The following is a 108,656-nucleotide window of genomic DNA, read 5'->3' on the forward strand; positions in this document are numbered from 1 at the left end:
TAGCGGCGAGCGAACGGGGAAGAGCCTAAACCGATACTTTCGAGTATCGGGGTTGTGGGACAGCAACGTGTATCAGGGAAGTTAGGAGAAGTGCTTGAATGGCACGCCACAGAGGGTGAAAGCCCCGTAACCGAAAACTGAACTGAGCTAGCTGTATCCCGAGTAGCACGGAGCACGTGAAATTCCGTGTGAATCCGCGAGGACCACCTCGTAAGGCTAAGTACTACTGTGTGACCGATAGCGAAACAGTACCGCGAGGGAAAGGTGAAAAGAACCCCGGGAGGGGAGTGAAATAGAACATGAAACCGTGAGCCTACAAGCAATGGGAGCCCTACTTATAGGGTGACCGTGTGCCTGTTGAAGAATGAGCCGGCGACTTATAGGCACTGGCGGGTTAAACCGGAAATGGTGGAGCCATAGCGAAAGCGAGTCTGAATAGGGCGTTTGTCAGTGTTTATAGACCCGAACCCGGGTGATCTAACCATGGCCAGGATGAAGCTTGGGTGATACCAAGTGGAGGTCCGAACCGACTGACGTTGAAAAGTCAGCGGATGAGCTGTGGTTAGGGGTGAAATGCCAATCGAACCCGGAGCTAGCTGGTTCTCCCCGAAATACGTTGAGGCGTAGCGTCTCGTGCTCCAGCAGGGGGGTAAAGCCACCATTTCGGTGCGGGCTGCGAGAGCGGTACCAAATCGAGATGAACTCTGAATACCCTGTGTGTAGCGAGGCAGTCAGACTGTGGGGGATAAGCTCCATGGTCGAGAGGGAAACAGCCCAGACCGCCAGCTAAGGTCCCCAAATCAACACTAAGTGATAAAGGAGGTGGGATTGCATAGACAACCAGGAGGTTTGCCTAGAAGCAGCCATCCTCAAAGGAGTGCGTAATAGCTCACTGGTCGAGCGATCCTGCGCCGAAAATGAACGGGGCTAAGTGTTGTACCGAAGCTGCGGATTTTTATGGTAGGGGAGCGTTCTATGTGGGGCGAAGCGTTAGCGTGAGCGGGCGTGGACTGCATAGAAGTGAGAATGTCGGCTTGAGTAGCGAAAACATGGGTGAGAATCCCATGCACCGAAACCCTAAGGGTTCCTCCGGCAGGCTCGTCCGCGGAGGGTTAGTCTGGACCTAAGGCGAGGCCGAAAGGCGTAGTCGATGGATAACAGGTCAACATTCCTGTACCGGTCATGTTTTGGGAAGAGGGACGGAGAAGGCTAGCCAAGCCAGATGTTGGTTACTGGTTCAAGCGTTCGAGGCGTTGAGGAGCGGTGAAAACGTTCCGAGCTGAGGCGTGAGTACGAGCTGCTACGGCAGCGAAGTTGGTGACGTCAAGCTTCCAAGAAAAGCTCTACACCCGTTAAGGCATGACTGCCAGTACCCGAAACCGACACAGGTGGGGTGGTAGAGAATACCGAGGTGCGCGAGGTAACTCTCTCTAAGGAACTCGGCAAAATGGCCCCGTAACTTCGGGAGAAGGGGTGCCACCGCAAGGTGGTCGCAGTGAAGAGGCCCTGGCGACTGTTTACCAAAAACACAGGTCTCCGCTAAGTCGCAAGACGATGTATGGGGGCTGACGCCTGCCCAGTGCCGGAAGGTTAAGGAAGCCGGTCAGCGTAAGCGAAGCTGGCGACTGAAGCCCCGGTGAACGGCGGCCGTAACTATAACGGTCCTAAGGTAGCGAAATTCCTTGTCGGGTAAGTTCCGACCCGCACGAAAGGCGTAACGATCAGGGCGCTGTCTCGGAGAGAGGCTCGGCGAAATAGAATTGTCTGTGAAGATGCGGACTACGTACACCTGGACAGAAAGACCCTATGAAGCTTTACTGTAGCTTGGTATTGTGCCCGGGCTCTGAATGCGCAGGATAGGTGGGAGACGTTGATCTCATGGTTGCGGCTATGAGTTAGTCACTGGTGAGATACCACTCTTTCAGAGCTAGGGTTCTAACGTTCACCCGTTATCCGGGGAGCGGACAGTATCAGGTGGGCAGTTTGACTGGGGCGGTCGCCTCCTAAAAGGTAACGGAGGCGCACAAAGGTTTCCTCAGGCTGGTTGGAAATCAGCTGACGAGTGCAAAAGCAGAAGGAAGCTTGACTGTGAGACCTACAAGTCGAACAGGGACGAAAGTCGGTTTTAGTGATCCGACGGTTCTGAGTGGAAGGGCCGTCGCTCAACGGATAAAAGTTACTCTAGGGATAACAGGCTGATCTCCCCCAAGAGTTCACATCGACGGGGAGGTTTGGCACCTCGATGTCGGCTCATCGCAACCTGGGGCTGAAGTCGGTCCCAAGGGTTGGGCTGTTCGCCCATTAAAGCGGTACGCGAGCTGGGTTCAGAACGTCGTGAGACAGTTCGGTCCATATCCGGTGTACGCGCAGGAACATTGAGAGGATTTCTCCCTAGTACGAGAGGACCGGGAGGAACGCACCTCTGGTGTACCAGTTATCGTGCCAACGGTAAACGCTGGGTAGCCATGTGCGGAGTGGATAACCGCTGAAAGCATCTAAGTGGGAAGCCCACCTCAAGATGAGTGTTCCCATGGGGTAACCCAGTAAGGTCACGGGAAGAACACCCGTTGATAGGCTCTACGTGGAAGTCCAGTAATGGATGCAGCGGAGGAGTACTAATAGACCGAGGGCTTGACCAACATTTTGGTTCTTGCCTGAAGACTCATTTCTTTGTTTGATTCAGACGTGCAGCTTTAGTTGCAGATCCTATGCAGTTCTCAGGGTTCATCCCTTGAGAATGTTGATCTATCCTGGTGTCCATGGCGGTGTGGTCCCACTCCGATCCATCCCGAACTCGGTTGTGAAACGCATCAGCGGCGACGATATTTGGGGGGTAGCCCCCTGAGAAAATAGCTCGATGCCAGGTAAAACATTCTCCAAATAGGTTGATGATGTGCTGATTGCTGAAGCGATCACCATCACCACCCACGAAGAAGCCACCTCTCCAGGAGGTGGCTTTTTTGTTGGCTATTGTTTTCAAGAAGTCATCCCAAGAGGTACTTGTCGCTCCACGGAGGAGCCCTGAGCCTTCTTTTCGTTCCCTAGGCTTCAGGAGCGGTGAACGTGCACTTGTAACCAAGTTCCTTCGCTTTGTTGCCATATCCTTGTCTCGCAACAACGGGTTGTGATTGGTTCTCCGTTGTGGATTGTTTGAGTTAATCGGGTGTAACTCACCACGACTGCATCGTCGCTTAGCCAGCGCAGGTGAGGCCGAGCCATGGTGATGTTGATGGGACTCGCTGCGCTTTGGCTCTGGCTCGCTAGGTCGAAGTAATAGCGGTGAAAAGCATGTCCTTCAACTAAGTGTCCCTCACTCTCGGCTTAGAAGCAGCTGATCTCGGGACTGCAGACCTGGGAGTAGCTCTCCCAGTCACCAGCTGCCACGCTTTCAAGCATGGCTTGGTTGATGGCGAGTATCTCCTGATCACGAGGTGAGATCGTCACTCAGTGTCGTTAGCGAAGTCAATCTGATTCTCCCAGAGGGAAGACAGCACTGTCTCTGGATCTCGCGCTTGCTGGTTTTGTACTTGTCTTGGCTTGGTTTAAGGCTGTAGCAGTAACGACATTGTTTTGATTTGCTGACTGAGCTCAGACCGTGGTGTCTCACGAGTTGGGGCTAAGGCGACGGTCATGCAAGCGGTTGCTTCGCATCCAACGCACCTCTGCTGAATGTACACCTGTCTCTTCATGCTGGTATTGCTGGGATTTGAAGGTGCCGAAACCTCAGTGCTCAGCACTGTTTTTATGCGATTCCTTGCTGCTTTGCCAACTCCGCTTTTCGAGGTGGTTGCGAGAAGAGGGCTCAGTGGGTTATGTTTTTGGACTGCGCGGGAGCCGAGAGGCTGCTGTGCAGGCTGAAGCGCTTGAGGCGAAAGTCTTGATGTGTCTGAGGCGACTTACGAGACCAGAAGGGAGCGATCCCACGGTGTTGTAAGTTCATCAAGCGGTCGCGAGAGGCCGCGATGACCAACCAACCGATCTCCTGAGAGGGAGTGAAGAGAGGTTTGGTCGCACCTGGACAATTGAAAAGTTTAGGAACTGACGCTTTTATCGCGTTTGGATCTGAGCCGAACCGCGAGGTGAGGTGAGGGTTCGAATGAAAGAGCGATGAAGGTGTGAGGTCCCGTCAAAAAATTTCGTTGCGAAGAAGCAATTCGCTGCAACGGGAGGGTTTTCACGAGCTCTCTTGTTGCCGGTGTGCGAATTGTGGAGCAACAACCGGATCTGAGATCCCGGAAAGTCATTGACAGAGAAATCTAGAGATGCACTCTTAAGAACCCTTTTGTGTCAGCGAAAGGAGGCCTCAACTGTTGCCAGTTTTCACTGAGTAATGGGTGACGCAAATCATTTTGAGGACGTGAGAACGTCTAAGAGGAAATGATCTACAACGGAGAGTTTGATCCTGGCTCAGGATGAACGCTGGCGGCGTGCTTAACACATGCAAGTCGAACGAACCTTCGGGTTAGTGGCGGACGGGTGAGTAACGCGTGAGAATCTGCCCTCAGGAGGGGGACAACAGCTGGAAACGGCTGCTAATACCCCATATGCCGCGAGGTGAAATGAATTTCGCCTGAGGATGAGCTCGCGTCTGATTAGCTAGTTGGTGTAGGTAATGGCTCACCAAGGCATCGATCAGTAGCTGGTCTGAGAGGATGATCAGCCACACTGGGACTGAGACACGGCCCAGACTCCTACGGGAGGCAGCAGTGGGGAATTTTCCGCAATGGGCGAAAGCCTGACGGAGCAACGCCGCGTGAGGGATGAAGGCCTCTGGGCTGTAAACCTCTTTTATCAAGGAAGAAGATCTGACGGTACTTGATGAATAAGCCACGGCTAATTCCGTGCCAGCAGCCGCGGTAATACGGGAGTGGCAAGCGTTATCCGGAATTATTGGGCGTAAAGCGTCCGCAGGCGGCCCTTCAAGTCTGCTGTTAAAAAGTGGAGCTTAACTCCATCATGGCAGTGGAAACTGTTGGGCTTGAGTGTGGTAGGGGCAGAGGGAATTCCCGGTGTAGCGGTGAAATGCGTAGATATCGGGAAGAACACCAGTGGCGAAGGCGCTCTGCTGGGCCATCACTGACGCTCATGGACGAAAGCCAGGGGAGCGAAAGGGATTAGATACCCCTGTAGTCCTGGCCGTAAACGATGAACACTAGGTGTCGGGGGAATCGACCCCCTCGGTGTCGTAGCCAACGCGTTAAGTGTTCCGCCTGGGGAGTACGCACGCAAGTGTGAAACTCAAAGGAATTGACGGGGGCCCGCACAAGCGGTGGAGTATGTGGTTTAATTCGATGCAACGCGAAGAACCTTACCAGGGTTTGACATCCTGCGAATCTCTTGGAAACAGGAGAGTGCCTTCGGGAACGCAGTGACAGGTGGTGCATGGCTGTCGTCAGCTCGTGTCGTGAGATGTTGGGTTAAGTCCCGCAACGAGCGCAACCCACGTCTTTAGTTGCCAGCATTTAGTTGGGCACTCTAGAGAGACTGCCGGTGATAAACCGGAGGAAGGTGTGGATGACGTCAAGTCATCATGCCCCTTACATCCTGGGCTACACACGTACTACAATGCTACGGACAAAGGGCAGCAAGTTCGCGAGGACAAGCAAATCCCATAAACCGTGGCTCAGTTCAGATCGTAGGCTGCAACTCGCCTACGTGAAGGCGGAATCGCTAGTAATCGCAGGTCAGCATACTGCGGTGAATACGTTCCCGGGCCTTGTACACACCGCCCGTCACACCATGGAAGTTGGCCACGCCCGAAGCCGTTACTCCAACCCTTGTGGAGGAGGACGTCGAAGGTGGGGCTGATGACTGGGGTGAAGTCGTAACAAGGTATCCGTACCGGAAGGTGCGGATGGATCACCTCCTAACAGGGAGACAACACAATGATTTTGATGCCTGAGTGCTTTTATTCTTAGGCCGAAATCCTGTCACCTTAGGTCGATCGGTACCTCAGCTTTGAAGTCATGGATCAGCAGCAATGTTGATTGCTTGATGGAGATTTTCAGTTCCTAAACTTTGTCTAGGTCACACCCCAAAAGGGATGAGACTCCTGGGCCATTAGCTCAGGTGGTTAGAGCGCACCCCTGATAAGGGTGAGGTCCCTGGTTCAAGTCCAGGATGGCCCATTCGGTGTTGGGGGTTTAGCTCAGTTGGTAGAGCGCCTGCTTTGCAAGCAGGATGTCAGGAGTTCGAGTCTCCTAACCTCCACTGACCGAACTTGATTCCCATCTCCAATTTTTTGGAGTTGAGCTCGATTGGAGTGTGATTTAGATGTGTCCGCTGGATGACCCCAGCTTCCTGTCATTCCAAGTTTTAGGTTAAAGCCTTGAATTTGGTTGATAAGATGCTGGGCTCGGATCAAATGATCAAGCAATTGATGATTTGATTTGAAGTTCTAGCAGAACCTTGACAACTGCATAGGTGAGTCTGGAAAAACAAAGCATCTTACAGATGCATTGTTTTGAATCTGATCTTCTGAAAGGGAGATTGGATCTAGAACAATGAAAATTCTTTTGAGCAAGAGCCGAGACTCTTGAGCGTTCTTTGATTGGTGTCGAGCCAATCAGAGTTTGATCTTGTTTTTAGCAATAAAAACTTGAAAATCTGCTTTCAACGGCGGTAAGCGTTCAAGAGGTTAATTGGTCAAGCTACAAAGGGCTCACGGTGGATACCTTGGCACACAGAGGCGATGAAGGACGTGGTTACCTGCGATAAGTCTCGGGGAGCTGGAAGCACGCTTTGATCCGGGAATTTCCGAATGGGGCAACCCTTAATACGGCCAGCTGAATCCATAGGCTGGCACGAGCCAACCCAGCGAACTGAAACATCTTAGTAGCTGGAGGAAAGGAAAGTAAAAACGACTCCCTAAGTAGCGGCGAGCGAACGGGGAAGAGCCTAAACCGATACTTTCGAGTATCGGGGTTGTGGGACAGCAACGTGTATCAGGGAAGTTAGGAGAAGTGCTTGAATGGCACGCCACAGAGGGTGAAAGCCCCGTAACCGAAAACTGAACTGAGCTAGCTGTATCCCGAGTAGCACGGAGCACGTGAAATTCCGTGTGAATCCGCGAGGACCACCTCGTAAGGCTAAGTACTACTGTGTGACCGATAGCGAAACAGTACCGCGAGGGAAAGGTGAAAAGAACCCCGGGAGGGGAGTGAAATAGAACATGAAACCGTGAGCCTACAAGCAATGGGAGCCCTACTTATAGGGTGACCGTGTGCCTGTTGAAGAATGAGCCGGCGACTTATAGGCACTGGCGGGTTAAACCGGAAATGGTGGAGCCATAGCGAAAGCGAGTCTGAATAGGGCGTTTGTCAGTGTTTATAGACCCGAACCCGGGTGATCTAACCATGGCCAGGATGAAGCTTGGGTGATACCAAGTGGAGGTCCGAACCGACTGACGTTGAAAAGTCAGCGGATGAGCTGTGGTTAGGGGTGAAATGCCAATCGAACCCGGAGCTAGCTGGTTCTCCCCGAAATACGTTGAGGCGTAGCGTCTCGTGCTCCAGCAGGGGGGTAAAGCCACCATTTCGGTGCGGGCTGCGAGAGCGGTACCAAATCGAGATGAACTCTGAATACCCTGTGTGTAGCGAGGCAGTCAGACTGTGGGGGATAAGCTCCATGGTCGAGAGGGAAACAGCCCAGACCGCCAGCTAAGGTCCCCAAATCAACACTAAGTGATAAAGGAGGTGGGATTGCATAGACAACCAGGAGGTTTGCCTAGAAGCAGCCATCCTCAAAGGAGTGCGTAATAGCTCACTGGTCGAGCGATCCTGCGCCGAAAATGAACGGGGCTAAGTGTTGTACCGAAGCTGCGGATTTTTATGGTAGGGGAGCGTTCTATGTGGGGCGAAGCGTTAGCGTGAGCGGGCGTGGACTGCATAGAAGTGAGAATGTCGGCTTGAGTAGCGAAAACATGGGTGAGAATCCCATGCACCGAAACCCTAAGGGTTCCTCCGGCAGGCTCGTCCGCGGAGGGTTAGTCTGGACCTAAGGCGAGGCCGAAAGGCGTAGTCGATGGATAACAGGTCAACATTCCTGTACCGGTCATGTTTTGGGAAGAGGGACGGAGAAGGCTAGCCAAGCCAGATGTTGGTTACTGGTTCAAGCGTTCGAGGCGTTGAGGAGCGGTGAAAACGTTCCGAGCTGAGGCGTGAGTACGAGCTGCTACGGCAGCGAAGTTGGTGACGTCAAGCTTCCAAGAAAAGCTCTACACCCGTTAAGGCATGACTGCCAGTACCCGAAACCGACACAGGTGGGGTGGTAGAGAATACCGAGGTGCGCGAGGTAACTCTCTCTAAGGAACTCGGCAAAATGGCCCCGTAACTTCGGGAGAAGGGGTGCCACCGCAAGGTGGTCGCAGTGAAGAGGCCCTGGCGACTGTTTACCAAAAACACAGGTCTCCGCTAAGTCGCAAGACGATGTATGGGGGCTGACGCCTGCCCAGTGCCGGAAGGTTAAGGAAGCCGGTCAGCGTAAGCGAAGCTGGCGACTGAAGCCCCGGTGAACGGCGGCCGTAACTATAACGGTCCTAAGGTAGCGAAATTCCTTGTCGGGTAAGTTCCGACCCGCACGAAAGGCGTAACGATCAGGGCGCTGTCTCGGAGAGAGGCTCGGCGAAATAGAATTGTCTGTGAAGATGCGGACTACGTACACCTGGACAGAAAGACCCTATGAAGCTTTACTGTAGCTTGGTATTGTGCCCGGGCTCTGAATGCGCAGGATAGGTGGGAGACGTTGATCTCATGGTTGCGGCTATGAGTTAGTCACTGGTGAGATACCACTCTTTCAGAGCTAGGGTTCTAACGTTCACCCGTTATCCGGGGAGCGGACAGTATCAGGTGGGCAGTTTGACTGGGGCGGTCGCCTCCTAAAAGGTAACGGAGGCGCACAAAGGTTTCCTCAGGCTGGTTGGAAATCAGCTGACGAGTGCAAAAGCAGAAGGAAGCTTGACTGTGAGACCTACAAGTCGAACAGGGACGAAAGTCGGTTTTAGTGATCCGACGGTTCTGAGTGGAAGGGCCGTCGCTCAACGGATAAAAGTTACTCTAGGGATAACAGGCTGATCTCCCCCAAGAGTTCACATCGACGGGGAGGTTTGGCACCTCGATGTCGGCTCATCGCAACCTGGGGCTGAAGTCGGTCCCAAGGGTTGGGCTGTTCGCCCATTAAAGCGGTACGCGAGCTGGGTTCAGAACGTCGTGAGACAGTTCGGTCCATATCCGGTGTACGCGCAGGAACATTGAGAGGATTTCTCCCTAGTACGAGAGGACCGGGAGGAACGCACCTCTGGTGTACCAGTTATCGTGCCAACGGTAAACGCTGGGTAGCCATGTGCGGAGTGGATAACCGCTGAAAGCATCTAAGTGGGAAGCCCACCTCAAGATGAGTGTTCCCATGGGGTAACCCAGTAAGGTCACGGGAAGAACACCCGTTGATAGGCTCTACGTGGAAGTCCAGTAATGGATGCAGCGGAGGAGTACTAATAGACCGAGGGCTTGACCAACATTTTGGTTCTTGCCTGAAGACTCATTTCTTTGTTTGATTCAGACGTGCAGCTTTAGTTGCAGATCCTATGCAGTTCTCAGGGTTCATCCCTTGAGAATGTTGATCTATCCTGGTGTCCATGGCGGTGTGGTCCCACTCCGATCCATCCCGAACTCGGTTGTGAAACGCATCAGCGGCGACGATATTTGGGGGGTAGCCCCCTGAGAAAATAGCTCGATGCCAGGTAAAACATTCTCCAAATAGGTTGATGATGTGCTGATTGCTGAAGCGATCACCATCACCACCCACGAAGAAGCCACCTCTCCAGGAGGTGGCTTTTTTGTTGGCTATTGTTCTGCGGTTAGGTGAACACTAACCTCGCGGAGTGATTGAACCACCGTGTGATCACGTGGGTCACGGTCAGGGTTGCCATCGCGAAGGCTGAAGAGGGTGTGCATTCCTGCCGAACGAGCAGAATCGCATTCAGCTCCGTTGTCACTCACAAACCAGATCTTGTTGGGCGAGCTGTGGAGCTGCTCGGCGATTGTTGTATAACTCTCCGTTGATTTTTTAGGGCCTGTATGGGTGTCAAACCAGTGGCTGAAGAATTTTTCAAGGTCACCCGCAGGGCTGTGTCTGTAAAGCAGTTTCTGAGCTTGAATGCTGCCCGATGAATACACGGAAAGCGTCAATCCTTGTTCGTGCCATTGGCGCAGACATTCCGCAGTTTCCGGGAACAGTTGAGATTTGAGCTCGCCATTGCCATAGCTGTATTCCCAGATTTTCCCTTGCAGGTCTTTGAGTGCTGTTGACTTTCTGTCAATTGAAATCAGGTGTTTTAGGTATTGAATTAATCCGTCAGCCTCCCCTGTACCGCCCTGCATAACTTGTTGTTTGATCTTCATGCTTTCGGGTGATTGGTCTTCCAGCCATTCCTTCTTGGCGGACTGGATTGGCTTGTTGTGAGGGATTTTGTCCCAGTGTTGTTTGATGTAGTCGCTCAGTTCTTGCTTGGCGAAGGGGAACAAAACGTCGCTGACAAAGCTCACTGGGCATGTTGTTCCTTCGATGTCGAGCAGAAGATGTTTTTGATTCATCATTGATCTCCAATCTGCATTTGGGTCAATCTCGCCTTCAATAGAAATTCCAGGATTTCCAGGTGTCGTTTGCTTGCATCCAGGTCAGCCCCCCATGCGTAAAGGCCGTGCCCGGCCACCAGAAACCCGTAGGGCGATGTTTCCAGCAAGGGTGCGACGGCCTCGCACAGCTCATCCATCGACTGACTGTTGCTGATCACGGGGATGGTGATGCTGCTGGCGTGGGTGTTGATTCCGACCAGGCCTTTCTGCATTTCCCAGCCCTCCAAGACAATCCCTCCTGTGGTTTCGTAATGGCGGGACAACACCGTTCCGGGAACGGAATGGGTGTGCAGCACAGCTCCCGCTTGGGTCGCTTCAACAATGCGCAGATGCAACCCTGTTTCGGCACTGGCTTTTCCCTTGCCCGTTAATACCTTTCCTTCTCCATCCACAACAATCAGCTGATTGGCAGGTACCTGCCCCTTGTCCACTCCACTGGGTGCCATGAGCAACTCCAAGGGCTGATGCTGCAGCACAACGCTGAAGTTCCCTCCAGTGCCATCGCACCAGCCGCGTCGGTGGATGCCTTGCATCACCTCAGTCAAGCGATCGCGCTGGGTTTGGTTTGCGGTCACAATCCGCTCATCCCTCCATCTTCTATACAGGACACAGCGGCCCACGTGCATTGACGCTTCCCCCCAGTTTCCGCTGGAGCGGTGATCACCTGGAGTTGCTGGACCAGCGACAACTGCCCGGTGCTGTGGTCTTCATGCAATTGCACCGATGGCAGGAGGTTGCTGAGGCCATTACCTCCATGGCTGTAAGAGGTGCGCCTGCGATCGGTATTGCGGCGGCCTGGGGGGTTGTTCTGGCGGCACGCTCCGGTGATGACCTCCCCACTGCCATCCGAGGCCTGCGTGAATCACGGCCAACCGCCGTCAACCTTGGCTGGGCCCTCAATCGGATGCAGGCGGCCATGGGGTCCGCCGCTCCAGTTGATGTTGAAGCGCTCGCCGGTGTGGCCGCTGCGCTTCAGCGTGAGGATTGTGTCCTGACCCAGCGGCTGGTGGATCACGGCGTTTCCTTGTTGGCTCAGGGATGCCGGGTCATGCATCACTGCCACACGGGGGCGATCGCTACGGGTGGCGTTGGAACCGCCCTCGGTGTGATTGCAGCTGCCCATGCCCGTGGCCTGCTGTGCCATGCCTGGCTGGATGAAACGCGTCCACGCTTGCAAGGGGCTGCTCTCTCTGCCTGGGAATTGGGTTGTCTCGGAGTTCCCTGCACCGTGATCGTTGATGGAGCCAGTGGATTGCTGATGCGCCGGGGTGAAGTGGATGCCGTGATAGTGGGCTGTGATCGTGTTGCTGCCAATGGCGATGTTGCTAACAAGATCGGCACTTACAACCTGGCGCTTGTGGCCCGAGCCCACGGCATTCCTTTTTATGTCTGCGCCCCTGGCAGCAGCATTGATCGAGCGACGGTTGACGGGGACGCGATCACCATTGAGCAACGCGATGCAGAGGAGATCACCCAGGTGAGAGGAGTGGAAGTCGCGGCTCCTGGGGCCCAGGCCTGGAACCCTGCCTTCGACATCACTCCGGCTCATCTGGTGACAGGTTTCATCACCGAATTCGGCGTGCTTCGTCCTCCCTATCGGGAGGTTCTCTCTGCGCTTCCGCTGCCCAATCAGCTTTGACAGGTCGGGCACCAGTGGGTGCTTCGGCCCGACAACTTTTCCCTTTGAATGGGTGTTCCACAGCTGCGGCAGGGTTCTCCACCACGTCGGTAGACCCAGGCCTGGCCGCCATAGTTGCCATTCACCCCCTCGAGATCGCGGAAATCGCTGAAGGTGGTGCCACCGGCTCCAATGCTGATGGTGAGAACATTCACCAGGGCATCCCGTAACCTCTCCAGTTGTTTCAGCTCCAGCTGCCCTGCGGGCGTGCAAGGGGCGATGCCTGATGCGAAGAGGGATTCATCCGCGTAGATGTTGCCCGCTCCAGCCACCAGGGCTTGATCCAACAGCGCTGTTTTGATCGGTCGGCTGCTGCCCTTGAGTTTCTGCTTCAGATAACTGGCAGAGAATTCGGTGCTGAAGGGTTCAGGGCCGAGCCGCGTTAAGCCTGTGATCACCTCTTCAATCGCCTGACCCGGAGGCACCCACCACATTTCTCCGAAGCTGCGCACATCCACAAAGCGCAACTCCTGTTCTTTCGAGTTCCAGAGGCGAACACGGGTGTGTTTGCACGGTTCGGAGGACTGCTCATGCCATTGGAACTGGCCGGTCATGCGCAGATGAACACCCCAAACACCGCCTTCGGGCTCAAGGGCGGCCATCAGATATTTCCCTCTGCGCTGCCACTGCCCCACCGTCATTCCGCAGAGGCCAGCAACAAACTCATCAGGACCTCCGGGGCTGGCAATGGCCCTTGGCCTGCAGACTTCAACCTGCGCAATTTTGAAGTCGACAAGACGGTCTGCCAGTCCCCGGCGGACCGTCTCGACTTCAGGAAGTTCAGGCAACGGCCTCAGGCCGGCTCGAGCTCAGCTTCAGCGAAATTGTTGGTGTTGATGCCACCGTCAACGCCTTGCAGGCCGCTGTAGTTGACCTTCTCGAAGCGAACGACAACGGGGTAGCGGATTCCCGAGGTGTCGATGGAGGCAACGGTGCCAACTTCGTTGAACCAGTAGGACTCAGGACGCTTGATGCGCACCTTGGCGCCGCGGGTGATCGCCATCGCTGGGCATAAGGAGATGCAATCGGAGCGTATCTCGTGGAATGGATGGTGATGACCGCTGCGTCACAGAATGTCGTCCCTTCGTTGTCGGCGTCCCTTTGACCAGTTCCATCGCCCTTGATCCAGATCCGTCGCTGCTCCAGCTGGATTTGCCGGACCCGGAGCAGGACGACATCAGCACGATGGAATTTCTGGCCCGCCTCGAACAGGCCTGGGCCGTCTGCGATCGCTTTGATCTCCAGACCGAGATCTGGCGTGGTCGCATCCTCCGCGCTGTGCGGGACAAGGAAAAGCGTGGTGGTGAAGCCCGGGGCGCCGGATTTCTGCAGTGGCTGCGGGAGCGGGAAATCAGCAAGACCCGCGCCTACGGCTTGATTCAACTGGCGGAATCCGCCGACAGCATGCTCAGCGACGGCACCCTGGAAGAGAGCAGCGTCAATCAATTCTCCAAGCGGGCCTTCATGGAAACCGCCCAGGCGGTTCCTGAAGTGCAGCTGATGATTTCTGAGGCTGCCAACGAGGGGCAGGAAATCACCCGCAAGCAGGTGCGCCGCCTCACCGATGAATTCACGGCAGCCACGAGCCCTTTGCTGCCGGAGGAAATTCGTCAGCGCACCCAGGAGAACCTTCTGCCACCCCGTGCGGTGGCTCCCTTGGTGCGGGAATTGGCCAAGCTGCCTGAGCCGCAGCAGGAAGATCTGCGCAAGGTGCTCCGCGATGAGCCCGAACTCGATCGGATCAAGGACGTCACCAGCACAGCGCGCTGGATCACCAAGGCAACCGAGTCGGGTGTTGCCGTGCGGGCCTTCCAGCAGGGGGAACTGGATCTGGACCGCGCCATGCAGGAGGCCCAGCGCCTGGACGCCCTTGGCTTGCTGGCCGATGCGGTGGGCCAGGCCCAGGCCCTTGAGTCTGCGGTGTTGAAGCTGCACACCTCCTGGCGGCGCTTGGGGGGGCTCCAGGAGCGGCTTTGGGTTGAAAGCGGAAGCAGCACGCCTTACCTCCGCGATGTGCTCAATGCCCTGCAGACCCTCAGCGGTGCCACCTTGCGGGTGTCGTTGGGAGAGTTGGCGGGCGGCAAGCGGGTGCGGCTCCAGCTGGTGGAGGAGTCCCCCGATCAATTGGATCCCCCGCCGCTGGCCTGACACCAGATCTTGTGCTCGATAATCTGAAGTCTCCACATCTGGTGTGTTCTGGCTTCGCTCGAGCGTGCACTGCAGACCCACTTCGGTTGGGATGGCTTCCGCCCCGGGCAACGGCCCGTGGTGGACGCCGTGCTGGCCGGCAAGGACGCGCTTGCGGTGCTGCCCACCGGTGGTGGCAAATCGCTCTGTTATCAGCTGCCGGCCCTGGTGCGCGAGGGCCTGGTGGTGGTGATCTCACCGTTGGTGGCGCTGATGGAGGACCAAGTGATGGCCTTGCAGCGACGGGGAATCGCTGCGGCCTGCCTGCATGCCGGACTCGAGCCCGCTCGACGCCAGCAGGCTTTGGAGCAGCTGCGGGACGCCACATTGCGCCTGCTCTACATCGCGCCGGAACGACTCCAAGGTGAGCAGACAAGGCTGATGCTGGAACGTCATGCCACGGAGGGGCGACTAGTGGCCCTGGCGGTAGATGAAGCCCATTGCATCAGTGCCTGGGGGCATGACTTCCGCCCCGATTACCGCCGCCTTGGCCAGATCCGCAGCCTCTGCCCGGGAGTGCCGATGCTGGCCCTCAGCGCGACGGCAGCCCCAAGGGTGAGGGCCGACATCATTCGCCTGCTGGATCTGCGTCGCCCGCTTGTGCAGGTGAGTTCGGCCCGCCGGGACAACCTTCACTACACGATGCAGCGGCGGCCCAGGGATCCCATGCCTCAGGTGTTGGAGGCACTGGAGATGTCCCGTGGTGCTGCGCTGATCTATGCCCGCACCCGTCGTTCTGTGGAGCAGTGGGCGGAACGTCTCAGTGATCAAGGGGTTGCAGCAACGCCGTATCACGCCGGCTTGGATCCGGAGACCCGCCAGCAGGCTCTGAAGCTGTTTCTCGAGCACGAGCGGCCTGTGCTGGTGGCGACGGTGGCCTTCGGCATGGGCGTTGACCGTGGCGATGTGGGCTTGGTGCTTCATCTCGATCTGCCGGCCACGCCCGAGGGCTATCTGCAGGAATCGGGCCGCGCCGGCCGAGATGGCAAGCCCGCCCATTGCCAGGTGCTGTTTTCGCCGGGTGATCGCACCAGTCTGGGCTGGGCCATGCAGGCTTCGGCCCGGGGCAGTAACGCCCTGGAGGACCGTCGCCGCCTGGACCTGGCGCAGCAGCAGCTGCGGCGCATGGAGGCCGTCGCGGAGGGTGAGATGTGCCGTGAACAGGCGTTGCTGCTTGCGGTTGGCGAGTTGGTCGGTCCCTGTGGTCGCTGCGATCGCTGCATGGAGTCCCCCAAACGACGCGACTGGTCAGCCCAGGTGGAAACGCTCCTGGCCCATCTGGCCGAGCAGGACGGCACGGAGATGCGTCGCCTTGGAGAGCACCTGGCCCTGCATGAGCCCGGACGCCACGACCGCTGGACCTGGTTGGCCCGTCGGCTCGTTCAGGAGGAGCTGATCCAGGAAAGCAACGACGGTGCTCAGCGGCTTTATCTTCGCGAAAGCGGCCGGAGATTCCTCGATTCGCCCTGGCCGCTTGATTACGCCGCCTGATTCAGATCAGGCCTTGGCCTGACAACGATCCTTCACCAGGTCTTGTTCGAAGCGGTTCTTCGGCGCTTCCCAGGTTTTCCAGCTTCCGTCGGAACCGGTGGCATTGATCTTCTTGGCGGAACAGTTCACAGCCAGGTACAGAGCCTGCCCCTGGGCATTGAGGGTGGGCACCACCTGACTGCCACCCATGGCCTGCCAGTTGCCCCAGTCCACCTGAAGGGGGCCATAGGTGCGCCAGTCAGCCGACTTGGCCAAGGTCTGCTGGGGCTTGGCAGCCTCGACCGGCTTGGCCTTGGCCACGGGGGTTTTGACCTGAACCGGTTTCATTTGCGCTGCCTTGGTTTGGACGGGTGTCGCCTTGGCTTGAACCGTGGGCTGCACCGCCACAACTGTTCTGCCGGCGGTGACTGATGGTTCCGTTGTGGCGGGCTGCGCTTGGGTAGTGGAGGGTGTCTGGAAGGAGGGATCCGTCAGATACAGGCGCGTGCCCACCTCCACTTTGTTGGGGTCGCTCAGCTGGTTGATGCTGATCAGGCTGGCCACCGGCAGCTTGTAGGCCTTGGCGATTTGCGTGAGGGTCTGCCCTTTGGCAACGGTGTGTTCCGTGGCTCCTGGGATTGGGGTCACAGCCACCGGTTTGAAGGCCGCACGGGGCATCACGGCGTTGCTGGGGAGTCGCAGGGTCTGGCCAACCTCAACGTGGTTGGCATTGCGCAGGTTGTTGAGGGCCATCAGGTCGCGACTGCGGACCTGGTACTGGCTGGCAATGCTGCTGAGGGTTTCACCACTGTTGACGCGATGGCGGCCGGAGCCTGCTGTCACCGTGGGTCCTGGCACCTGCAGGCGGCTCCCGGCTTGAACAAGGTCTGGGTTGCGGATCCCATTCATCCGCATCAGGGTGCCGACGCTCACCCCGTAGCGGTCGGCGATATCCGAAAGCGTCTCCCCGGATCGCACAGTCACCGAGGCAGCCGTGGCTGACAGGGGGAACCAGGCCGTCAGCAGCAGGGCGGCAAGAGCGGTACGGCGCATTTGTCTCCGGCAGATCCCCGCAAGATACGGTGCCTGAGCTAAAGCGCCAGCCCTTCAGAGCACCTGCTGCAGAAGGGATGTGGTGGCAATGAGGGCGACTTATCCCGCCAGCCGCTTCAGCAGGTTGAGATCCACCTTGTAGGGCGGGTAACGCAGCTTGAAATCAAACCGGAAGGGGCGCTTGAGCACCGCCTTGTGGTGGCTGAACGTGTCAAAGCCGCTTTGGCCGTGGTAGCTGCCCATCCCGCTGGCGCCGACGCCGCCGAAGGGCAGTTGTGGCACCCCGGCCTGCATCACAACATCGTTCAGGCAGACCCCGCCTGAGCTGGTGGTGGTGAGCACCTGCTGTTGCTGGGCCTCACTACCGCCGAACAAGTACAGCGCCAGCGGTTTGGGGCCCTGGCGGATCTCCTGAAGGGCTGTGGTGAGGTCGTCCAGCACCAGCACCGGCAGGAGAGGTCCGAACAGTTCCTCGGCCATCAGCGGATCATTGCGGTCATCCACACGAATCACGGTGGGGGCGATGCGCCGCTGCTCCCGGCTGATTTCGCCTCCGATCAGGATGCGCCCATCCGCTCTGGCGGTCTCCAGCAGCTGCTCCAGCCGATTGAACTGGCGTTCATTGATGATCTGCCCCAGCTGATTCGAGTTGAGGGGATCGGCGCCATACATCTCCGTTCGGGCCTCCTCCATCGCCTTCAGCAGCGGCGAATGCAGTTCGGGTTGCACCAGCAGATGGTCTGGCGCGATGCAGGTTTGACCGGCATTGATTCCCTTGCCCCAGATCAGGCGCCGGGCCCCCACCGTGAGGTCGGCCCCCTCAAGAACGATGGCGGGGCTCTTGCCCCCCAATTCCAGGGTCACCGGCGTGAGGTGGGCAGCGGCCCCCTCCAGCACCTTCCGACCGATGCTGCCGCCACCGGTGAAGAAGATGTGGTCGAAGGGCCTGGCCACCAGGTCGGCTGCGACGGCACCATCTCCTTGCACCACCTGCACCACCTCAGGCTCGAAGTGCAGAGGGATCAGGCGTGCGATCAGATCTGCGATGGCACTGGCGTGTTCCGAGGGCTTGAGGACGGCGGTGTTGCCAGCAGCCAGGGCACTGATCAAGGGCCGCAGTGTCAGTTGGAAGGGATAGTTCCAAGGTCCGATCACCAGAACGCACCCCAGTGGCTCCGGCACAACCCTGGCCTGGCCAGGGCGAAGTGAGAGGGGCACGGCAACGCGACGTGGACGCATCCACCGCTCCAGCTGCCGACCGGTGAGCTTGAGCTCCTGCCGTAGGGCCACCAGCTCAAAAAACGCTTCGGTGGGTGGTTTTCCGAGGTCGGCGGCGAGGGCATCGAGCACCTCCGATTCGTGCTCTGCCACCAGGGCGGAGAGGCGTTGCAATTGCTCTCGTCGCCAGGCCAGGGGACGGGTCAGCCCAGCTCCCACCAGCTCCTGCATCCGGCTCAGTTGCGTTTGGGTGAGGGACACGGGGCTGACGATCAGGCCAGTCGGGTCTAGCAGTGGTGAATCTGCAACCGGGGGATGACCCCAGAGCTTCCATGGTGGTCAGGCACGGTCATCTACCAGTTGATCGTTCGAAGCTATTCCGATGGGAATGGCGATGGCACCGGTGATTTCAAGGGGCTTTCGGCGCGGTTGCCCTATTTGCGTTGGCTGGGCGTCAACACCCTCTGGCTGACTCCGATCTATCCGTCCCCTCTGCGGGACGGGGGCTACGACATCACTGATTTCACTGGGATCCATCCGGATCTGGGTGACCTCGCTTCCTTCCATCGGTTCCTCACGGCTGCCCACAGCCAGGGCATGCGCGTGATTTTGGATCTGGTGCTGAACCACACCAGTGACCTTCATCCCTGGTTCCAGCGCGCCCGCTGGGCTCCTAAGGGCAGTCCGGAACGGGATGTTTACGTCTGGAGTGACGATCCCAAGCGCTATGCCGAGGCACCGGTTCTGTTCCGGCACTTCGAGGCATCGAACTGGGAGTGGGATCCGGTGGCCGAGCAGTACTACCTACACCGATTCCTGCGTCATCAGCCCGATCTCAATTACGAGAACCCCTGGGTGCAGGACACGATGCTGGAGGTGGTCGACTTCTGGCTGGACCGCGGCGTGGACGGGTTCCGTCTGGATGCAGTTCCGTTCCTGTTTGAGTCAGAGGGCACCCGCTGTGAGGGGTTGCCGCAGACCCACGCTTTCCTCAAGCGCTTGCGGGAGCGGGTGGATGGCCATGGCCGCGACGTGTTGTTGCTGGGAGAGGCGATTCAGCCGGTGGAGGAGGCCGCTCCTTATCTGGCGGATGACGAACTGCATGGAGCCTTCAACTTCGTGCTCACCGCCCATCTGTTCGCCGCCATTGCCAGTGGCCGCACCCAGCAGCTCGGGGAGTGCCTGATCCAGGCCGAGCAGGCCGTGAGTGGTGCCCGCTGGGCCCTGCCCCTGCGCAACCACGATGAACTCTGGTTGGGGGATGGTCATCTCATCAGCGATGAGGTGATTCAGACCATCCGGGTGGGCCTGCCCCAGGGGCAGGGGCACTGGCTGAACTGGGGGATCAACCGGCGCCTGGCTCCTCTTCTCAACGGCGATCCACGCTCCAACCGTTTGCTGCATGGGCTCCTCTACAGCCTCCCGGGAATGCCTTGCCTGTACTACGGCGATGAACTGGGTATGGGCGACTGGCCCGGGCTGCGAGATCGCGATCCCAACCGCACCCCAATGGCCTGGACGCCGGCCCGCAACGGGGGCTTCTCCACCGCCCCCGACCCGCTCTTGGTGCTGCCGCCGATCACTGCTCCCGGCTACGACTACCGCGTGGTGAATGTGGAGGTGCAGAAGCAGTTGCCGGGGTCGCTACTGAATTGGCATCGGCGCATGCTCACCTGCCGCCGGCTGCTGCCGGCGCTGCGGCATGGCAGCTTCCGCTTGCTCCACAGCCCTCACCCCGGGGTGCTGGTGTACCTCCGTTGCACGGAAGCGATGACAGTGCTCGTGGCTGCCAACGTCACCGCAGCAGGAGCTTCGCTCAGTTTGGATCTCTCGGAGTGGGCCGGTGAGCGCACCCGCGAAGTGATGTGGGGTTGTGAGTTCCCGCCTGCGGCAGCGGAGTGGTTCGTGAATCTTCCGCCCTACGGATTCAACTGGTGGTTGATCGGTGAGGTGGAGCCTGCCGCCACGCCGGCTTGATCCAGCAGGGCCTCCACCTGGGGCCGGAGCCGTTCGGCCTCGCTCAAATCCACCATGGCCAGACGGCAGCGGCGGGCCAGCACATCGCTGCTGCTGCGGGCATGTTCCCGCTGGATGGCATGCACCAGCTCCGCGGTACAGAGGGGGATCACTGGGCTGAGCGGCTTGCGTCGGCTGGGTTCGGCACGTTCGATCAAGGCCACGGCCTCCAAGCCATAGGTGCCCTGGAGATGCGCGACTTGTGCGCCCCTTAGAGCGGTGTCGGGCAGCAGGGCTTCGAGTTGTTGTCTCTGGCGTTGGAGACCGTCCTGAGTGGCCTGCAGCGATTCCGCTGCCCCTTGCAGTGGCATGGGTTCAGGGATGGGCAGCGGCCGGCCGAGCTGGCGTTCCACCGCGGTCAGTGTGTCCTCGGCCATCGGCCTGCAGGTGGTCCATTTGCCCCCCATCACGCTCACCAGGCCGCAGGCCAGAGTTTCCACCTCGTGCTCCCGCACCACACGGCTGCTGTCCATGCCCTGATCCGCGGGCTTCAGCAGCGGGCGTCCCCCCGCCCACCGGCTGCTCACCTTGGGTTGCTGGAGCTGGGGAAACCAGTCACGCACGTAGTTGAGCAGGTAGGCCTCCTCCTCTGGAGAGGGGCACGTGGCGCTCTCCTTGGTGCAGGCTTCATCCGTCGTTCCTACCAGGGTGCGGCCGTGGAAGGGCAGCATGAACAGCACGCGGCCATCCGCAGTGGAGGGCACCAGAAGCCCCAGGCCCTCAGGGCAGAGGTTCTGCTCCAGCACGATGTGGGCCCCACGGCTGGTGAGCATCCTTGGGGGGGCATCAGCCTCCGCCATCTGGCGGATCTCATCCGCCCGGATGCCTGTGGCATTCACAAACGCCGAGGCGCACCAGCGTTCCCGTTGGCCCGTGGCGGATTCACTGATGGCGGCCTTGAGCTGGCCTGTGGCGTCGGTGTCCAGCTGCACCACCCGGCAACGAGTGCGCAGGGTTGCCCCCCGTTGCTCGGCGGTGAGGGCCAACAGCAGGTTGAGGCGTGCATCGTCGAACTGCCCATCGCTGTAGGCCACGCCGCCCTGACACGCCTTCAGCAGAGGCAGGGCTTGATGCATCTGCTGTTGGGACAGCAGTCGGCTGTGGCCGATGCTCCGCTGGCCTGCCAGGGCGTCATACATCCCGAGTCCTACGCGGTAGTAGGCCTGTCCCCAGAGCTGTTTTGTGGGCAGGGCCAGCTCCAGTCGTTGGGCCAGGAACGGCGCCTGGGTCAACCAGTGGCTTCGCTCCAGCAGGGCTTCCCGCACCAGCCTCAGCTGGGCCAGATCCAGGGTTTTGAAGGCCAGCTCCAAGTAGCGCACCCCGCCATGGAGCAGCTTTGTGCTGCGGCAACTGGTGCCACCGCCGATGTCTCCGGCCTCCAGCAGAGCCACGCTCAGCCCTCGTCGTGTTGCCTCATAGGCCACGCTGGCACCGCTGGCACCGGCGCCGATGACCAGCAGGTCCACCTGGTGATCAGCCATGCCACCCCAGGCTTCTGGAGACGGCGTCCTGCCAGCGTGTGCGCCAGCGGTTGCGCTGGGCTGCGTCCATTTGTGGCTCAAACAGCTCCGCGCCGTCACGTCGTGCGCTTGCGAGCTGCCCTAGGTCGCTGATCGCCCCAGCCTGGAGGCCTGCGAAAAGCGCCACCCCCCGGGCGGTGCTTTCGAGGCTGGCGGGTCGTCGCACCGTCAGACCGGTGCAATCCGCCTGCGCTTGCAGCAGAGGATCTGAGGCTGCGGCGCCACCATCCACGGCCAGTTCACCCAGGCCGGTGCCGAGGGCCTGCTCCGCCAGCTCCACCAACGTCGCCACCGACAGGGCGATTCCTTCCAGCGCTGCGCGGGCGATGTGACCGCGTCCGCTGTCACGGGTGAGGCCCACCAGAATGCCGCGTGCCTGGGGATCCCAGTGGGGTGTCCCCCAGCCGGTGAAGGCGGGCACCAGCATCACCCCTCCTGAATCCGGCACCGAACGCGCCAGTTCGTTTACCTGGGGGGCTTGATCAATAATCTGCAGTCCATCCCGTAGCCACTGGATCACGGTGCCGGCGTTGAACAGACTTCCCTCAAGGCAGAAGCTGGGTGCTCCAGCGGCATCCGTCCAGCCGAGGGTGCTGAGCAGCCCTGCATCCGAACGGCGGACGACATCGCCGGTGTTGATCACCAGAAAAGCCCCCGTGCCGTAGGTGCACTTGCCTTCTCCGGGCTGCAGACAGAGCTGGCCCAGGGTGGCGGCCTGCTGGTCGCCGAGCATGGCCTGGATCGGCAAGCCTGCAAAGGGAAGGTCCGCAGCCATGCGCCCGAATTCTCCGCGGCAGGGCAGCAGTTCGGGCAGAGCACTGGCGGGGAGCCCTGTGGGCTCTCGGAACTCATCCACCCAGTGCTGCTGCTCTAGGTCCATCAGCAGCGTTCGGCTGGCATTGCTCATGTCACTGCCGTGGCGCTGGCCGCCGGTGAGTTGCCAGAGCAGCCAGCTTTCCACCGTGCCGAAACAGAGGTCATCGCTGGCCGCGGCAGCCTGGGCGTCGTCGTAGTGGTCGAGCATCCAGCGGATCTTGCTGGCACTGAAGTAGGGGTCGAGCAGCAAGCCCGTGCGCCTGCACCACTCCTGCTCCAGTCCCTGCTGCTTCCAGGCGTCGCAGATGGCGGCGGTGCGGCCGTCCTGCCAGACAAGGGCCGGTCCGCAGGGGAGGCCACTGCTGCGGCGCCACAGCACCGTGGTTTCCCGTTGGTTGGTGATGCCGCAGCTCACCACCGCTTTGCGCTGCCCCTCACTGAGCTTCGAATCGAGCTGCACCAGGGCCTGCCGCTGGCTGGTCCAGATCTCGATCGGGTCCTGTTCCACCCATCCATCGGCGGGGTAGGAAATCGGCAGCGGTGCACTGGCGCTGAGCACCAGATCCCCTGAGCTGCTGAACAGCGCGGCTCTGGAGCTGCTGGTGCCCTGATCGAGGGCGAGAAGGAGAGGCTGTTCAGCCATGGCCAAGGTCTTTCTCTCCTGCTAGCGAGGAGATGGCTGACTGCAAAGGTTTTGGCGGCGACCACGCCCTTCCACGATCCCCCCGCCTGGGTGGCGGACGCGGTGATCTATCAAATCTTTCCCGACCGTTTCCGCCGCAGTGGCCGCGTTGATGCGCAGCGCAATCTCGCTCTGAAGCCCTGGGGTGCGGACCCTTGCGAGGAGGGATTCCAGGGCGGGGATCTCTACGGCGTCATCGACGCTCTCGATCGGCTCCAAGCCATGGGCATCACCTGCCTCTATCTCACGCCGATCTTCAGCTCAGCCGCCAACCATCGGTACCACGCCTACGACTATTTCGAGGTGGATCCCCTGCTGGGGGGCAATGCAGCACTCAGGGACCTGATCGATGCCGTGCATCACCGCGGCATGAGGTTGGTTCTGGATGGGGTGTTCAACCACTGCGGCCGCGGCTTTTGGGCCTTTCATCACGTGGTGGAAAACGGTGCGGATTCGCCGTACCGGGATTGGTTCCATGTGCACCGATGGCCCCTGCAGCCCTATCCCGCCCCTGGCGAGGACTGCGGTTACGACGGTTGGTGGGCCTTGCCGGATCTGCCCAAGTTCAACCATGCCAATCCCGGGGTTCGGGAGCATCTGCTGGCGGTGGGCCGTCACTGGCTCGAGCAGGGGATTGACGGCTGGCGTCTCGACGTCCCTGCCGAGGTGCCGGCGGACTTCTGGGTTGAGTTCCGGCAGATGGTGCGGGCGACCAACCCGGAGGCCTGGATTGTTGGCGAGGTTTGGGGTGATGCGACCCCCTGGCTGCAGGGCGACCACTTCGATGGCGTGATGAATTACCGGTTGGGATGGAGCAGCCTTTGCTGGGCCGCCGCTGAATCGTTGCGGCGGGATTACCGCAATTCCGACTATCCCCTCGACCCCCTGGATGGGCAGGCTTTGTTGACCATCTGGACGACCACAACGCGTTCCTACCGGGAGGTGGTCAACAGGGCCCAGATGAACCTGCTCGACAGCCACGACGTGCCCCGTGCACTTCACAGCCTTAACAACGACGTTGCGGCCCTGAAGTTGGCCCTGCTGCTGCTCTTCCTCCATCCGGGAGCGCCGTGCATTTATTACGGCACTGAAGCTGCCCTGGCGGGTGGTCCTGAACCGGGCCCCTCCAGCGGTCCTGGACCGGCCTGCCGTGAGGCCTATCCCTGGGACGTTCCCTGGAGTGCTGATCTTCGCCCATTCATCCAGTCCCTCGCAGCACTCCGCTCTGCCCATGGGGTCTTGCGCAGGGATGGTCTGCGCTGGTCAGCCCCAGGGGCTGACGTGCTGGAGGGCGTTGCGGATGGACTTCGGGTGGTGATCAACCGCAGTCACTCCACCTCTGTGCCCCTAACCATCGAGTCGAGACAATCCCTCCTGTGGACGCTGGGACGTGTTGACAACCAAAGCGTCAGCCCGCAATCGGCGGCTGTTCTGGGGTCTTACCCCCTGTCCCCCGGTGCCGTGGGGAGCAAGAAAGCCCTTGTCGAGACTTGAACTCGAGACCTCTCCCTTACCAAGGGAGTGCTCTACCGCTGAGCTACAAGGGCATGTGGGGATGGGCCGGGTTGGATTTGAACCAACGTAGGCAGAGCCAGCGGATTTACAGTCCGCCCCCATTAACCACTCGGGCACCGACCCGAACCACACCGCAAGAACTTACCAGTCGGTGTGACCCTCCCCACGATCTCGATACGATCTGCCGAGCTGAACCGATCTCCAGCCATGCACGTTCTGCTGCTGAACGGGCCGAACCTGAACCTGTTGGGCCAGCGTGAGCCGGGGATCTATGGCCATTCCTCGTTGGCCGATATCGAAGCGGCGCTGACCCGAGAGGCGGAGCAGGAATCGGTGCATCTCGACTGCTTCCAGAGCAATTTCGAGGGTGCCCTGGTGGATCGGATTCACCAAGCGATGGGAGTGAGCGCTGGGATCCTGATCAATGCTGGGGCCTACACCCACACCTCCATTGCCATCCGTGACGCCCTGGCTGGCGTCGCAATCCCCTACGTGGAATTGCATCTCAGCAACACCCACGCCCGGGAAGAGTTTCGCCATCACTCCTTTCTGGCTGAACGCGCTGTGGGTGTGATCTGTGGCTTCGGACCTGCCAGTTACAGCCTTGCCTTGAAGGGATTGCTCAGCCACCTGCGCCGGAACGCATGACCACCACCACCTCAATAAAAACCGTTCCAACAAAAACCGTTCCGCTCAAAACAGTGGCGTCGATTCGCTGGTTGGCGGCACCCACCACTTGGAGCTGGGTGGAGCAGGCCAACGCCCGGCCTATGGAAGTGCTCATCGATCACGCCCACTGCGAGCGCAAGGCTGCCGGGGCTGCGGTTCAGATGATGTTCCGCTACCTCTGTGAAGCGGGTCTCGGCGAAGCCCTTAGCCCTCTAGCGCGGGAAGAGCTGGAGCATTTCGAGCAGGTTCTGGCTCTGATCAAGGCCCGGGGGCGCTACCTGGAACCGCTGCCTTCCCCGGGCTATGGCGCTGATCTCGCCAGGCAGATCCGTAAAGGTGAGCCGCAGAGAATGCTCGACTCCTTCCTGGTGGCGGGTCTGATCGAAGCCCGCAGCCATGAGCGCATGGCCTTGCTGGCCGAGCACAGCCCGGATCCTCAGTTGCGGGAGCTTTACAGCGATCTGTTGGCGAGTGAAGCCCGCCACTTCGGCCAGTACTGGGTGTTGTGTGAGCAGCGCTATCCGCGGGAGCTGATCGTTGAGCGCCTCGAAGTGCTGGCCCTGGCCGAAGTGAAGGCGCTGGAAGGGGAGTTAGAACGCCCTGAAGACGTGCGGATGCATTCCTGTGGTGTGGATGCCCCACAGATCAGCAGTCAGATCAGCTGAGCCGCCTCCTGCAAGGCCTCCAGCCTGGATGGCCGAAGCACCCCCTCCACGCCAAATTGGCGCAGCCGTTGTTCGAGGCTTTGGTTGGCTCCGGCGATGAACAGGGTGCGGCCCGCTGATCGTGCTTCCTCCACCATGCGTTCGATGGCGAGGGTTGCTGTGACACCGATGCGGGACACATCGGTGAGGTCAAGGATCAGGACCCTGTAGCTCTGGATCAATCCCATTCGGGCACTGATTCCCTTGGCGGCGCCAAAACTCAGAGGGCCGCGCAGACGAAACAGCATCAAGGCCTTGCCGCAGCGCAGGATCAGGGCTTCCTCCTCCGGGGAAAGATTGGCGTGCAGTGCATCTGTGGCATCGGAGGGGTTGTCCTCTTCCATCCCTTCCAGTTGGGACCGCGTGATCGCATCAACGGTCAACAGGTTGGCCACGAACATCCCGACCAAAACGCCCCAGATCAGGTCCCAGAACACCGTCATTAACAGCACGGCGTACATCAGCGCGGCTGTTTTCGCCGATAGGCGATGGGCGCGAAGAAGAAAGCCCCAGTCGATGATGTCGAGCCCGACTTTGATCAGGATTCCCGCCAGCAGCGCCGTGGGGATCTGTGCCGCCAGAGGGCCTGCCCCCAGCAGCACAAGCAGCAGCACCATGGAATGGGTCATGCCCGACCAGGGTGTCTGACCACCGGATTTGATGTTGATCACCGTTCGCATGGTGGCTCCGGCACCGGGAAGGCCGGAGAGAAACCCGGCCGCGGTGTTGGCGATGCCCTGGCCGATCAGCTCACGGTTGGACTCGTGGTTGGTTTGGGTGATGTTGTCGGCCACCAGGGAGGTGAGCAACGAGTCGATCGCCCCGAGCAGGGCGAGAACCATGCCGGCTTTCACCAGCTCCAGCAGGTGCTGACTGAAATCGGGAACCACCAGTTGCAAGCCCCCCTCCGGGATGGCTCCGATCCGGGCGATGGGTTCAAGGCCCAGCTCCAGCAGTCGGTTGTCGTTGAACAGCAGCAGCGACAACGGCGTCACAATCAGCAGCGCCAGCAGAGGCGTTGGCACCCATTGGCGGATCCGCAGGGGGGTCAGAAACACCACAGCGAGTGTCATCAATCCAACGGCGAGCGCGGCTGGATTCCAGCTCGGGGCATCGATCAGCGAACTCAGGGACGCAACCACGCCGCCCCCGGTGTTCACCCCGATGAAGGGTCCAAGTTGCAGCACAAGGATGATGAAACCGATCCCCGACATGAAGCCGGAGACCACCGAGTAGGGCACCAGGGTGATGAAGCGCCCCAGCCGCAATACCCCGAGCAGGGTTTCGAACACACCACCGATCACCACAGCGGCCATCACCAACGGCAGCATCTCGCCGGCATTGAGATCACGACCGATGCCGATGGCGGCCAGGCTGGAGACGATCCCCGCCACGGTGACGCTCATCGGTCCGGTGGGTCCGCTCACCTGGGCGGGAGTTCCCCCGAGCAAGGCCGCCAGGAATCCGGTCACGATGGCGCCATACAGGCCGTAGATGGCGCCTCCTGGCCCCAGTGCGGCATTGCCGAAGGCCAGGGCAAGGGGCAGCGCGACCACGGCGGCCGTCAATCCTCCGAGAAGGTCGCCTCGGATGTTGCGTTGATGCAGGCCGTGAATCAGTGCCATCTCAGTTCAGACCACTCCAGCGGCTCAGGGCTTCCAGGGACTGAACTCCCACTTTTCGGCGCCCATCGGGGAGAACCCAGGTGGGATAAGCCCGGATCTCTGCGGCGTTGCAGGCTTCGGCTTGCTCCGGCAGCTGCTTCGGCTTGCGGCATTCCACATAGGTCACGTCCGCTCCGGCCTGTTTGCCGAACAGGTTCATCTGCTTGAAACACGCCGGGCAGGTCCACGCGCCGTAAAACTTTGCCCCCATCGCCTTGAGATGCTGCGTCAGTTTGAGGGCCTGGTGGCTTGAGTCGTGCAGGGGCTCTCCGATCGTGCTGGCCCAGGGAGCGGCCGAACCAGGCGGGCCACCAACAGGTCCGCCAGCTGCGACCAGCACGGATGCCAGCAGGGATGAAGCCATGCTCCTCATGCTGATGCAGTGGTTGGCCTGAAGCTAGGTCGCATTCAGGCGTTCGGGCTTCCCTCCATGCGGAAGCAACAACGCAAGCCCTGTTGCGGTGAAACTGGGATTACCACTGGATTGGTATGGAAGGCAGCGGATACAAGGACTATTTCCAGGTGCTCGGTGTTGATCGCAGCGCCGATGCCAATGCCATCAAGAAAGCCTTTCGCAGCCTGGCCCGCCAATACCACCCTGACGTCAACCCTGGTGATGCCCAGGCTGAAGCGCGGTTCAAGGAGATCAGTGAGGCCTACGAAGTGCTCTCCGACCCCGAGAAGCGGCGTCGTTATGAGCAATTCGGCCAGTACTGGAACCAGGCCGGTGGCATGGGCGGGGGAGCCGCACCCGGGATGGATGTCGACTTCGGTCGCTACGGCAATTTCGACGATTTCATCAACGACCTGTTGGGCCGTTTCGGTGGTCCAGGCGGCGGTGGCTTCCAGGGGGGTGGTTTCCCTGGGGGCGGATTTCCCGGCGGGGGATTCGCAGGGGGCGGTTTCCCGCGTGGTGGCCAGGCTTCACGCCCTCCGGTGAATCTCGATGCCGAAGTATCGGTGAATGTACCCTTTTCGGAGGCCTTTCGCGGTGGAGAACGCAGCCTCTCGGTGAACAATGAGCGCGTTCAGGTGCGCATTCCCGCTGGGGTGAAGAACGGCTCGCGGCTGCGGTTGAAGGGCAAGGGCAACCTGCAACCGGGAACCGGACGTCGGGGCGATCTCTATCTCAACCTCAAGATTCAGGACCACCCGATCTGGCGCCTGGAGTCGGATCAGCTGCGGGCCGATCTCCCCGTCAGCCTCGATGAACTGGCCCTTGGAGGCATGGTCTCGGTGATGACGCCCGATGGTGAGGCCCAAGTGAGCATTCCGGCCGGCACCGCCCCGGGCCGCAGTTTGCGGCTGAAGGCCAAAGGCTGGCCGTCAAAGACCGGTCGCGGTGACCTCCTGCTCACGCTGACGCTGGCCATGCCTGCCTCGTGGAGTGAGGAGGAGCGTCGATTGCTCGAGCAGTTGCGTGCCAAGCGCACGGATCATCCTCGTCAAGAGTGGCTTCGGTCGGCGGCCCTCTGATCGGGTGACCCTTACGATCACACCTTGTGTTTGGGTCTGATGGAGCTCACCTACCGCCCCCGTCGTCTTCGGCGTACGCCCGCCCTACGCGCCATGGTGCGTGAGCACAGTCTCTCGGCTGCAGATTTCATCTATCCCCTCTTCGTGCATGAAGGCGCTGAGGTGGAGCCGATCGCTGCCATGCCTGGTGCCAGCCGTTGGAGCCTTGCGGCCCTCACCGGCGAAGTGCAGCGTGCTTACGACCTTGGGGTGCGTTGCATCGTTCTCTTCCCCAAGGTGTCGGAGGGACTGAAGACCGAAGACGGGGCTGAGTGCTTCAACGCCAATGGCCTGATTCCACGGGCGATCCGCCAGATCAAGGAAGCCATCCCCAAGATGGCGATCATGACCGACGTCGCCCTGGATCCCTATTCCTGCGATGGTCATGACGGGATCGTCAGCCAGGACGGCGTGGTCCTCAACGACGAGACGATTGAACTTCTCTGCAAACAGGCCGTTGTGCAGGCTGAAGCGGGCGCTGATCTGATCGGTCCCAGCGACATGATGGACGGCCGGGTCGGTGCCATCCGGGAAGCCCTCGACGACGAAGGCTTCGAACATGTGGGCATCATCAGCTACACGGCGAAGTACTCCTCCGCGTACTACGGCCCCTTCCGTGAGGCCCTTGATTCCGCTCCCCGTGCCGCCGGCAGCAAGCCGATCCCCAAAAACAAAGACACCTATCAGATGGATCCCGCCAATGCTCGGGAAGCCATCACCGAAGCCCAGCTCGATGAGCAGGAGGGCGCCGACATCATGATGGTGAAGCCTGGTTTGGCCTATCTCGACATCATCCACCGACTGCGCGAGGAGTCCGAACTCCCCATCGCTGCCTACAACGTGAGTGGTGAGTATTCGATGGTGAAGGCCGCGGCGGAGCGGGGCTGGATCGATGAAAAAGCCGTTGTGCTGGAGACGTTGCTGAGCTTCAAGCGCGCCGGTGCTGATCTCATCCTCACGTACCACGCCTGCGATGCAGCGGCTTGGTTGAAGGAGGCTTGATCCGATGGCAACAGCCGATCAACCCAAAGGTGTGGATCGTCTCGGTCACGTTGCGATCCGTGTTGAGAACGTCGATCGGGCTGTTGCCTTCTACACCGATCTGGGCATGCGTCTGGTCTGGCGTGCCAACGACTGGTGCTATCTGGAAGCCGGGGAAGGTCGCGATGGACTCGCCTTGTTAGGCCCGGATTACAAAGCCGCTGGCCCACATTTCGCCTTCCATTTCCGCGATCGTGCGGAGGTGGATGTGATTCACGACCGTCTCAAGGCGCAGGGTGTGCACGTTGGTGCCGTCCATGACCACCGCGACGGCACGGCGTCTTTTTATCTGAAAGATCCGGAAGGCAACTGGCTCGAAATGCTTTATGAACCCCCCGGTGGCATCCCCTCCAACTGCAGCTGACTTGAGTCAAGGGGCGGACCGGGCTCAGCAGGAAACCTTTGAACTGCTGGAGTGGCATCGGGTCTGTGACCATCTCAGCGGCTTTGCCAGCACCGGCATGGGCCGTGATGCGGCCCGGGTTCAACCGCTGCCCGCCAGCCTGGAGGAGTCGAAACAGCGCCTGGCCGAGACGGTTGAAATGGCGGTGCTCGATGACCTCACTGAGGGGGGGCTCAGCTTCCGCGGTGTGCAGAACCTCGAGCCCGTGGTGCTGCGCTGCAGCAAGGGAGGCGTGGCCTCCGGTGAAGAGCTGCTGGCCGTAGCGGAAACATTGGCAGCGGCCCGTCGCCTGCGCCGTCAGATCGACGATCCTGAGCTGCGCCCGGTGTGCACCGCGTTGATTGAAACGATGGTGACGCTGCCGGAGTTGGAGCAGCGGCTCAAATTTGCGCTCGAGGAGGGCGGCCGTGTCGCTGATCGCGCCAGCTCGGCGTTGTCGGCGCTTCGGCATCAATGGAACGGTCTGCGCCAGGAACGTCGCGACAAACTTCAGGAGCTGCTGCGGCGCCTGGCCCCATCCCTGCAGGACAGTGTTATCGCCGAGCGTCATGGCCGTCCGGTTCTGGCGGTGAAGGCCGGTGCGGTGAGCCAGGTCCCGGGTCAGGTGCACGACAGTTCGGCCTCAGGCAGCACCCTCTTTGTTGAACCCCGCTCGGTGCTCACCATGGGCAACAAGCTGGTGGAGCTGGAGTCCCGCATCCGGGATGAGGAACGCAAGGTGTTGGTGGAGCTGAGTGCTCTGGTGGCTGAAGAGGCGTCTGCCCTCAACCAGGTGGTGGCCGTGCTGCGCGCGCTTGATCTTGCGCTGGCCCGTGGGCGTTACGGCCGCTGGCTTGGTGGCGTTGAGCCTCAGCTTGAGGCGGCAGCGGAGGCTCCGTTTCGCTTTTCAGGTCTGCGACACCCACTCTTGGTGTGGCAGCACAAACGGGCGGAGGGGCCGCCCGTGGTTCCCATCTCGGTGGAGGTGTCGCCGGAGCTGCGGGTGGTGGCGATCACGGGGCCGAACACCGGTGGCAAAACGGTCACCCTGAAAAGCATCGGCCTCGCTGCACTGATGGCGCGCGCCGGCATGCTGTTGCCCTGTTCAGGGCAACCCTCTTTGCCCTGGTGTGCCCAGGTGCTGGCGGACATCGGCGATGAGCAATCCCTCCAGCAGAGCTTGTCCACCTTCAGTGGCCATGTGAAGCGCATCGGGCGCATTCTTGAGGTGCTGCAGCGCGGTGGTTCTCCTGCCCTGGTGTTGCTGGATGAGGTGGGTGCCGGAACGGATCCCAGCGAGGGAACGGCCCTGGCCACGGCTTTGCTGAAGGCTCTTGCGGATCGGGCTCGGCTCACGATTGCCACCACCCACTTCGGTGAACTCAAGGCCCTCAAATACGACGACGCTCGTTTTGAAAATGCCTCTGTGGCCTTCAATCCGGAAACCTTGTCTCCCACCTATGAATTGCTGTGGGGGATCCCAGGACGCAGCAATGCACTAGCGATCGCGACGCGCCTTGGGCTCGATTCGGATGTGCTTCACCAGGCCCAGCAGCTTCTGGCCCCAGGGGGTGATGGTGAGGTGAACAGTGTGATTCGTGGCTTGGAGGAGCAACGGCAGCGCCAGCAGGCCGCGGCAGAAGACGCTGCAGCACTCCTGGCACGCACGGAGCTGCTGCACGAGGAGTTGCTGCAGCGCTGGCAGAAGCAAAAGCAGCAGACCGCGCAACGCCAGGAGCAGGGCCGTCAACGCTTGGAGCAGTCGATCCGTCAGGGCCAGAAAGAAGTTCGCACGCTGATTCGCCGTCTGCGGGATGAGCGCGCTGATGGGGAAACCGCGCGAAAGGCTGGGCAACGGTTACGCAGCTTGGAAGACCATCACCGCCCAACCCCTGAACGGCGTGCACCCAAGCCGGGCTGGCGTCCATCTGTGGGGGATCGCGTGCGCTTGCTCGCCCTCGGCAAGGCTGCAGATGTGTTGGCCATCAGCGATGACGGCCTTCAGCTGACGGTTCGTTGTGGGGTGATGCGCACCACGGTGGATCTGGCGGCGGTGGAAAGCCTGGATGGGCGTAAGCCGGAGCCACCTCCAAAGCCGGTGGTGAAGGTGCAAGCCCGTTCCGTCGGTGGCGGTGGTGCACAGGTGCGCACCAGTCGCAACACCCTTGATGTGCGTGGCATGCGGGTGCATGAGGCCGAAGCGGCGGTTGAGGAATGCTTGCGCAGTGCCAATGGGCCGGTTTGGGTGATCCATGGCATCGGCACGGGCAAGCTCAAGCGCGGCCTGCGCGCCTGGCTGGACACGGTGCCCTATGTGGAACGGGTGACCGATGCCGAGCAGGGGGACGGCGGACCGGGCTGCAGCGTTGTCTGGGTGCGCTGAATTGGTTCAGGCGCTTCAGTGGCTAACGGATCGCTTCAGCATCCGCATCAAACAACCGCCAGCCTGTGGGGTCAGGGTCGAGGTGGATGGCATCGCCGGCAGTGATGTTGATCTCCGTTGAAGCTCTGACCTGGATGAGTTGATCACCATCTAGGAGCCGACAGGTAAGGATCTGCTCATTGCCCAGACGCTCGCAATGGCTCACCTCGGCTTCGAGATTCCGGTTCGTTGCCGGTGCCAGATGCCAGTGTTCAGGCCTCAATCCTGCGGTGAGGTGTTGGCCTTCTCGTTGAAGTAAAGGCTCGACCATTGCGCCTTCAACCTGAATGCGCTTGTTCCCCAGCATCAGAGTTGCATTGGGTCCCACCGTGACGGGCAAAAGGCTCATCGCTGGGCTGCCAATGAACTGGGCCACGAAGATGTTGGAGGGCCATCTGTACAACTCCATGGGGGTCCCGAGTTGCTGCAGGCGTCCTTGGTTCAATACAGCGATGCGGTCCCCCATGGTCATCGCTTCCACCTGGTCGTGGGTCACATAAACCGTCGTTGTTCCCAGTTCTCGCTGCAGCTCGACGATTCTTTGGCGCGTGCTCGTTCTGAGTTTGGCGTCGAGATTGCTCAGCGGTTCATCCATCAAAAACACCTCAGGATTGCGCGCCATGGCGCGTCCGAGGGCGACCCGTTGTTTCTGTCCGCCGGACAGTTCCTTTGGCCTCCGATCGAGCAATTCCGTGAGTTCCAGAGATCTGGCAACGGTGTTCACCCGGGCTTCGATTCGTTCTTCTCTGACCGACCGCACCCTCAGTGGTTTGGGTAAGGCACGCGTGGCTTGAAAGGCTTGATCTTGGATGCGCTGGAACGTTGATCTCGCCTGGCTTCTGCGCAGTCCGAAGCTGAGGTTGTCCCGCACGCTGAGATGCGGGTAGAGCGCATAGCTCTGGAACACCATGGCGACGTTGCGGCGCGCTGGCGGTACATCGCTGATGGGCCGGGACCCGATTCTGATTTCGCCGCTGGTGGGGCTGTCGAGACCAGCGAGCAGTCGCAGCAAGGTGCTTTTGCCGCACCCCGAGGGACCGACCAGCACCAAAAACTCGCCATCGTTGATCGTCAGATTCAACTGACGAATCACCTCAACGGGATCACCGCTGCCGCGTCCTGGGAAGGTCTTGCTGAGGTCTTCGAAACGGACGCCGGCCAACGACAGAGCTGCAGCGGCTGAATCTTAGGGTTACGGATTGGATTGAGCCGGCAGCACCGTGCAGTTCATCGATCAGGCACGGATCACGGTCCGAGGCGGGCGCGGCGGCGATGGCATCGCTGCATTTCGCCGTGAAAAGTATGTGCCCGCCGGAGGCCCCTCCGGAGGTGACGGCGGGTGTGGGGCTCCAGTGGTTCTCGAGGCCGACAGCAACCTGCAAACCCTGCTCGATTTCAAATACAAGCGCCTGTTCGCCGCTGACGATGGGCGACGCGGTGGTCCGAACAAATGCACCGGTGCATCAGGGAAAGACCTGGTGATCAAGGTGCCTTGCGGCACGGAGGTACGCCATCTGCGCACCGGCATTCTTCTGGGAGACCTCACCACCCCGGGTGAGCGTCTCACCGTTGCCTTCGGTGGGCGAGGTGGTTTGGGTAATGCCCATTACCTGAGCAATCGCAACCGCGCTCCGGAGAAATTCACCGAGGGCCGTGAGGGTGAGGAATGGCCCCTGCAGCTGGAACTCAAGTTGCTGGCTGAGGTGGGCATCATTGGTCTCCCCAATGCCGGCAAGAGCACCTTGATCGCCGTGCTGTCGGCAGCGCGACCCAAGATCGCCGATTACCCCTTCACCACCTTGGTTCCCAACCTTGGTGTGGTGCGCCGTCCCAGTGGAGATGGAACCGTGTTCGCGGATATTCCAGGCTTGATTGAGGGGGCCGCCCAGGGCGCTGGTCTTGGCCACGACTTTCTGCGTCATATCGAACGCACCCGTCTGCTGATCCATCTCGTGGACGCAGGATCCGAGGATCCCGTGGCTGACCTGAACGTCGTCCAGCAGGAGCTGGAGGCCTATGGCCATGGTCTGGTTGATCGGCCACGTCTGTTGGTGATCAACAAACAAGAGTTGGTGGCAGAAGAGGATCTCCCCAGGTTGCGGCAAGACCTTGAAGCGGCGAGTGGTCGACCCGTGCTGTGCATTTCAGCCGCCATGGGAACCAACCTCGATCAGTTGCTGGCAGAAACCTGGGCCGAGCTCGGAGTGTGAGCTGATGCTCCAGACAATCTTCATGTGATCAGCCACACCGATGCTTGTGGCATCATCGCGGGGGAGCCATAACGGGAATGTCTCTCCCATGACATGACCTTTTACACCTGTCTGGACAACAAGGGCGACGTGATCGCCCGGTGCCAAACGAAAGAGGATGTTGCTGTGCTTCAACGCATGGGACGCCCGATCGCTGAAGTGAAGGCGATGCGTAATGAAGAGGCTGTCGTCTGCAGCCTGACCGGCAGCCCCTCCGACTACAACGAGGACTACTGAGCACTCGTTGGATTTACGTCGCTGGTTGACTCAGTCGTCGTAGACGCGGCACTCCTCGGCATCGGGATTGGCCTCGCAATGCAGCTCGAGCGAAGTGGGGTCGTGGCTGTCGCCGGGGTGGTGTTCCTTGTATTCCTCCAGCGACTTCAGCTCATCGGTGAGGTGACGAACTTTGGCCTCGTCACCAGCTGCTTTGGCAGCTTCGATTTCGGATTGATCCTTCTGGATGTGTTCGTCGATGGACTTCATGAATTCAGGCCGTGGCCTGGCAGCACCTTACGGCGATTCATCGGTTTTGGAGTGGTGGAATGCCCACCCCATGACGATCCGGCAACGTTGATTTGAAGTGGTTGTAGCCGTGGCTACAACCACGGCTCCAGATCGTTGATCATGGCGCTAATTCACTGAGTTCCAGCCAGCGTTCTTCCGCTTGTTCAATGCGGTTGATGATCTCAGCCAGATCGAGACTCAGGTTGGCCATGTCAGAACCTTCCTGGTTCATCTGCTGTTCCAGCTCCTCTTTCTTCAGCTCCAGTTCAGGCAGCTGTTGATCAAGCGCCGCAAGCTCCTTGTTTTCCTTGAAGTTTCGCCGCCGCGGGCCGTCGCGCTTGGTCTTGCGGCTGCTCTCTGGTTTGGGTGTGGAGGGTTTGCTCGCCTGGCTTTGGCTGCGTTCCTCCTGGCGCTGCTGCTCCAGAAACGCGCTGTAGTTCCCTTCAAAGCGATTAAGCCGTCCTTGGTCGAAGCAGAACAGGCGATCAACGGTGCGATCGAGGAAATAACGGTCGTGGGACACAACGATCACGCAGCCCCGGAAGTCTTCAAGGAAGTCTTCGAGAACGCTGAGGGTCTGAACATCCAGATCGTTGGTGGGTTCGTCCAACAGCAACACGTTGGGCGCCTGGATCAGCATCCGGCAGAGGGTGAGGCGGCGGCGCTCGCCTCCCGAGAGCTTGGCTAAGGGGCTGTGCTGCTGGGCCGGTGGAAACAAAAAGCGTTCCAGAAGCTGGGATGCGGTGACTTGCTCACCCCCCAGATCGATCCGGCTGGCGGCTTCTTCCACGAACTCGATCACTTTGCGATCGAGCCCTTTGCCTTTGTTGAAGTCTTCGGTGTGCTGGTCCATGTAACCGATGTGAACGGTCTCCCCAAGCAGCAGGCTGCCTTGGGTTGGCTCGCGCCGTCCGGCGATGAGATCAAGCAGGGTGGATTTGCCGCTGCCGTTGGGGCCGATGATGCCGATTCGGTCTTCAGGGCTGAAGCTGTAGCTGAAGCCATCGAGGAGTGGGCGACCGCCCCCGCTGCCATCGGCTGTGACCCCAACGGCTTCCGCTTCGATCACCTGTTTGCCGATGCGCCTGCTGATGCCGGTCATCTCCAGCTTTGCTTTGCCTTGATTGGGTTTCTGCTCGCGCATCGCTTCGATGCGTTGCAGTCGCGCCTTTTGTTTGGTGCTGCGGGCCTTGGGGCCCTGGCGTAGCCAGGCCAACTCGCGGCGAAGCACGCTTTTGAACTTGGCCGCTGAGGCCGCTTCAGAGGCCTCTTCTTCGGCTTTGTGCTGCAGAAAGGTGCTGTAGTTCCCCTGATAGGTGCGGGCCTGGCCTCGGTCCACCTCCACCATCCGCCGCGTCACCCGATCGAGCACATAGCGGTCATGGGTGACCAGCACCAGAGCGCCGGGATAGCGATCCAGCCAGCTCTGCAGCCATTCCACGGCAGCGGCATCGAGATGGTTGGTGGGCTCATCCAGCAGCAGCACATCGGGGCAGGCCACCAGGGCTGATGCCAGACCCACCCGTTTGCGGTATCCGCCGGAGAGGTCGTCGACCGGGCGCTGGAGATCGCTGATGCCCAATTTCTGCAGCACTTCCCGGCATTGCTGCTCCAGGCTCCAGGCGTCCTCTTCATCCATCCGTTGGCTGAGCTGACCCAGCTCCGCCATCAGTGCTTCATTGCTGGGGTCTGCCGCGATGGCGTCGCTGAGGGCGCTGAAGCGCACCAGCAGATCCCGTTTGGCACCACAGCCCTCCAGCACCTGCTCCAGCACCGTGAGCCCCGGGGTGATCCGGCTCTCCTGACCCACCAGCTCCACCCGAAGCCGGGGTGAGCAGCGGCGTTCCCCTTCCCCGAGCGGTTCTTTCCCTGCCAGCACCTTCAGCAGGGTGGATTTGCCGGCGCCATTGGGACCGATCAGTCCCAGCCGCTCCCCTTCACCGATGTGGAGATCGAGATCGGAAAAGAGGGTGCGGATGCCGAAATCCTTGGCCGCACCCACCAGGCTGATCAGACTCACGGCGTGCCAGCGGGCAGTTGACCGTCCAGATAAGCAAACACGCTCTTGTCGCCCACATCCGCTGCTGCCTCCATGCCGAATTTGCGCAGGGCCAGCAACACCAGCAGCAACGCTGCACTTTCCAGTAAAGCCAGGCAGAGGGGGCCATTGATCAGACCCACCAGATGCCCCAGCAGCGCTGCCGGCAGCAGCAAGGTGAGGCCGATGGCTTCGGGCCGTTGGAAGCAGAAAAACTCCTTGAAGCCGATGCCCGCCAAGGCGGCAAACAGCGGCCCGATGGCCAGGATCCACAGCGGCTGATCCTGGAGGGTTGAGAGCACTTCGGTGGGGCCGGCCTGCAGCAGCAGGGCCCCCCAACCGATGCAACCACTGAGCCAGAACAGTTGAAGGGCGCGGTGCAAGGGACGGAGATAAATGTGAATCCAGCGCAGGGCCAGGCCCAGGGCCGTGGCCATCGGCAGCACCCAGAGCCATGCCCAGGGGCTATCGGTCTGCCACCACTGCAGCACTCCTGCAGCCAGGCTGAGGCCTGTGATCAACAGGGCGATCCGATAGGAACGCACCTCCTGGCGATCGGCAGCGGTGATCGAGTAAGGGCCGTAGACACCTTCAAAGGTTGGATCTGCGCTGGTCATTCCGACGCCGCCGTGCTGTTCACCAGTGTGCTCAGGTCAGGACCGGCTGGAACGATGCCGCCGGGATTGAGGGGGAACAGGGCACCGAAGTAGTCGTGTCGCCAGGCGTTGCCGTCGCAGGTGTCCGCCACGCCCGGCAAGGCGTAAAAGCGTTGTCGCCATGCCCAGAGGTGTGGGTAGTGCCAGAGCGGTTGCCGAGTGCAGCCGAACAGGGGCGCATAGACCAGCTCCCAGCGGATCAAGGTGGGGAATAAGCGCACGTCCGCCAGGGTCAGTGTTGTGCCGCACAGCCATGGACCATTGGTTTTCAGGCTCTGCTCCACCGCAGCAAGGGCGGCGAAGAGATCGGCTTCAGCGCGGTCGTAGGCCGCTTGGTTGCGGGCGAAACCGCAGCGGTACACCCCATCGTTGATGGCCGGTTGCAGTCGCTGCTGCCAGGCCTGGATCCTGTCGGTGGCTTCCGCCGGTGCCAGGTCCACAACAGCGTCTTGATGGGGCCAGCGGTTCAACAGCTCCACCAGTGGTGCACTGTCATTGCCCAGCAGGCTGAGCGTCTTCGGATCCACCAGCACAGGCACGGTGGCCCGGTAGCTGGGGGGGGCGCCGCATTGCTGATACAACTCCAGCAGCGTGTCGCACCCCTCCCAAGCGGGATTGAGGGCCCAGCGTCCAGCGTTGTGATCCGCCTGTGCCATCACGAGGGTGAGGCTGTTGTCCAGATGGCGCAGCTGATGCACCAGCCAGGTGCGGTGGGCCCAGGGGCAACTGCGCCCGATCACCAGGATTGGCCGTTGGTCTGCGCTGCGCTGGAGCAGGTCTTCGGGGTTTAAAGCCGGCGGGCTGAGTGGATCGCTGCTTGGGCGGGTGTAATTGCCGGCCGCATCGGCTGGGCCCAGCCCACCCATGAGCCGTTGCCATTGCCATCGCCAACTGCGACGGGCGGCCGTGACCACAACAGGTGGGATCGACATGGCGCGGTTTGGATCGCTTTCATCCTCGCTGTGACTCGTGCTTCAGTCAGAACTTGGTTCGCTGTGGTCCATGAGCAGCTGTGGCGTTCTTGTTGTGGCCGGCACCCACGGCAATGAGGTCAATGCCCCTTGGTTGCTGCAGCAGTGGCAGGCCAACCCTGATCTGATCAACGCTGCTGGCTTGGCGGTGCAGAAGGTGATCGGCAACCCGGAAGCGTTGCGCCGTCGCTGCCGCTACGTCGATCGTGACCTCAACCGCTGCTTCCTCCCGGAACAGTTGGAGCAGGGGGCCCCCGGCTTGGAGTTTCAGCGTGCTGGGGAACTCCTGCGCTTGCACGGTCCGACCGGCGAGCAGCCTTGTGCCGTGGCCATCGATCTGCACAGCACCACAGCGGCCATGGGCAATTCCCTGGTGGTGTACGGCCGGCGTCCTGCTGATCTCGCCCTCGCGGCTTTGGTGCAGGGAGCGCTCGGCCTGCCGATTTATCTGCACGAAGCCGATGCTCAGCAGACCGGCTTCCTTGTTGAATCCTGGCCCTGCGGCCTGGTGATCGAGGTGGGGCCTGTGCCGCAAGGTCTGCTCAATGCCCGGGTCGTTGAACAGACCCGTCTTGGCTTGGAAACCTGCCTGAGGGCCTTGGATCAGGTACATCAGGGCTTGGCCCGGCTGCCGGATGCTCTGGTGGTGCACCGTCACCTGGGGAGTCTGGATCTTCCGAAGGCGGAGAACGGAGAGCCTCAGGCCCTTGTGCATCCCGAACTGCAGGGCCGCGATTGGCAGGACATCAGCTCAACCCAGGCGATGTTCCGTGCTGCGGATGGCACCGATCGTGGTGAAGCGTGGGTTGAGGGGGAGATTCCGGTGTTTGTGAATGAAGCGGCCTACGCGGAGAAAAGCATTGCTTTCTCCCTCACGCGCCGGGAGGTGTGGCCCGTGCAGCCCACCTGGCTGCCGGCCTTACAACAGCTGCTCTCTGCGGCCTAACCGCAGGCCCAAACACCTTTCCCTTCTTGAGAGCAGATCAGATTGCTCGTCTGACCATCGGCCCAGTACATCCGCAATCGGTCGTCCTCGGTGCCGATCCGCAGGGTGAGGGATCGCAGCGGACCGGCCGGGGTTTTGCTGTCGGCATCGCCTCCGGGCGACTTGATTTGTTGCAGCTCCTGCTCCAGCTGGTTGATGCGTTGTTCCAGCTGTTTGATCGAAGCGCTTGCGTTTGGTTGGTCGCCGCTTGAGCTCACCAGTCCACAGCTGGTGAGACCAACCGAGGTCAGCCCAAGACAAATCAGGGGAATCAAACGCTGCATGGGCCTGTGCTGATTGGCCCCAGCCTCTCAACAGAACTGGCCCTGGGCCAGACGTTCACTCCAATACACGGTGGCACCTTGAGCCTCCAGCTCCAGTCGCCTGTGGCGGGCCTGGCTCAGAGGAACGGTTTCCTCCAAGCGATGGCCGGCTTGCATCCAGCGGATCAGAACCAATAGCGCCTTGGCGAGTCTCATGAATCTTAAGTCTTTCGAAAGCATCGCTTTCCTCGCCTGGGGCGCTTAAGCGTTGGTTTCGCAATCTGTGGACACACAGCGCAAACTTCCTTTACACTCACGCTCAGGCAGGGCTCTCCTGCCCTTCCTTAAACCGTTCCTTCGGGAACATTTCTTTCCGTTCTCATGACCACCACCCTCCAGCAGCGCTCCGGCGCTTCCAGCTGGCAGGCCTTCTGTGAGTGGGTCACCTCCACCAACAACCGTCTCTATGTCGGTTGGTTCGGTGTGCTGATGATCCCCACCCTGCTGGCTGCCACCATCTGCTTCGTCATCGCCTTCGTCGCCGCTCCTCCGGTCGACATCGATGGCATCCGTGAGCCCGTCGCTGGCTCCCTGATCTACGGCAACAACATCATCTCCGGTGCTGTTGTTCCTTCCAGCAACGCCATCGGCTTGCACTTCTACCCCATCTGGGAAGCCGCTTCCCTCGATGAGTGGCTGTACAACGGCGGCCCCTTCCAGCTGGTTGTTTTCCACTTCCTCATCGGCATCTACGCCTACATGGGTCGTGAGTGGGAACTCTCCTACCGCCTGGGCATGCGCCCCTGGATCTGCGTTGCCTACAGCGCACCTGTCGCTGCAGCCTCCGCTGTCTTCCTGGTTTACCCCTTCGGTCAGGGTTCCTTCTCTGACGCAATGCCCCTGGGCATCTCTGGCACCTTCAACTACATGCTGGTGTTCCAGGCCGAGCACAACATCCTGATGCACCCCTTCCACATGCTGGGCGTCGCAGGTGTTTTCGGCGGCAGCCTGTTCTCCGCTATGCACGGCTCCCTGGTGACCTCCTCCTTGGTGCGTGAAACCACCGAGAGCGAGTCCCAGAACTACGGCTACAAGTTCGGCCAAGAGGAAGAGACCTACAATATCGTGGCTGCCCACGGTTACTTCGGTCGCCTGATCTTCCAATACGCCTCCTTCAACAACAGCCGTAGCCTTCACTTCTTCCTGGCTGCCTGGCCTGTTGTCGGCATCTGGTTCACCGCCCTCGGCGTGTCAACCATGGCCTTCAACCTGAACGGCTTCAACTTCAACCAGTCCATCCTTGATGGTCAGGGCCGCGTCCTGAACACCTGGGCTGATGTGCTGAACCGAGCCGGCCTCGGCATGGAAGTGATGCACGAGCGCAACGCTCACAACTTCCCCCTCGACTTGGCTGCTGCTGAGTCCACTCCTGTGGCTCTCCAGGCTCCTGCCATCGGTTGATCTGGAATCAACCTGTTCCTTTTGGAACAGCAAAAACGATTCAGATCAACTGAATCGGAAAGCCCCCTCCTCGGAGGGGGCTTTTTGTTGTGCTTTCAGAATTGAGCTCCAATCAACCATCCATAGAGAGGAGCCATCTGTGCGTCAGGTGGTGATGGCTAGACAAGGGCACCCCCGTGCTTCCTCTGATGACCTGCGGTGACATCTTTCGGATCATCATTGCCCTGTTCATTCCCCCTCTGGGCGTCTTCACTCAGGTGGGATTGACGCAGCCCTTTTGGATCAACCTGGTGATCTATCTCTTTGCCGTTGGTGGCCTTGGGTTCCCAGTGTTGTTTGGTATGTGGCCAGCCGCTGTGATTCACGCCCTGTTTGTCATCCTGACCCGTAAATAAATCGCGTTTCAGCAATCTGGCTCTGAACAGATTTCAGCTACGGCTGAATCTTCTGCTTGATCTTTTGGTTCATCTTCAAGCGCCTGTGGCGGTGCTTGGCTTGTGTCCGCTTCGTTGAAGATTTGCTCGAGGTCAACCTCAAGGTCCACTTCATTGCCTTCCACCACGCTCACGTTGATGCGTTGCACCTGCATCTGCAGTTCAAGGCCAGGGAACTGCCCTGAAAGTCTGCTGTTGATCGTGTCTTGAATGTTCTGCACCTGCTTGTAACTCGGTAGCTTGGGGTCGAGTGATCGCACCACCACCAGGAAACTTGGGGCTTGATTTTGTTCCCAGTAGTCAGGCCAGTCGAAGACAACCTTTTCCAGTTCCACGGCGTCGTTGGCGCCAAAGGTCAACGTCTCATTCTTGAGGTAGTAGCGGATCTCCGATTCAATCTGTTTTTGGGCCACCTCCCGATTCAGCCTGTATCGGTATTGCTCATATCTCCCATACAGTTTTTGACCCACCAGCACGGCCAACCCCAATGCCAACAGCACGGGTAAGCGTGAGCGGCGGCGGCGCCTGAGTTTGTCGCGGAAGTACGGCTCACGAATCGCCAGCACCGTGATCCCGCCAATCAGAATTCCAAGCAGGTTGGCGGCATAGAGCAGTGCAGGCCCTTGGGCGTTGCTGATGTTTGGCCCGGAGAGCATCAATCCCATCACGCACACCGGTGGCACCAAGGCCACGGCAATCGCCGTGCCGGCCATCGAACTCACGGCACCCGGGTTGACCTTGGCGTAGGTCGCGATGGCACCTGCAGCCAGGGCGATCCCCAAATCAAATGTGTTGGGCTCAAGTCGGGCGATGATCTGTTCTGGCAAGGCCTCGACCACAAGCAAGCCCTGACTGCGTGCGATTAGGCCCAATCCCATCGACAGGATCAAGGTGATCCCTGCTCCGGCGACAAGGGTGATCAGTGATCGTGACAACAGCCTGGCCTGCCCGATCAGAATCGCGAACACCGCCACCCGCAGCGGCAGGATCCACGGCGCCACAACCATGGCACCAATGATCACAGCATTGTTGTCGGCGACCAAACCCAGGCTGGCGATCAGGCTGGCGCCAACCGTCAGAACGATGAAGGACTCGTTCAGTCGTGCTTCGCCGTCGTAACTGCGGTGCAGTTCTTCGAGACGATCTTTGTCTTCGAGAAGCGATTGTTGATCAACAACCACGGCTGGCGTTGGTTCAGCTGCGTCGCCCCACAATTACTGGTGGTGTGCTGGCGTTGCTGCCCGGAAGGGCCGGTACCACCTCCGTTTGCCCATCCCATTTGTCGAGGAAAAGCTTGTAGAGCACCTGATCGTCGAGGCTGCGGTTGAGGGTGTCGTAGCGCAGGGCTTCCTGCTCAGCGATCTTCACTTCGGTCTGAGCGCGGAGCAGTTGCTGCTCTGCGATCTGTTTCTGTTCAATGGCAGCACGATATTCCTCGGCGATTTGCAGGCCTGTGAGGTCGAGCCCCCGCACTTCCACGTAATCAAATTTGTCGAGTTCTTCGGCGACCGTGCGCTCCACCAGGGCGGAGATGTCGTTCCATTCGGTGGCAATGGTGACGAGCTCGTATTGGGAGAAGACCGATTTCAGGGCTTTCAGCAATGACGGCTGAATGATGCGGGGGTAGATCTCGCGATCGTTGCCGGCGATCGTTCTGTAGATCCGTCCGGCTTCGTTGGGGCGAACGGCATATTTCACGGTTGCGGTGGCTTCGATCACCTGGAGGTCTTTGGTGAGGGTGGCAAATTCCTCCGGTTTGACCTGGGTGCGCACATCAAAGGGATACACCGATTGAATGAACGGCACCTTGAGATTGAGGCCCGGGAGTCTCGATCCTCCGCTCACCTTGCCCAAGGTGGTGACCACGGCAACCTTGCCGGCCGGAACGATGAACAGAGCCTGCCCCAACAACAGCAGCGCGCTGAGAACGATGGCAACCACCACGGCGAGGCTATTGGCGGGATCGTTGATCCGTCGTGGGGTTTGCATGATGGGCCGAAATCCTGACTCGATGATGTCGGGTTTGCTCGTGGGCCGTTGGCTTAAGGCCCTGTTCTCCGCCAAACCGACATCATCAGGATCCGAAGGATGTCTAGTTCAACCAAAGCGATTTAAAGGCTCTTGGGTATGAATCGCGCATGCTCATCGAGGTCTCGCGGATGAAGGTGATGCACGCCTTGGATCCGTCGAACACTTTCGCTTTGATCATCATCTGCATGGCTTGCTGAAGCGTTTTTCCTTGTCCCAGGCTGGTGTCGATGATCTTCACCGCTTCGGCCGGTTCACAAGGTCCCAGCTCAAGAGCGCCTGCTAAAGACGGGAGCACGCTCAGAGCAATCGCTAGCAGCAGCAATCCGTTCAGGGCACGCATCTGGTCGAGATCTTGTGTTGCTGCACGGAGCCTATGGCGTGGATCTGAGTCTTGCCTGACAAAGTTGTTGGTTTGATTTCACTGGCCTGGGTCATCAGACCTGAATCAGTCTCTTCAGTTCACTGAGATGAGTCAGATCCGTGAACAAAGTTGTGCAGATGTGGCTTGCCTCTTCTGCATGGACATGCTCGTTGGCCATGTGAGCTCTGCAGACAGGGCTGTCTTGCCATAGGAGAAGGCATAAAAAACCTCCGTTAAACGGAGGAATAAGCCAAGTGATCCCCATCACCCGACTTTTCAATAAGTGTAGTGCTTCTCGTCAAGTTTGTGCAGCTGATCCACCAGATGTGGTGGATTGAATGTTACCAAACACCGTTTGGCGGCAGCTTATCCACAGGAAGGTGGAAAACTTTGGCAGTCTGTGTTGTCGCCATTTCTTCAAAAGGCCTGCAATCACTGGTTCGTTCGGGTAAGCTGTGGATATCCCCATCACCTGGCCGCCCATATGAGGCGGCTTTTTTGTGCCTGGGCTGCCAGTGTGGTCCCCTATTCCACAAGCCCTATGACGGTGAACCGGGAGCAGGCCAGGGATGCGCTGGCGACACTTCTCGAGGTTTTCGCGGGGCCGAACTACTCGGGCGCATTGCGTGATGGTGATCTCACCACCCGCCTTGAGCGATGCACGGGCTGGGTGAAGGCTGAAGCCTCTGAGGCGGCATCTCTGATCGAATCATGCGTCCCCCATGGCAAGCCGATGCTTGCTCAGGCTCAGCAACGCCTGGCTGTTCTGGAATCGTTGAAGACGTTGCAGGCTGTTGCCGTCAACCATTTCGGCCCCCTCGACGATCCCAGCTAAGGCGCGTCAGTCGCGACGCAGCCAAGGCGAAGCATTGCTGAACCAGTCGCCGAGATCATCTTCTGGATGTTCAGGGTCGTCTGGATGACGTCGCCCCAGGTCGAGATCGGCCATCAAGCCGTCGAGGCCTTGTTGTGTGCCTTCCCGTTGAAAGCGTTGCGCTCTGCTCACCCACGTGCTCACGCTGCGATCGCGTTCGGCAAATTTTTGAAGGTAGACGCGTTCCTGGAGTGACACGAACTCACCCTGCGCCAGGCGGCTGCAGATGTTTTGCAGTTTCAAGCGTGTCGACGTGGTCAGCATGATCGGTTCACCATTTTCAGGTGATAGGCAGTTCCGACCCTGCCGTCAGTGGCCGAAGGCACCATTTGTTGCGCGGGTGCATGGGCTGGTTTTCATATCCTGACGGGATGGATCATGAGGAAACCCAGAGCCTGACGCCGATTGCATCGGACTCGCCTTGGCTGGAGCGCTGTGGCACCTTGTTGCGTCCGCAGAGTGATCCTGCATTGTTCGGTTCAGCGGATGCAGATCTGTATTTCGCTGCAGACGGTCAACCGCGCTTTTACGTGATGCGGATCCGCCGCCGGCCTCCTGTGCTCAAGTCGATGACGCGGCACCATCGCGTGAGTCAGTGTTTGGGATCTGCCGATGCCCAGCCCTGGTGGCTGGCCATGGCCCCTTCCACGGATTCCGGCTGTCCGCCCCCCGCATCCTCGATCGCTCTGATCAAGTTTCAGGCCGGTGAAGCCTTCAAGCTGCATCCGGGAACGTGGCATGCAGGCCCTTTTGTTCAGGAGCCATCAGCGCTCTTTTTCAACCTTGAATTGAGAACGACCAACGAAGACGACCACAATTCGCTCGCATTGGCGCAGCTTTTGCGGTTGAACTTGATTTAATTGCCCCTGGCTGTAACGGGATGAACGGCGCAACTCGGCTTGGGTGCCCTATGTTTATTTTGTAGCAAATGCTACAAACGTTCACTTCGCTACACAGCGAAGCGCAGTTCGACTCAGGGCATGGAACGGGGCCTGAGCTTTCTACGAGGAACACCATGAATGCTCTTCAGCTTCTAAAGGAGCGTGAGCTGCGAGTGCAGCTCCGCGACAGCTCCAAAAAGGCCGTGGCTCGCGGATCTGAATCCGGCGACTACACCTCTGCACATCTCTCTCCCGTCAAGCTGGCGAAAGAGAAGGTTGCTCCAACTCAGTTGAAATACCGAGGAGTGACCTATGAGGCCATGCGTGCCAATTGGCTCTGACGCCTGTTTCACTCAAGAGATGAAGCCCCACTTCGGTGGGGCTTTTTGTTTGGATGGACTGATCGTGCGTGCAAGTCGACAGTGGCCTTTGATGTTGCGACCACCGGGTCAATGTCGTATCTGGATGTAAGGGATCAACTGCCATCGATTGACCCAGAAAATCTTTCGCCGCAGGACGTTCTAACTATTCTCCTGTATCTGTTCCAGCAGCAGCCCGGGTTCGTTGACCGTGGCCATGAGGTCAACAATAAAGAGACAGCTTGGGTGAATGGCTTTCTCTTTCGTCTTCAAAATGACGCCTCAGCTGAGCGTCTTTCTATTGAGGAAGTTGGTTCCAGTGTCGACAAAATCTCGGCTTTGCGATGATTACAACAGCTGATCAAGCGATCCCAACGAGTTTCTGTTGATCCTGCACAGAACGTGCGTGCTCCTCGAGCCTTTGTTCAGTTCGAGTCAGGCGCATGTTTGCAGTTCAAGAGCTAACAGTTGATGGTTGGTCCAATCGTGCCGAACACGCTTCCAAAGACAATGCCTTCTGGCATGCCCGTGCCCGTAGTGATGCTGATGGGCACACGTATCGCCTGATCAGCGAGGAAAAGCACGTTGTCTGCCTGCTCACCAGTCGTGGGTCTGAGTGCTGGGAGCTCGACTGATCTGCTGCTCTGCTCCCCCCGTTCAGGCATGATCGGTGGATGACCGACGACACGCAGCAAACCCATCCGCTTTACGCCATTGATCGCGACCAGATTGATGCTGTGTTGGGTCATGAAGGCGAACCAGGTCCGCAGCAGTTGACAACGATTGCCGCGTTATTTTCGCGATATGCGGATTTTCCTGGCGCTGAAGATATTCGTGATGATCTGCAGAAATGTCTCACGCTATGGGGACTTTCGCGCGATGAGTTGAATCTCAAGACGCGTGAAATCTGGGAGAGTGGCTGGCGGCCTGGTCAGGATCCTGTGGCTGAAGGTGTTGGTTCTGGGGCCGATGTGGAGGATGCAGACGCTTGATGCTTGCCGGAATGACTCTTCCCTTAACTGTTTAAATGTGAGCCCCAGATGAGATCGGGTGGCTCCTGTTTCATGGGTGATCAGCCAAAAAGGAAGGCCGCCCTTCCCGGTGGAAAGACGGCCTAACTCGCTCGTTTGTGCATCGTTCAACCCATCACTTCAGCTAGGGAAAGAAAGGGTCGAAGCGTCTGGCTCGAGGCGCCCTGGGGCCATGGGCTCGAGGTGTTGGGTCGTTTTCTCCGAGGGCACCTGAAACGGTGCAAGTGGAGCGTCGATTGGCGTGGCGGACCATTGCGTGCCCACCAAAGGACCAACCCAGGTCATTGTTGAGACTGTTGGAGCAGGGGCCAGAAAGTCAGTCTGCTTCTTCGGTCTGCTGGGGTGGAGTGTCGTCCGTCATGGGCTCCTCCGATCTCGATGCCCATAGTTTTGTGCCTTCCGGGCACAAAGTCATCTGCATTAAGGCGCATTGCCTTGAGGGCCTGAACAATCGATTGTAGGGATGGCGTGCCTTTCAGTTGGTTTCAAGCCTCGGGCTGGTTGTCGACGCCCCTTGATGCCCGCTCTTCCGCTGTGAGGTATTCCTCGATGAGGGGGGAGTGTTCACCCCGCTGAACGGCGCTGATCTCCCGTTCGATGTTCTGAATGAACAGCTCGTTCCCGTTTCGCTTGGCCACCGCAAGCACACGCTCGAGGCGTTCCAGTTCCGCCTGCTGCTCGTTATTCATGCCATGGAACGTCAGTAATTTCCCACGCTGGCAGGGTTGGATCAAGAACGCTGAACAAGCTGGCCTGACGTGTTGCTGAGCTCGATGGGTTGTGCTCTGAGGCTGAGGTCAAAACCCGCTTATGCAGCCTCTGATTCCTCCTCCTCATACAAAGCCTTGAGCTGATCGAGCTCAACCATCAGATATTGAATTTCAAGCCAGTCCATCGAGAGGTCAATGGCGGTTTCCAGGCGGTCAATCTGACGCTTGAGAAGCTCCGGCATTCCGCCATTGGGCTGCATGGCTCCCATGTAACCGCGCTTGTCGCTGGATGCAAGACGATTGCTGACGACGATTGAGGGAAGGGCTTGCAGCGATCTATCCCGCCGTGTTTGCCCTCACAGACAAGCTGTTTGGCCTGTGGGAATGTTCGTTGGCTTCAACACCTTCAATGACCTTTTTGATGCACTGGTCGTTCAAGACCGGCTACCACGAAATTGCTGCCAAGAAGTTTCTGGCAACGGGTGCGCCTTTCCCTGAGTGCAAGTCCTGGAAGCGTTGGCACGCACCGGGTTCTGTTGAGGGCTGGATTCTCGTGGAGGCAGACAACGCCGATGCCTGTTAAGAGCACGCCGCGGAGTGGGCCGTGTGCCTCGACTGGGAGGTCACCCCAGTGCTGTCAGATGAGCAAGCTGGCCCCCTCATTGCCAAGGCCTACAGCTGATCGTCTGATGGGAGCAATGCTCCTCAACACTCCGGGGGGCTCCATAACCCGTTTGAACCATTCCAAGACGTTTTCGTTGAAATGGCTTCGTCGTACACGCCCCCTGATGGATTCGAACCATCGACCGACTGCTTAGAAGGCTTTGGTTGTAAAAGCCAAGATTCATTCCCACCACTGGTGTTCTTTGTTCGACTGTCTTGGGTGTGAGAAGGGATGTGAGAAGGTTTGGGGTTTTTAAAGGTCTCGGGGCTCGTCGGTAATGATCTGGGTGTCGAGCAAGGCCTCCCGCAATTGTGGTGGTCTTTGTGGACGAGAAGGGCCGCTTCTTGAATAAGCCAACGACGTAATCAAGTGCTCGTCGTGGTCCTTGGCGGCACGGAGTGTCACCGATGTATTCGACCGTCCAAGTCGGCCTGGCTTTGCAGACGCCGCAGGGCTCCGGCCGGCAGCGGTCGTCCTTCAGCGTGCCACGGCTGCGCCGTGGCGTGCAGCGGCCAACCGCCGCCGCCCTCCGCTTCGGTGCCGGTGGTGAGGTGGTGGGCAAAGCTGCTCTCCCGCGGCTGCGGTGGCCGGGCTCGCATGCGCGTGGATAGGGGAGTGGTGAGCCTCAAGTTTCCTCGCTCGGCTGCGCGGCCAGCTGGGTATTCAGGCCTGAATCTGGTGGGTTTGCTTATCAGCTTTTCGATCCATCAGTGCATGCCTTTGCTTTGCGTAGATCCATTGCACTGCAGTCGTTTTGGCCGGCTTAAAGTGCATTTGTACTGATAGAATAAAGACTGCGCCAATGGCCCAGAGCCCATCGCCGGCGGCAACTGAATTCCTGGTCTCGCCATCACTGCTGCGTATTCCTAAACGGTTGTGATGCCCCGATCAGTTGTCCTTTCTGGCAACTGAATCCATGGCTTTATGTCTTCAATCGTGGCCGGAGATCGTTCCGGCACGCTCGCTGGTCATCGTGGCTGGCGGCGGCCGTGATCTGGCCTGGCCGCATCAGCGGGTTGCCGCTGAATTGCTGGCCCGCAGCAGCTGCCGGCTGGTGCATCTGCTGCTCCATGGCGGTGCCCGCGGTGCCGATGCTGCCATCGGCCAAGCAGCCCATCAGCTGGGTTGGCCGTCGTTGGTGATGCCCGCCCAATGGCAGCGCCATGGCCGAGCGGCCGGGCCGATCCGCAACCGCGCGCTGCTGAAGCGGGCCATCGCTCAAGCGGTGCTGCACACCGGCCCGGGCGCGATCGCCTCAGTGCTGGTGGTGGCCTTTCCCGGCGGTGCCGGCACCGCCTCATTGCTGAATCTGGCTCGCCGAATGGCGCCCCGTTCTCCAGTGCCGATCGCCGTTGCTGAGGTCAGCACGTCGGCCGGGCTCTGGGCGGTTCCTGCCTCCGTCCGCCCCTGAAGCCTTGCGCCCCATCAGCGCATCGTTCTCACTTCAGTTCCTTCATTCCTCTTCAACTGTCATGGCTGTTCTCAACCCGATCCCTGCCGCTCCAGTCGCTGCCCCTGCGCTGGCGGCAGCCTCCTCTGCTGTCCCCCAGGCCGCCGGACCGTCCTGCTCGCTCCAGCGCTCCGGTTCCCTCTGGCAGCTGGGCATCGAGGCCCAGGAGCTCACCACCGCCATCGGCCTGCTGGCCGAACAGCTGGAAACCGATGCCCCAGAGCAGCGCGCCTCAGCACTGGCTGAGCTGGAGGCTGCACTTCTGGCGGAGGAGAACAACACACAAGCTCTCACCGCCAAGGCCGATGCCAGCTGCTGGGTGATCGAGCACCTGCGTGCTCAGGCGGCCTACCGCCAGCAACAGGCCAAGCGCCTCACCGAACTGGCCCGCGCTGATGCCAGCCGAGCCGATGCGCTTGAGGATTTGCTGCTGCTTGTTCTCACCCGGCTGCAGCCGTCAGCCACCCGCTTCTCCTTGCCGCATCACGAGCTGAGCTCGCGCAAGACGCAGGCCGTACTGATCGATGACGAGAACGCCCTCGATGCCCAGTGGTTGCACATCACCACCACCAGCAGGCCGGACAAGGCCGCCATCAAGGAAGCCCTCAAAGCAGGCCAGCAGATCACCGGCGCCCAGTTGATCTCCCGCCGCAGCTGGCGAATCCGTTAATCCGGCCCATCCCCTGTTGACCGTCCTTCTCTCTCCTTCCAACGACATGCACACCACCACCGCTGGGTTCTCCCCTGAGCAGCTCGCAGCTCTCTCCGCTCCCCTCGATCGCGCCAAGGTCCAGACCCGCCAGCAGGCTGGTCGATCCCTCGCCTACTTGGAGGGTTGGCAAGCGATTGCTGAAGCCAACCGCATCTTTGGCTTTGACGGCTGGCAGCGTGAAACCATCGCCCTGACGTGCGTCAACCACAGCGAGCGCTCGATTGGCCGCGATGGTCGCTCTGGCTGGGGTGTCACTTACACCGCCCGCGTCCGTATCCGCGTCGGTGCAGTGATCCGGGAAGGCAGCGGCGCCGGCCATGGCATCGACGCCGACCTGGGCCAGGCCCATGAATCCGCGCTCAAGGAAGCCGAAACCGATGCGATGAAGCGGGCATTGATGACCTTTGGCAATCCCTTTGGCTTGGCCCTCTACGACAAGCAGCAACGGCAGGTCACCAGCCCGGCGTCATCCACACCACCCAACACCCGTCATCGGTTGTCGACTCAACGCCCGGGCGCCGCAAGCAACGCAAAGGAAAAGGGCGGCCTGGAGCCCCTTGATGCCGCCACGGTCCAGACGATCCTGGCCACGGTCCGCAGGTTGACCCGCCCGGAGCTGGAGGGTTTCACCAAGGCGTTCCGCAAGCGGTTCCAGGTCCCCGCAGAGGCGACATCGATCGCCGATCGCATCAACCAGCGGCGGCATCACGACTGGATTGAAGCGTTTCTTCTGCAGCACCAAACAATGCGGCAGCCAACGTAGGAATCGGTTCTGTAGCGATTGATTCGCTCCGCATGGATCCTGCCTTGCTCGGGAAGCCGGCTGAACAGCATCGATCCACCAGAGGAGGTGCGTTCAGGCAGGGGCGGTCATGGGGGGCTGGCCATGGGTCTGGCAATCACGCCACCCGGCCTGCCCCGGCACCCGCGCCGCGCCAGGGCTGACGCGAGTCGCTCCGCTGCGCTGCGCGCCCCTTGCACGGCGCTGGCGGCGCCAGTGCTTGACGGCGGTGTCGTTCGCCAGCCCAGCCATGGCCGCCACTCCCCTGGTCCGCACCTGCTCGATCCGCATCATCTCGGTCCATCTGCTTGATGCCGCTGGCCGCCTCCTCAGGGTGCTCTTCCTCGATCGCGAGGGGCACATCTCATCGATGCCTCACTACGTGCCCCGCGATGAAGCCCTGATCCTGGCCTCCAATCAGCAGCGAGTGCTTGGGCATCAGGCCAGGGTTCTGGTGCTCTGAGGCGCCAGCGCCGCTCCCGGCCGGCACTGCCGGCCGGGATGCCGATCAACCCTTTCAACAGCTACCCGGGATGCAGATCGCTGGGTATAAACCGGTTAATCGCGGCAGCCCATGCCCGGCTATGCCACCAGCGCAAGTACCGAGGCAGCTTCTTCTGTCGATGAAGCAGGAGGGTCACTGAACCACCGAGCAACGATTGCTGGCTAGCGAATGCCCATCCCTGCTTTCGATCGGTTTGGCCTGCTGCCCGGTGGCATCCATGAGTGCACCATCGAAGAGGTCGAGATGAACCTGGCTTGGAACAACGAGCGGCGCCAACTGACTGCTCACCTGAGGGATTTCATCGCCGTTGAATTGGTGCCGCGGTTTGCCGTAGTCCCACCTGTTGTCCTCGATGGCAGTTACGTCAGTCAGAAGGCCAGCCCGAGCAATATCAATCTGGTTCTTGAACTCAGCGATCTTCCCGATACCGACCAGTGGGAGGGGCAGATGCTGCTTCAGGGCAAAGCAGAACTGTTTCGCAGCTACCAGATTGATCTGCATCTGGGCTTAAACGGTCTCAAGAAGGATTTCGTTGACCTGCTGCAGAACCTGCGCCCCCAGACGGCCCTCGAAAAGGGGCTTTATCACGGTCATCGCAAAGGCGTGTTGAGGTTGATGTGATGGGCAGTTGGATCGAGGCGATCGAGGCCAGGGCCCTCATCATTCATCAGGAGCTTCAGGCAGCTCGCGCGCTTGCTGTGCGCATGGGCCAGGAGCCTGATGCCATCAGCGGCCCCTATCTGGACATGCTGGCCAAGCTCTACCGGGAAGACTTTGCTTACGCCTCACTGGCTGATCAGGCTGATCTGGTGGCCCGTTTCACAGGGCCTGGTGTGACCAGGCCTGAGCCCCCGGTGTCTCTGGTGACAGGGGCGTTCTCCAAGTTGCGAACCCAGATTCAGCACATTGCCAAGTCGATTGCCGGCCTGGAGGACAGGACGGTGCGCTGGCCTACGCATCTTGATCCGCACCTCTCCGGCCTGGCCTACGGCAGCCTCGTTGTTGGCATGCGGGTGCCGCGTCCTGGGGAGGTCGACTCCCAGGGGCAGCTTGTGCTTGAAGGTGTCACGGACGGGCTCTATGCAGCGGTGCGTGATGCAGTACGCAGCCTGCCGATCATTCCCAGATTGATCCATGAGGAGGGTGTCAGCGACGAGGTCTATTCGCTCTTCCCGGACCCAGCGGTGCGTGACACCGTGATGCTGGCTGCACACAAGCTGGCGCCGTCCAAAAGCAGCAAGGGCATCACCGATCTATTCCTGAGCTGCCCCGGAGAAGAAAAGATTGCTCCGTTGCCACTCACCAAGAAAAGCCGGGAGATTCTGAGGCAGACCCTCGTGCAACCATCCAGCAAGCGCTCCAGTGGCACAGATTCCTTTGAAGGTGTTGTTCGGGAAATCGATCTGGATGCCCTGCGCTTTGAGATCCGAGGAGTCCGGTATCAGCGCGGTATCCGCTGCATCTACGACGATCGGCACAAGGGAACGGTGCGCGAGATCCTCGACTGCAATGTCCGCGTCAGTGGCAGCTACGAAGCCTCGGCTGATAAGCAGCCCAGGCTCGTGGAAGTGGAAACCATTGAGATCCTGAAACAGCCCGAAAAGCAGATAGATCTTCTCTAGAGATTGAATCTGCACTTGATGCTTCAATCTGCTCCGGGGCTTATCTCGCCCGAAACTGCCGCTTGCAATCGTCAAGCGTGATCACGCACTCGACCTGCCGGCAGCTGTTGATCACGCGATAGATCCTGCCCGTGGCCATGCACTTGGTGCGGGCATTGATGAAAGCCTTGAATTCGGTGTTGCAGGTGATCTCTTTTGTCCATCCCTGATCGGCAAGGCGCTCGATCGTGTACATGGCGAACACATCCTCTGAGCTGACCACACGATGCAGAGCTCAGAGGATATGGCCAGAAAGTTTCAGTTTGACCTTGGGATCATGCCTGTTCAAGTGAGCAACACTGCACCTGTGGCCAGCAGCTCCTGGCGATACCGCCTCAGGCCGGCAGGGCTGATATGGGCGACCTGGGTGCAACCATTCATCCAGAACTGAACCGCCACCAGATCCGCATGGGCGGTGGAGCCGAAACGCTGTTGCCGGAAGGATGCGTGTGACTTGAGGGCGTCAGAAGCCATGTCGAAAGCGCAAGTTGCCGAAGGAAACCGCATCCAGCGCAGGCCTGATGTTCGCTCTGCGATGGATTCAGAGATTGCGTCCGCCCTGACCGGTGGTGACAGCAGCGGCACTGGTGGGGTTCTGCAACGTGCGCCAGCTGCCGCAGGCTGTGCTCACCTCCACGCCGATCGCCGCCTGGATCGGATCAAACGCCAGCAAACGACTCCAATGAATCGCCGTCTCCAGGGCTTCCGGCAGGGAGGCGAATTCGTCGTCGAGATGGGGATGGGGCTGCATCGCAGCATCGGTGAGGCGATAGCGGCGCTCGCTTGGCATCAGCTCGGATCCGCCAGGGTAGTGTCGCTCACTGGTGCACCCTCGAGCTCCAGTTCCCGTACCAGCTCATAGGCGCTCCAGACGTCCTCGACCTCCCGGCAGTGATGGCCTGTGTCGCAGACCCGGTAGCGACCGGGTCGCAACCGCTCAATCGAGGAGCCGCGCGGGGTGCAGGCCACAGCAAAAGCAGGCATGAGTCTCAGCCGTCTCAGGATTGTCTAACCGGGATCTGCGGACGCTGTTGTGATCGATGCAGCACTTGGGCAGAAAAAAGGCGGGGGTCTCAAGCCCGCCTGGCATGACAACGGCCGAAGCAGGCTTCCCAGCCCGCTGTCCCGAGCGTCCCGCAGCTCGCGGGGTGCCGCGATCGGTACAACCACTCATTTCTCAGTTGTCTCATTCAGGTGTCTCTCGCCACCGGGATTCAGCAACCGCCCGGCCAGCTCCGCCGCCTGGAGGCAGCGCTGCGCCCGCCGTTTGACGTCGTCCTGGCTCCGGCCCCGCTCGATGTAGGCCTGCATTGCCTCTGGGGTTTCGATCAGCGCCAGCAATCCTGCGTTGCGGCCCTTGACGCGTGGATCCAACAGCAGCTGGCTCACCAGACTTTCGCTCCAGAGCCGATGGGCGTCGTTGTCTGGGCCAAAGAGCTCCTGGTGCAGGATCTGCAGGCATTCCTGTTTGAGCAATTCCAGCTGGCCGGGTTTGAGGCGGCGGCTGTTGGGCAGGCCCCTGGCAGCGTCTGCCTCATGCTCCACACTCCAGCTCAGGCCCGTGCCCGGTAGGCCCACCGTGCTCCGGGGGCCACCCCGGCGATTCACCGGCACATTGAACGAGGCACCCCGACCACCGACGGAGATCGAGCTCAGACCGTTTTTGGAGAAGTGAAACCGCAGGGGGCCCAAGCGGGCGGAGCGGCGGAAACGAAAAGCCATGGCGTCGTCCTCTGATCAATCGTTTGTCACGCAATAGCTGCCGGAGCCGTACCAGCCCATCGGGCAGCTGTTGCCCTCCTTCTCCATCGCCTCGCGTTGGTTGCTCGGGCTGCTCAGACAGTAGTTGCCCGAGGCGTAGAAGCCGATCGGGCAGCCATTACCCACCTTCTCAATCGCACCGCGACTGTTACCGCTCTTGCTTGGCACGCAGTAATCGCCTGAGGCGTAGTACCCCACCGGGCACCCACCCACCTTGGGCAGAGGACGCACCGGTTGCTGGGCCAGGGCGCTGGAGGTGGCGACAACGGACACCACCGCAAACATGCCCAGGGGAAGAACCGGCTTCATGGCCATGGCAAGCGCACATCTTCAATCCCAACCCACCCTGAGGCACACACCGCTGTGGTCAGCAGTTCAGCCGGGATTCATGCAAAACCTGCACACGTTCGCTGTCGATTCACACACCGGCGGCCGACATCACAGGTTTGACTGACATCCACCTGTCTGTCCTGGTTTGCCCGCCCTGGATCCGATCCTGCAGTCATGGAAGTCAGCCAAGTTCCTGCATGCCTCCGTTGGTGGCATTGCTGTGGCCGCAGGGTCGTCGTTCCTGTCTGGCCTACCAGCCCACGCTGCCCCCGCCACCGTCGTGTCGGTCGGCGACGGCGACACCCTCAGGGTGCGCAAGGCGGGGCAGACGATCACCATCCGCCTCGCTTGCATCGACGCGCCGGAGAGCAGCCAGAAACCCCACGGCGCCCAAGCCAGTGAAGCGCTCAAAGCCCTCGTTCCGATCGGCAGTGGGGTTGATCTGCGCATCAAGACCACCGATCGCTACGGGCGCTCCATTGCTGAGATCAGCCGTAATGGCCGGAACATCAACCAGGCCCTGGTGGCCTCAGGGGCAGCGTTTGTCTACTGGCAGTACATCAAAGGCTGTGACCGGCAGACCTACAGCCGCCTGGAGACAGAAGCACGCCTCAAGGGCCTTGGCGTCTGGAGCAAAGGCGGCGGCATCACCCGCCCCTGGGACTACCGGCGTGGGCGTCGCAGCTCTGGTTCCAGCCGTGGTGAATCCTCCTCAGGCGGCCGGCTCACCTGCAAGCAGATCGGCTCCTACGCCAGAGCCCAGGCGTTGCTCAGGCAGGGGCACAGCAACCTCGATCGCGACGGCGATGGACAGGCCTGTGAGGGGTTGCGGGGGTGAGTGAGTGAAGCGGGCTACAGATCAATGAGCCCGGCACCGCCCGCAGCATCAAGAACCTGCCCGGCAGCTGGAGCACCTTGGCCTGCCTAATTCTCGTCGGCATGTAGCCGCAGGCCCGCGTAGCGGTAGCGGCTAAAGCCGGATCAGGGCTCAGTGCTGGAGATCGAGGCGGAGTATCAGGAGGCCGTGCGGTTGCGAAACAACAAGTATTAGTGGTCACCAAAAGTATGCACGTGGTGCATAAATTCAGCCCTGGTTGGATGAATTGAACGGATGGGATTGATCGGATCCTGCAATGGTTTTGCCAAGTGATGGCCAGCTGTGCCATCCAGGCATCATCCTGGGGTTCGATCAGCCGCAGACTTGCGTAACCGTTGGACTTCCGCCAGCTCTTCAAGCTCCGCCTGGTGGTGGCGGCCATGGGCGAGACCCAGCGGCTGGGCTGGTGGAACAGTGGCGTGCTCACCAGTACGGGGGAGTTCCTGTTCCAGCAGGGCTTTCCCCGCTCGGCGCCGTTTGCCCAGACTCGGGCTGGGTTCCGGGTGGCCCAGCTGGCCTGCGATGAATCCCTGGCGATCCAGCCCACCCCGGGCGGGCCGATCACATGCCACTTGTTCAGGCTGACGCCCCAGCTGGAGGACGCCTTCGAGAACGAGCGCAACCGCTGGATGGATGAGCCAGAGGAGTGGGCGGACTGCTTCCAGGCGGCCTGGGGCCTGAGTGCAGAGCAGTGGCCCCAGGCCCTGGTCGAGCTGGCGGACCTGGACCCGGCTGCCCTTGACTGGGCGCGCCAGCAGACCCCCCAGACCGCCAAGGCCTTGCGGCTGGACGATCCCTTCGAGATCAACCAGGGCCACATCGAGCGGCTGGCGGCGGGCTTTCTCTGCGGCCAGCCAGGGCAGCTGGTGGTCCCGTATCTGCAGGCGGGGGGCTAATGGCAACGGCAACCAAGGCCAAGCGCAAGCCGGCTCCTGCCGCAGCGTCTGCTCCAGCAGCGCAGAAGAAGACTGGTGCTGCGGCAAAGCCAGCGGCCCCCAATAGTGCACGCAAGGCCAGCGCCAAAGCCAAGCCCCAGTCGAAGAGCAAAAGCAAGGCCAAGGCCAACGCCTCAGCCATCACCCCGTACAACAGTGATGGCCTCATCCGCGGCCCACTGATCAGCGACACCCTGCAGGCGCTGCAGGGCTGGGATCTGGAGGCCAGCAAGCGCGTCAACCTGGATCAGTTACGGCAGAGCAACAGCATTGGCGCCCCCACCCAGGCCTGGCTCAAAAAGGTCTGCAGTGCCCTCAGCGCCCGCTTCGATCCGGAGGGGAAAGATCGGAGCCTGCTGCTGGCAGCTCGCAACGCCACTGGTCAGCGCCATTGGAAGCCACTGCTGCTCTGGCACCTGGCCAACACGGATCGGCTGCTTGGCGATGGACTGCGCTGGAGCGCAAGGGTGTACAGCGACGGCGGCGACCTGCTCCAGACAGAGCAAGCGCTTGCTTGGCTTGAGAGCACCGGCAGCCACGAGCACCCAGAGGTTGCCGTCTGGAGCGAAGCAACTCGCAAGCGCGTAGCCGGTGGCCTGCTGAAGGCCGGCGTCGATTTCGGCCTCCTGCAGGGCCGCGTGAAGCGCCGCTTCACGTCCTACTACCTCGCGGATGAGCCACTGCTCTATGTGCTGCTGCAGGCCCTGGCCAGCAACCGCACCACCGCAGCGGCCCTGAGCGATCCGCGCTGGCTGTGGTTCCGTCTGCCTGAGGCCGAGCTGGAGCATCGCCTGCTGCTGCTCCATCAAGCCCAGGTGATCAGCTACTACCGCGCCGGCTCGGTGGTGGACCTCAAACTGCCGGCGAGCAGCGCTGAGGCCCTGGTGCAGGAGGTGTGGACATGAGCCAGAAGGAATGGCAACGCTGCCTGCAACAGCAGCTCGAACCGGTGCTTACGGCGCCCGACTCCGGCGTGGGCCTGAGCACCTACACCGACATGCCGTTCGGGATCTTCCTCTACCCCCCAGAAGACGAATGGGAGCTGCGCCAGGCGTTGCGGGATCTGGTGGTGCGGCTGGAGAACGCCGGTAAGTCCGTGCAGCGCTTGTCGATGGCCGAGCTGCTGAAGCAGTCGATCGAAGCCGCCGGACTGTCGCTGGAGGAGATCGCCCAGGGGGAAGCCGACTTGGGCATCGCGATGGTGCGCGACACCATCCGCGACGTACTCAGCGGCAAGGCGGCTGGCTCCACACCCCTCGATCAGCTGGTGGCTGAAGCCGTCGATAAATCCAAGCCAACCACTAGCCACATCGTCTTCCTGGAGCGGGTGGGTGCGCTGTTTGGCCTGCACCGGCCCTCAGCCCTGCTGGAGAACCTGCACCACAAGGTGAGTCATCCGGTGGTGCTCTTCTACCCGGGCCAGCGAGACGGCCCGGCGGGGCTGCGCTTCATGGATGAAGCCGAAGCCGACCACAACTACCGCCCCAAGCTGTTCGCCTGACCATGACCACCACCGCTATCCGAGAGCTGTTCTCCGGTCGGATCGACCGCAAGATCGAAGAGGTCATCAAGGTCGATCAGGACGACGTGGCGATCGTGCGCCAGGAGATCGACGAATACATCCTCACCGAGTCGATTGAGCAGAATATGCTGCGGGTGCTGGATGGCTACCGGCAGTCGGTGAATCAACCCAGCGAGGCGATCGCGATCTGGGTGGCGGGCTTCTTTGGCGCAGGTAAGTCGAGCTTTGCCAAGTATGTGGGGCTAGCAGTCAGCAATCGGGATTTAGGAGGCGAAAGCGCTGGAGACCTACTAGGACGCAGAGCCAATAACCAGGCCATCAAGGCACTTCTCGGAGCAATCAAAGAACAGATCCCCACCGAGGCGATCATTTTTGACGTCTCGGCTGATCGCAACGTCAACGCCAGCGACGCGCTCACCAAGATCTTCTACCGCAAGCTGCTCGATCACCTCGGCTACTCCAGCAGCCTGGAGGTGGCCGAGCTGGAAATCGAACTGGAGGAGCAGGGCCGCATGCAGGCCTTTCTAGATGCGTTCGCCCAGCTCTACCCCGGGGAAGACTGGGCCGTTGCCAAAACCCGGCTGCTGCAGGCCATGCCCAGGGCCAGTGCGGTGATGCACGCCCTCGAACCGCAGACCTACGCCGAGAAGGACAGCTGGCTCAAGAGCGCCCGCGATGAAAGCGTGCCGATCACACCCGCCAGCCTGGCGGAGCGCACCATCGAGCTGATGGCGCGCAAGCACCCCGGCAAACAGCTGATGTTTGTGGTGGATGAGGTGGGCCAGTACGTGGCCCGCGACATCCAGAAGATGTTGGATCTGCAGGCCATCGTCCAGCAGCTCGGCGTGAAGGGTCGCGGCAAGGTGTGGATGATGGTCACCTCCCAGGAGAAGCTCTCCGATGTGGTGGGGTATCTCGACGACAACCGCACTGAGCTGGCCCGCCTGCAGGACCGCTTCCCTTACAAGCCGGTGCTGGAGCCCTCCGACATTGCCGAGGTCACCAGTCGGCGGGTGCTGGGCAAAAACAGTGGGGGCGAACAGACCCTCCAGGGCCTGTTCCAGCAGCACCAGGGGCGCCTCGCCAGCCATACCAAGCTCGACACCAAGATCCGGCTGCCCGAGCTCACCGGCAAAGCATTCGCCGACCTCTACCCCCTGCTGCCGTATCAGATCGAGCTGATCATTCAGGTGGTGTCGGGCCTGCGCCTCTCCGGTGGCGCCAGCAAACAGTTCGGCGGGGCCAACCGGGCGATCATCAAGCTCGCGCAAGAGCTGCTCACCAATCCCCAGTGCGGACTGGCTGATGAGGTGGTGGGCACACTGGTGACGCTGGATCGGGTCTACGACCTGCAGAGCAACAACATCGATTCGCAGTACCGCGGCAAGATCAGCGACATCGCCACCAAGGCCAGCCACCGTCTGGCAGTGCCGGTGGCCAAGGCGATCTGCCTGCTGCAGTTCGTGGATCAGGTTCCGGTCACCGAGCGCAACATCGCCGTGGTGCTGCATCCACGGGTGGATGGTGACTCACTGGAATCGGAGGTGCAGGAGGCCTGCCGGCATCTGGAGGAGCGCAACCTGATCCGCAAAGCGGACGGACAGTACCGCATCCCCAAACCGGAAGAGGAGGACTGGGAGCAGGTGCGCAGCCAGCAGGCGCCATCGGCCCAGGATCGCCACAACCTGCTGCAGGAAGCCCTGCGCCAGAACTGGGAGCCCGTACCCAGCGCCGGTCTGGGCAATGGTGTGAAGAGCTTCAAGGCGGCCCTGCACTTCCGCGGCAGCGAAGTGGTGAAAGGCGATGTGCCGGTGAAGGTGGAGCGGGTGGATGGCAGCGAGAGCTTCGAGGATCGGGTGGAGCAGCTGCGCCAGCTGAGCCAGCAAGACACCAACACGTTCTTCTGGGCCATGCGCCCCAGCCCGGAGCTGGATCGTGCGCTGGGGGAGTGGTTCCGCTCCCAGAAGGTGATCGACCTCAAGGGGCGCGACGCCAGCGGCAAGGGCCAGGTGCAGCTAGTGAGCGAGGAGCGGCGCAAGCTGGAGGGCTTCCGCCAGGAGGCCTGCCGCCTGGTGGATCAGGCTCTGATTCACGGCCAGGTGCTGCTCAACGGCGGCCCCTGCAGTATCGGTGCGAACGCCAGCCGGGCCGTAGAGGCCATCCGCGAGGCCCTCAGCGATGGCCTGGCCCAGATCTACGAACGCTTTGGGGAAGCGGCGGTCAGCCCCAGTGGCGACGAACTGAGCAAGCTGCTCAGCGCCGACAACCTCAAGGGCCTCACCGGCTCCATCGAAACCCTGCGCCTGTGCAAGGAGGAGGGCGGCCAGTGGGTGATCGACACCAAACGGCCGGCCCTGCAGGCGGTGCTCAACCGCATCAAGGTGAAAGGGGGCCAGAGCGGCAAGGAGCTGGCCGATCACTTCGCCGATGCGCCCTACGGCTGGACGCTCGATGCCGTGAAGTTCCTGGTGTCAGCTCTCCAGGTGGGCAGCCACCTCAAGGCCACCCACAACGCCCAGAGCTTTGTGGGCAGCGCCAACCCTCAGGTGCGGCCCCTGTTCACGAACAACAGCACCTTCCGGGCCACCGCCTTTGGCGTGCACACCGGCACGATCACCGTTGAGGATGTCATCGAAGCCAGCAAGCAGTTCCAGAAGTTCGCGGGCAAAACGGTTCCCGGCGTACAACCTGGCCCGCTGGCGAAGGAAATCCGCAATACGGCAGTCGGCGTCAATGCCGACCTCAACGCCGCCAGCAAGGCGATGGTGCCGCTGGAATTACCGGGCCGGGAGGCGTTGGATCAGGCCTGTGAGCAGGTGTCCACCTGGCAGGACAGCGACGATGAGGAGGTGGTGAAGGCCTTCCGCGCCAGTGCTGAGGCCGTGAAGGAGCAATGGCAGCGGGCCACGGCGATCAAGGACGTGCTCGACTCCCGTATGGAGGATCTGCGCCGGGCTCGCCATGCCCTGGGCGAACGGCTCTGGGGCCAGCTGCAGCAGGAAAGTGACCTGCCGCAGGAGCTGATCGAGGCCGAGCACCAGCTGCGCGATCTGCTGCAGTCGCTGAGCTTCTACGAACGGCTCCCCGAGATTGACCAGCTCACCAAGAAGCTGGAAGACGCTTACGACCAGCGCCGCAGCGAAGCTCGACAGGCGCTAGCCGCCCAGGTGCAGCAGCGGATAGCTGAACTGGAGCAGGCCCCAGGGTTTACCGAGCTCGACGGCGAGCGGCAGGAGCAGCTCAAAGAGCCCTTGATGCAGAGAGCAAGCACTGCCGAGGGGTTGGACCTGGTGCGGCTGCGCGATCAGCCCGCCATGCTCGAAGGCGTGCTGCGCCAGCAGGAGCACAAAGCCCAGCAGTGGGCGTTCCCAGAGCAGGAGGTGAGCACCGTGAGCGTGCGGGAGCTCTGCCGCGAGCCGTTTGATTCCGATGGCCTGGAGGAGGTGCTGGGTCGCATCCGCCAGCGCTGCGAAGAAGAACTGGGCAATGACCGCAAGGTCTTGTTGCAGTGAGGAGGGCCTGAACCATGGAGAAGGATCAACGCACCAGGCTGCAGAAGGCCACCCAAGACGCCCGCAGGCTGCTGGAAGAGGAGTTCCGCAGCCAGCTGCTACAGGCCTACGACATCGACGTGGACAAAGTGCGCTGGGCGGAGGAGCCCGGTGCGCACCTGCTGGCTGAGCAGCGATTGATCCGCGAGAAGCTCGTGGCCTGGATCGAGCACAAGGAAGCCCAGATCAACGACCGCAAGGAGGCGCTGCTGCTCGCCCTGCGGGAGATGGCGTTCACGGCGCTGAACCGCTTTGTGGCGCTCAAGCTGATGGAGGCCCGCGAATTGGTGCGTCCCTGCGTGAGCGGAGGGCTTGAGAGCGCCGGTTTCCTGGAGTTCACAGCCGTGGCTCAGGGGCTGCTGGCGGATCAGGAGAGCAGCTACCGGCTCTATCTGGAAACGATCTTTGAGGATGTGAGCCGCGAGTTGCGGGCCCTGTTTGATCCGCGTGATCCCGCCAGCCTGCTGTGGCCGAAACGAGCAGCGCTCCTAGAGCTTCTGGACATCCTCAACCGACCGGAGTTGGCCGAACTCTGGAGCGAGGACGAAACGCTCGGGTGGGTCTATCAGTATTTCAACGATGACGCCGAGCGCAGGAAGATGCGCGAGGAATCGGCTGCACCGCGGAACAGTCGGGAACTGGCGGTGCGGAACCAGTTCTTCACCCCGCGGTATGTGGTCGAGTTCCTCACCGACAACACCCTCGGGCGCATCTGGTACGAGATGCGTCAGGGAGATACCGATCTGAAAGACCGTTGTCGCTATCTGCTGCGGAGGCCCAACGAGATCTGGCTGCAGCCAGGGGAAGAGGCTCCAGCGCGCTCAGACACTGAGGTGGCACTCAGCCAAGAGGAGCTACTGCGCCAGCCTGTGCACATTCCCCATCGAGAGCTAAAAGATCCCCGTGAGATACGGATGCTAGATCCGGCTTGTGGGTCGATGCATTTCGGTCTCTATGCCTTTGATCTCTATCTAAAGATCTACGAAGAAGCCTGGCAGCTCGTTCAGTGTTCCGATGAGCAGGCGAAGCATTGCGAAGCTTTTGCGGCCTTTGCTGACTATGCAGCAAGCATTGAAGACAAGGCGGCTTTCTTGAGTGAGATTCCCAAGCTGATCATTCAGCATAACGTTCACGGTATCGACATTGATCCCCGGGCAACCCAGATCGCCAGGCTGACGCTCTGGCTGCGGGCGCAGCGAGCCTGGAAAGAGCAGAAGCTGGAGACTGCTGATCGGCCTCCGATTAATCGATCTAATGTGGTATGCGCAGAGCCCATGCCAGGAGAGCGGGAGCTACTGGCCGACTTCGTAGACCAGCAATTCCCCGAGGCAGAACGGGGTCTTGTTCAACAGCTTCTGGAAACAATATTTGACAAGATGCAGCTGGCAGGAGAAGCTGGTTCATTACTTAAAATTGACGAAGAGATTCGAGATGCGATTGATCGAGCGCGAAGGGAATGGCAAAAACTTGCTGTTCAGCAGCGGGATCTTTTCGGTCATGCCGAATTAGCAGTACTGGGCGAGGTCGGATCTTCACTAGAGGCCGATCTTCAGAGCCTGACTAAGGATTTCTGGATCAATATAGAGGAGCGCATTTATTCTGCGCTGTCCAGCTATTCCGGGCATGCTGAAAATGGAGGAGGTTTCCAGCGGCGACTCTTCGTAGAGGATGCGGCACAGGGATTTGCATTCATTGATGCATGTCGCAAGAGTTACGACGTCACCTTGATGAACCCACCTTTTGGAGATTCATCCAAGCCGGCGAAAGACCTCATATTTTCCTATTATGATAGGGAGAGAATTGATATAGGAGGCTGTTTTATTACAAGATTTGGGGCCATGCTTGCCCCTGGGGGAAAACTTGGTGTTATTGCCAATAGAACTCTATTGTTCGCCGCAACTCTGGAAGAGTGGCGAATGTCGCAGTTGGCGTTTACAGAGACGGCCCTTGATTTGGGCCATGGAGTTTTGGACGCGTTGGTAGAAACGGCTGCCTTTACACTTTCACGCCAGTCATCTGGGACGGCATTCTTTATTGGCGCTATTGATGCTCCTGAGAAGGATGAATCTGCAGTTCACTGCATCAAGAGCTTTGTTCACTCAAAGCCATCAATAGGTGTAATTAGGACTATAGACGACTTTCGCTGCCTGTACGGTGCGCCATTCGCATATTGGGCCCCGCAGTCATTGATTGAAAAAATAAAGCACTTGCCATTATCCGAAGATCTTGGCGTAATCGCGAGGCAAGGCCTGGCAACGTGCGATAACTTTCGTTTTTTAAGGCTTTCACAGGAGCTCCCCCTTTCGCAGGGCCGCAATAATTGGTATCCCTTAGCGAAAGGAGGAGAATATCAGCCATTCTGGGCCGATGTTCCACTCCGTGTCAACTGGGGAGCTCAAGGGAAAGAAGTCAAGGCTTTTGTCGACAAGCTCCATGGACAGTGGTCAAGGGTTATTCAAAGCACTAACTTATATGGCGTTCCAGGGGCTACTTTTAGTGCCAGGACCGCAAGTTCACTTAGCCTAAGAGTACTCCCTCAAAATGTTATTTTTGATAAAAAAGGGCCTTTTGTGGGCGCCGAAGATAAATTGGCAAGCTCAAGACTGGGTGCCATTCTGGTAGGCCTTAGTTACACTACGCCATACCGTTTTCTTGTGGAGACGGCGATAGGTCTTAGAGATGCCACTACATCTGGTAGTGCCGCCAGGGATTATCTTCCTTCCACTATTCAGAGACTCCCCTGGCCTGATCTGCCTGATGAGCAGATAGAAAAAATTTTTCAAGCATCGCTTCGAGCAATTCTTGCTATGAGGCAAATTGAATCGATTAAAGAAGGAAGCTCCCATGAGCATGAGCCTATTCGATGGTCAATTCATTACTCGCTCCCCGAAGTCGCTAGATCGCATTTTTTGAGATGGATTTCATTGCAAGAGAAAATCTATGCTGAGGCTGATTTGCTTGAGGCAATGTCTTATGAGTCCTTTGGGGCTAGTGACGCTGATGTGCTCGCTTTTGAAAGCGTTGCTGGGAGGAGTCCACTCTCGTACTCTAAAGATATAAATGTTGATCCTGGCTACGTCTGCGAGCTGCTTGAAACATCTGTCGAAGGACTGATTGAGTTAGCGGTCGGGTCCGGAAAGTCTCAATCGACAATATACAAGAAGGGTTACTGGGGAGACCGATCAATTGAGTTGATCTCGCATATTTGTGAATGTCACCCTCTAAAGCTCCTGGAGATAGCGAGAGCCTGCTCCGTGCCTTCTGGATGGATCAAGTGGACTTCTTGGAGAATGCTTTCGGCATCGATTGGAATACTCTTTGGGCGGATAGCTCCGGCCTCCTATTTCGCGGACTCCAGCGACGTTTTGCCAGTGAGCCCGTTTGTTGTGACCACAATGGGATCGTCAGATATGTCGCCGGTGCAAGTCAGTGAAGAGCCCGTATTCTGCGATGACGCTGGTCATCAACGGGATATTGTTGGCATATTAAGCGAGGTCCTAAAGAGTTACGCAGGAGGAATCTCGCTTGAGCAGTTGTGCGTGGAGATTGATCCCCTGAGAGGTCCACGTGAGTTCCTGCGTGGCAAGTTCTTTGAACTGCACTTATCTGCAGCGTCAGCTTACCGACGTCAGGCTCCCATTTACTGGCAGGTCTCAGCCGCTAACGGGAGCTATTCAGCTTGGCTTTACTACCACCGCTTCACACAAGACACTCTCTACCGAGTCCTACGTGATTTCGTCGAGCCCCGCATCCAGCAGACCGAGCGCGAGCAGTTCGAGCTTGAATCCCAGGGAGCTCTTTCAGGGGATGCAGCAGTCCGTCTTCAGGAGGCGCAGACACTTCTCCAGGATCTACGGATCCTCAAGAGCGAGCTTGATCTGGTCGCTCCGCTCTGGAATCCCAACCTCAACGATGGCGTGATCATTAACCACGCCATCCTCTGGCGCATCACGCCCTACACACCCTGGCAGAAGAAGTGCAAGGGGTGCTGGGACAAGTTGATGAAGGGCGACTACGACTGGGCCCATCTCGCCTTCCATCTCTGGCCAGAACGGGTGATCTCCAAGTGCACCACCGATCGCAGCCTGGCGATCGCCCATGGATTGGAAGAGCGCCTCTGGCAGGAAACCAACAACGGCAACTGGTTGCCGCGGCAGCTGTCTGAAGCTGGTCTGCAAGCACTGATCGCTGAGCACAGCAATCCAGCGGTCAAGAGCGCCCTGGAGCGGTTCCTGGCTGCACCACCGCCCGTGGCGCCAACCCGCACCCGTGCCAGCCGCAGCACTCGATCCACTGGCAGTTCTGCTCAGCGGCGCCCCCGTGGCACCGCTGCAGTGGTGGATGCGGAAGCCACCCGCCAGGTGCTGCTCGCCCTCACCGCCGCACCATCCGATGGCCTGGCTAAGGCGGCGATTGCTGATCTGATCGGCGTGGAGGCCAACGCCCTCACTGCCGTGATCAAGCAACTCAAGGAGAGCGGTCAGATCGATCAACTGGGCGAACGTCGCGGCGCGCGCTACGTGCTCAGTGAGCAGAGGCGCGCTGCTGTGGCCTCAGAAACTGAGGTCGAGGCCTGATGGTGCAGGCAGCTCCCAACAAACTGGAGGCTCGCTTCTGCCAGGAGCTCTCCAAGCAGCTCAGCCTGCACCGGGTGGTGCTGCTGTTTGACCCTGCCGAGCAGCTGCGCTCGCTGCTCGATGCCCTGGCCACCAGCGAGCCCAGCAAAGAAGGGCCCGGTGGGCTGAACCTCGGCGAGCTGCAGGCCCAGTGGGTCGTGGCGGGCACCAGCTTGTTTGCGTTGCGCCATCAGCTTGAGCCGTTGGTTTGCGCTGATCTGCCCGATCCGCTGCTCGTCTACCTGCCCCAGAGGCACGAGGCCGACTGCCGGGCCACCCTGTTGGAGCTGATCCGCGCCGGCACGGTCTTCGAGGCGCAGCTGGTGAACCGGGCCCGCGTCTACCTGCGCGAGGTGATGGAGCCCGAAAAAGTGGAGCAGCTGCTCAAACGGCCCGATCTCACCTACCGCGACATCGCCATCGCCCTCGAGCAATCGGGAGACGGTGGCTTCAGCCAGCTCAAGGCCCTGTTCCGCCAGCAGCTCGGTGGCATGGGCAGCCCTCCCGAAAATGCCGAGCTGGCCCGGCTCTGGTTGGCATCCGATCAGTTCGATGCCGGCATCACCGCCAAGGGTCTGGAGAGCGAACTGCAGGATCTGCTCCATAGCCGCTGGGGCCTGGGCTTCCCAGCAGACGCCCCCCTGGTCGACTGGCGCCAGCGAGCCCAGCGGGCCCTGCTCCTGCACGAGTTCCTCCACGATTGGCATGGCGATGAACTCACCGCCTTCGCCAAGCAATCCCTGCCCGTGGGCAAGGCGACAGAAGAAAACGCCCTCACCGATGTGAAGGCCCTGCGCCGCAACCATGCCGGCGCCTACATCACCATCGCCGCACGAGTGGAAACCGAGCTGGGCCTGCGGGAGTTGATCAACAGCGAACGGCCTGGCGTGCTCGGCGCCATCGACACCTTCCCCTGCGAGGAGCAGTTTCTGCTGCGCAGCGTCGATGCCTTCCTCGCCAAGGGGGAAGCCGCCAAAGCCCAGGAGCTGGTGCTTGCCCGCCACGACAGCTTCTGGCTGGTGGGCCAGCCCACAGATCCAACCCAATCGCAGCGGCGGCTGCAGTGGGAGCTGGCACGCACCGCCGCATCCCTTGGCCTGGCCCTCGATCAGGCGGAAGCCCTGCTGCCGAAGCCAACGGCTCCCGTCGAAGCCTGGTTGGCCTATCAAGCCGATCTGGCCCACCACGTGGATGGCCTACAGCGGCGCCTGGAGCAGCAGGTGGCTGAACTCAGCGCTGCTGCCGTTGAGGTGGGCCAGGGTCTGGAGCAGCTGCGCAACCGCTATGAGCAATTGCTCGACAAGCAGACCCAGCGCTTCACGGATGCCTTCCAGCAGGCCGGCTGGTTGATCCCCGGCGCCATGGCTCAGACCCGCATCTGGGCCGAACGCGTGCAGCCAGGGGCTGGCCGAGCGGTGGTGTTCTGGGTGGATGCCCTGCGCTACGAGATGGGCGCCTCCCTGCATGAGCGCTTCAGCGGCTGGAGCCGCGAACAGCTCAGCGACCTGCGGCTTGAGATCGCCCAGGCAGCGCTTCCCTCGATCACGCCGGTGGGCATGTCGGCCCTGCTGCCCGGCGCCGAGCGCAGCTTTGCCGTCACCGAAGGCGACGGCGAACCCTGCTCAGTGGTGGATGGCGTGCCGGTGGGCTGGAGCAATGACAAGGCCAAGCGCCTCGCCCACCTGCAGCAGCGCGTGCCTGCGGCGGTGGTGCTCAACCTGGTGGAGGTGATCCGCAGCAAGGAGGCGGTGCTGCTGGAGAAGCTCGCGGGCAACGGCCCGGTGGTGATCACGAGCATCGGCATCGATGAGGCCGGCGAGCGCGACAGCGACGAGCGCCTCGCCAATGTGCGCGCCGACATGCAGCGCGAGCTCGACACCATCGAAGAAGCCGTGCGCCGTCTGGCTGCTCTGCCCCTGGAGCAACCGCTGGAGCGCTTCGTGATCACCGCTGATCATGGGTTCCTGCATCTGCCCCTGGGCCGCGAACCGGCGATGCGGATCCCAGCGCCCACGGGCAAAACCTTAAAGCTGGAGCGCCGCTGCTGGCTGGGCCATCCCTCAGCTGTTCAGCAGCCCTGCATCGAGATCCCCCCAGCTGAGCTCGGTTACGGCAGCAAGGGGCTCTCGGTCGTGGTGCCCCGCTCAGCTGGCGTGCTCAAGGCAGGGGGCAGCCTTTGTTATCACCACGGCGGCACAAGCCTTCAGGAGGTGCTGATCCCGCTGCTCAGCTTCCGCTGCAATCCAGCGAGTACTGCTGAAGAGAATTCCAAGGCCCCCAAGGCCAAACGATCGAAGCGGAATGCCTGGCCTGGAGAGCTGCCTGAGAGGATCACCAACCGCATCCTGATGCTGCCGATCGAGCTGCCTGTCGATCTGATGAATCACGGGAAAGAGCGCCAAGTGGTGCTTGCCGCATACGACAGCAAGAGCGAGGAGTTGGTGGCCACTCCAATTCAGGCCATTGGGGCCGAGCTGGATCGCGACACCAACCGACTGACGCTCACGCCTGGCCAGCCCGCCACCATCGGATTGATGCTCCCGTCCGACGTGAGCGCCAAGAAGCTCTATCTGGAGCTGCGTGATGCCGCCACCGACCTGGTGCTGCACAAGAGCCCGGATCTGGCTGTCGATCTGATCGGATGATCCCCATGGAGCAAGAGCGCCTCATCCCCTCCGCCGAAAGCCTCACGGTCGAGTTCAAGTCCGATCACAAGGGGCCGCTGAGCGATAAAGATCTCGTGCTGGCTGCTGTTTGCCTGGCCAACAACCAAGGCGGCGATCTCTATCTCGGCGTCGAAGACGACGGCACTGTGACCGGTCTCCACTCCACGCGAGACCGGAGCCGAGACCTGGCCGCAGTGATTGCCTCACGCACCAACCCTCCGCTGCCGATCAGCGCCTCACCCATCCAGGAAGCCGGCAAGGAGTTGATCTGGTTCCAGGTGCCATCCATCCAAGGGAGCGTCTTCAGCAACGACGGCAAGGCCGTGATCCGAGCCCTGGATGCCAAGGGCAAGCCCACCTGTCGCCCGATGACGGCTGTTGATGTGGTGCGCCGCGCCAATCAACAGCGAGAGATCGATTGGTCATGCTTGCCAGCTTCTGGAGCCACCCTCGCTGACCTGAACCCTGCTGAGCGGGACCGGCTCCGTGCAGCCGTGAAGCGCCATCGAGGAGAAGCCTCACTCCTTGAACTGGGAGACGACGAGCTCGATCTGGCTTTGGGGCTTGTGACTCAAGGGGCAGACGGGGCAATGGTCCCCACCCATGCCGGACTGCTGCTGATCGGCCATGAGATTCCCCTCAAGCGGTGCATGCCTGGCCATGAGGTGGGCTTCCAGGTGCTCCAGGGCACAGACGTGCGGGTCAACCGTTTCCTGCGTGGCCCTTTGCTTTCCGTGGTTGATGAGATTGGCCAGAGGCTCGAGCCCTTCGTGCAGGAGCAGGAGATCGAGGTGGGCATGTTCCGGGTGCCCATCCCCAACCTGCCCAGCAGCTGCTTCCGGGAAGCCTTCATCAATGCCCTCTCGCACCGGGACTACACCGCCCTGGCGCCCGTGACCGTGCAGTGGCAGCTCGGGGAGAGCCTCACAATCAGCAATCCGGGAGGGTTCGTGCGGGGAGTCAGCCTCCACAACCTGCTGACTGCCCCACCGCGCTCTCGCAACCCTGTCCTGGCCGATGCCCTCAAGCGCATCGGCCTGGCTGAACGGACCGGCCGCGGGGTCGATCGCATTTTTGAAGGCCTCCTCGAAGCCGGCCGCCCAGCTCCGAATTACGCCCGTTCCACCGACGACGACATCGTGGTGGAACTCAGCACCCGCCCCGCCAACCTGCAGCTGGTGACTCTCTGGCAGGACTACCAGCAGCGCCAGGGGCATCCCTTGGCGCTGCTCAGCCTACTGGTCCTTCATCTGCTTCACGAGCAGCGCAAGCTCACGGTGGAGCAACTCGCTGAGCAGTTGCAACGCGATCCAGCCCTGGTCAGACGCCATGTGGAACAGCTGCTGGAATCAGGCCTCGTGGCAGCTCAGGGCCAGGGACGGGGCCGCGCTTACACCCTCTCCCAGCGCGTTTATGCCGCATTCGACCAGGCAGAGGCCTACCGCCAGCAGGTGACGCTCTCCCCCGAGGAGATCGACCGGCGCATCCTGGAGCTGGCTGGCGGCGTGGAGGTGCTGCGCCGGAAGGATGTGCTGGAGGCCCTGAGCGGACTGGAAAGCCGTCAGGCCACCTATGCACTGAAGCGCCTCTGCAGCAAGGGGAGACTGATCCCCCTCGGCAGCAGCAGGGGGAGGACCTACCAACTTCCTCCATAGATACGGACATTTACGGACGCGTTCGTATTGGTTGCTGGCGCGTTCGTATCTTGTTCGTTTCTTGTTCGTTCCCGGCCTTTAGCCACGCCCCCGGTCGCCACCAGCCCATGTCCACCACCAGCCGCGATGCCCTAGACGACAAGGTCAATCAGGTCTTCGCGGGCAAATGCGTCCGCAAAGACCTGGTGCGGGCCGTGAAGGTGGGCGCCAACGTGCCGGTATTCGTGCTCGAGTACCTGCTCGGCAAATACTGCGCCTCCTCTGATGCGGCCGCCATCGAGCTGGGCCTTTCAGTGGTGCGCGACACCCTGGCCAACAACTACATCCGCCCCGACGAGGCCACCAAGGCCCAGAGCAAGGTCAAGCAGAAGGGGCGCTACACCTTCATCGACAAGGTGAAGGTCCGCCTGGTCGGCAACAGCTATGTGGCCGAGTGCGTCAACTTCGGCAGCAACAGCCTGCGCATCTCCGATGACGATGTGCACGCCTTTGAGCGGCTGCTCACCGGTGGAGTCTGGGCCCAGGTCGAGGTGGAGTGGGATGAGAGCGACAGCAAAGCGCCGTTCTCGATCAGCCAGCTCACACCGATCCAGCTGGCCAGCTTCAACCTGGATGAATACCGCAAGCTGCGCACCCAGTTCAACACCGAGGAGTGGATCGATCTTCTGATCCGTTCCATGGGCTACGAGCCCTCTCAGTTCAGCCAGCGGCTCAAATACCTTTTCCTGCTCCGCTTGATCCCCCTTTGTGAGCGCAATTACAACCTCGTGGAGCTAGGCCCCCGCGGTACCGGCAAGAGCTTCGCGGTGCAGGAGCTCTCCCCCTACGCGGCCCTGCTCACTGGGCCCACCACCGTGGCCAACCTCTTCGGCCACATGAACGGCAAGGTCAAGGGGATGGTGTCCATCTGGGACGTGGTCGGTTTCGACGAGGTGGCCGATCTCCAGAAGATGCCCAAGGAAGTCATCACCACCATGAAGACCTACTGCGAGTCGGGGCAATTCCAGCGTGGTGCCGAGAGCTTCGCCGGCGACGCAAGCATCGCCATGTTCGGCAACACCCAGCAGCCGATCGATGTGATGGTGCAGACGGGGCATCTGTTTGTCCCCATGCCCGACATCATCCGCGACGACCGGGCCTTCATCGACCGGTTGCACTGCTACCTGCCGGGTTGGGAAATGCCCAACATGCGCAATGAGTTCTTCACGGACCACTACGGCTTTGTGATCGACTACCTGGCGGAAGCCCTACGCGACCTGCGCAAGCTCAACTACACCGAGCTCTGCGACAGCCAATTCGGCCTGGGCAGCCACCTCAACACCCGCGACCGCAAGGCCGTGCGCCGCACCGTCTCCGGCCTGGTCAAGATCATCCACCCCCATGGGGAGCCATCTAAGGAAGACCTTGAGGAGATCCTCAAGCTCGCTATCGAGTGCCGCCGGCGCGTCAAGGAGCAGCTCAAGAAGATGGGCTCCTTCGAATACAGCCAGACGTCGTTCAGCTACTCCGATAACGATTCAGGAGAGGAACACTTCGTTGGCGTGCCCGAGCAGGGAGGCCAAGACCTGATCGCCGCTGAGCCGATGGCCCCAGGATCGGTCTACACCGCATCCGTCACTGGCGATGGCACGGTTGGCCTCTACCGATTGGAGGTGTCCATCGCGGCAGGAAACGGCAAACTCAAGCCGGCTGGTGGCATCAGCGGCCCGATGAAGGAATCAATCCAGCGCGCTTTCGCCTACCTGCAGGCCAACAAGAGCGCCTTCTCGATCAGCCACGAGGCCGACAGCTACGACTACAACGTGGAAGTCATCGACCTCCTGGGGAACAAGGTGGAAGCCGAGGTGGGGATGGCTTTCTTTGTGGCCGCCTTCTCGGCCATCCGCCGGGCCCCGGCCCGTGCCGGCATGCTGGTGATTGGCGACATGAGCATCCAGGGCAATATCAAAGCCGCCCGCTCCCTGGTGGAACCCCTGCAGGTCGCCATGGACAACGGTGCTCGCTGCGCTCTCATTCCCGGAGAAAACAAACGAGCCTTCCTTGAGGTCAGCACCGATGTGATCGACAAGATCGATCCGATTTTCTACAACGATGTGAAGACGGCCACATTCAAGGGCCTCGATCTGAACTGAATCAAAGGCGTTTGCCTGCTGCGCGGAGACAGTTGAGCAGTTGATTGCTCTTGAGCCTCAAACTTTGACCGCGCAGGCCTTTGCATGGTGCAGGGCGGCGTCAAGGATCGGAAACTCAGCGCTTGGGGGAACACTGAAAGCAGATGCTCATGCCGCCATGGACTATCGCCATCACCGGCTGGCTGTGCTGCGCAGGCAGTTGGCTCAGCTCACTGCCCAGATATGCGCCACTCCCGTGGGCTCACCCGAGCGGGATGCCTTGCTGATCCCGATGGAGCCTCTGATGGACACGGTTCTGGCGCTTGCCGACGAGCTGCACTGTTGAGCGGCTAGCTCCCAGGGCCACAGATCAGATACCCGCATCGAGGCTGGGCTTGATCCTGCGTGGTGGCATCGGAGCGGGCTGCTTCCTTCAGGCCCGAGCTCACAGCCCTGGGCAGAGGGCGTAGCAGCACTGGCTTGGCTGCTGCTCGTCAGGACTGGAGGTGGGATCGCCACCAGGGCAGCGCACACCCACCGCATCCCTCGGCCAGTCCTCACGCTGCGTCAAGGATCAGGCCAGGCGCCCTCCTGCGTTGGGCGTCCTTGCCCCGGCATTGCGGCCGGCCGTTGGGGGTGGGGCTCTTCGCCGTCCTGTCGATGGCTTTCCCGCTTCCCCCCTCCCGCAACCTGCAGTCAGCTGCAGCCCTCAGCGGCTCGGCCCTCAAGGCCCGTGATGCTCTGGTGCTCGAGCACCTGCCTCTGGCTGATGCCATCGCCTCCGTCATGGCCCGGCGCCTGTTCCCGCTGGTGGAGCGGGAGGATCTGATCCAGGTGGCCCGAGAAGCTCTGATTCGCTCGGCTCCACTGTGCAGAGCCGGTGAGCCGGCTGCGCCCTATCTGCGCCGCTGCATCAGCGGGGCCCTGCAGCACCACCTGCGCGATCGCGTGCGCCTGGTGCGGGTGCCGCGCCGCCTGCATGAGCAGGGCCAATGCCCGCTGGGGCACGTCAGCCTCGATGCCAGCCTTGATGGCGAGCAGTGCCGGCTCGATCAGCTGGCTGCCCCCGAGCCCGAGATTCCCGCCAGCGGCGTTGAGCAGCAGCTGGGCTTAGAGCAGCTGGTCGATCAGCTGCCTGCCGCCCAGGCCACGGCCCTGAGGCTCACAGTTCTGGAGGGCCTGTCGCTGCGGGCTGCGGCTGAGCGGCTGGAGATCAGCTGCATGTCGGTGCAGCGCGCTCAGAAGAAAGCATTGGCAGCTCTGCGCCAGCAGCTGGCAGGTGGGGGCTGAGGCCCTCGTCTGACTTCCGTGCTGCTCTGCGTTGTTGCCAAGGCGTCGTCCGCAGGTCCCTCCATGCTGCGCGCCTGGGCAAGGGTGAGACGAGCCAGCCGGGCTGGACGTTCGGCTTCGCTTCGCTGCGCCTCAATCTGACAACGGGGCTGGCCCTTGCCGGGCGGCGCGCGGGCAGGGCGGGTCCTGCGTCTCCACACCCGTGGCTGTCCATCCCTCCCATCGCGCTGCGCTGTCGTTTCCCTCCGGGAATGCCAAAACCGGCCCGATCGCGGTCTCCAGCACCAGCCGGCTCACCTGTCCCTCCTCCTGTCCCCTGGCTGGCAATCAGGGTTGCTACGCCGAGGCGGGCTTCCACACCCGGCTGCACTGGGATCGGCTCAGCCGGGGCCAGGTCGGCGCCACGGCGGTGGCTTTCATCCGGCAGGTGATAGCACTGCCTGCCGGCACCCTCTTCCGTCATTGCGTCGCCGGCGATCAATGGCCTGATCCGGTCGATCCGCTGCGCATCGATCAGGCCCTCTTGCTTCAGCTGGCCCGGGCCTGCCGTCATCTGCGGGCAGCCTGGTCGTTCACCCACTACCCGATGTGCCCCGAAAATCAGGCCGCATTGCGGCAAGCAGCGGCCAAGGGGTTGGTGGTCAATGCCTCCACCGAGTCCCGCTCCAAGGCAGCGGCTTTAGTGCGCCAGGGCATCCCGGCGGTCTGTGTGGTGCCGTCCGATGCACCAGCGGTGTTCCACCACGAGGGCGTGCGCTTTGTCGCTTGTCCGGCCTGCCGCTCCGGTGCCGGCCCCAGGATTCAGTGCAGCAGCTGTGGCGGCCGTTTTGGTCTGCCCCTCTGCGCCCAGGCCGATCGGCCTTTTGTGATCACCTTCCCGGCCCATGGCCCCCGCGCAGCGGCAGCCACGGCCCACTGCAGCTGATGGGATTGCCCCTGATGAATGGGCTTGCTCCGGGCCTCGCCAGTCTGAGGCCCTCCTGATGTCGGGCCTCCCCTGGGCTCGGTTCCATCGCTGCGCCGCACCGGCGCCGATCTCCATGGCCCTCATCACCTCAATGGCTGCAGGTTTTGGCTCCCCCCAGGAGGATCCATTCCTGTTGCTGGAATCCACGCTCAAGGCGGTGGAGCGCATCCTGAGGCATGCCTCTCAGCAACCCCTGCAGCGCTGCTGGATTGATCACCCCTATGGAGAAGAGGAGCTCACCCGCCTTGAGGAGGAGGTGATCCCGGCCATCAGCCGCTGCCTGCAGCGCATTGATGAAATTGATCGTGCCCTGGAGCAGCAGCTGGAGGGGCCACGAGAACAGTCCCTGCAACGCCAAGCCAATGGAGGTTCGGATGGCGGCTGAGGGCTCCAGCACCCTCCAGATCCACTGTTTAACGGTGCTGCTGCATCGAGCCGTTCACAACCGTTCCTTCTGCTCGGCTTGCAGCCATGCCATGGCTTCTGCAGGACTGATGGTTTCGCACTGTTGATTCAGCCAGCACAAGCGCTGTTCCTCCCGCTCCGCCTCCATCGCCCGCTGCAGGTCCACGCGGGTGATCCGATAGCCGAGCTTGCGGCCCGCCAGGATCAGGGCATCGTTCGTGCGGCAGTGGCGCAGCAGCCAGCGGATCGAGGAATCCTGCTCGGCATCATCGACGAACCGCTCGAGTTCCTGCCTGCTCACAGAAGCTGCACCTCCACCTCCAGGGTGATCTGCAGCATGCCGTCAATCGATGCAATGACCAGGTTCACTTCGCTACCAATCACGACCCAGCCGTTGCCTGCCGATCGGCCAAGCGACTGTTGAAGGCTGAGCGAGGGAACCCTCCCACTGATGGGGAGGTGGTGGTTCCATTGCATCTCCAGCGGAGCCGAAAGAGAAAGGCAATTCAGCCGAATCTCCCGAGCGATTGGCTCCGCAACGTGACGATGGCAAGCGAAATCTCTGCCAAAGGCAATGCACCGAATCATTTCTGATGTCGGAATACCGGATAAAGCGCACAAACCAAGCCAATCACCATCGAACTGCAGTCGAAATGTCGGTACTCGCTCAAGGGACATGACGGGCGTCATGCCATGGATCAACACTGACAGGCTGCTACAGGTGGTGGCTACCTGAGCGCTGAAGTCAGGCTTCAGCGTCAAGCAGCTCAAGCTCCACTTCACGCCCTTTCAACCTATTGAGCATGTCGCGGCTGTGATCGATGGGCGATCCGTAGATCTCGAAGTCCATCTGGAACTGCGGCAGAACAGAGCGCAGACCACGGCGTTTCTGCCGTGCCAGATAACGATGAAAGCGGTTGAACGACCTTGATCGACTCATGGAAGCTCCTTCAATCGTGTTTCCGTTGTAAGGCTCCTCCAGGGGTGAGAACTGTGTTGAAACAAACCATCGAGAAAGCTTTTAATGCGCAAAAAAAACGCCCCTCGAGGGGGCGCTTGCTTGCCGATCAGTGACACCAGTTCAGCTAGTGGTAGCCACGCCCCGATCGGTGCAGGCGGCAGAGCTGCGAGCAATGGTCGGAGAAAGGTGGGCTGAAGTGTCGACACCGCGATAGGCGGTGACACGCAAATGGGCCAGTTGAGCCTCAGTGAGGCGTTGCTTGCGCTGGGTTGCGCGCTTGACGAGGTCGAGAGGTGACATCTACGTCTCCACAGTGTCCGGGTCCCCGTTGCATGACCCCGGATCGAACTGCACCTGCAAATGACAGGCCAACGATGTTTGTAATTTATCGAGGACGCTCAACGATCAGCGTGCTCAGCAGCACTGAGGCGGGTCTGTCAGCAGCACATTTTCAAGCGCAATTCGGCTTTCCCTACCGGCTCTGAGGCAAAAACCAGGCGTGCGCAAGCGCTGGAGGCCGCTGATCCTTCACCATCCCGTCGCTGGCTGCATGCCATCAATCGAGGCAAGACCAGGTTCACCGCGCTACCGATCCATGCTCGGCTTGTTCCAACTCCCGTGCCGCAGCCAGCAGGGCGCTTTTGCTCAGGCCGCGATCCAGCAACACGCCATGCCGCTGCTGCATGGCCGTGAGGATCGCTGCTTTGGTCATCGCCTGCAGATCCATGCCATCGGCGCTGCCGGCGGTTGGATCCTCAGCGGCTGCCGCCATCGCTTCTGTTGCTGGCATCAGCATTGATGGCTCGGCTTCCGCGTCCTGCATGGCCTCGCTCACGCTCGCCGCGCCAACTTCATCGGCTGGTGTGATCGGCACCTCTTCTTTCGCGTCTGCTGGGGGCATCGGCGCATCCAGGCCATTCAACCGTTGCCAGCCCAGCGCCTGCCAGCCCGCGCCATGCACCGCCGGGGTGTGGATGATCCGCTCCCCCAGGCGGTAGCTCTGCCAGTCCTCGCTGCTCTGTCCCATCGCGTTTCGTTTGGTGGTGGGCTGTCCTGTTGGGGGCGCTGTCATGGCAGCAGCGAGCGGCCGTTGATCTCCAGCCGCTCCACCCATTTGCTCTGCGCCTCCTGATAGCCGCTGTCGCCACTGCAAAGCAGCAGTGCCGGGGTGCGCTCCGCCGCTGGCAGGCCGCCATCACCGCTGACCGCATCCACCAGGCGGGCCTGCGGGCAGGCAGCCAGCAGATCCGTCAGGGAAAACACGTTCTCCAGCCAGCTGCTGCCATTGCTCAGCACCGGGCTGATGCCACCGGGGGCATTGCTGCCGTCGTATCCCACGATCAGCACACCGTGGGTGTCGGCCTGCCAACGGACCGTGAGCCGATTGCTGCCGTCATTGCGCGTTGCACCAATCGCCTCGCTGATCGCCGGGCTGAGTTGATCGCTGCAGCACACCAGCACGCGGATGTCTTCCCCGGCGGGATCACCAGCAGCGTTCAGGTCCACCAGCAGATTCAGGTAGGGCGTGGCCACCGTCACAGCTTGTGCTGGTTCCACATGGGGCCCAGCTGGACCGGCCTGGTTCTGCCAGACGATCAGCAGCTGCTGCAGCTCCCGCAGGGGCAGCCGGTCCAGACCGCAGGCGCCGTAGATCGCCTTGTTGCCGCTGCCGCCTCCCTGGAAAGCACCGGTCTCATTGGCCTGTGCGCTGGTGCTCAAGCAGATGCCCGCACCGCTGCAGTGCGGTTGCACCCGGGCGCTGTTCACCGAGCAATCGATCCCCGCCCGTAGCGGTCTGCGGCGCGGCATCTGCTGCCGCCAGCCCTGCTGCCGCCAGCGGTTGGCATGCACCACCGGCACCAGTTGCTGCAGGTTGTCCTTCTCCAGCGAGCGCCAGCTGCGGCTGCCCGGCAGCGCAGGCAGCCCAACGGCTCGGTTCTGTCGGCTCATGGCTGTCTCCTCAAACAGGCGCGGTTCAGGCGGGGAGGGTGGCGGTCAGGCCACAGCTGAGATCGGCCGGTGTACCCGGACTGGCGATCGCTCTGGCAGCTGCCATGCACGGCCACTGCACCTGGTCTGCATCGGCGGCATCGATTTGCAGGTCATGGCCGCTGATGAACGCCTCCACCCGACCGCCTTCTGCCGGCAGTGACACCGTGGCAGCGCTCTGGAAGCTGCCGAGGCTGCCATCCATCCGCTGCGGCGCCAGCTGCAGCTCCACCGTCACCGCCTGGTCGTGGCCGGAATGACAACAGATCAAGGAGAAGCGCACGGCGGCATCGAGCTTGGTGCTCAGCAGCACCTCGGTGCCGGATGCCCGCTGTTCGGCCACCGGGCGATCAGCGCCAGCGGCCACAGGACCGATCAGCACGGTGGCGGCATCAAGCAGGGGATTGCTCCGCGCTCGGATGTGAGGAATGGGCAGGCCGGCCATGGTTCAGGAATGGGGTGGATGGATGGAAGAAGGGAAGGGAAGGGAAGGAAGCGTGACCAACAAGGGCGGCAGCAGCGTTTCAAGGAGCCGCCGCTGCCGTCATCGCCGCCGGTGGCGTGATCCCATGCAGCCGGCCGGCGGATCTGGGGTGCAGCACGGCAAAGCCGACGTACCAATCCACCCGCGTGCGGAACACCGGCGCATCCGGCACCTCCCCCAGATCCCGCACCGAGATCCCATAACGCCCCTGGAATGGTCCCTGCAGGCCGGTCACCCCCTGATCACCGAGGGCGAGGCAGTAGATCGAGCTGGTGCCACCCGCCTCGTCGTAACCCATCACCTCACGGCCCTGGGCATCACGATCCACCGTCAGAATTTCGCAGTCCTGGTAGCGGTGCACCGTCATTCCCAGCGCATTGGTTTCAGCGCTGTAGGAACAGCACTGCTCGCTGCGGGCGAGGGCATTGAGCTGCCGCCGCATCGCTCGGCTCATCAGCAGCACCTTGGGCCGGCCCATGCCGTCCACCGAATCGATCAGGGCATCAAGTGGATCAAAACTCAGCGGTGCATCGCCGTTGTCGATCGCCATCGCATCCGCTGGCGGCAGCCGTTTGGCCAGGCCATCAAAGGCGCGGGCATCAGCGCTGGCATCACCGTTCACGATCGTGGCCTCCAGGGTGAGGCGCATCGAGCGGATCTTCATTTCGATCTGGCTGGCGCGGGCCTCGGGGCCCATCAGATCCACGATCGAGCGGTCCACATCCACATCACCACCAAAGAGATGCACCGCCTCAGCGCGTTGATCGATCACGCCATAGCTCTGGCTGTAGCCCTCGTTCACGGCACGAAAGCCAACGGCGGGCAGTTCTGCTTCTGCGGCATAGAACAAGCCGCTGCCGTTGATGTTCAGAAAGGGCAGGCGGCCGAGCAGTTCACCTTCTGAGAAGGTGCGCAGCACCGCCAGGTGTTCCAGGCGGGTTTCGTACTTGGCCGCCTCGATCAGGGTGAGGCCCATGGCAAGGGAAATGGGGCCAGGCCCCAGCGACGTCACCGTCTATTGCCGAGGCGGCAACGAACTCGCCAACGCAACAGGGAACGCTCAGCTCTGGCCGCAGATCACCCGCTGCAGCACCTGCTGGCAGTCCGTCTGCAAGGCCAGCGGTAGCCGTCCGATACGACGTTTCACCAGTGGCATGGCCAGAGTCGTCATGCGGCTGAGCCGCAACCTTGAGCTCGTCTTCAGGCCGGTATCTGAGAAGCCTGGATGCTCGGAGGGGATGTCAAGCTCATCGCGGGCTATGGGGCCGCTTACGTTGGAGCTGATGAACGCCAGCAGCACATCACCATGGCGATCGCTGGTGGTGATCACCAAAGCTGGCCGGGGCTTGGCCGCAGGCCCATCCGTGAACGGGAAGGCAACCAGCACGATGTCGTAGCGGCTGAGCATCAGCCGGCAACGATCGCTTCTCCGTCCGAGAAGCTGTAGAGGTCTGGCTCTGCGGCCAGATCGTCAAAGGCTCCACCCGCCATCGCCATCTCAGCCAGGGCTGCGTTGCTCAGGTCGCTGTTGTCCTGCTCCAGCTGCCTGAGCAGCCAGTGGCGATCGTCAGCCGGCAGGCTGCGGATCACGGCAAGCAGGTTCTCAGTGAGCTGGGGGTTGGTCATGGCCCCAGGCTAAGCAACCTGAACCGCAACGATCACCGCGCCCGGCCCCAGCGACGTCACCCGCGATCGCCGAGGCGGCAACAGCAGGAAACCGCTCTGCTGCCATGACCGCCACCGCTGCTTCTGCATCCCCGGCATCGCCTGCGGCCCAGGCACCGTTCAACGCCGAACGCTGGCGCCAGTTCTGGGACCACTGGAAAGCTCAGCCCCAGCAGCTGGAGGGCATCGAGCAGCTGCGCCAGGCCGTTATCAGCGCTGATCCAGCGATCCTCACCGAGGCCGCCCCCTGGCGCCAGTGCTTCTCGTCCTCTCCAGCAGCGCCCCCGGCTCCGTTCCAGACCAATCCCCTGCCAGTGGCTTGGGAAAACCAGAACGACAACGCCTCCGGTACGGGCTACCGCGAGTGCTTCTCCAGCAGCTGCGCCATGCTCGCCCGCTACTGGGGCAAGGTCAGCAGCGACGATGAGTACAACCTGATCCGCGCCCGCTTTGGCGACACCACCTCCGCAGAAGCGCAGCTGGCGGCCCTGCGCGCACTCGGGCTGACGGCGAACTTCGCCACCAACGGTGATCGCTCAGCACTGGAGGCCGAGATCCAGGCCGGCCGGCCCGTCGCCGTCGGCTGGTTGCATCACGGCCCCGCCACAGCTCCTACCGGAGGAGGCCACTGGAGTGTGGTGATCGGCTTCTCCAGCACGCATGCCATCCACCACGATCCCAATGGCGAGGCTGATCTGCTCCATGGCGGTTACACCGCCAACACCAATGGCGCCGCTCAGCATTACAGCTGGACGAACTGGCTACCGCGCTGGGAAGCGGATGGTCCCGGCAGCGGTTGGTGGCTCAGCTGCTGCGCCTGATGCTGATGGGTTTTCAGCGGGAGCGCTTTCTGCTGCGCGCCATCGCCGGACTGTTTGCGGTGCAGTTTCTGATCTTCCTGATCGGCCTGGCGGCCTGCATCGAGCAGAGCCGGCGCAGCACCGGTCCGGTCTGCAGCAACTACGGAGAACATCTGCAGCGCACCTTTGAAACCGCACTGGCCACCACCCTGGCGCTGCTGGGCGGCAGCAGCATCAAGGCAGAGCGATGACGCGGGTCCAGCTCAGCTGCAGGCCACAGAGCAGCGCGAGGTCTGACCCCATCCAGGCACTGGCCTGCTCGCTCGGCAAGGATCGAGCCTTGCACCCCTGCGGGGTGTCCTTGCCTGCGCTGCGCGGCCGTGCCTCATCGGTGGGGTCCCTCGCGATTGCGCTCCATGGCCTCCGCTGTTCAACCCCTCTCCTGCCCGATCCGTTTCCTCTGCATCCATCGCTACGCGCCTGGTGTGCGCAAAGGCGCCACCAGCCCCTATGAGCTGCAGTGGCTCGGTAAGCGCGGCAAACCCGTCAAGAAAATGCGCCTGATTCCCGCTGAGCGCGCTCATGCCATCGCCCGCAAGCTGCAGGGCACCCCCGGGGTCTCCGTCTCGGTGCTCTGAGCCATCGGGCCTCGGCTCCGCCCTGGCGTCTGCCCAGCGGTCGGCATCCGCCGGCTGCTGGGTTCTCTCGCGTTACTCCTCCAGTGCCCTCCGCTCACAGCCAGGAGCGATATCGGCTGCGCTGGCGCCGGGCCCGCTGCCGTGCTGCCCTTGATCCGAACTGGGGGCTGGAACCATCGCGTCTTCGGCGGACCCATGCGCCGCGGCGGATCAGGGCTGCATCCTCTGGCCTTGCCTGCTGCAGCGACACCAGCTCGCCGTAGCCCTGTTTCTGTCGCGCTTTGGCCCGTGCTCGGGCCTGCTGCCGGTTGCGGGCCTCCACCACCGTGGCGGTGCTGCGGCGTTGCCAGAAGGCGAGATAGAACATTCAACCCGCCCTTCAGCTGGCTGGTCGACCCTGGCTCCCGCGCCGTTCAGGCATCACAAAGCCGGCGCGGTACAGCTCCGCAGCACTCATCGCCTGGGGATTGAGCACTTCGCCAAATCCACCGGCAGCGGCCCCGCCCCCAGTGGTCAGTGCTGCATTGGACGTCAGGGACGTGTTGCCGATGGCTCCCCGTTGCTGAAACAGGAAGCCGTACACCGGATGCAGCCTGAGGGCATCCATGAAATCCGCCGTGCTCATCGGCCGGCCGTCATCCCCCAGCAACGGCTGGCCCTGACCGTCGAGTGGTTCGAGCTGGTCCTGGCCCTCCTTGCTGCTGCTGAGACGGAATGCATCCCACAACTGCCCTTTGAACACCTGAAAGAAGGTGCCGCGTCCATCACCACCGGTGCGGCCTTCCGCCTCTGAAAAGGCCCGTTCCAGCAGCCGTTCCTTGCGCAGTTCCTGCACCCGGTCATTGGCCGCATCCCGTTCGGCGGCAACGCTGGCCACCCGTTTGGTGGTGGCCTCCTCCATCTGCCGCTCGCGCAGTTCCAGCTGCTGTTCGAGGTGCTGCTTCTGTCGTTCCGCCTCCTGCAGGCGGGCGTATTCCTCCGGGTTGATCTCAGAAAAACGGGTCAGCTGCTGGCGCAGTCCGCGCAGTTCCTTCTCCAGCTGGTTGCTGCGGCGGCGTTCCGCCTTGAGCGCTTCTGTCAGGCCATCGCTGCCCTGCGTGATTCCTGCGTCCATCTCCGCTGGGGCACTGCGATCGGCAGCAACCGTGGTCGTGGCAGTTCCGTCGTTGTTGAGGGGCTGCTCTGGGTCCGTGGCGGCCTGGGTGTCGAGGAGATCGCTGCTGCTGTTGCTGTTGCCCGTGGCGCTGACGGCAGTGTTGCTGCTGCTGGCAGAAGTGGTGGTTGTGGAAGTGGAAGCCATGACCCGTCTCGGCTGTCAGTGGATGCGGCAGCCCATCGCGGCGCTGCCATCCCCTGTTGCCGAGGGAGGTTCAGCCAGCCCGATTGGGCTTGAGCGTGCCAAAGATCCGCTCACCGATCAGCGGCTGCACCAGCCCACCGATGCCGCCAGATCCGTAGTTGGCGCTGAACTCCAGGCCATGGAAGGCGGTGAATTGCGCGTAGGGGTCCACATCCGCCTCGCCAGCAGGGTTGAGCAGCGCCAGATCCCCCAGCCAGATCAGTCCCTCACAGGGCGCCACCACGGTGTTGCCGCCGCTGGCCACCCGCCGGCCGTGTCGCTGCCACACCAGGTCATTGCTCAGCCAGATCGCACCCGGGTTGGGCGGCAGGCGGGCGCTGCGGCAGATGAAGCCGTTGTAGGTGAAGTCACCGGTGTCCACCCCCGGGCCGTTCTCCTTGGCCGAGATGTAATTGGCGCGCTCGAGGAAGCACTCGAGCACATGACTGGCCACCACCGCGGAGGTGGTGTCACCGGGGATGGCGTTCTGATGCAGCAGCAGCCGGGCATTGGCAAACGGCTGCAGGGGCGTGGGGCCCCAGAGTGCAGCGTTGCGTCTGTGCTGCCCGCTCGAGAAACGGCGCGGGCTCACCATCGCCTGCGATGGCCGGAGCTCCATCGCTCAACCCCGCAGCATGGCGGTGGTGCCGTTCAAGCCTGCAGCGGCTGCAGTGAAGGACACCCAACTGCTCAGACCCGGCAGCAGCAACAGCAGCTGCTCGCCGTAGCGCCGCCGTTGGTTGAGCAGGGCAGCCCCCTCGGAGTGGGGGTTGGCGTAAACGGTCTCCAGCTCCACCCGCAGCAGGCTGGTGTCGTAGCTGATCACATCCGCCTTCTGCAGTGGCGCATCGCCGGCGGCGGCCACCGATCCAGCAATCGGCCCCGAGCTGCTCTGCCTCTCGATCGCTTGCTCCTGCTCAGGGCCGCTTGCCAGCAGTTGCTGATCGATCAGAGCCACCGCATCGAGCAACGCCCGTGCGCTCAGCACGCCGGCTGGATGCCGGCGCTCCAGATCCGCCATCGCCCGGCTGATCGCGTCGAGGCAGGGCACGGTGGCGGGCAGGGCCAGGGCCTGGCGGATCGATTCTGGGTCGTTCGGTTGCCAGAGGGAAGAAGGGCCTGCATCAGCAGCATGAAGCACAGTGAAGAGACCGGGGCTGAACGATCAGGAGCTGTTGCCGAGCCCCTGATCATCCCTGCCAGCGCCTCAATCAAGAGACCCAAGTTTTTGGCGCTCTTTCTCAGCCATTTCGGGATTGAGCTCTGCCCACCGCTTTAATGCAGGATTAGCATCAAGATAGGCATTGAAGCTGCATTGATATGCGCGAATCTTGAAATCACAGGACTCAAGCAATTCTTTTTCCTTTCGCGCCGCTTCTGTCTCTTGCTTCGCCTTGTAGTCCTTCTCGCGACCGCACGAGTTTAAATCGCCCAGATGAGGCTCGATGTTGGGGCAATTGGGGTCAATGATTGCCTTCATGTATTGATTGCCCCACCGCATGGTGGCGCGTCCACCAATAATTCCATACTCAATGTTTCTCCCCTCGCAGGTATGGCCTTTACCAGCAAGCTGCGGCTCATTGCTTCCAAATATCCCCATGGGGATGCACTTGATTGACCTGCATTGACCGCCGCCGGAGTAAGCGTATCCAGCGGGACAGGCGTTACCGAGCTCATCCTGCAATCCCATCCTCATTCTTGTTTCTGTGATAGGTGTTGTGTCACCCTTCATCGCCCTGACGCAGCCGGCATAATCCTTGGCTTCTACGCAAAGTTTATGGATCTTGGGATCCACCTCGGCGAAAGCAGGATTGGAGGCAATTAATACTGCAAGCGCGATAAAAGAACCCTTGACGACCATTTCCGTCTCTGCAAACCAAACACAACCATCTCAGCACTTCACGCCACTGACTGTCCAGGAGCTCACCCCTTGCTTCTATTCGGTTTTTGCATAAATCACGCGCCTTGAGGTGCGATGCCGGCCAGATCCCCCAGCCATTGCTGCAGGGCCGCGTCGCTCACGATCCCCCGCTCATGCAGCTGCAGCATCTCGCTCACCGTCGGTTGCGGTTTGGGTGACGGTGCCAGCGGGCTGATCTCCACCAGCAGCGCCGGCCCCTCCTGCACAGGAAGCGGTTCACCGGTGATCGCACACCAGTGCTGCAGCAGCGAGGAGAACATCGAGGCCTTTTGAATCGCCTGGCTCTGCAGCAGCGCATAGGCCTGGGATGCCGCCATCGAGATCTCCGTTGCCGTGCGGGGCGCCCCCTGCGTCGCCGCTGGGATCAGAGCATCGCGGCGCATCGCCTGATCCAGCACCTCCAGCCAGGTGCGGTGCTCCGCCAGGGAGCGGGCCTGGATCTCCACGAACTGGAAGCTGGCGCCCTCCGGCAGATCCAGCACCGTGTTGGGCCCCAGCACCACCGGCTCCTGCCGCGAGGCTCCGGTGCTGCTGCCCAGCGGCCCGGCCACCCCGGTGCGCACACCCACCGGCAGGGCGGTGCGATAGAGCAGCTCCTGGTAATCGCTCTGGCAGCGGAAGTGGTTGAGGTACTGGTGCGCCAGCCCCAGGTGCGGCAATTCCCCTTCTCCAAAGGCAGCGCCATGGCTGGCGTACCAGATCGCCGGTAGTTGCTGAATGCCGCTGTAGTGGCGTTGATCAAGCCGCTGCCGGCGCCAGCCGCTTGGGGATTGCGGATCTGCCACCAGGGCCTCGGTGGTGAGATGCATGCCCGATCCGCCGGGACCAGCCACCGACAGTGAGGCCGTTCGGTAGATCCAGGGGTGAAGCGGCGCCTCCTGCCTGGAAGCGTCCTCCCCATCGGTGGGCAGGCCATCGACCCGCCGCTCACGCCAGCTGATCGCCACCGGCAGGGAGCGCACATCCGGCTTGCGCCAATCGAGCACATCCCGGCGCTCCAGCAGCAGCAGCCGCGGCAACGAGAGCCGATCGCCGTTGCGCAACGCTTGCTGGCGGTCCCCCTCACTGGGCCATTGATGCTGCGGCGGGATCACCCCCACCAGGGCGGCGCCATCGCGCAGCACCAGCAGATCAGCGGCCTCCAGAAACACCCCCAGATCGGTGCCGCGTCCATCCACATCGCTGATCACCGCCTGCAGAGAGGCCGGCAGCTCCCGCCAGTGACTGGAGGCCAGCATCCCCGCGAAGGTGCGCAGCGCATCGCGAAAGAAGCCGGGCGGCAACGCCGCCTCCACCCGCCGCCGGTAGGCGGTTTCAGGCTCCCGCTCACCCCGGCTCAGGTAGTGCTCACGGCGATCCATGCCCGTCGGGGTGCAGAGCAGATGCCAGCAGTCCCGCACCAGTTCCAGTCGCGGCAGCAGTGCCGCCAGGCTGGGATGCAGCGGCGGGAATGGAGCGGTACTGCAAACGGCGTTCTTCGGCATGGCTGGGTCATGGCCGTGATGGCGTCAATCGGGTTGTCATCACGGCAGCTGTTGCCGATGGGGTCCAGCTCAACTCGCAACCGTGTTCTGCGACACAGCAGCACGTCGTTGGCAGGCAGAAAATCGATCGGGTTTTTGCTGCAGGAAGCACTTGCCCACTGCAACCGAATCAGGACATTCGTGATGCGAGAAGCCCTGTTCACCGTGAGCCGCACCGCCGATGGCGGCCTCAGTGCAACTAACAATGTCCTGCGACTTTCGATTGCCGCAAAAAGCCGAGAAGAACTCAAGGAAGAAGCGCGGGAGGCGTTGATCAGGGCCATCGGCCCGGCACATGTTGGCTACAGAGTGCGCCTGCAGGCGGATCTTCACCGTCAATCGCTCTCCGCTGGAGACGTCACAGGGAAGGCCACCACCCGCACGCTGCAGGCCTGAGTGATCTCACGCCAGCGGTCCGCGCTGATGCCCAGCCGCCCGAGCATCTCTGCCAACGGCTGGCCTTCCCGCAAGAGCTTCTGACCACGGGCATGGAGCTCCCGCCAGCGGCCCGGCACCGAAATCAGAAACCCTTTGTCGCGCAGGTAATGGGTGATCTCACCGTTCACAAAGGGCCGGGCGTAGGCGATGAAGTGGTTGGGGCTACGGCCCGGTCGGTGTCGGCGGTCATAACGGCGTGAAGCCTTGATCAGCCCGATGGCCGCCAATTGCTCCAGATCTTCTCTGGGATGGCCGGTACGACGGGCGTAATTGGCCGCCACTTTCGCGGCAAAGGGCAGGTGCTCCACCACCAGGGCATCCGCAGCAGCATGGGGTGAGCAAGGGCGCGGGGCACGAGCGCGATAGGGCGTTGTCACCCGGGCTGTGGCCTGCTGCGGCCGCGGGCGGTGCGTTGGTGCAGGTGGGGTCGTCATCAGACAAGAGATCGTCGTCGTGCTGTCAGCGGGAGAACAGCAAGGGTCGGGACGGGGCCTTGCCCTGGCTGCGCCAGTGCTGGTTCTGCAGCCAGATCACGCCCTGGCAGAAGGCATCCACCAGGTCGTCGTGGGCTGCATTGGGGAAACCGAGCAGCTCGCTGACCAGCACCTCGTTACCGCTGTGAAACGCCAGCTGACCGGCCTCCAGCAAGGGAGCCACCGCATGGGCGCGGCTGATCTTGCTGCCCTGCGGTCGCACGGCGATCAGGCCCGGGATCTGACGCCGCAGCAGCTGACACACCGCCGGGCCATTGGCGGCGTCCTCGATCAGCACCGCATCAGGGCTCTGGCCCTGCCCCAGCGCTCCCAGGGTCTGGCCGAGGAAGTGGACCACGCCCGGTAGATCGAGGCGGTGCTGCTGGCTCCAGAGCACCTCGATCCGGTGGCCACTGTCTGCGGGCGCCATAGGCGAGGCCGGTGGGCGTGTCCGGGCGGCGCTGCGGTGCAGCTGCTTACCGCGAGCCAGCGCCTGGGCCACCGGATGACGGGCCTCCGGTTCCGCCAGCAGACCCAGCAGGCAGAAGCCGCAGTAGTCGTTCTCCGCACCTCCCTTGAAGCTCAGGTCGCAGCTCAGCACCACAGCGGCATAGGGCCTTGGCTGGGCTTGTGTGACCTGGTGGCCGTTGCTGGTGGTTGTTGCGGGGCGTATCCACTCACGCCGGAACAGCAACCCCTCCGCCGGAGAGGGCCGCTGCTGATAGAGCGCGTTCCACCAGTAACTGCCGGCGCGGACGCGGATCTGCTCGAGCTCTGCCAAAGGAAAGCGCTCCGGGCACAGCGGCTCACCGCTCTGGCGCCAGTCCGCCTCCAGGCTGCAGCTGGCTGGGAACGTGATCTGCAGCTGGGTTGGTTCAGCAATCGCCGGCAGGTTGAGCACCTGCCAGTGCTGCGGGGCAGCACCGCTCTCCTGCTCCAGCAGCCAGCCGATCAGATCGTCCTGGTGCCAGCGGGTCAGCACCACCACCTGCGCTGCACCTGCAGGGCCCGATCGCGACTGCCGCTTTGGGGCCGGCCCCAGAGGGGCGGGTTCAGCGCGGGTAAGCCAGACGGACTGGAACCACTCGATCAGCTTCTGGCGCTGGGCCGCCGAGTTGGCGTCTTCTGGCCCCTTGTAGGGGTCATCGATGATCCCCAGTGCATAGCCCTTGCCGGTGAACGGGCCGCGCACACCGGCGGCAATGCAGCCACCTCGCTCGGGCGTCAGCCAGTTGCCCACCGCCGTTGAGTCCTTGGAGAGGGGATGACCGACAGCGCGGTAGTAATGCCGGGCCTCACGGCTGTGGGCGTAGGCCAGCTCCGCCGAATAGGAGGCAATCGCGCAGAAACGGTGCGGATAGCGGCTCACCCAGTAGGCCGGGAAGAGCTTGGAGACCAGCAGCGATTTGCCCAGCCGCGGCGGGCAGCAGACGATCAGACGGTTGAGCTCGCCATCGGCCACCCGCTGCAGCAGAGCGATCAAGCGCTCAGCCCAGGTGTGAAAGGCGTAGCCGGGATAAGCAGCCACGATGAAATCCCGGAAGGCCGGCTGGACCAGCTGTCCATGCTGCTGACGGCTGGGATCAGGAACATCCAGCAGCCCCCAGTCGGCCCAACGGTCGCTGGCCGGATCGAGAAGCAGACCGGCGTCCTGACCAGAAGACCGCGAGGAAAAACGGCTCATCAGCTTTTGCTCTCCGGTGGTTTCAGCGGCGCCCGCAGCAGGCCGCCGATCTCAGCGATCACCCGAAAAGCACCGACGGCGGCACTGAATTGCTCGGCATCCATCGCCCGACGGGCGCAGTCATTGAGCGCAAAGATCTGCTCGGCCTGGTGGCGGCGCCGGTCGGAGATCAGCTCCTCCACCATGCGTTCGCGGGCCAGGTTGAGGTAGCGGTTGATCGTCTGGGTGTTCTTCACCCCCCAGCTTTCACGAGCTTTTTCGGCAATCAGCGCCAGCGGAACGCGTTGTGCGATCCAGAGCTGCGCTTCTGCCACGCGCCGCTCCACCTCCAGCCGCGAGGGCCGCGGGGGTGGTTGCAAAGCCAGGCCCCGCGTGCGGCGCGGGGGATTGGCATGCCCGATCGGGCGGGCGGGGTCGGTGGGCTCATACAGCGGCTGGCCGTTGTCATCTTCTGCGCTGGCAGCAGAGCGCAACTCCTCCACCGGATCAGCGGCAGCCTGGTTGGGAGTGCGCGGCGGCATCAGCTCAGAACGGCAGTGCCGGAGTCTTGGGGGCACGGATGGTCCAGAAGGGTTTGCCACGCTTTTCGCTGGCGCTGCCCTGCTGGATGGCGAGATCCCTGGCGGCCTTGAGTTTCTGCTCGATCTGCTGCACTGCCGGCGGGAACGCGTAGCTCAGCCGGCCGGGGCTGTGGGCAAAGGCCCAGTCGTTGTGGCAGAAGGAGAGATCCAGCTGACCGGCGGCCATCGCCTCGCTGAGGGCCTCCAGCAGTGGTTCGAGCTGCTGCTCCAGCTGCTTCTGCTGGGCCTTGAGGGCCGTGATCGCATCGAGCAGGGCATCGATGGCATCAGAGGGCGCCGCGACAGATTCAGCGGGGGCAGCGGGCATCACCATGAGCACGGCATTCAGAGACCAGCAGAGAAGAGCCAGCCAGGAACTCACTGTATGAGCTCTGTGCTGCGAGCTGCAATGACAGGAGCTGTTAATTCCTAGCAGTCGTCTCCCTGTGCTCAGAAAGGCCTGTGAGAGAGGCAGTAGCTGCTCCAAACGGCAGCCCAGGCTGACAGGCACTGCTCACGGCTGTAGAAGGTGCTGCAGGAGGCCTCGCCTGGCTTGCTCCAGATCGTCTGGCCCAGCTCATAGTGGTTCCCCTGCGACGCCTCCAGCACCATGTAGCCGCCGAGCTGGGCAGCGGTGGAATAGGGCCGGCCATGAGCCGAGAGGGTCTTGAGGTCGTAGAGCACCCGCACCGGTTGGCCCTGGCGTTCGCTCAGCGCGGGTGAGACATACGCCCCATCGAAGGCCCCGGCCACGTTCCGGGTGAGGCAGCAGCCGAGCCGCTCGCTGGCGATCACCTGCACCTCCTCCCAGAGTGGCAGCTGCAGCAGCGGCAGGATCCAGTCCCGGTATGGGTGATGGCCTGGCACGGTTTCAGCTTCCAGCAGTGCATCAGCTGGGCTCTTGCCCACCAGGAAGCGAGCCTGGCTGTAGCGCTCCAGGGCCGCGTGCACCGTGATGCCCCGGGGCTCCCAGATCGGCCGCTTGGCCTCGATCGCCCGTTTGGCGGTCTCGCTCAGGCCATGGGCCAGCACGCCCGTGATCGACACCGGGAAGAGGTGATCCCCCAGCCAGTAGCGGTGCGCTGCCTCATCCCGCCAGAGGCCGGGGATGGGTTCCAGCCAGGTCGCCGTCAGCATGGCCGTTTCCCTTGCAACGGGCCGTGACAGCAGGCGTCACAGCCGAAATCGCGCTCCAGAGCAGGGGTTAAGCGGCCCCTGTGACGTTGTAACCCTCTTTCTATAAATAGAAGCATTAGCAAGCAGCAGTGTGTCCTTACGCAGGTGTGCATGGGTGTTGATGTGTGTGTGAGGGTGTCTCCCCCGGCAAAATGCGTTACAGCGTTACAGCCGCTGTTATCTATTGCGCTGCAGTCGATCTGGGCATAACGGTGGGGTGTTGCGGGGTGTCATGGCTGTGACGCTGAACCTCAGAGAACCGCCAGTGGAATCGCCACCGCCCGCGTGACCATGCCGGCGCCGCAGAAGCGCACCGGCCCGCGGCGTTGGGCGCCAGCCAGGCGCAACAGCACCACCGCCCAGCCATGGGCCCAGGCCGTCTCCCGCAAGATGTGGGCGATCGGTTCGGCCGTGTTGCTCACCAGCAGATGGGGCGACTCCAGCCGCAATCCCTGGCGGGCCAGGGCCTGCCCAGCCAGCTCGGCGCTGATCTCCAGGTCATGGGCCTGGTGGGCAGCCAGCTCCACCAGTTCGCCGATGGTGCGGGTGACGCTGCGATCGGGGCACTCCACCCGCAACTGGTGCTGCAGGACCGTCTGGATGCAGCGCTGCTCATCGCTGAGCTCGGTGCTCTGGCTGTAGCTCTCCCAGTCGTGGCAGGCGATGCACTGCTCGGCCTCCTCCTGGGTGGGGACGACATCGCTGAGCAGCGACCAGGCGCCGGCCATCAAGGTGCCGTACTGATCGCCCAGCCGCTGGGAATCGAAGTGCCGCGCCGCCGCGCGGGTGAACACCCCTTCCGCCTGACGGATCATCGGAATCAGGCCCACGGTGCGGGCAATCAGGCGACGCCCCAGCTCGCTGGAAATGTGGCGATCCAGGTCACGATCCAGCGCGGCCCAGTGCAGCTCCCGCTCGCCCTTCGGCAACTCGGCGGGGTTGCGCAGGGTGAGCTGGGCAAAGCGGCTGCGGTCCGCCCCCTGCTTGAGGGCGGTGGCAATCGAGCTGAGCAGAAACATCGAGCGCACCCGGTAGCGGCTCACCTCACCGCTCGGGGAACCCTTGAGCAGGGCTGCGCCGCTCTCGCTGCTGGCCACCCGCGCCAGGGACAGGATCCCCTGCATCCGCTGCTGATCCGGCCGCTCGTTGCTCTCGGCCTCGTCAAACACCACGGGCATGGCGTCGGAGCAGATCGACTGGCGCACTGCGGCTTCTGTGGTCGAGCCACTCACCGGCAGGGCAAAGTCTCCCAGCAGGGGGGTGATGTAGCGCTCGAGGATCGCGCTCTTGCCGGAGCCCGCACCACCGGTGAGCCAGACATGGGGCCGCCAGCGCAGCGAGCCGCAGATCGGCCCGAGCACCACCCAGCCCACCAGCAGGGTGCCGGAGGCGGGCACATCCCAGTGGAAGCGGTTGGCGATGCTCACGATCACCGCCGCCTCCTTCACCGACAGCGGCTCCACATCCCCCGGCCCATCGAGCCGCGGCATGCGCTGGTAGACGTAGCGGGAGCGAAAGGGGCTGGTGATCAGGTGCTCACCCTCGGGGGTGACGAGCCGATCGCCCAGATGCAGCAGCGGGCGGCCGTTATCCCACCAGGCCCCGCGACCACGGATGCGATCTGGGCTGAACAGCCCAGCGGCGATCGAGCGCTCATAGAGGTCGCTGGCCACCGCCGACCAGTTCACGCCGGTGCGGCTCGGGTAGAGGGTTTCCCAGTGGGCCAGGGGCGCCAGGGCCACCAGATGGGTGGCGGTGTGCGCCGAGCGACTGAGCCGCAGCACCTGCCCGGTGCGGCCGGAGCGGTAGTAGCTGGCTTCGCCGTCGTAGCCGAGGCACTGGAACGGCGCCCCGCCACCGCCACCTGCCGGTGACTCAGCGGACGTGGGCTCCTGCTGATCAGCTTCTGCGTCCTGGTTCGAGGCCCCTTCCGCAGCCGGCGGCGCCTGCAGCCACTGCTGCAGATGCTCGGCCGCTTCCGCTGGGCTCCAATCGGCATCAGCTAGATCCCATCCCTGCGGTAAGTCGGCCGGGGGATCCACCAACGCGACGCTGCAGCCCTGCTCGCTCAACAGTGGTGCCAGCCGCGCTGTGGCCTTGCGGCCTGGCGCGTCGGCATCGGGCCAGAGCGTCACCGACCGCCCCGCAAGCGGCTGCCAGTCGGCCTTGCCGATGGCGTTGGTGCCGTTGGCCCAGCTGATCACCACGTGATCGGGGAACAGCAGCGCGGCCGCATCAGCCGTGCCCTCCCCCTCCACCACCAACACCGGAGCCTCTGGCCGTTGGGCCAACCCCGGCAAGCCATAAAGGGGCCGAGGCGCCGGCCAATCACAGGAGAAGGGATCACGGCGACTGGGGCGGTGCCAACCGCCATCGAGCCAGACCCGATGCAGGAAGCCCTTGCGGCCATTGCGGCCAGGGCAGAGCCGCTGAATCCAGAACAACTGGGCGCCGCTGGCGTCGCGGTAGCACCACTGGGCGATGGCGCCCTGATCCAATTCAGGCGGCTGGGCTTCAGCAGGCGGCGCCTCAGGTTGGCGCCAGGGCCGACTGGCGTGGCAGGGGAATCCTGTGACCGCTGGGGCCTTACCTCCGCTGCCGTTGCCGCTGGATCCCGACTGGGGTCGATGCCGCCCGACCCCGTCCCGCTCCAGGCCCAGGTAGCGCTCCACCTCCTCGCAGGCCTGGCGGAAGCTCCAGCGGCGTACTCGCATCAGCAGGTCTATCCCTGTCCCACCACCGCCGAGGTGGTCCTTGCCGCCGCACTGGTTGCAGAACCAGGAGCCGTTGCCGTCCCGGTCGTCAAAGCGGTACCGATCCCTCCCCCCGCAGGCGGGGCAGGGCTGATGGCGATTACTGAGCTGCTCGGCCGGCAGTCCTGCCAGCGCCTCAAGGATTTCACGCCAGCGGCCATTGGCCGCCGTCATCACGTCGGTTGCCATGGGTTTCGCTGTGGATCAACGATGATCAGCGCTTGCCACGAGCAGTGGCCCCGGCACGGCCAGGCCGGCCTGCTCTGCCGCGATCGCCGCGTCGATCACCTGGCGCAGCACCGCCGAACGGCTGAGGGTGCCATGGGAGCGACGCTCGTCAAGCCAAGCCAACTGCGCCTCAGTAATAGAGACGCTCAGCGGTGACGCAAAGGAGGCCATGAATGCCTGGAATTCTGAGCACAGCCTAAGCATGACCGGCAAGGCTTGGTAAATTAGGTATTGCTGAGTTGCCTATCTCGGCGCAAAGCCTGCCGCCTTGTTCATGGCCCCGATCGTCCTGCGCGACTACCAGCAGCAGTTGCTGACCGACCTCCGCGCTGCCCTCAAGGTCCACCGCCGGGTCTGCGCCGTCATGCCCACCGGTGCGGGCAAGGGCCAGACCATCGGCGCTATCGTGCAGGGGGCAGCCGGCAAGGGACGGCGCGTGCTGGTGCTCGCCCACCGGGCCGAGCTGATCGACCAGCTCACCACCACGGTGCGGGCCTGGGGCCTGGAGCCAGGCGTCATCGCGCCCGGCCACCAGCTGCAGGGCAGCGGGGTCGCGGTGGGCTCGGTGCAGACCGTCGTTCGGCGGCTGGAGGTGCTGCCGGCGCCGGATCTGATCATTCAGGACGAGGCCCACCACCTGGTCCCAGGCAATGTCTGGGGCCGCGTCATCAACGCCTGGCCCCAGGCTCTCCTGATCGGCAAGACCGCCACGCCCGAGCGGCTCGACGGCAAGGGTCTGGGCGTGGAGGCGGGCGGCTATTTCGAGGCCCTGGTGCTGGGGCCCTCAACCGCCTGGCTGGTGGAGCAGGGCTGGCTGGCGCGGCCCAGGGTCTTCTCCTGGCCTGGGGCGCGCAACAGCAAGCTGCGGCGCCACATGGGCGACTTCGATCTGGAGGAGGCAGCCCGGGCCTACGGGGAGCGGGCCGCCATCGGTGATGCGGTGTCCCACTACCAGCGCCGGCTGCACCCGGGCACAGCGATCTGCTTTTGCTGCACCACCCGCCACGCCGAGCAGATGGCCTGCGCCTTCCGCACTGCAGGAATTCGCGCCGCCTCGGTGAGCGGCAGCACCCCAGCGGAGGAGCGCAAACGCCTGATCGCCGGGCTGGCCACCGGTGAGGTGGAGGTGCTCAGCAGCTGCATGATCATTTCCGAGGGCACCGACATCCCCTCCGTCGGCGGCGCGATCCTGATGCGACCCACAGCCAGCCTGAGCCTCTACCTGCAGATGGTCGGCCGGGCCCTGCGGCCTGCACCGGGAAAGAGCGAGGCCGTGATCCTCGATCACGTCGGCAATGCCCATCGCCATGGCCTGCCCACCGAGGAGCGCGACTGGAACCTGGCCGGCCGCCACCGCCGCGAGGGTGTCTCGATCCCGATCAAGGACTGCCCGGTCTGCTTCTGCAGCTGCCCCAGCGCAGCGCAGGTTTGCCCCGACTGCGGCCATCTGTTTCTGGCCGAGGAACGCGATGAGCAGCGCCGCGGGCTCCAGCACGTCGAGGGCGAACTGGTGGAAGTCACAGATGCAGACCGGCACCGGCCCAAGCCCAGGCAGCACCAGCAACGGCCCCGGCGCACGCACCCGGCCGCGGGCTGCCGAACCTACGAGGAACTGCTGCAACGCGAGCAGGAGCGGGGCTACAAACCCGGCTGGGCCAGACACGTCTGGGCGGCACGGCAGCGCACAACGACCAAAAGCAGTACGCTTTGACGTACGGGCAGCAGGAACGCCATGACCACCGTTTCAGCCACAGAAGCCCGCAAGCGGCTTTACGCCCTGATCGATGAGGTGGGTCAGTCCCACGAGCCCGTGCAGATCACCGGCAAGCGGGGCAATGCTGTCCTGCTCTCGGAAGACGACTGGCGGGCCATCCAGGAGACGCTGCATCTGGTCTCGATTCCTGGCATGCGCGAATCGATCCTGGAAGGCATGGCCACGGACCCCTCGGAGCTGAGCAGCAAACCGGGCTGGTGAGCTGGACCGTTCTCTTCACCAAGCAGGCCCAGAAGGACGCCCGCAAGCTCGCCTCGGCCTCTCCAGCGCTCAAGCAGAAAGCCCAGGCCCTGCTGGAACTCTTGGCCGTCGATCCCTATCAGCAGCCACCGCCCTATGAAGCCCTCGTCGGGGAGCTGCGCGGAGCCTGCTCACGGCGCATCAACATCCAGCACCGGCTCGTCTACCAGGTGCTGGAGGAGGAGCGGATCGTGAAGGTATTGCGCCTCTGGACCCACTACGAGTAGGCGCGCCGTTCGCGATAAGGACGTATTGGCGGCCGAGCCAGATCTGTCAATACAAGGCAGCTATTCGCTGATCTGCGAATACATGCCCATCGCTGACGGCCAGTCCGGCAACAGGAGGCATGGCCTCCTCCCCCAGCGAACACGAAATCCAGCAGCGCATCCGCCTGGCCTGCGGCCGCGGGCCGGTGCGGCTGTGGCGCAACAACACCGGCGCCCTGGTCGATCAGCAGGGGCGCTTCGTGCGCTTTGGGCTGTGCAAGGGCAGCAGCGACCTGATCGGGCTGCGGTCGCTGGAGGTCACTTCAGAGATGGTCGGCCAGCAGCTCGCGCAGTTTGTGGCCCTGGAGGTCAAGACAGCCCAAGGCGTGCTCAGCCCTGAGCAGCGGGCCTTCCTGCGGCTGGTGAAGCAGTTCGGCGGCGTGGCCGCAGCCTGTCGCTCTGTGGAGGAAGCCGAGCAGTTGCTTGGCGTGCCGAGGCAAGCGCCGCTGGGACACTGATGGATCCGGCAGAAGTGCAGCAGCGGCTGAAGCGTCTCGCGCAGGCCCATCCCGGCGAGCACCCTTACACGCTTGCTTTGAAATTGCAGGCAGAGTCAGGAAAAATCATCACTGGGCAGCTTGCCAAGCAGATCCTGCAGAGGCTCGGACATGATCAGACCTGATATGCCAGGACGTGTCAGGAGGTGACTAGGAGTGCCAAGTTTGCCGTATGGTTCGAGGAATCCCATTCAGGATCCTGAACGTGGCCATCACCTACGCGGAGCTGCTTGAGCGCCAGGAGGAGAACCGCGCAGCGTTCGGTCGGATGTTGCTGAACTGGCGAAGAACCAACGGCTGGACCCAATACACCGCCTGCAGCTGGGCGGAGGAGGCCGGGTTCGAGGCGATCTCCTACGGCAACCTCTCGGTGATCGAGCAGGGCAAGGCCGGCGAGCTGCGCCAGAAGGCCTTCTGGCAGCTGGGCGAGCTGAACCGCCGTATCGCCGAGAAGGACTGGGGGCCAGTCAAAAACCAGGCGATCAAAGAGAAGCTGGAAGACTCCATTCCGCTGGGCGACGAGGAATGCCCGGCCTGGTCGCCGCTGGAGCTCTGGGCTTGCTACTGCGGCCTGCGGGACGTGCCGGAAGCATTCCGCACCACGCCCGCGCCGACCATTGGTCAGCGCAAGGCCACTGAGCTCTCCAGCAAGTGGCGCAACCAAATGCGCCGGGTTGTCGACGAGTGCGCGCTCGAGCCCAGCGACGCCCTCAACTCCCTGGCGGACAAGGCCAGCGAAGAACACCGCAAGCGCTTCTACGCCGTGCTCACCGGCTTTGGCGACTACAAGCCGGAAGAGCTGGCCCCGCTGTGGATCGAAGGCGACGTGTACCTGCCCAAGCGCTGGCTGGACCAGTGGGAGGCGGCCAGCAGAAAGGGCGCCAAGCCCGGCGGTCGCAAAGGAAAGAAGCAAATCACAGTCGGATAGCTAGGAATTAACAGTCGCTGTGAATGCGGCTTTTGGTAAAGAGTTCTAAGATCCTGATCAGCGGGCAACCGCCCGATCCGATTCGTTATGGCTCCACCTCTCAAGTCCTCAGATGCCGGCGTTGAGGCGCCGCCGGCTATCCCGGCAGACGCCACCCCTGAGCAGCAGCTCACCCATGCCCTGGCCAGCTTTCAGGCTCAGGTGTCCCCCATCGCCACTGCCGATCTTGCGGCGGTGGTGAACTCTGCCCGTCCCGCCTTCCGCAAAGGAATCGGCTGGTCCGCTCACCTTCGCGAAGAGCAAGGGCGTTCACGACTGCAGGTCACGGTGATGCACGTCGGCGGGGCCGAGCTCTGCAGTGAATCCTGGGCTGATGAGGTCGAGGGTCTGCCAGAGGCGGTCGGGCAGATGTTGGCCATGCTGCTGGGCGTTCCTGTGTCCATTCAGGCTTGGGCTGTACAGCCCTGTTCAGATTCAGAAAGGCAGCTGACTGAAAAGTCTGATGTGGATCGCCCGCAAGAGACTTGCAATGATCAACAAGTCGACGATCCTGCTGTTGAGAAGTCAGTCCCCTTGGTTGACTCCAGCGATGACGGCCCTTCTGCAGACGGCGATCCAGGCCTGGCTCCCCTCACGCATGAAGAGATCAGCGAGGTCCACCGCCGTGTGCTCGCGCTGCCGCAGGCGGCTCGGCGTGAGCTGACCAAGGCCTTCCGCGAGCACTTCCAGGTGCCGCGCAATGCCCGCTCCATCGGTGACCGCATCAGCCAGCGGCAGCACAGCAACTTCATCGCGCTCTTCCTGGAAGAAGCGCAGGGTCAGCTTTCGCCCGAGCCTGTTGCGGAGCCCGGCTCATGAGCGAGCGCCATCATCCCCGGCCGCACCGCCGCTACGGCGAGCAGCCCCGCTCCCAGGCCGGGCGCCATTTCATCCAGACCCAGGTGCGCACCGATGTGTACCTGCGGGTCCGCGAGCTGATGGAGGCCCACAACCTCTCCGCCAGCGGAGCCGTGCATCACCTGCTGCGCGAGCGCTTGGGTTTGCCGCCGCTCCCCCCGTTCGATCAACAGCCCGTTTCCACCAATCACCCCGATCCAACCCATGGCTAAAACGATCTTCCGCGCACCCCTCGCTGAGGTGCGATGGGCCCATCTGATCACCCCCAGGCATCAGCTCGATAGGAGCAAGCCCAAGGCCTGGACTTGCGATTTGCTTCTCCCCAACGGAGACGAGAAGGCCCAGACCTTCCTGCTGTCGATGGAGGACCAGTTCATCGCCCTGCACGGCAGCCACAAGCGCCGAGCCGAGAAGGGCTTCCCCTGGAAGGCCGATAAGGAGAAGCCGAGCGAGATCACGGTGGTGCGCTTCAAGGTGCCGCAGTTCCTGCGGCGCGACGGTTCTCTCTCCGAGGGGCCCCGCATCGTTGATGCCAGAAAGCAGCCCTGGGATGGGGCCGCCATCGGCAACGGCTCCAAGGTTGTGGTGGCTTTCGATATCTACGACTGGGACGGCGAAAACGGTTGCGGCATGACCTTCCAGCCCCGCGCCGTTCAGGTGGTCGAGTTTGTGCCCTACGAGCAGGTCGACCCCACCGACGGGTTTGAAGAGGTCGACGGCTACACCACAGCCAGCACTGCCCATCACGAGGAGGAGGCGCCCTTCTGATGCCACTCAATCGTCAGGGCCACAACAACTCTGGGACCTGGAGCGGCAGGCCCCCTCACCGGCCCGCTCCCCAGCTGCCTGCCTTCTGCCGAAGCCGACGGCCCACCACTGTCGCGGTGACAGCCAGCAGCCTCGCCGCGATGCGCCTGCTGGGCCTACTGGGACTGACGGTTCAGCTCAGCACGTTGCTGCTGGTGCTCGCCGGGCCGGTGCCGCCTCGCACGACAAGCACCAACACACCGCTTTCAGACCGATGAATAAGACGACGACCCCATCCCATTCCGCCGCAGTTCTCGCCTCAATGGATCACCCGGCTCTGGTCTCCCGTTCCTGGAACGGCACGCCGATTTCTCGGCGCACCAGCGATGGCTACGTCAATGCCACCGCGATGTGCAAAGCCAATGGCAAACGCTGGAAGGACTACCGCGAGTCCGACCGGTGCCAGCGCTATCTGGATGCTCTGGAAAGCGTGGCCGGAATTTCCGTCCACGCCCTTGTTGAGTCCCGCTCAGGCGGCGCCGGGGGCGGCGGCACCTGGGTCCATCCCCAGGTCGCCGTCGACCTGGCCCGCTGGATCAGTGCACCGTTTGCGGTGTGGATGGACGGCTGGTTTTTAGACAGCGTCCAGCAGCTGCAGCCGGCGCCGGTGGAAGCGACTGCTGCACCCCGGCTGCGGCAAGCCGAGGTGATCGCCCTGGTGGAGAGCAGCATTGGCTTGTTCGAGCGGCTGGGCGGCCTGGATGAACGCGACCAGCTCCTGTTCAAAGACATCGTGCGCAGCAACGTGCTCACCGTGAGCTCTGGACTGCTGCCTGGCACCCCCGCCGACGACGAGCTGACCCTCAGCGATGCCTGGCTGGAGGTGTTCCAGCAAGCGCTGCCGCGCGACCAGTTCTGCGCTGCCGGCAAGCTCGTGGCCAGGGCCTACCGCAAAGAGTTCGGCGAGGAGCCCCCTTGCCGCCAACAGTTCGTTGACGGTGCCCCGCGTCAGGTCAAGAGCTACCGACGCTCCTGGCTGATCGACACCCTCAAGCGCTTTCGCGCCCAGCTGGCAGGGGGCTGATGGACACGCCGACAACTTCATCGCGCCAGCGGGTCTGGGTCACAACAGCAGAAGCGTGCGCAGCTCTGGGGATGAGCCGCGAAACCCTCCGCCAGCTGCGGCTGCGGGGGGTGCTCACCCCCGGTAAGCACTACCGCCGCTGGGGCTGCACCCAGGGCCGAGGCCCCCTGCAGTGGCATCTCGAGAATGTGGAGGCCACTATCACTGGCTGGAGCCGGCGGCATCTGCGCCTCTGATGCCTTATCCGCCCGATTGCAGGGGTGGAAGGGCACTCAGAGAGAGGAACAACCGCTCCGGTCGTCCTGGCAAAGGCCGGAACCCCATCGACGCGTAGAAGCTGTGCAGGCGTGCGCGTTCCGCGTCTCCAGCGGCGCCCGTCACATCGAGCAACATCAGCCGCACCCCCAGGATCTGCCCCGCCCGCTGGCACTGCTGCATGGCATCCACCAGCAGGATGCGCCCCAACCCTTGGCCTTGGTGTCTCCCGTCGACAGCGAGGTGACTGAGAAAAACGCCTGGAATCAGATTCGAGCGTGGTGCCCGCGGGACAGCATCGGCAGGCACATCAGCCACGCCGATGGCATGGGCATTGATGGCGTAGAAGCCGAGACAGGCCCGAGGTTCGCCTGCCTGGGCGGTGTCAGTGGCGACGTAGAGCCGGGTGTAGCCATCACGCTGCTGCCGCTTGGCGGTGCGGCGCAGAAAGTTGTCCTGGCTGTCGCTGCCGCAGCGGAAGTCTTTGGTGTCGTGCAGGCCAGGGTCAAAGGCTTCGATCCGGTAAGCCACCGGTTCAGGAGCGCACGACCTGGTCCTGGTGCAGCTGCCAGGCCTCCAGCAGGGCGGGCGTTGGCGTGGTCGCTTCGTCGAGGGCGGCGAGCAGAGCCTGGTGATCGCCCTGGCTGAGCAGGGTCTGCTGCCTGCCACTGAGCAGCTCCTGGGCACGCGCATATGCCGACATCACCACGAAGGCGGAGGCCTCGATTCCCATCAGGTCAGCCGCGGCCTCAATGCTGGCCTTCACCGAGGGCTTGGTGCGCTGGTCCATCCGAGCCGAGCGGGGCTCGTCGATCGCTTCGATCGCCGCATGGAGCGCGGTCTCGACCGGTGACATGGCACACCAGGAATAGCCTCCTGATTGTACGGGCGATGGCCGTACGTGGCAGATGTGTGCATGACGGTGCTGACCACTGAGGGAGTCATCCCTCAGTGGTCAGCCTTTGCTCTGCCTTGGCGAAGGCGTCATCCACCACATCGTCGCCGCACCAGCGGCTGTAGGCCGCCAAGTGGGTCTGCACGCTGTGCCCCATCGCCGCGGCCACCACCTTGGGCGGAAGATCGCAGATCACATGGGCGCGGTGGGCGTAGCCGTGCCGGCAGGAATAGAGCACCAACTTTTCTCCCTGGGCTTCGTACTGCTGGCGCAGGCGTTGCCAGTGTTCTCGCCGCAGCAAGTAGCGACTGAAAGAATCCGAGCCGAACCCGGCTCGCATGGGTGGAAGCCTTGCCGGATCAAAGGTTTCAAGAAGCTGCCATTCCGTGGCCCATTGGTCACAAGGCAACAGCCGCAGGGGCCTGGGCTTGGTTTTGCCACGAGAGGCAACCTTTTCATACATGCACCAGAGCCGTCCCTGGCGAAGCTGCAGGTGCTGCAGCTCTTCGGGTCGCAGGCCAAACGCACAAAGCAGTTGGAAGGCAAACCTCCAGCGCGGATCTGGGATGGTCTCCACTACCGCCAGGATGTCCGGAACGGCAATCGGTGTGGTGACTGTGCGGTTCTCCCGTGACCGGCCGATGAATGTTGAGAGCTCCGGTGGCGGAGCCCATGGGCCTGTAAGCAGCTTTTGGCTCACTGCCCAGCGCAGCAGCGCAGCGGTGTACTGGATTTGCATTCGTCTGGTACGGCAGCCAGGCCGCTGACTCCACTGATCGGCTTGCGCCTCCAGCAGTTGGGTCGCATCGCGGATAACCGGTGGACCTTTCACGGTCTTGAGGACCAGCGCCATGCGTGGCCTGTAAAGCCGCTCCCAGGTTGTTTCTTTGATCTCGCCGCTGCGCAGCTTGTGCTGCTGATACCGGCGAATCAGGCCCGGCCAGTCGATTGGGGCCGATCGATTGGTTGTAGCCGTGGCCATGACGCTGGGTTGCAGCACTGACGGCTCGCTGGCCATTGCTGCAGCCTGGCGCCTGGCATCAGCTTCAGCCTTGGCCTCACTCAGTTCGGCGATGGCCTGCTCCAGCGGAACTCCTTGATGGAAAGCGTCGTAAACCGCCACCACCCCATCACGAATGGCTTCGAGTTGGTCCGACTCCCAGGGGTACGGCAGCAGCAGCTGTTTCCGATGCCCATCGCCTGCTCGGGCCGTGATGTGAAGCCGTGCACGTCCCCTGAAATTCGACACCGTCCAGCCGCTGCGGCAGCCCCTCTGGCTAAGAGCCCGCAGCACGCCGCCACGGAGCAACACATCCCATTCCGGGACCGCTGGCATGTGAGAAGGTTTGTGAGAAGGTCCTTCTCACAGCCTGGCACGGGCGAGCAGAAGCAGGCAAAGGCTGTCAGGGCAAAAGCCAGTGCCAGAAAGGCTTTTGGGTCGAGAAAATAGGCTCTGATTGAAACGCCCCCTGATGGATTCGAACCATCGACCGACTGCTTAGAAGGCAGTTGCTCTATCCAGCTGAGCTAAGGGAGCTAGCGACGGCATTTTGGCAGGCTGGTTCAGCGAAGGCTGGATCTGGATGCCTTGTGCCTCCTAATGTGATGGGCTCTTGATCGGCATCCATGGCCCCGCGTCGTCTTAGCGACAGCGAGAAGCAGGATCTGGTCGGTCGCTACAAGGCCGGCGAGTCAACAGCTGCTTTGGCTGAGGCCTTTGGCTGCAGTCCCAACACCGTGAGCCGCACGGTGAAAGCACTGCTTCCCGCTGATGCCTATGCCGCACTCAAGGCCAGCCGGCAAAAAGGGGCTGTCACCCCTCCCCCAGCAGCCGTTACTGAGGCTGACTCCCCAAATGACGACGACAGCAGCCTGGCTCTCGATGACGCGGATGACTTCGGCGAGGACCCCGAGGAGGAGCTCACTGACGATGATGACAACGGCAGCGCTGAAACCTTCACGGAGCTTGTTCCCCTCCTCGGCGTGGGAGATCTCAGTGATCGCCCCCTGAATCAAGCCCAGCCGTTTAGTGTCGAACTGTTGCCAGACAGCGCCTACATGCTGGTTGACAAGGTGGTTGAGCTGGATGCGCGCCCCCTTAAGGAGTTCCCCGAGTTAGGCCTCCTTGACGACACCGAACAGGAACGCCAGGGGCTGTGTTTGTATGCCAGCCCTCGAGCTGCCAAGCGCCAGTGCGGCCGGAGTCAGCGGGTGATCAAGGTTCCTGATACGGCTGTCTTTCAGCGCACCAGCAGTTACCTGCTGGCCCGGGGCATTACACGACTGGTGCTGGACGGAACCTTGATTGCGCTGGATGCCTGAGCACGGCCGCTGATTGCTCTTCGCTGATTGCTCTTAATCGAAGCGATCGCGCTGATCTGGAAGCAAAACGGCCGTCGCGGTCCCGCCGCTGATCACCCCGATCACCATCGCAATCCCCACGAGAAAACCCGTGGGAAGAGGCAATGAGCGCTGCCCCCCGAGTTGGAGCGTGTGGCGATCCTGAAGGTTCTGGGCTCCAAGGCAGAGCAGTAGCAGCAGCAGCAGGCCACCGCCAAAGCTGATCAGCAGAAGACGCAGGCGAATCAACACAGCACAACCGTCGACGGGCTCAGTTTGACGTGCCCTGGTGCAGGAGGGCATACAGGCGTCGTTTGGACAGCCCTGTGGTCTGGGCCAGTTGCCGGGCAGCGTCGCTGGCGCTTGCACCCTCGTCCTGCAACGCCTGCAGCTGCCTGAGCAGGTCGTCGTCGTTGGGTTCTTCCAAGTCCTGCGATGGTGCTCCCCCCAGCACAACCGTGCATTCCCCTTGGGGCGGGTGCTGCCGAAAGTGCAGCAGGGCGCGATCCACCGTCGGCCCCACCTGTTCTTCATGGCGTTTGGTCAGTTCCCGTGCCACCTGCAGAGGACGGTCTCCTCCGCAGTGGTGCTGGAGTTCCTCGAGCAACGTGATCAGGCGGTGCGGCGCCTCGTACAGCACCGTTGTGCGGGGTTCATGGCTGATGGCTTCGAGGCGGGCCCGCCGTTCCTTGCCTTTGGCCGGCAGAAATCCTTCGAAGCAGAAGCGTCCGCTGGGCAGTCCGCTGCTCACCAGAGCAGTGGTGGCGGCACAGGGGCCGGGGATGCAGATCACGGGATGACCGGCCTGTTGCGCGGCGGCCACCAGCTCTTCACCGGGGTCGCTGATGCCCGGCAGCCCGGCATCACTGATCACCGCCAGGCTTTGCCCCTCCGCCAGCAGATCCAGCAGTTGGGGCAGGCGGGTGCGGGTGTTGTGCTGATGAAAGGACAGCTTGCGGCCGCCCGCTCCAAGGCTGCTGAGCAGCTGTCCGCTGTGGCGGGTGTCTTCACAGGCGATCACATCCACGCTGCGAAGCAAATCGCGGGCTCGTGGCGACAGGTCCCCCAGATGACCAATGGGGGTGCCCACCAGATAGAGGCTCCCGCCGCTTGGTTCATCCCGCTGCATCACAATGGCGAGCACCTGTGTTGATCATGATGCCCAGCTCTGCCGTTTTTCCCGCTGGCGTGAACCAGGAGGCTCTGCTGACGGAACTGCGTCGCCTCAGCTGGGGTGCTGCCGATATTTTGCGGGCCTATGCCCGCGGCGAGCAGCCTCCGCACGGTTTCCCCAAGGCCTTGAGTGTTGATGACGGCGGAGAGGGCCCGGTGTCCGCAGCTGATCTGGCCGTGAACAGGTGGTTGCTGGATGGTCTCTCCTCCGCGTTCCCCGAGGCCGGCTGGACGCTGCTGAGTGAGGAGACCGCCAAGGAGCAGCTCACGGAGGGACAACCCGTACCGGCCGAATGGCTGTGGATTCTCGACCCCCTGGATGGCACCAAGGATTTCCTGCAAGGCACCGGCGAATATGCCGTCCATCTGGCCCTGGTGCGCGACAAGCGGCCGGTGATTGGTGTTGTGCTGCTGCCGGAAGCCGATGAACTTTGGATCGGCATCGTTGGCGAGGGGGCCTGGTGTGAAGACCGTCAGGGTGAGCGGTCGCCGGTTCGCTTCAGCGACAGAACTGAGGTTTCAGATCTGATCCTGGTGGCCAGCCGCAGCCACCGGGATGACCGTTTGGTCAAGCTCATTGATGCCCTCAATCTCGGCGGTTCCAAAGCCGTGGGTAGCGTTGGCTTCAAGGTGGCCACGATCCTGAGAGGCGAAACCGACCTCTACGTTTCCCTCTCCGGCAAGAGCGCTCCCAAGGATTGGGACATGGCTGCTCCGGAGGCGGTGTTGCTCGCGGCCGGTGGTCGTTTCACCCATGCCGATCAGGCCGACCTCACTTACAACACCGGCGATGTGCGACAGGCCGGCTGTCTGATCGCCAGCCATGGAAAAGCCCACGCCGAGCTCGGAGAGCGTGCGACGCGGGCCATGGCCGAGATCGATCCCGGCTTCGCGGTGTAGTGATCGCTGGGTGATGCGTGATCAGAAGCGGAATACTTCGGGGCTGCCGGTGATTTCGGTGTCGGCGTTGGTGTTGATGCCGTCGAGGTAAGCCTCGAAGTTGGTGGTGCCGTCGGGGGCAAAGATCCCGAGGAAACCAGCAGGAATTGCGATTTTCAGGTCTTTGTCGTCGGCAGCGGAGAAGTTGTTGCCTTCGATCTGGAACTTGAAGCTATTACTGCTGGAGGTGCTCAGGCTCTCGTAATTCAAAGCATCACCGGCTCCTGCGGCACTGGTCACCGTGTTGTTGGTGATGGTGAAGGTGCCAGTGGTGATGGAACCTTCAGCTTCCTCGCCGAAGGTGGCCTTGATCAGGTCACGGGGATCCTCGTTGTCAGAGCCAACAGGGTTGTCGTTGGTCTGAACAATGCGGTTGTTGTTGATGGTGATGTCAGCGTCAAACACGACGCCATCAGCGGCCTTTTCGTTAACTGCAAACTCAATGCCGTCACCGATGCGGGTTTTGATGTCGTTGTCATCGATCACCGCTGTCAGTTTGGTGGTGCCGTTTTTGACCCCCTTATTGATGGTGAACT

Annotated in this window: 119 protein-coding genes, 5 tRNA genes, 5 rRNA genes and 2 pseudogenes (2 of these 131 running past the window's edge); 66 read left to right on the forward strand and 65 right to left on the reverse strand. The window is 61.8% G+C overall.

Annotated features, from left to right (window positions below):
- Together SynA1544_RS02390 and rrf (SynA1544_RS02395) are read left to right on the forward strand one after the other, a co-directional pair.
- Positions 1–2,639 (forward strand): 23S ribosomal RNA (locus tag SynA1544_RS02390); it begins 229 nt to the left of the window's first position.
- Between the two features lie 110 nt (positions 2,640–2,749).
- Positions 2,750–2,866 (forward strand): 5S ribosomal RNA (rrf, locus tag SynA1544_RS02395).
- A gap of 182 nt (positions 2,867–3,048) precedes the next feature.
- Here the strand turns inward: rrf (SynA1544_RS02395) and SynA1544_RS02400 are convergent.
- A pseudogene (locus SynA1544_RS02400) lies at positions 3,049–3,444 on the reverse strand (DUF4440 domain-containing protein).
- 940 nt (positions 3,445–4,384) lie between these two features.
- Between SynA1544_RS02400 and SynA1544_RS02405 the strand changes: the two are divergent.
- From SynA1544_RS02405 to rrf (SynA1544_RS02425), 5 genes are all read left to right on the forward strand, one after another.
- A 16S ribosomal RNA gene (locus SynA1544_RS02405) occupies positions 4,385–5,870 on the forward strand.
- A 184-nt stretch (positions 5,871–6,054) separates the two neighbouring features.
- Positions 6,055–6,128, forward strand: a tRNA-Ile gene (locus SynA1544_RS02410).
- A gap of 9 nt (positions 6,129–6,137) precedes the next feature.
- A tRNA-Ala gene (locus SynA1544_RS02415) sits at positions 6,138–6,210 on the forward strand.
- Between the two features lie 433 nt (positions 6,211–6,643).
- Positions 6,644–9,511 (forward strand): 23S ribosomal RNA (locus SynA1544_RS02420).
- Positions 9,512–9,621: 110 nt separating this feature from the next.
- Positions 9,622–9,738, forward strand: a 5S ribosomal RNA gene (rrf, locus tag SynA1544_RS02425).
- Together the 16S, 23S and 5S rRNA genes with 2 tRNA genes alongside form the textbook arrangement of a ribosomal RNA operon.
- A 101-nt stretch (positions 9,739–9,839) precedes the next feature.
- Here the strand turns inward: rrf (SynA1544_RS02425) and mtnC are convergent.
- The gene (gene mtnC / locus SynA1544_RS02430) at positions 9,840–10,589 is read right to left on the reverse strand and encodes an acireductone synthase (RefSeq protein WP_186514698.1); all 750 of its coding nucleotides are present in this window, start codon (positions 10,587–10,589) and stop codon (positions 9,840–9,842) included.
- Complete coding sequence (gene mtnB / locus SynA1544_RS02435) at positions 10,589–11,206, reverse strand: methylthioribulose 1-phosphate dehydratase (RefSeq protein ID WP_255477686.1); 618 nt, start codon at positions 11,204–11,206, stop codon at positions 10,589–10,591. Before mtnB ends, mtnC begins: the two co-directional genes overlap by 1 nt.
- A gap of 50 nt (positions 11,207–11,256) precedes the next feature.
- On the opposite strand from mtnB, the gene mtnA reads away from it, so the two are divergent.
- Positions 11,257–12,270, forward strand: coding sequence for an S-methyl-5-thioribose-1-phosphate isomerase (gene mtnA, locus SynA1544_RS02440; protein WP_186514700.1), 1,014 nt, complete (start codon positions 11,257–11,259; stop codon positions 12,268–12,270).
- Here mtnA and SynA1544_RS02445 read toward each other — a convergent pair.
- Both SynA1544_RS02445 and SynA1544_RS02450 read right to left on the reverse strand, forming a co-directional pair.
- Positions 12,261–13,097: a DNA-formamidopyrimidine glycosylase gene (locus SynA1544_RS02445; RefSeq protein ID WP_186514701.1), complete on the reverse strand. Its 837-nt coding sequence runs from the start codon at positions 13,095–13,097 to the stop codon at positions 12,261–12,263. The genes mtnA and SynA1544_RS02445 overlap by 10 nt on opposite strands.
- A gap of 5 nt (positions 13,098–13,102) precedes the next feature.
- A complete protein-coding gene (locus SynA1544_RS02450; protein ID WP_006851563.1) occupies positions 13,103–13,312 on the reverse strand; it encodes a photosystem I reaction center subunit IV in 210 nt (69 codons plus the stop codon).
- A 41-nt stretch (positions 13,313–13,353) separates the two neighbouring features.
- Here SynA1544_RS02450 and SynA1544_RS02455 point away from each other — a divergent pair, with 41 nt between their 5' ends.
- Positions 13,354–14,457, forward strand: coding sequence for a hypothetical protein (locus tag SynA1544_RS02455; RefSeq protein WP_370594087.1), 1,104 nt, complete (start codon positions 13,354–13,356; stop codon positions 14,455–14,457).
- A 69-nt stretch (positions 14,458–14,526) separates the two neighbouring features.
- Complete coding sequence (locus SynA1544_RS02460) at positions 14,527–15,987, forward strand: ATP-dependent DNA helicase RecQ (RefSeq protein WP_186515415.1); 1,461 nt, start codon at positions 14,527–14,529, stop codon at positions 15,985–15,987.
- 6 nt (positions 15,988–15,993) lie between these two features.
- Here the strand turns inward: SynA1544_RS02460 and SynA1544_RS02465 are convergent, their stop codons facing one another.
- Entirely contained in the window at positions 15,994–17,019 is a 1,026-nt protein-coding gene (locus SynA1544_RS02465) for a LysM peptidoglycan-binding domain-containing protein (RefSeq protein ID WP_186514702.1), read from the reverse strand.
- Between the two features lie 99 nt (positions 17,020–17,118).
- Positions 17,119–18,498 (reverse strand): aldehyde dehydrogenase family protein, encoded by a 1,380-nt coding sequence (locus SynA1544_RS02470; protein WP_186514703.1) that lies wholly within the window; start codon positions 18,496–18,498, stop codon positions 17,119–17,121.
- Positions 18,499–18,552: 54 nt separating this feature from the next.
- Between SynA1544_RS02470 and SynA1544_RS02475 the strand changes: the two genes are divergently transcribed.
- On the forward strand, positions 18,553–20,214 hold the full coding sequence (locus SynA1544_RS02475) for an alpha-amylase family protein (protein ID WP_186514704.1): 1,662 nt from the start codon (positions 18,553–18,555) through the stop codon (positions 20,212–20,214).
- On the opposite strand, the gene SynA1544_RS02480 is transcribed toward SynA1544_RS02475, so the two are convergent.
- Entirely contained in the window at positions 20,157–21,734 is a 1,578-nt protein-coding gene (locus tag SynA1544_RS02480; RefSeq protein WP_186514705.1) for a glycerol-3-phosphate dehydrogenase/oxidase, read from the reverse strand. The two genes, SynA1544_RS02475 and SynA1544_RS02480, sit on opposite strands and share 58 nt — an antisense overlap.
- The gene (gene glpK / locus SynA1544_RS02485) at positions 21,727–23,232 is read right to left on the reverse strand and encodes a glycerol kinase GlpK (RefSeq protein ID WP_186514706.1); all 1,506 of its coding nucleotides are present in this window, start codon (positions 23,230–23,232) and stop codon (positions 21,727–21,729) included. The genes SynA1544_RS02480 and glpK overlap by 8 nt, the downstream gene beginning before the upstream one ends.
- A gap of 51 nt (positions 23,233–23,283) precedes the next feature.
- On the opposite strand from glpK, the gene SynA1544_RS02490 reads away from it, so the two are divergent.
- The gene (locus SynA1544_RS02490) at positions 23,284–24,765 is read left to right on the forward strand and encodes a glycoside hydrolase family 13 protein (RefSeq protein ID WP_186514707.1); all 1,482 of its coding nucleotides are present in this window, start codon (positions 23,284–23,286) and stop codon (positions 24,763–24,765) included.
- Here SynA1544_RS02490 and SynA1544_RS02495 read toward each other — a convergent pair.
- A tRNA-Thr gene (locus tag SynA1544_RS02495) sits at positions 24,747–24,818 on the reverse strand. The two genes, SynA1544_RS02490 and SynA1544_RS02495, sit on opposite strands and share 19 nt — an antisense overlap.
- A 9-nt stretch (positions 24,819–24,827) precedes the next feature.
- A tRNA-Tyr gene (locus tag SynA1544_RS02500) sits at positions 24,828–24,909 on the reverse strand.
- 84 nt (positions 24,910–24,993) lie between these two features.
- Between SynA1544_RS02500 and aroQ the strand changes: the two genes are divergently transcribed.
- Positions 24,994–25,434 carry a type II 3-dehydroquinate dehydratase gene (aroQ, locus tag SynA1544_RS02505; RefSeq protein ID WP_186514708.1) on the forward strand — a complete coding sequence of 147 codons (441 nt, stop codon included), beginning with the start codon at positions 24,994–24,996 and terminating at the stop codon, positions 25,432–25,434.
- Positions 25,431–26,120 (forward strand): tRNA-(ms[2]io[6]A)-hydroxylase, encoded by a 690-nt coding sequence (locus SynA1544_RS02510; RefSeq protein WP_186514709.1) that lies wholly within the window; start codon positions 25,431–25,433, stop codon positions 26,118–26,120. Before aroQ ends, SynA1544_RS02510 begins: the two co-directional genes overlap by 4 nt.
- On the opposite strand, the gene SynA1544_RS02515 is transcribed toward SynA1544_RS02510, so the two are convergent.
- Together SynA1544_RS02515 and SynA1544_RS02520 are read right to left on the reverse strand one after the other, a co-directional pair.
- Positions 26,108–27,784: a SulP family inorganic anion transporter gene (locus SynA1544_RS02515; protein WP_186514710.1), complete on the reverse strand. Its 1,677-nt coding sequence runs from the start codon at positions 27,782–27,784 to the stop codon at positions 26,108–26,110. The genes SynA1544_RS02510 and SynA1544_RS02515 overlap by 13 nt on opposite strands.
- A 1-nt stretch (position 27,785) precedes the next feature.
- The gene (locus SynA1544_RS02520; RefSeq protein WP_186514711.1) at positions 27,786–28,187 is read right to left on the reverse strand and encodes a vitamin K epoxide reductase; all 402 of its coding nucleotides are present in this window, start codon (positions 28,185–28,187) and stop codon (positions 27,786–27,788) included.
- A 125-nt stretch (positions 28,188–28,312) separates the two neighbouring features.
- Here SynA1544_RS02520 and SynA1544_RS02525 point away from each other — a divergent pair, with 125 nt between their 5' ends.
- The 4 genes from SynA1544_RS02525 to SynA1544_RS02540 are packed head-to-tail and all read left to right on the forward strand — an operon-like array spanning position 28,313 to position 33,144.
- Positions 28,313–29,299, forward strand: a complete 987-nt coding sequence (locus SynA1544_RS02525; protein ID WP_186514712.1) for a DnaJ C-terminal domain-containing protein — start codon at positions 28,313–28,315, stop codon at positions 29,297–29,299.
- A 39-nt stretch (positions 29,300–29,338) separates the two neighbouring features.
- Positions 29,339–30,340: a porphobilinogen synthase gene (hemB, locus tag SynA1544_RS02530; RefSeq protein ID WP_186514713.1), complete on the forward strand. Its 1,002-nt coding sequence runs from the start codon at positions 29,339–29,341 to the stop codon at positions 30,338–30,340.
- Positions 30,341–30,344: 4 nt separating this feature from the next.
- Positions 30,345–30,743: a VOC family protein gene (locus SynA1544_RS02535; RefSeq protein ID WP_114988940.1), complete on the forward strand. Its 399-nt coding sequence runs from the start codon at positions 30,345–30,347 to the stop codon at positions 30,741–30,743.
- The gene (locus SynA1544_RS02540) at positions 30,706–33,144 is read left to right on the forward strand and encodes an endonuclease MutS2 (protein WP_255477687.1); all 2,439 of its coding nucleotides are present in this window, start codon (positions 30,706–30,708) and stop codon (positions 33,142–33,144) included. The genes SynA1544_RS02535 and SynA1544_RS02540 overlap by 38 nt, the downstream gene beginning before the upstream one ends.
- Before the next feature lie 22 nt (positions 33,145–33,166).
- On the opposite strand, the gene SynA1544_RS02545 is transcribed toward SynA1544_RS02540, so the two are convergent.
- Positions 33,167–34,345 carry an ABC transporter ATP-binding protein gene (locus SynA1544_RS02545; RefSeq protein ID WP_186514715.1) on the reverse strand — a complete coding sequence of 393 codons (1,179 nt, stop codon included), beginning with the start codon at positions 34,343–34,345 and terminating at the stop codon, positions 33,167–33,169.
- Positions 34,346–34,403: 58 nt separating this feature from the next.
- Between SynA1544_RS02545 and cgtA the strand changes: the two genes are divergently transcribed.
- Together cgtA and SynA1544_RS02555 are read left to right on the forward strand one after the other, a co-directional pair.
- A complete protein-coding gene (gene cgtA, locus SynA1544_RS02550; RefSeq protein ID WP_186514716.1) occupies positions 34,404–35,393 on the forward strand; it encodes an Obg family GTPase CgtA in 990 nt (329 codons plus the stop codon).
- A gap of 93 nt (positions 35,394–35,486) precedes the next feature.
- Entirely contained in the window at positions 35,487–35,669 is a 183-nt protein-coding gene (locus tag SynA1544_RS02555) for a hypothetical protein (protein WP_115010313.1), read from the forward strand.
- 30 nt (positions 35,670–35,699) lie between these two features.
- Here SynA1544_RS02555 and SynA1544_RS02560 read toward each other — a convergent pair whose 3' ends face one another.
- From SynA1544_RS02560 to SynA1544_RS02575, 4 genes are all read right to left on the reverse strand, one after another.
- Positions 35,700–35,918, reverse strand: coding sequence for a CP12 domain-containing protein (locus SynA1544_RS02560; protein ID WP_115131683.1), 219 nt, complete (start codon positions 35,916–35,918; stop codon positions 35,700–35,702).
- A gap of 139 nt (positions 35,919–36,057) precedes the next feature.
- Positions 36,058–37,959 carry an ABC-F family ATP-binding cassette domain-containing protein gene (locus tag SynA1544_RS02565; protein ID WP_186514717.1) on the reverse strand — a complete coding sequence of 634 codons (1,902 nt, stop codon included), beginning with the start codon at positions 37,957–37,959 and terminating at the stop codon, positions 36,058–36,060.
- Positions 37,956–38,594 carry a DUF2301 domain-containing membrane protein gene (locus tag SynA1544_RS02570; protein WP_186514718.1) on the reverse strand — a complete coding sequence of 213 codons (639 nt, stop codon included), beginning with the start codon at positions 38,592–38,594 and terminating at the stop codon, positions 37,956–37,958. Before SynA1544_RS02570 ends, SynA1544_RS02565 begins: the two co-directional genes overlap by 4 nt.
- The gene (locus SynA1544_RS02575) at positions 38,591–39,565 is read right to left on the reverse strand and encodes a glutathione S-transferase C-terminal domain-containing protein (protein WP_186514719.1); all 975 of its coding nucleotides are present in this window, start codon (positions 39,563–39,565) and stop codon (positions 38,591–38,593) included. Before SynA1544_RS02575 ends, SynA1544_RS02570 begins: the two co-directional genes overlap by 4 nt.
- A gap of 70 nt (positions 39,566–39,635) precedes the next feature.
- On the opposite strand from SynA1544_RS02575, the gene SynA1544_RS02580 reads away from it, so the two are divergent.
- Positions 39,636–40,550, forward strand: coding sequence for an aspartoacylase (locus tag SynA1544_RS02580; protein WP_186514720.1), 915 nt, complete (start codon positions 39,636–39,638; stop codon positions 40,548–40,550).
- Here SynA1544_RS02580 and SynA1544_RS02585 read toward each other — a convergent pair.
- Positions 40,547–40,873: a hypothetical protein gene (locus tag SynA1544_RS02585; RefSeq protein WP_114988931.1), complete on the reverse strand. Its 327-nt coding sequence runs from the start codon at positions 40,871–40,873 to the stop codon at positions 40,547–40,549. The two genes, SynA1544_RS02580 and SynA1544_RS02585, sit on opposite strands and share 4 nt — an antisense overlap.
- A gap of 27 nt (positions 40,874–40,900) precedes the next feature.
- A complete protein-coding gene (locus SynA1544_RS02590; RefSeq protein ID WP_186515618.1) occupies positions 40,901–41,068 on the reverse strand; it encodes a hypothetical protein in 168 nt (55 codons plus the stop codon).
- Between the two features lie 165 nt (positions 41,069–41,233).
- Between SynA1544_RS02590 and psbA the strand changes: the two genes are divergently transcribed.
- Entirely contained in the window at positions 41,234–42,313 is a 1,080-nt protein-coding gene (psbA, locus tag SynA1544_RS02595) for a photosystem II q(b) protein (RefSeq protein WP_006850357.1), read from the forward strand.
- 188 nt (positions 42,314–42,501) lie between these two features.
- Complete coding sequence (locus SynA1544_RS02600) at positions 42,502–42,708, forward strand: YqaE/Pmp3 family membrane protein (RefSeq protein WP_115081635.1); 207 nt, start codon at positions 42,502–42,504, stop codon at positions 42,706–42,708.
- Positions 42,709–42,716: 8 nt separating this feature from the next.
- On the opposite strand, the gene SynA1544_RS02605 is transcribed toward SynA1544_RS02600, so the two are convergent.
- The 3 genes from SynA1544_RS02605 to SynA1544_RS14600 form a co-directional block, all read right to left on the reverse strand.
- Positions 42,717–43,928 (reverse strand): DUF389 domain-containing protein, encoded by a 1,212-nt coding sequence (locus tag SynA1544_RS02605; RefSeq protein WP_255477688.1) that lies wholly within the window; start codon positions 43,926–43,928, stop codon positions 42,717–42,719.
- A gap of 13 nt (positions 43,929–43,941) precedes the next feature.
- Positions 43,942–44,736 carry a prohibitin family protein gene (locus tag SynA1544_RS02610; protein ID WP_186514721.1) on the reverse strand — a complete coding sequence of 265 codons (795 nt, stop codon included), beginning with the start codon at positions 44,734–44,736 and terminating at the stop codon, positions 43,942–43,944.
- Positions 44,737–44,839: 103 nt separating this feature from the next.
- Complete coding sequence (locus tag SynA1544_RS14600) at positions 44,840–45,016, reverse strand: hypothetical protein (RefSeq protein ID WP_255477689.1); 177 nt, start codon at positions 45,014–45,016, stop codon at positions 44,840–44,842.
- 664 nt (positions 45,017–45,680) lie between these two features.
- On the opposite strand from SynA1544_RS14600, the gene SynA1544_RS02620 reads away from it, so the two are divergent.
- Positions 45,681–45,974 carry a hypothetical protein gene (locus tag SynA1544_RS02620; protein WP_114988187.1) on the forward strand — a complete coding sequence of 98 codons (294 nt, stop codon included), beginning with the start codon at positions 45,681–45,683 and terminating at the stop codon, positions 45,972–45,974.
- Between the two features lie 6 nt (positions 45,975–45,980).
- Here SynA1544_RS02620 and SynA1544_RS02625 read toward each other — a convergent pair whose 3' ends face one another.
- On the reverse strand, positions 45,981–46,277 hold the full coding sequence (locus SynA1544_RS02625; protein ID WP_115010336.1) for a hypothetical protein: 297 nt from the start codon (positions 46,275–46,277) through the stop codon (positions 45,981–45,983).
- Positions 46,278–46,384: 107 nt separating this feature from the next.
- Here SynA1544_RS02625 and SynA1544_RS02630 point away from each other — a divergent pair, with 107 nt between their 5' ends.
- From SynA1544_RS02630 to SynA1544_RS02650, 5 genes are all read left to right on the forward strand, one after another.
- Positions 46,385–46,873 (forward strand): hypothetical protein, encoded by a 489-nt coding sequence (locus SynA1544_RS02630; RefSeq protein ID WP_255446130.1) that lies wholly within the window; start codon positions 46,385–46,387, stop codon positions 46,871–46,873.
- Between the two features lie 155 nt (positions 46,874–47,028).
- Entirely contained in the window at positions 47,029–47,235 is a 207-nt protein-coding gene (locus SynA1544_RS02635) for a hypothetical protein (protein WP_186514723.1), read from the forward strand.
- An 81-nt stretch (positions 47,236–47,316) separates the two neighbouring features.
- On the forward strand, positions 47,317–47,601 hold the full coding sequence (locus SynA1544_RS02640) for a hypothetical protein (RefSeq protein ID WP_114988191.1): 285 nt from the start codon (positions 47,317–47,319) through the stop codon (positions 47,599–47,601).
- Positions 47,602–47,696: 95 nt separating this feature from the next.
- Positions 47,697–47,888: a hypothetical protein gene (locus SynA1544_RS02645; protein WP_006850529.1), complete on the forward strand. Its 192-nt coding sequence runs from the start codon at positions 47,697–47,699 to the stop codon at positions 47,886–47,888.
- 39 nt (positions 47,889–47,927) lie between these two features.
- Positions 47,928–48,245, forward strand: a complete 318-nt coding sequence (locus SynA1544_RS02650; RefSeq protein WP_114988192.1) for a DUF3288 family protein — start codon at positions 47,928–47,930, stop codon at positions 48,243–48,245.
- 524 nt (positions 48,246–48,769) lie between these two features.
- On the opposite strand, the gene SynA1544_RS02655 is transcribed toward SynA1544_RS02650, so the two are convergent.
- A complete protein-coding gene (locus tag SynA1544_RS02655; protein WP_114988289.1) occupies positions 48,770–48,973 on the reverse strand; it encodes a hypothetical protein in 204 nt (67 codons plus the stop codon).
- Positions 48,974–49,092: 119 nt separating this feature from the next.
- Positions 49,093–49,263 carry a hypothetical protein gene (locus SynA1544_RS02660; RefSeq protein ID WP_186515619.1) on the reverse strand — a complete coding sequence of 57 codons (171 nt, stop codon included), beginning with the start codon at positions 49,261–49,263 and terminating at the stop codon, positions 49,093–49,095.
- Between the two features lie 140 nt (positions 49,264–49,403).
- Between SynA1544_RS02660 and SynA1544_RS02665 the strand changes: the two are divergent.
- A pseudogene (locus tag SynA1544_RS02665) lies at positions 49,404–49,676 on the forward strand (DUF3303 domain-containing protein).
- 383 nt (positions 49,677–50,059) lie between these two features.
- On the opposite strand, the gene SynA1544_RS02670 reads toward SynA1544_RS02665, so the two are convergent.
- A complete protein-coding gene (locus SynA1544_RS02670) occupies positions 50,060–50,257 on the reverse strand; it encodes a hypothetical protein (RefSeq protein WP_186514724.1) in 198 nt (65 codons plus the stop codon).
- Positions 50,258–50,574: 317 nt separating this feature from the next.
- Between SynA1544_RS02670 and SynA1544_RS02675 the strand changes: the two genes are divergently transcribed.
- The 6 genes from SynA1544_RS02675 (at position 50,575) to SynA1544_RS02700 (ending at position 54,728) form a co-directional block, all read left to right on the forward strand.
- Positions 50,575–51,069 carry an SLOG family protein gene (locus SynA1544_RS02675; protein WP_186514725.1) on the forward strand — a complete coding sequence of 165 codons (495 nt, stop codon included), beginning with the start codon at positions 50,575–50,577 and terminating at the stop codon, positions 51,067–51,069.
- A gap of 61 nt (positions 51,070–51,130) precedes the next feature.
- Positions 51,131–51,778 carry a siphovirus Gp157 family protein gene (locus SynA1544_RS02680; RefSeq protein WP_186514726.1) on the forward strand — a complete coding sequence of 216 codons (648 nt, stop codon included), beginning with the start codon at positions 51,131–51,133 and terminating at the stop codon, positions 51,776–51,778.
- Between the two features lie 16 nt (positions 51,779–51,794).
- Positions 51,795–52,583 (forward strand): RAD52 family DNA repair protein, encoded by a 789-nt coding sequence (locus SynA1544_RS02685; RefSeq protein WP_255477690.1) that lies wholly within the window; start codon positions 51,795–51,797, stop codon positions 52,581–52,583.
- Between the two features lie 109 nt (positions 52,584–52,692).
- A complete protein-coding gene (locus SynA1544_RS02690; RefSeq protein WP_186514727.1) occupies positions 52,693–53,064 on the forward strand; it encodes a hypothetical protein in 372 nt (123 codons plus the stop codon).
- A 210-nt stretch (positions 53,065–53,274) separates the two neighbouring features.
- Entirely contained in the window at positions 53,275–53,727 is a 453-nt protein-coding gene (locus tag SynA1544_RS02695) for a hypothetical protein (protein ID WP_186514728.1), read from the forward strand.
- Positions 53,727–54,728 carry a hypothetical protein gene (locus SynA1544_RS02700; protein WP_186514729.1) on the forward strand — a complete coding sequence of 334 codons (1,002 nt, stop codon included), beginning with the start codon at positions 53,727–53,729 and terminating at the stop codon, positions 54,726–54,728. The genes SynA1544_RS02695 and SynA1544_RS02700 overlap by 1 nt, the downstream gene beginning before the upstream one ends.
- A 40-nt stretch (positions 54,729–54,768) precedes the next feature.
- On the opposite strand, the gene SynA1544_RS02705 is transcribed toward SynA1544_RS02700, so the two are convergent.
- From SynA1544_RS02705 to SynA1544_RS02730, 6 genes are all read right to left on the reverse strand, one after another.
- Positions 54,769–54,990, reverse strand: coding sequence for a hypothetical protein (locus tag SynA1544_RS02705; protein ID WP_255477691.1), 222 nt, complete (start codon positions 54,988–54,990; stop codon positions 54,769–54,771).
- Positions 54,991–55,052: 62 nt separating this feature from the next.
- On the reverse strand, positions 55,053–55,241 hold the full coding sequence (locus SynA1544_RS02710) for a hypothetical protein (protein ID WP_186514730.1): 189 nt from the start codon (positions 55,239–55,241) through the stop codon (positions 55,053–55,055).
- A 67-nt stretch (positions 55,242–55,308) separates the two neighbouring features.
- Positions 55,309–55,557 carry a hypothetical protein gene (locus SynA1544_RS02715; protein WP_186514731.1) on the reverse strand — a complete coding sequence of 83 codons (249 nt, stop codon included), beginning with the start codon at positions 55,555–55,557 and terminating at the stop codon, positions 55,309–55,311.
- Positions 55,557–55,751, reverse strand: a complete 195-nt coding sequence (locus SynA1544_RS02720; RefSeq protein WP_186514732.1) for a hypothetical protein — start codon at positions 55,749–55,751, stop codon at positions 55,557–55,559. The genes SynA1544_RS02715 and SynA1544_RS02720 overlap by 1 nt, the downstream gene beginning before the upstream one ends.
- A 186-nt stretch (positions 55,752–55,937) precedes the next feature.
- Positions 55,938–56,489, reverse strand: coding sequence for a DUF4236 domain-containing protein (locus SynA1544_RS02725; RefSeq protein WP_186514733.1), 552 nt, complete (start codon positions 56,487–56,489; stop codon positions 55,938–55,940).
- Between the two features lie 15 nt (positions 56,490–56,504).
- Positions 56,505–56,843: a hypothetical protein gene (locus tag SynA1544_RS02730; protein WP_186514734.1), complete on the reverse strand. Its 339-nt coding sequence runs from the start codon at positions 56,841–56,843 to the stop codon at positions 56,505–56,507.
- Positions 56,844–57,003: 160 nt separating this feature from the next.
- Here SynA1544_RS02730 and SynA1544_RS02735 point away from each other — a divergent pair, with 160 nt between their 5' ends.
- The 10 genes from SynA1544_RS02735 to SynA1544_RS02780 all read left to right on the forward strand — a co-directional run bounded on the left by SynA1544_RS02735 (position 57,004) and on the right by SynA1544_RS02780 (position 75,137).
- Positions 57,004–57,696, forward strand: coding sequence for a thermonuclease family protein (locus SynA1544_RS02735; RefSeq protein ID WP_255477692.1), 693 nt, complete (start codon positions 57,004–57,006; stop codon positions 57,694–57,696).
- Positions 57,697–58,070: 374 nt separating this feature from the next.
- Positions 58,071–58,631, forward strand: coding sequence for a BrxE family protein (locus tag SynA1544_RS02740; RefSeq protein WP_186514735.1), 561 nt, complete (start codon positions 58,071–58,073; stop codon positions 58,629–58,631).
- Entirely contained in the window at positions 58,631–59,575 is a 945-nt protein-coding gene (locus tag SynA1544_RS02745) for a BrxA family protein (protein WP_186514736.1), read from the forward strand. The genes SynA1544_RS02740 and SynA1544_RS02745 overlap by 1 nt, the downstream gene beginning before the upstream one ends.
- Entirely contained in the window at positions 59,572–60,171 is a 600-nt protein-coding gene (locus SynA1544_RS02750; RefSeq protein ID WP_186514737.1) for a BREX protein BrxB domain-containing protein, read from the forward strand. Before SynA1544_RS02745 ends, SynA1544_RS02750 begins: the two co-directional genes overlap by 4 nt.
- Before the next feature lie 2 nt (positions 60,172–60,173).
- A complete protein-coding gene (gene brxC / locus SynA1544_RS02755) occupies positions 60,174–63,704 on the forward strand; it encodes a BREX system P-loop protein BrxC (protein ID WP_186514738.1) in 3,531 nt (1,176 codons plus the stop codon).
- Positions 63,705–63,718: 14 nt separating this feature from the next.
- Positions 63,719–68,320 (forward strand): hypothetical protein, encoded by a 4,602-nt coding sequence (locus SynA1544_RS02760; protein WP_186514739.1) that lies wholly within the window; start codon positions 63,719–63,721, stop codon positions 68,318–68,320.
- On the forward strand, positions 68,320–71,004 hold the full coding sequence (locus tag SynA1544_RS02765; protein ID WP_186514740.1) for a PglZ domain-containing protein: 2,685 nt from the start codon (positions 68,320–68,322) through the stop codon (positions 71,002–71,004). The genes SynA1544_RS02760 and SynA1544_RS02765 overlap by 1 nt, the downstream gene beginning before the upstream one ends.
- Positions 71,005–71,009: 5 nt before the next feature.
- Complete coding sequence (locus tag SynA1544_RS02770; RefSeq protein WP_186514741.1) at positions 71,010–72,680, forward strand: RNA-binding domain-containing protein; 1,671 nt, start codon at positions 71,010–71,012, stop codon at positions 72,678–72,680.
- Between the two features lie 107 nt (positions 72,681–72,787).
- Positions 72,788–74,812: a protease Lon-related BREX system protein BrxL gene (gene brxL, locus SynA1544_RS02775; RefSeq protein ID WP_186514742.1), complete on the forward strand. Its 2,025-nt coding sequence runs from the start codon at positions 72,788–72,790 to the stop codon at positions 74,810–74,812.
- A 157-nt stretch (positions 74,813–74,969) separates the two neighbouring features.
- Positions 74,970–75,137, forward strand: coding sequence for a hypothetical protein (locus SynA1544_RS02780; RefSeq protein ID WP_186514743.1), 168 nt, complete (start codon positions 74,970–74,972; stop codon positions 75,135–75,137).
- A 99-nt stretch (positions 75,138–75,236) separates the two neighbouring features.
- On the opposite strand, the gene SynA1544_RS14605 is transcribed toward SynA1544_RS02780, so the two are convergent.
- On the reverse strand, positions 75,237–75,362 hold the full coding sequence (locus SynA1544_RS14605; RefSeq protein WP_255477693.1) for a hypothetical protein: 126 nt from the start codon (positions 75,360–75,362) through the stop codon (positions 75,237–75,239).
- Between the two features lie 35 nt (positions 75,363–75,397).
- On the opposite strand from SynA1544_RS14605, the gene SynA1544_RS02785 reads away from it, so the two are divergent.
- The 3 genes from SynA1544_RS02785 (at position 75,398) to SynA1544_RS02795 (ending at position 77,433) form a co-directional block, all read left to right on the forward strand.
- Positions 75,398–76,081 carry a sigma-70 family RNA polymerase sigma factor gene (locus tag SynA1544_RS02785; RefSeq protein WP_186514744.1) on the forward strand — a complete coding sequence of 228 codons (684 nt, stop codon included), beginning with the start codon at positions 75,398–75,400 and terminating at the stop codon, positions 76,079–76,081.
- A gap of 202 nt (positions 76,082–76,283) precedes the next feature.
- Entirely contained in the window at positions 76,284–77,006 is a 723-nt protein-coding gene (locus SynA1544_RS02790; RefSeq protein WP_186514745.1) for a hypothetical protein, read from the forward strand.
- Between the two features lie 58 nt (positions 77,007–77,064).
- Entirely contained in the window at positions 77,065–77,433 is a 369-nt protein-coding gene (locus SynA1544_RS02795; RefSeq protein ID WP_255477694.1) for a hypothetical protein, read from the forward strand.
- A gap of 54 nt (positions 77,434–77,487) precedes the next feature.
- Here the strand turns inward: SynA1544_RS02795 and SynA1544_RS02800 are convergent, their stop codons facing one another.
- The 10 genes from SynA1544_RS02800 to SynA1544_RS02845 form a co-directional block, all read right to left on the reverse strand.
- Positions 77,488–77,754, reverse strand: a complete 267-nt coding sequence (locus SynA1544_RS02800) for a Nif11-like leader peptide family natural product precursor (protein WP_186514746.1) — start codon at positions 77,752–77,754, stop codon at positions 77,488–77,490.
- Positions 77,751–78,215, reverse strand: a complete 465-nt coding sequence (locus SynA1544_RS02805) for a hypothetical protein (RefSeq protein WP_186514747.1) — start codon at positions 78,213–78,215, stop codon at positions 77,751–77,753. The genes SynA1544_RS02800 and SynA1544_RS02805 overlap by 4 nt, the downstream gene beginning before the upstream one ends.
- Positions 78,199–78,393, reverse strand: coding sequence for a hypothetical protein (locus SynA1544_RS02810; protein ID WP_186514748.1), 195 nt, complete (start codon positions 78,391–78,393; stop codon positions 78,199–78,201). The genes SynA1544_RS02805 and SynA1544_RS02810 overlap by 17 nt, the downstream gene beginning before the upstream one ends.
- Positions 78,394–78,534: 141 nt before the next feature.
- Positions 78,535–78,714, reverse strand: a complete 180-nt coding sequence (locus tag SynA1544_RS02815) for a hypothetical protein (RefSeq protein WP_255445853.1) — start codon at positions 78,712–78,714, stop codon at positions 78,535–78,537.
- A 277-nt stretch (positions 78,715–78,991) separates the two neighbouring features.
- Positions 78,992–79,486, reverse strand: a complete 495-nt coding sequence (locus SynA1544_RS02820) for a hypothetical protein (protein ID WP_186514749.1) — start codon at positions 79,484–79,486, stop codon at positions 78,992–78,994.
- Complete coding sequence (locus SynA1544_RS02825; RefSeq protein WP_186514750.1) at positions 79,483–80,364, reverse strand: hypothetical protein; 882 nt, start codon at positions 80,362–80,364, stop codon at positions 79,483–79,485. The genes SynA1544_RS02820 and SynA1544_RS02825 overlap by 4 nt, the downstream gene beginning before the upstream one ends.
- Before the next feature lie 25 nt (positions 80,365–80,389).
- Positions 80,390–80,848 carry a hypothetical protein gene (locus tag SynA1544_RS02830; RefSeq protein ID WP_186514751.1) on the reverse strand — a complete coding sequence of 153 codons (459 nt, stop codon included), beginning with the start codon at positions 80,846–80,848 and terminating at the stop codon, positions 80,390–80,392.
- 79 nt (positions 80,849–80,927) lie between these two features.
- Entirely contained in the window at positions 80,928–81,863 is a 936-nt protein-coding gene (locus SynA1544_RS02835; RefSeq protein ID WP_186513721.1) for a major capsid protein, read from the reverse strand.
- 84 nt (positions 81,864–81,947) lie between these two features.
- Complete coding sequence (locus SynA1544_RS02840; protein ID WP_186514752.1) at positions 81,948–82,295, reverse strand: type II toxin-antitoxin system PemK/MazF family toxin; 348 nt, start codon at positions 82,293–82,295, stop codon at positions 81,948–81,950.
- Positions 82,295–82,513, reverse strand: coding sequence for a hypothetical protein (locus tag SynA1544_RS02845; RefSeq protein WP_186514753.1), 219 nt, complete (start codon positions 82,511–82,513; stop codon positions 82,295–82,297). The genes SynA1544_RS02840 and SynA1544_RS02845 overlap by 1 nt, the downstream gene beginning before the upstream one ends.
- Before the next feature lie 104 nt (positions 82,514–82,617).
- On the opposite strand from SynA1544_RS02845, the gene SynA1544_RS02850 reads away from it, so the two are divergent.
- The 3 genes from SynA1544_RS02850 to SynA1544_RS02860 all read left to right on the forward strand — a co-directional run bounded on the left by SynA1544_RS02850 (position 82,618) and on the right by SynA1544_RS02860 (position 83,990).
- Complete coding sequence (locus tag SynA1544_RS02850) at positions 82,618–83,373, forward strand: C39 family peptidase (protein WP_186514754.1); 756 nt, start codon at positions 82,618–82,620, stop codon at positions 83,371–83,373.
- Positions 83,352–83,603: a hypothetical protein gene (locus tag SynA1544_RS02855; protein WP_186514755.1), complete on the forward strand. Its 252-nt coding sequence runs from the start codon at positions 83,352–83,354 to the stop codon at positions 83,601–83,603. The genes SynA1544_RS02850 and SynA1544_RS02855 overlap by 22 nt, the downstream gene beginning before the upstream one ends.
- 165 nt (positions 83,604–83,768) lie before the next feature.
- Positions 83,769–83,990 (forward strand): hypothetical protein, encoded by a 222-nt coding sequence (locus tag SynA1544_RS02860; protein WP_186514756.1) that lies wholly within the window; start codon positions 83,769–83,771, stop codon positions 83,988–83,990.
- Positions 83,991–84,084: 94 nt separating this feature from the next.
- Here the strand turns inward: SynA1544_RS02860 and SynA1544_RS02865 are convergent, their stop codons facing one another.
- The 14 genes from SynA1544_RS02865 to SynA1544_RS02930 all read right to left on the reverse strand — a co-directional run bounded on the left by SynA1544_RS02865 (position 84,085) and on the right by SynA1544_RS02930 (position 96,256).
- Positions 84,085–84,357, reverse strand: coding sequence for a hypothetical protein (locus tag SynA1544_RS02865; RefSeq protein ID WP_186514757.1), 273 nt, complete (start codon positions 84,355–84,357; stop codon positions 84,085–84,087).
- Between the two features lie 12 nt (positions 84,358–84,369).
- Positions 84,370–85,290 (reverse strand): hypothetical protein, encoded by a 921-nt coding sequence (locus SynA1544_RS02870; RefSeq protein WP_186514758.1) that lies wholly within the window; start codon positions 85,288–85,290, stop codon positions 84,370–84,372.
- A 70-nt stretch (positions 85,291–85,360) separates the two neighbouring features.
- A complete protein-coding gene (locus SynA1544_RS02875; RefSeq protein ID WP_186514759.1) occupies positions 85,361–85,948 on the reverse strand; it encodes a hypothetical protein in 588 nt (195 codons plus the stop codon).
- Between the two features lie 3 nt (positions 85,949–85,951).
- Complete coding sequence (locus SynA1544_RS02880; RefSeq protein WP_186514760.1) at positions 85,952–86,470, reverse strand: hypothetical protein; 519 nt, start codon at positions 86,468–86,470, stop codon at positions 85,952–85,954.
- 66 nt (positions 86,471–86,536) lie between these two features.
- A complete protein-coding gene (locus SynA1544_RS02885; protein WP_186514761.1) occupies positions 86,537–87,190 on the reverse strand; it encodes a hypothetical protein in 654 nt (217 codons plus the stop codon).
- Between the two features lie 95 nt (positions 87,191–87,285).
- Complete coding sequence (locus tag SynA1544_RS02890) at positions 87,286–88,734, reverse strand: DUF4055 domain-containing protein (RefSeq protein ID WP_186514762.1); 1,449 nt, start codon at positions 88,732–88,734, stop codon at positions 87,286–87,288.
- 69 nt (positions 88,735–88,803) lie between these two features.
- Entirely contained in the window at positions 88,804–89,106 is a 303-nt protein-coding gene (locus SynA1544_RS02895; protein WP_186514763.1) for a hypothetical protein, read from the reverse strand.
- 2 nt (positions 89,107–89,108) lie between these two features.
- Complete coding sequence (locus SynA1544_RS02900) at positions 89,109–89,645, reverse strand: sigma-70 family RNA polymerase sigma factor (protein WP_186514764.1); 537 nt, start codon at positions 89,643–89,645, stop codon at positions 89,109–89,111.
- A 25-nt stretch (positions 89,646–89,670) separates the two neighbouring features.
- Complete coding sequence (locus SynA1544_RS02905; protein ID WP_186514765.1) at positions 89,671–91,368, reverse strand: terminase; 1,698 nt, start codon at positions 91,366–91,368, stop codon at positions 89,671–89,673.
- Positions 91,368–91,889, reverse strand: a complete 522-nt coding sequence (locus SynA1544_RS02910) for a hypothetical protein (RefSeq protein WP_186514766.1) — start codon at positions 91,887–91,889, stop codon at positions 91,368–91,370. Before SynA1544_RS02910 ends, SynA1544_RS02905 begins: the two co-directional genes overlap by 1 nt.
- Before the next feature lie 4 nt (positions 91,890–91,893).
- Complete coding sequence (locus tag SynA1544_RS02915) at positions 91,894–92,256, reverse strand: hypothetical protein (RefSeq protein WP_186514767.1); 363 nt, start codon at positions 92,254–92,256, stop codon at positions 91,894–91,896.
- Between the two features lie 122 nt (positions 92,257–92,378).
- Positions 92,379–93,065 carry a hypothetical protein gene (locus SynA1544_RS02920; protein ID WP_186514768.1) on the reverse strand — a complete coding sequence of 229 codons (687 nt, stop codon included), beginning with the start codon at positions 93,063–93,065 and terminating at the stop codon, positions 92,379–92,381.
- Positions 93,066–93,355: 290 nt separating this feature from the next.
- A complete protein-coding gene (locus SynA1544_RS02925) occupies positions 93,356–96,046 on the reverse strand; it encodes a primase-helicase zinc-binding domain-containing protein (protein ID WP_186514769.1) in 2,691 nt (896 codons plus the stop codon).
- 15 nt (positions 96,047–96,061) lie between these two features.
- On the reverse strand, positions 96,062–96,256 hold the full coding sequence (locus tag SynA1544_RS02930; protein WP_186514770.1) for a hypothetical protein: 195 nt from the start codon (positions 96,254–96,256) through the stop codon (positions 96,062–96,064).
- Between the two features lie 103 nt (positions 96,257–96,359).
- Between SynA1544_RS02930 and SynA1544_RS02935 the strand changes: the two genes are divergently transcribed.
- The 12 genes from SynA1544_RS02935 to SynA1544_RS02990 all read left to right on the forward strand — a co-directional run bounded on the left by SynA1544_RS02935 (position 96,360) and on the right by SynA1544_RS02990 (position 102,754).
- Positions 96,360–97,796: a DEAD/DEAH box helicase gene (locus tag SynA1544_RS02935; protein WP_186514771.1), complete on the forward strand. Its 1,437-nt coding sequence runs from the start codon at positions 96,360–96,362 to the stop codon at positions 97,794–97,796.
- 21 nt (positions 97,797–97,817) lie between these two features.
- Entirely contained in the window at positions 97,818–98,060 is a 243-nt protein-coding gene (locus SynA1544_RS02940) for a type II toxin-antitoxin system Phd/YefM family antitoxin (RefSeq protein WP_186471680.1), read from the forward strand.
- The gene (locus tag SynA1544_RS02945; protein ID WP_186514772.1) at positions 98,057–98,326 is read left to right on the forward strand and encodes a Txe/YoeB family addiction module toxin; all 270 of its coding nucleotides are present in this window, start codon (positions 98,057–98,059) and stop codon (positions 98,324–98,326) included. Before SynA1544_RS02940 ends, SynA1544_RS02945 begins: the two co-directional genes overlap by 4 nt.
- A 119-nt stretch (positions 98,327–98,445) precedes the next feature.
- A complete protein-coding gene (locus SynA1544_RS02950) occupies positions 98,446–98,823 on the forward strand; it encodes a VRR-NUC domain-containing protein (RefSeq protein ID WP_186514773.1) in 378 nt (125 codons plus the stop codon).
- Positions 98,823–98,987, forward strand: coding sequence for a hypothetical protein (locus SynA1544_RS02955; RefSeq protein ID WP_186471815.1), 165 nt, complete (start codon positions 98,823–98,825; stop codon positions 98,985–98,987). The genes SynA1544_RS02950 and SynA1544_RS02955 overlap by 1 nt, the downstream gene beginning before the upstream one ends.
- A gap of 80 nt (positions 98,988–99,067) precedes the next feature.
- Positions 99,068–99,790: an XRE family transcriptional regulator gene (locus tag SynA1544_RS02960; RefSeq protein WP_186514774.1), complete on the forward strand. Its 723-nt coding sequence runs from the start codon at positions 99,068–99,070 to the stop codon at positions 99,788–99,790.
- Between the two features lie 87 nt (positions 99,791–99,877).
- Positions 99,878–100,648, forward strand: coding sequence for a hypothetical protein (locus SynA1544_RS02965; RefSeq protein ID WP_186514775.1), 771 nt, complete (start codon positions 99,878–99,880; stop codon positions 100,646–100,648).
- Entirely contained in the window at positions 100,645–100,899 is a 255-nt protein-coding gene (locus SynA1544_RS02970; protein WP_186514776.1) for a hypothetical protein, read from the forward strand. The genes SynA1544_RS02965 and SynA1544_RS02970 overlap by 4 nt, the downstream gene beginning before the upstream one ends.
- The gene (locus SynA1544_RS02975) at positions 100,892–101,455 is read left to right on the forward strand and encodes a hypothetical protein (protein WP_186514777.1); all 564 of its coding nucleotides are present in this window, start codon (positions 100,892–100,894) and stop codon (positions 101,453–101,455) included. The genes SynA1544_RS02970 and SynA1544_RS02975 overlap by 8 nt, the downstream gene beginning before the upstream one ends.
- A complete protein-coding gene (locus SynA1544_RS02980) occupies positions 101,455–101,712 on the forward strand; it encodes a hypothetical protein (protein WP_186514778.1) in 258 nt (85 codons plus the stop codon). Before SynA1544_RS02975 ends, SynA1544_RS02980 begins: the two co-directional genes overlap by 1 nt.
- Positions 101,709–102,518: a KilA-N domain-containing protein gene (locus tag SynA1544_RS02985; protein WP_186514779.1), complete on the forward strand. Its 810-nt coding sequence runs from the start codon at positions 101,709–101,711 to the stop codon at positions 102,516–102,518. Before SynA1544_RS02980 ends, SynA1544_RS02985 begins: the two co-directional genes overlap by 4 nt.
- Complete coding sequence (locus SynA1544_RS02990) at positions 102,518–102,754, forward strand: helix-turn-helix domain-containing protein (RefSeq protein ID WP_255477695.1); 237 nt, start codon at positions 102,518–102,520, stop codon at positions 102,752–102,754. Before SynA1544_RS02985 ends, SynA1544_RS02990 begins: the two co-directional genes overlap by 1 nt.
- A 4-nt stretch (positions 102,755–102,758) precedes the next feature.
- Here SynA1544_RS02990 and SynA1544_RS02995 read toward each other — a convergent pair whose 3' ends face one another.
- The 4 genes from SynA1544_RS02995 to SynA1544_RS03010 all read right to left on the reverse strand — a co-directional run bounded on the left by SynA1544_RS02995 (position 102,759) and on the right by SynA1544_RS03010 (position 105,205).
- Positions 102,759–103,304, reverse strand: a complete 546-nt coding sequence (locus SynA1544_RS02995) for an N-acetyltransferase (RefSeq protein WP_186514781.1) — start codon at positions 103,302–103,304, stop codon at positions 102,759–102,761.
- A gap of 4 nt (positions 103,305–103,308) precedes the next feature.
- The gene (locus SynA1544_RS03000; protein ID WP_186471674.1) at positions 103,309–103,629 is read right to left on the reverse strand and encodes a DUF1778 domain-containing protein; all 321 of its coding nucleotides are present in this window, start codon (positions 103,627–103,629) and stop codon (positions 103,309–103,311) included.
- Between the two features lie 85 nt (positions 103,630–103,714).
- The gene (locus tag SynA1544_RS03005; protein WP_186514782.1) at positions 103,715–105,004 is read right to left on the reverse strand and encodes a hypothetical protein; all 1,290 of its coding nucleotides are present in this window, start codon (positions 105,002–105,004) and stop codon (positions 103,715–103,717) included.
- Between the two features lie 127 nt (positions 105,005–105,131).
- A tRNA-Arg gene (locus tag SynA1544_RS03010) sits at positions 105,132–105,205 on the reverse strand.
- An 89-nt stretch (positions 105,206–105,294) separates the two neighbouring features.
- Here SynA1544_RS03010 and SynA1544_RS03015 point away from each other — a divergent pair.
- Positions 105,295–105,990 carry a helix-turn-helix domain-containing protein gene (locus SynA1544_RS03015; protein WP_186514783.1) on the forward strand — a complete coding sequence of 232 codons (696 nt, stop codon included), beginning with the start codon at positions 105,295–105,297 and terminating at the stop codon, positions 105,988–105,990.
- A gap of 33 nt (positions 105,991–106,023) precedes the next feature.
- Here the strand turns inward: SynA1544_RS03015 and SynA1544_RS03020 are convergent, their stop codons facing one another.
- Entirely contained in the window at positions 106,024–106,260 is a 237-nt protein-coding gene (locus SynA1544_RS03020; RefSeq protein ID WP_186514784.1) for a hypothetical protein, read from the reverse strand.
- Between the two features lie 19 nt (positions 106,261–106,279).
- Entirely contained in the window at positions 106,280–107,137 is an 858-nt protein-coding gene (gene rsmI, locus SynA1544_RS03025; protein WP_186515420.1) for a 16S rRNA (cytidine(1402)-2'-O)-methyltransferase, read from the reverse strand.
- 26 nt (positions 107,138–107,163) lie between these two features.
- Between rsmI and SynA1544_RS03030 the strand changes: the two genes are divergently transcribed.
- Positions 107,164–108,081 (forward strand): 3'(2'),5'-bisphosphate nucleotidase CysQ, encoded by a 918-nt coding sequence (locus SynA1544_RS03030; RefSeq protein WP_186515421.1) that lies wholly within the window; start codon positions 107,164–107,166, stop codon positions 108,079–108,081.
- Between the two features lie 21 nt (positions 108,082–108,102).
- Here the strand turns inward: SynA1544_RS03030 and SynA1544_RS03035 are convergent, their stop codons facing one another.
- Positions 108,103–108,656: the final stretch of an S-layer family protein gene (locus SynA1544_RS03035; protein ID WP_186514785.1), read on the reverse strand. Its footprint extends 3,535 nt past the window's final position; only the last 554 of its 4,089 coding nucleotides appear in the window; its start codon lies beyond the right edge, outside the window; its stop codon occupies positions 108,103–108,105.

It is taken from the genome of Synechococcus sp. A15-44 (genome assembly GCF_014280115.1).
Classification (GTDB): domain Bacteria; phylum Cyanobacteriota; class Cyanobacteriia; order PCC-6307; family Cyanobiaceae; genus Parasynechococcus.

What these genes read in the sequence shown, in the direction of transcription:
- SynA1544_RS02620 (WP_114988187.1), top strand. Translation starts at nt 45,681, where the DNA reads ATGACGGTGAACCGGGAGCAGGCCAGGGATGCGCTGGCGACACTTCTC.
- brxC (WP_186514738.1), top strand. Translation starts at nt 60,174, where the DNA reads ATGACCACCACCGCTATCCGAGAGCTGTTCTCCGGTCGGATCGACCGC.
- SynA1544_RS02885 (WP_186514761.1), bottom strand. Translation starts at nt 87,190, where the DNA reads ATGGTCGTCAAGGGTTCTTTTATCGCGCTTGCAGTATTAATTGCCTCC.
- SynA1544_RS02970 (WP_186514776.1), top strand. Translation starts at nt 100,645, where the DNA reads ATGAGCGAGCGCCATCATCCCCGGCCGCACCGCCGCTACGGCGAGCAG.
- SynA1544_RS02655 (WP_114988289.1), bottom strand. Translation starts at nt 48,973, where the DNA reads ATGAATAACGAGCAGCAGGCGGAACTGGAACGCCTCGAGCGTGTGCTT.
- SynA1544_RS02870 (WP_186514758.1), bottom strand. Translation starts at nt 85,290, where the DNA reads ATGGCTTCCACTTCCACAACCACCACTTCTGCCAGCAGCAGCAACACT.
- mtnC (WP_186514698.1), bottom strand. Translation starts at nt 10,589, where the DNA reads ATGAATCAAAAACATCTTCTGCTCGACATCGAAGGAACAACATGCCCA.
- SynA1544_RS02450 (WP_006851563.1), bottom strand. Translation starts at nt 13,312, where the DNA reads ATGGCGATCACCCGCGGCGCCAAGGTGCGCATCAAGCGTCCTGAGTCC.
- SynA1544_RS02475 (WP_186514704.1), top strand. Translation starts at nt 18,553, where the DNA reads ATGACCCCAGAGCTTCCATGGTGGTCAGGCACGGTCATCTACCAGTTG.
- SynA1544_RS02590 (WP_186515618.1), bottom strand. Translation starts at nt 41,068, where the DNA reads ATGAGACTCGCCAAGGCGCTATTGGTTCTGATCCGCTGGATGCAAGCC.
- SynA1544_RS02820 (WP_186514749.1), bottom strand. Translation starts at nt 79,486, where the DNA reads ATGACAGCGCCCCCAACAGGACAGCCCACCACCAAACGAAACGCGATG.
- SynA1544_RS02975 (WP_186514777.1), top strand. Translation starts at nt 100,892, where the DNA reads ATGGCTAAAACGATCTTCCGCGCACCCCTCGCTGAGGTGCGATGGGCC.
- SynA1544_RS02630 (WP_255446130.1), top strand. Translation starts at nt 46,385, where the DNA reads ATGGATCATGAGGAAACCCAGAGCCTGACGCCGATTGCATCGGACTCG.
- hemB (WP_186514713.1), top strand. Translation starts at nt 29,339, where the DNA reads ATGGAGCTCACCTACCGCCCCCGTCGTCTTCGGCGTACGCCCGCCCTA.
- SynA1544_RS02585 (WP_114988931.1), bottom strand. Translation starts at nt 40,873, where the DNA reads ATGCAGCGTTTGATTCCCCTGATTTGTCTTGGGCTGACCTCGGTTGGT.
- SynA1544_RS02700 (WP_186514729.1), top strand. Translation starts at nt 53,727, where the DNA reads ATGGGCAGTTGGATCGAGGCGATCGAGGCCAGGGCCCTCATCATTCAT.
- rsmI (WP_186515420.1), bottom strand. Translation starts at nt 107,137, where the DNA reads ATGCAGCGGGATGAACCAAGCGGCGGGAGCCTCTATCTGGTGGGCACC.
- SynA1544_RS02890 (WP_186514762.1), bottom strand. Translation starts at nt 88,734, where the DNA reads ATGCCGAAGAACGCCGTTTGCAGTACCGCTCCATTCCCGCCGCTGCAT.
- SynA1544_RS02525 (WP_186514712.1), top strand. Translation starts at nt 28,313, where the DNA reads ATGGAAGGCAGCGGATACAAGGACTATTTCCAGGTGCTCGGTGTTGAT.
- SynA1544_RS02850 (WP_186514754.1), top strand. Translation starts at nt 82,618, where the DNA reads ATGACCGCCACCGCTGCTTCTGCATCCCCGGCATCGCCTGCGGCCCAG.
- SynA1544_RS02670 (WP_186514724.1), bottom strand. Translation starts at nt 50,257, where the DNA reads ATGCGAGCCCGGCCACCGCAGCCGCGGGAGAGCAGCTTTGCCCACCAC.
- SynA1544_RS02765 (WP_186514740.1), top strand. Translation starts at nt 68,320, where the DNA reads ATGGTGCAGGCAGCTCCCAACAAACTGGAGGCTCGCTTCTGCCAGGAG.
- SynA1544_RS02650 (WP_114988192.1), top strand. Translation starts at nt 47,928, where the DNA reads ATGACCGACGACACGCAGCAAACCCATCCGCTTTACGCCATTGATCGC.
- SynA1544_RS02910 (WP_186514766.1), bottom strand. Translation starts at nt 91,889, where the DNA reads ATGCCGCCGCGCACTCCCAACCAGGCTGCCGCTGATCCGGTGGAGGAG.
- SynA1544_RS02830 (WP_186514751.1), bottom strand. Translation starts at nt 80,848, where the DNA reads ATGGCCGGCCTGCCCATTCCTCACATCCGAGCGCGGAGCAATCCCCTG.
- SynA1544_RS02935 (WP_186514771.1), top strand. Translation starts at nt 96,360, where the DNA reads ATGGCCCCGATCGTCCTGCGCGACTACCAGCAGCAGTTGCTGACCGAC.
- SynA1544_RS02610 (WP_186514721.1), bottom strand. Translation starts at nt 44,736, where the DNA reads ATGCAAACCCCACGACGGATCAACGATCCCGCCAATAGCCTCGCCGTG.
- SynA1544_RS02580 (WP_186514720.1), top strand. Translation starts at nt 39,636, where the DNA reads ATGAGCAGCTGTGGCGTTCTTGTTGTGGCCGGCACCCACGGCAATGAG.
- SynA1544_RS02920 (WP_186514768.1), bottom strand. Translation starts at nt 93,065, where the DNA reads ATGCTGACGGCGACCTGGCTGGAACCCATCCCCGGCCTCTGGCGGGAT.
- SynA1544_RS02600 (WP_115081635.1), top strand. Translation starts at nt 42,502, where the DNA reads ATGACCTGCGGTGACATCTTTCGGATCATCATTGCCCTGTTCATTCCC.
- SynA1544_RS02535 (WP_114988940.1), top strand. Translation starts at nt 30,345, where the DNA reads ATGGCAACAGCCGATCAACCCAAAGGTGTGGATCGTCTCGGTCACGTT.
- SynA1544_RS02780 (WP_186514743.1), top strand. Translation starts at nt 74,970, where the DNA reads ATGGACTATCGCCATCACCGGCTGGCTGTGCTGCGCAGGCAGTTGGCT.
- SynA1544_RS02905 (WP_186514765.1), bottom strand. Translation starts at nt 91,368, where the DNA reads ATGAGCCGTTTTTCCTCGCGGTCTTCTGGTCAGGACGCCGGTCTGCTT.
- SynA1544_RS02455 (WP_370594087.1), top strand. Translation starts at nt 13,354, where the DNA reads ATGGATGGTGATGACCGCTGCGTCACAGAATGTCGTCCCTTCGTTGTC.
- SynA1544_RS02710 (WP_186514730.1), bottom strand. Translation starts at nt 55,241, where the DNA reads ATGGCTTCTGACGCCCTCAAGTCACACGCATCCTTCCGGCAACAGCGT.
- SynA1544_RS02560 (WP_115131683.1), bottom strand. Translation starts at nt 35,918, where the DNA reads ATGAAGTCCATCGACGAACACATCCAGAAGGATCAATCCGAAATCGAA.
- SynA1544_RS02625 (WP_115010336.1), bottom strand. Translation starts at nt 46,277, where the DNA reads ATGCTGACCACGTCGACACGCTTGAAACTGCAAAACATCTGCAGCCGC.
- SynA1544_RS02750 (WP_186514737.1), top strand. Translation starts at nt 59,572, where the DNA reads ATGAGCCAGAAGGAATGGCAACGCTGCCTGCAACAGCAGCTCGAACCG.
- SynA1544_RS02980 (WP_186514778.1), top strand. Translation starts at nt 101,455, where the DNA reads ATGCCACTCAATCGTCAGGGCCACAACAACTCTGGGACCTGGAGCGGC.
- SynA1544_RS02900 (WP_186514764.1), bottom strand. Translation starts at nt 89,645, where the DNA reads ATGACGACCCCACCTGCACCAACGCACCGCCCGCGGCCGCAGCAGGCC.
- SynA1544_RS02810 (WP_186514748.1), bottom strand. Translation starts at nt 78,393, where the DNA reads ATGAGTCGATCAAGGTCGTTCAACCGCTTTCATCGTTATCTGGCACGG.
- SynA1544_RS02860 (WP_186514756.1), top strand. Translation starts at nt 83,769, where the DNA reads ATGGCCTCCGCTGTTCAACCCCTCTCCTGCCCGATCCGTTTCCTCTGC.
- SynA1544_RS02965 (WP_186514775.1), top strand. Translation starts at nt 99,878, where the DNA reads ATGGCTCCACCTCTCAAGTCCTCAGATGCCGGCGTTGAGGCGCCGCCG.
- SynA1544_RS02865 (WP_186514757.1), bottom strand. Translation starts at nt 84,357, where the DNA reads ATGTTCTATCTCGCCTTCTGGCAACGCCGCAGCACCGCCACGGTGGTG.
- SynA1544_RS02540 (WP_255477687.1), top strand. Translation starts at nt 30,706, where the DNA reads ATGAACCCCCCGGTGGCATCCCCTCCAACTGCAGCTGACTTGAGTCAA.
- SynA1544_RS02635 (WP_186514723.1), top strand. Translation starts at nt 47,029, where the DNA reads ATGAATGCTCTTCAGCTTCTAAAGGAGCGTGAGCTGCGAGTGCAGCTC.
- SynA1544_RS02645 (WP_006850529.1), top strand. Translation starts at nt 47,697, where the DNA reads ATGTTTGCAGTTCAAGAGCTAACAGTTGATGGTTGGTCCAATCGTGCC.
- SynA1544_RS02480 (WP_186514705.1), bottom strand. Translation starts at nt 21,734, where the DNA reads ATGGCTGATCACCAGGTGGACCTGCTGGTCATCGGCGCCGGTGCCAGC.
- SynA1544_RS02555 (WP_115010313.1), top strand. Translation starts at nt 35,487, where the DNA reads ATGACCTTTTACACCTGTCTGGACAACAAGGGCGACGTGATCGCCCGG.
- SynA1544_RS02520 (WP_186514711.1), bottom strand. Translation starts at nt 28,187, where the DNA reads ATGGCTTCATCCCTGCTGGCATCCGTGCTGGTCGCAGCTGGCGGACCT.
- SynA1544_RS02570 (WP_186514718.1), bottom strand. Translation starts at nt 38,594, where the DNA reads ATGACCAGCGCAGATCCAACCTTTGAAGGTGTCTACGGCCCTTACTCG.
- SynA1544_RS03015 (WP_186514783.1), top strand. Translation starts at nt 105,295, where the DNA reads ATGGCCCCGCGTCGTCTTAGCGACAGCGAGAAGCAGGATCTGGTCGGT.
- SynA1544_RS02950 (WP_186514773.1), top strand. Translation starts at nt 98,446, where the DNA reads ATGGCCTCCTCCCCCAGCGAACACGAAATCCAGCAGCGCATCCGCCTG.
- SynA1544_RS02680 (WP_186514726.1), top strand. Translation starts at nt 51,131, where the DNA reads ATGGCTGTTCTCAACCCGATCCCTGCCGCTCCAGTCGCTGCCCCTGCG.
- SynA1544_RS02695 (WP_186514728.1), top strand. Translation starts at nt 53,275, where the DNA reads ATGCCCATCCCTGCTTTCGATCGGTTTGGCCTGCTGCCCGGTGGCATC.
- SynA1544_RS02725 (WP_186514733.1), bottom strand. Translation starts at nt 56,489, where the DNA reads ATGGCTTTTCGTTTCCGCCGCTCCGCCCGCTTGGGCCCCCTGCGGTTT.
- SynA1544_RS02795 (WP_255477694.1), top strand. Translation starts at nt 77,065, where the DNA reads ATGTCGGGCCTCCCCTGGGCTCGGTTCCATCGCTGCGCCGCACCGGCG.
- SynA1544_RS02745 (WP_186514736.1), top strand. Translation starts at nt 58,631, where the DNA reads ATGGCAACGGCAACCAAGGCCAAGCGCAAGCCGGCTCCTGCCGCAGCG.
- psbA (WP_006850357.1), top strand. Translation starts at nt 41,234, where the DNA reads ATGACCACCACCCTCCAGCAGCGCTCCGGCGCTTCCAGCTGGCAGGCC.
- SynA1544_RS02815 (WP_255445853.1), bottom strand. Translation starts at nt 78,714, where the DNA reads ATGTCACCTCTCGACCTCGTCAAGCGCGCAACCCAGCGCAAGCAACGC.
- SynA1544_RS02715 (WP_186514731.1), bottom strand. Translation starts at nt 55,557, where the DNA reads ATGCCAAGCGAGCGCCGCTATCGCCTCACCGATGCTGCGATGCAGCCC.
- SynA1544_RS02955 (WP_186471815.1), top strand. Translation starts at nt 98,823, where the DNA reads ATGGATCCGGCAGAAGTGCAGCAGCGGCTGAAGCGTCTCGCGCAGGCC.
- SynA1544_RS02515 (WP_186514710.1), bottom strand. Translation starts at nt 27,784, where the DNA reads ATGGCACTGATTCACGGCCTGCATCAACGCAACATCCGAGGCGACCTT.
- SynA1544_RS02875 (WP_186514759.1), bottom strand. Translation starts at nt 85,948, where the DNA reads ATGGAGCTCCGGCCATCGCAGGCGATGGTGAGCCCGCGCCGTTTCTCG.
- SynA1544_RS02690 (WP_186514727.1), top strand. Translation starts at nt 52,693, where the DNA reads ATGGGGGGCTGGCCATGGGTCTGGCAATCACGCCACCCGGCCTGCCCC.
- SynA1544_RS02845 (WP_186514753.1), bottom strand. Translation starts at nt 82,513, where the DNA reads ATGACCAACCCCCAGCTCACTGAGAACCTGCTTGCCGTGATCCGCAGC.
- SynA1544_RS02675 (WP_186514725.1), top strand. Translation starts at nt 50,575, where the DNA reads ATGGCTTTATGTCTTCAATCGTGGCCGGAGATCGTTCCGGCACGCTCG.
- SynA1544_RS02770 (WP_186514741.1), top strand. Translation starts at nt 71,010, where the DNA reads ATGGAGCAAGAGCGCCTCATCCCCTCCGCCGAAAGCCTCACGGTCGAG.
- SynA1544_RS03000 (WP_186471674.1), bottom strand. Translation starts at nt 103,629, where the DNA reads ATGTCACCGGTCGAGACCGCGCTCCATGCGGCGATCGAAGCGATCGAC.
- SynA1544_RS02835 (WP_186513721.1), bottom strand. Translation starts at nt 81,863, where the DNA reads ATGGGCCTCACCCTGATCGAGGCGGCCAAGTACGAAACCCGCCTGGAA.
- SynA1544_RS02720 (WP_186514732.1), bottom strand. Translation starts at nt 55,751, where the DNA reads ATGCCTGCTTTTGCTGTGGCCTGCACCCCGCGCGGCTCCTCGATTGAG.
- SynA1544_RS02730 (WP_186514734.1), bottom strand. Translation starts at nt 56,843, where the DNA reads ATGGCCATGAAGCCGGTTCTTCCCCTGGGCATGTTTGCGGTGGTGTCC.
- SynA1544_RS02760 (WP_186514739.1), top strand. Translation starts at nt 63,719, where the DNA reads ATGGAGAAGGATCAACGCACCAGGCTGCAGAAGGCCACCCAAGACGCC.
- SynA1544_RS02660 (WP_186515619.1), bottom strand. Translation starts at nt 49,263, where the DNA reads ATGGGAGCCATGCAGCCCAATGGCGGAATGCCGGAGCTTCTCAAGCGT.
- SynA1544_RS02985 (WP_186514779.1), top strand. Translation starts at nt 101,709, where the DNA reads ATGAATAAGACGACGACCCCATCCCATTCCGCCGCAGTTCTCGCCTCA.
- SynA1544_RS02925 (WP_186514769.1), bottom strand. Translation starts at nt 96,046, where the DNA reads ATGGCAACCGACGTGATGACGGCGGCCAATGGCCGCTGGCGTGAAATC.
- SynA1544_RS02915 (WP_186514767.1), bottom strand. Translation starts at nt 92,256, where the DNA reads ATGCCCGCTGCCCCCGCTGAATCTGTCGCGGCGCCCTCTGATGCCATC.
- SynA1544_RS02840 (WP_186514752.1), bottom strand. Translation starts at nt 82,295, where the DNA reads ATGCTCAGCCGCTACGACATCGTGCTGGTTGCCTTCCCGTTCACGGAT.
- brxL (WP_186514742.1), top strand. Translation starts at nt 72,788, where the DNA reads ATGTCCACCACCAGCCGCGATGCCCTAGACGACAAGGTCAATCAGGTC.
- SynA1544_RS02575 (WP_186514719.1), bottom strand. Translation starts at nt 39,565, where the DNA reads ATGTCGATCCCACCTGTTGTGGTCACGGCCGCCCGTCGCAGTTGGCGA.
- SynA1544_RS03005 (WP_186514782.1), bottom strand. Translation starts at nt 105,004, where the DNA reads ATGCCAGCGGTCCCGGAATGGGATGTGTTGCTCCGTGGCGGCGTGCTG.
- SynA1544_RS02825 (WP_186514750.1), bottom strand. Translation starts at nt 80,364, where the DNA reads ATGAGCCGACAGAACCGAGCCGTTGGGCTGCCTGCGCTGCCGGGCAGC.
- SynA1544_RS02465 (WP_186514702.1), bottom strand. Translation starts at nt 17,019, where the DNA reads ATGCGCCGTACCGCTCTTGCCGCCCTGCTGCTGACGGCCTGGTTCCCC.
- SynA1544_RS02930 (WP_186514770.1), bottom strand. Translation starts at nt 96,256, where the DNA reads ATGGCCTCCTTTGCGTCACCGCTGAGCGTCTCTATTACTGAGGCGCAG.
- SynA1544_RS02990 (WP_255477695.1), top strand. Translation starts at nt 102,518, where the DNA reads ATGGACACGCCGACAACTTCATCGCGCCAGCGGGTCTGGGTCACAACA.
- SynA1544_RS03030 (WP_186515421.1), top strand. Translation starts at nt 107,164, where the DNA reads ATGATGCCCAGCTCTGCCGTTTTTCCCGCTGGCGTGAACCAGGAGGCT.
- SynA1544_RS02510 (WP_186514709.1), top strand. Translation starts at nt 25,431, where the DNA reads ATGACCACCACCACCTCAATAAAAACCGTTCCAACAAAAACCGTTCCG.
- aroQ (WP_186514708.1), top strand. Translation starts at nt 24,994, where the DNA reads ATGCACGTTCTGCTGCTGAACGGGCCGAACCTGAACCTGTTGGGCCAG.
- glpK (WP_186514706.1), bottom strand. Translation starts at nt 23,232, where the DNA reads ATGGCTGAACAGCCTCTCCTTCTCGCCCTCGATCAGGGCACCAGCAGC.
- SynA1544_RS02940 (WP_186471680.1), top strand. Translation starts at nt 97,818, where the DNA reads ATGACCACCGTTTCAGCCACAGAAGCCCGCAAGCGGCTTTACGCCCTG.